The following is a 107,730-nucleotide window of genomic DNA, read 5'->3' on the forward strand; positions in this document are numbered from 1 at the left end:
GGCAGCGTTTTTCACTTTTTTGTCGTCCTCTTTCTCATTCCAAGCCGATAGTTCCGCCGCTGTACTGCAAAGTGGAGAGGGGGATGCACTTTTTAGATGATAATGAAGCGTAAAAATTGCAGCAGAAGCAAGTACTAGGAGTGTTATGAAAAGGTATCTCGGCTCCTTCACCATCGACATTTACGATCTCGGCGGGATTATGGACACGCGTATCAATGACGAGGCCCGGTGGATCGTCGAGCAGTATATCCGCACGATCAACGCTGTCGCCGATGTCGACCGCATGAGTCTCGAGCAAAAGGTGTCCGGTGAGTACATCGACGAAGAGCTGGACCGGTATCGGAACCTGCAGTTTTCGTTTGTCATGTCCTCCGGCGAAGAACGCCATGCGCTGCTGCGGGAGCTGTTCAGGCATTTAAGGGACATCGACACCGGCTGCATGGCCAATGTCGAACTCGAACCCTATTTCGGAGTATAACCGGATGAACCTAGCCTTGCGGAGAATGCCGGCTTACGGCGTACCGAACTCTTTGATGACAAGATGATCCGCACTGCTGTCGGCAGGATTGTACAGCGCATTTGTCGACCCGACAGCCATCCCGGACGACTCGGCTCTGACCCACATACTGACGGTATGGCTGCCGGCCGAGAGGCCGTCGAAGATCCCCGTGATCGTCGCCGGATGCGAAGGAAGACCCCCTCTTCGCCATACTGCAGCATCGTACGCGCAGGTCCCGCCGACGAAGGTGTGTCGTCGACCCGCAGTTCGAAAATGACCTGATCGTCGGCAATGACCCCGACACAGATGCGGCCGCTGTACTGGATCTCGAGCACCGATGCGTCCTGCTGCTTGACATAGCTCCCCATATCGCCTATTTTGACGAACTCCCCGACAAACGTCCCGGTAAGAGGGGATGTCGTCCGGGGGACGGCCAGGGTACTCCATCCCACCAGACCGATCGCGGCGATGGCGGCGGTGTTGGCCGAGATGCGGCTGTTGTTGTCGTTGATCTACGTCGTATGCTCGCCGAAGTTGGCGTTGACCTCATCGGCGAGGGCCGGCGTATTGGCGACAAAGGTGTTCATAGGGCCCACTTCCCCCGCCTCAAGCACGCTTACCAGCAGCAGTACGGCTGCTGTCCCCGTGATGCCTTTCATCGTCACTCCTTTTGGCCAGGTTGAGCGGCGTTATTTGAAGACGCTGCCGAGCATCCCTTTGACCGCCTGCTGAACGTCTGCGGGATAAACGACGAATTTGCCGTTCTGGCTCTCGCTCAGTTTCTCCAGTGCCGCAATGTAGCGATCGCCGAGCAGGAACATGGCGGGCAGCTCCTTCTCCTGGATCGATTCCGAGATACGGGCGATCGCTTCGGCAGAGGCCTGGGCCAGTGCGACCTGGGCCTGCGCTTCGAGCTTGGCGGCCTCGAGCTTCCCTTCGGCTTCCAGGATCATGGCGTTCTTGTTCCCGTCGGCCTTGGTGACGACGGCACGGCGTTCGCGCTCGGCGGCGGCCTGCTGTTCCATCGCTTTTTGCATGGAAGGGCTCGGGCTGATGTCCTGGATCTCGACAGACTTGACGGTGACGCCCCAGTCGGCGACGTCGTCGATGATCTGCTCTTTCAGGCGGGCCTTGATCATATCGCGGTTGGAAAGCGCCTCGTCCAGCTTCATCTCCCCGATAATGGAACGCAGCGTCGTCATAACGAGGTTGACGATGGCCATGCGGAAATCCTCGACGCCGTAGACCGCGTCGGAGGGGCGCGTCACCCGGATGAAGGCGATGGCGTTGGTGAGGATGACGGCGTTATCCATCGTAATGACCTCCTGCTGCGGGACGTCGAGGATGATGTCCCGCGTCGTCATCCGCTCGCGCACGCCGTCGATGTAGGGGATAATGAGATTGAGCCCCGGGGTGAGGGTCCGGTAGAACTTGCCCAGCCGCTCGATGACCCACTCCTCGCCCTGAGGGACGACTTTGATCCCTTTGTAGAGTGTGACGATAATAACCAGGGCGAAGACGCCGATAAGATAGAGTGAAACCATTTAGTTCTCCTTGAGGGGGGTCACTTTGATCAGCTGGCCGCTGACGTCGACAATACGAACTTTGGTGCCTACGGCGAGCGGCTCGTCGGCGAAAGCGGGCCATTCGCGGTTGCCCAGGACAGGGATATCAAAGAGCACTTTTCCCCTTTGGGGCGGTTCGATCCCCTCGGTGACGGTCCCCTTTGTGTCGACCCTGTAATTGGGCTGACCGCTCTCCGACACGGTCCGTTGCCGTATAAAACGCCACCACCCCACGACAAAGAGCGTGGAGAGGATCGACCAGATCAGCAGTTCCGTAGAAAATGAAAGATCAAAGAGATAGGCCAGCGTACCCGTCAGGATCGCGGCGACGCCGATTCCCAGCAGCAGAAAGGTCAGCGCCATCGTCTCCAGGCCTATCAGCACCATCCCCAGGATCACCCAGTGCCACCACTCCACGTTTGCGTTCAACCAATCGAGCATGCTTTACTCCTCCGTGTTCATACAAGTATAGCGAATAAACCTGCATGAGTATGTCCTCAACGCGCTTTCCGCTCCCCACGTTTCAAACGGCCGAGCAACATGGCAATCTTGCTGCTGTCCGGAGCTTCCGCCGCTTCGTAGAGGTACTTCTCTACCGCCTCTGCGCTCTTTTTCGCTTCGGGATCGTCCAGGTGCTTGAACAGTGCCACCAGCGCCGTGCGCAGCGAGTCGACATGGACCCGCTCCTCTTTGCTTCTGCGGCGCACGGCAAGCAGCGTCAGCGCGACGCCGAGGACAAAACCGGCGGCACTCCCCGCCGCCAGACTCCAGATCGTCATCGTCTCCTCCTTTGGAATTTCTCTCTGCTGTGAATGCACCGCGGCACGGACGTGGACCGGTATCGGCAGCGACGACGCCGTGACGACGCGCTGCGTCGCCGGGTCGAAACTGCGAAAACGCACCGAAGGGATCGTAAAGTCCCGCGCGCCGACCAGGGCGAAGGTCCGGTTCACTTCATTGTAATAGCAGCCGTCCTTCCACGCAGCATTCGCGGTATGCCCCTCGTCAAAAACGCTCACACCGGCAACCGCCATCCGCAGCGGTTGTGCCGTTGCCAGGTTGCCGCACCCCGAGAGCGACAAGGTAAGGCGGACGGGTCCGCCGCTCTCGGTCGTGTTGCGGTCGATGACGGCCTTCAACGCGAAATCGCCGACCGCCTGCACCCCGCCCGGGACAGGATTGGCAAAGAGCGTTACGGGTTCGAAAAGATGCTGCTGCCATGTCACCGACGGCATCCACTGCCCCCACGCATCCTGCGTATAGGTGCGTTCGGCGACGTTCATCGCCGCCGTGCCGCTCGAGAGCTCCCCGCCTTGAAGCGGGGCGACGACGTACGTCTTCTCCCAAAGCTCCTTCCCGTTTTCGTTCCGCTCCTCGGCATGGCTCTGCAGCAGCTGGAAATGCGCCAGTTCCGGCGCCGCGAAACGGAAATCGACCCCCTTGTCCGGCGCGGTGTGCGCAAAACGGTAGACAAGCTGCAGCGGTTCACCCTGGTAGACCTGGCGTGAGGAGCTCTCGACCGTCAGCTCGTACCCCGAAAGCGCATTGACAGCCATCAGCAGAGCCAGCGCTTTACCACGGATCGACATGGTCGCCTCCCCCCGCGCGCTTCGGCGAGATCTTGTAGAGGTGCGTCCGGGTCTGCCGCTGCAGCGATTGGCGCCACATCGCCGCCTCGTAATCGCTCATCGCCGCCGTCTTCGCTTCGCCCGAGGCTTCGGAGGGCTTTGCCTCCTGCCCCTCGGATGTTTCCGTCTGCGCGGAAGGGGCCTGTGCGCCGCCTGCCGGAGAGGAAGCGTCGGAGGCACTGTGTTCCCCGCCCGCTTCCGTCATTGCGGCCGCTGCATTGCGGCGTCGCTCCGCCTGCACCAGGCGCATCAGCCGCCCCCGGACGATGGAGAGGTTCTCCCGCGTCTGCGGGTCGTTTTGGAGGTAGAGCGCCTTCTGGTACACCTTGATCGCCGCTTCAAGGTTCTCCCTGCCGCCCTGCATCGCCCGGGCGTTCCCCAGGTTGTGCAGGGTTGCAAACTGCAGCAGCCGCTCCTTGGTGCGAATCCGTCCCCACAATGCCGCGGCCGCGTCGTATCTGCCCGCACGGTAGAGGGCATGGGCGCTGTCGTACATCGCTTGGGGGTCGTTATCCTTACGTACGCCGTAGCGGTAAAAGGCGCGGGCCGCGCGATCGTAATCGCCCTGCTCATAATAGTGCTGCGCCGTCTCCAGCAGTTCGTAGTCAAAGGACTCCGCCCGCAGCGTTGCCGTATGTCCGAACAGCAGAACCCCCAGCAGCAGTGCCGGAGGAACGGCCACGCGCTCGCGGCGGCTCATCGAGGCGTTCGCCACGAGCAGCAAAAAGAGCGCCAGCCCCAGCGGCAAAATGTAGAGCTGACCGTACCGGCGGATCTCCTTGACCCCCGTCTCGCCCCCTTCGGCATGGCGGCGAAGCTCGTAGAGCAGCGCGGCGATGTCGCGGGAGCCCACCGTCGTGTCAACATAAGCGCCGCCCGTGGATTCGGCCAGGGAGCGCAAAGAAGGGTTCAGCGCTGTCCTGACCGGCTTCTCCCCCCGCAGGACAGGGGTACCGTCTTGCTGCAAGACGCCCCCTTCAGCCGTCCCGATCCCAAGGATGTAGAGGTGGAGCTTCTGCGCATTCGCGTAAACGATCGCTTCGGAGAAGTCGCGACCGTCGCCTCCGTCGGTGAGCAAAAGAAGATTTTTCCGCCCCGTCTTGCCCATCACGCCGCTCGCCGCGGCCAGCAGCGCCATGATATCGGTCCCTTTCTCAGCGTAGGTGTCGGACGCGAAATCTTCCAGCAGCGCCGTCAGCGCACTTTTGTCCGCCGTTGGCGGCACTACGGTATAGACGTCCCGGCCGAAGGCCAATACCCCTATTTGTTCTCTTTTCGCCCGCGCGACCAGCGCAAGCATCTTCGTTTTCGCAACGGCAGCGCGGGAGGGGTAGACGTCCTCCGTCTGCATCGATGCCGAAATGTCGACGGCGACCGTCAACGCCTCGTCCGGCGCCTTCACGACGGCCGTCGCCTCGGTAAGAACCGGCTGGGACATTGCTGCAATCAGCAGGACGAATATGGCCAGATAGATCAGGTTGCGCTGACGGAGGGAGAGGCGTTTTTCGTTCACCCGGAGCCGTTCGAAAACAGGGCCGGCAAAGAGCTCCGCCGCCGGCTCCTTCTGGGTCAGCATGAAGTAGAATAGGACCAGAACCGGCGGCAGCATCAGGTAGAAGAACTCGGGGTGGAGAAAGGTCATGCCACCCTCCGGTTGCGCAGATAGATATAGAGCAGCAGCGTCAAAAAGCCGGCAAAGAGCGGGTAGATGTAGTAATACTCATTGACGATCAGCACCGGCGGACGCTGGGGCGACTTCTCCAAGGTATCGATCTGCGCGTAGACATCGGCAAGGGATGCACTATCGCTTGCCGTGAAATACGCGCCGCCGCTCTGCGCCGTGAGCGTCTCAAGAATCGACTCCTGCGGGGCGGGGTCTTCCCCGATAACGACGGCATAGAGGCGCACCCCCTCTTTGGCCGCCAGCCCAAGGGCAACGTCGCTGCCCACCGGAGCGCCGGGCGTGTTCCGGCCGTCGGTCAGAACCACGACGATCTTTTCGGCGCTCTTCGCACCGTGCAGCGAGACGATCCCCCGGGCCATCGCCTCGTAGAGCGCCGTGTATTTGCCGGCAATGCCGACGTAGAGCTGCCCGATGATCTGCGAAAGCATCCCCATGTCGGTCGTGGGCGGCGCGGCCGTAAAGGTATGGGTGCCGAAGACGACGAGGCCGACGCTGTCGCTGCTGCGCTGCGCCGCAAAGGCCTGCAGGATCTCCTGGACCGCCTCGAACCGGCTGCGGGTGCGGTCATCCGGGTCAAAGTCACCGTTGCGCATGGAGGCGCTGGCATCCACCACCAGGCTGATCGCGTACCCCGGGGTACTGACGGGTTGGTAGACCCGCTCTTTCACCGGCGACATCAATGCGACAAGCAGCAGGATCACTGAAGCCCATTTGAGCAGCCAGAGCCAGAAAGAGGGTTTGAGTGTGACCGCGGCGAAGGCGGCGAGATGCGGAAAGTAGAAGCCCTGATGGCGTAGTCGGCATAGCGCCTCGCAGGCCAGAAAAATGAAGAGGAAGGAGATGACTTTCGGGAATTCGAAAAAGACCCCTTCAAACATCGATCATCCCGAGATAGATCCTGAAATACGCACGGGTCTCCTCGTCGATGGGCGGCACGCGCTTGCGGAACTTGTAGGGTTCTAGGCGCTGCTCCAGGTTCATAAAAGCTTCTTGAAGCTGTGGGGAGTCCTCCGCGAAACGGCGGCCGAGGCGGGTGATGGCGTAGGCGGCCTGCTTCGCATCGTCAAGGTTGACCGCTTCCAATGCTTTCAGAGACGTCCGACGGCCGTTCTCCCTTCTCTCCTCGCGATAACGGCGAATCAGCAAATAGAGAACGAGCAGCAGGAAAAAAAGTACTACGGCCGCCGCAGCCGCCAGGTAGTAAGGCGTGTAGTCATGGATCTCGACCAGGGGCTTGATGTCATGCAGCGGGATATCGTCTGAACGCATCATCACCCCTCGAACAGACGCCGGAGTTTGACGCCGATATGATCATCCGTGTAGACCTTCGTAAACCGGATGCCGTCTTTGCGAAGCTGCTCGTAGAGGGCATGATCATGCTCGCGGACCTTCGCTTCATAATTGCGGACGGTCCGGGCGTTGAAATCGCCTTCGAGCAGCATCCCGCTCTCGGGGTCGCGTAGCGACGCGAAACCGAACGGCGGCGGATGCTCTTCGAGACGGTCGCGGACGATGATACAGACGACCTCGTGCTTCTTTGCCAGCAGCCGCAGCTGGGGAAGTTCGAAGAAATCCCCGACGACGAGGAGCAGCGAACGGCGGCGGATGCGCTGGTAGAGCGTCTTGGCCATCGCGTCGTAATCGCTCTTCTTCCCGACCGCCTCGAAAGCATCAACCTTCTGCGTCAGCTCGGAGACGGCGTAGCGGTTCTTCGTCGGGCGCCCTTCCTCGTAAAGACGGTCCGCAAAGAGCATATAGCCCAGCGCGTCGCTGTTGTACTGCACGGCGTAACCCACCGTCGCGGCGATCTCGGCCATCACCTCCTGCTTGAAACGGTGCTGACCGAAATGGACGCTGCCGCCGAGCATCATCGCGACAACGACGCTGAGCTCCCGCTCTTCGCGAAAGATCTTGATATAGGGGGTGCGCATCTTCGCCGTGATATTCCAGTCGATATGGCGGATATCGTCGCCGGGCATGTACTCGCGCAGCTCAATAAAGTCGTACCCCTCCCCATGGAAGATGGAAGGGTTGTTGCCGATGAGTTCGCTGAAGACCTGGCGCCGGGCCTTGACGAGGATGCGCTGAACCGTTCCCATAAGGCTCCTACGGCAGCGGGACCGCTTCAATCACACGGTCGATGATTTCGTCCGCCGTGACGCCGTCCGCTTCGGCCTCGTAACTGAGCACGATACGGTGGCGCATCAGCTCTTTGATAATGAAAGCAACGTCAACAGGGCTGGCGTAATCCTTGCCGCGTAGGTAGGCCATGGCCTTGACGGCCTTGAACATGTCGATGCTCACCCGGGGGCTCGCACCGAACTGCAACTGATCTTCCAGGTCATCGAGCCCGTACGCCTTGGGCTCGCGGGTCGCAGTGACCAGCTCGATCATGTAGCGTTCCACCTCTTCATCAATGTGGACCTGTTTGACCTCCGCTTTGAGAGCCTCCAGGTCTTCATGGGAGATGACGGCGTTAATCGTCTCGGAAACGCCCGCAGCAATGCGGCGGGCGATCTCGAGCTCCTCCTCTTTCGTGTTGTAGCCGACTTTGAGCTTGAGCATGAAACGGTCGAGCTGCGCCTCGGGAAGCTGGTAGACCCCCTCCTGCTCCACGGGGTTCTGCGTCGCCATAACAAAGAAGGGGGGTGCGAGCTTGAAGCTCTCCTCGCCTATTGTCACCTGACGCTCCTGCATCACTTCCAGCAGGGCCGACTGCACCTTCGCCGGGGCGCGGTTGATCTCGTCGGCCAGCAGCAGGTTTGTGAACACAGGCCCGTGCTTGATCTTGAACGCGTTATGCTGCGGGTCGTAGATCTCGGCGCCGAGAATGTCCGAGGGGAGGAGGTCCGGGGTGAACTGGACCCGCTTGAACTGCAGCCCCAGACTCTGCGACAGCGCCTTCACCGTCGTCGTCTTCGCCAGCCCGGGGATCCCCTCGATAAGAATGTGGCCTTCGCAAAGCAGGCCGATAAGCAGCCCGTCGATCATCTTTTCCTGACCGACGACGACTTTGGCCACCTCGGACTTGATCGCTTCGATTTTGGAGTACATTAAAAACCTTCATAAGGACAATGGGGCCATTATAGCGTTTTGAAGGTATAGATTGCCCTGCCCCGATGCCGTTGGATGCGTGCAGGGAAGGTGAAAAAAAATCCCGTTTCGGCGCCGAAAAAGTGCCGGTGCACATTTTTTTGATTTTTTTGGCATATCTGCCGAAAAACTATTGACTTTGAAGTGCGTTTTTCGTATAATTCCCGTCCACAAACGAAGAGAGCTTATCTTAACGTTTGAATGTCTCGTTAGCTCAGCTGGTAGAGCACGTCACTTTTAATGATGTGGCCGTTGGTTCGAATCCAACACGGGACACCATTGTTACTCCTTAGTGGCCCCATCGTCTAGCGGTTAGGATCCCAGATTTTCATTCTGGTTACCGGAGTTCGAGTCTCCGTGGGGTCACCACTTCCCAACCTTTTTTCTCCAACAAAAAAAACCGATCTAAAAAGTGACTTTTTCTTTCTAACTTTATTGCAGTGCGCCCGATGCCACCAGGCGTTTGACCAGTTTCATATGCTTCATGACCCGTCCGAAATAGGGCCAGTTCACCATGCCGCCGTTGTAACCGCTGACACTTTTCATATAGTCGTGGCGGCGGTTTTTGAGGATGACGAGGTAGTGCGCGGCGATGCCGGCGGAGAGTTTGAGGTCGGTGAGTAGTAGGTTGGCGATCTGCACATCGCTGCGCGCCTTCAGCCATGCCAATGTCTTGACGCGCGCGGCCACATAACGGGCTGTGGCCACCTGCACCTGCATCGGCCCCAGCGATGCCTTGGTGATGTCGACCCCTTTATGAAAATCCCCGATGATATTCCGACCGGCACTGCTCTCCGTCAGACAGATGGCGCTGAGCGTGTTCTCGTACGTCTCGCCGCTGCGGTCGGGAATGCTGCGCGCGACATCCCGCACGGTCTGCAGTGTCGAGAGCTGTTCCGGCGTGAGCGCGGCGCGCAGGAATTCGGTCGTGGCATAGAAAAGTATCACTAGACGTTTCAATAAAGCTTCCTCGTCAAAAAAATGCGTGGAATTTTACAGGAAATGTGCGTTGAAGGTCGATGGATAATCGTTTTAAATAAAATTATTAAGAAGATTTAATACAAAAATGTTGCTACCTTCCGTGACACAGGGAATAGATGGCTTAAGAAAAATGGGTAAAATTGATACTTTTTCGAGAAATATGCGCTCAAAATGGCTTTTTTCTTAAAAGGTATGCACTGAAAAAAAATGCGGAAGAGAGAAGAAGTGCTACTATTATTCCCAATCCCTGAACTTGTCCGAGGTGTGTTTGTCCTTTTTATAGCGGCGGCGGTTCATGGACTTTTCGATCTGGTTGGCCGTGTAGAGGATATCCTCTTTAAGCGTTTCGATCGTCGCATCGCCGTCGCGGAAGGCGAGGATCTTTGTCACGAGGGTTTCGAGGTCGTTATAGTCCCCTTTGTAGAGCGGGACCTTCTCGATGCGGTCGAGGTATTTGCGGTTGTTGTCGACTTTCTTGTCGAACTGCTCCCGCGTCGGCTCTTCGGCCTTGAAGAGATACTTGGTGATACTGCTCGTAAAACGCTCGAGTACCCGGATATAGCGGAGCCTCGCGGCATCTTCCACTTTTTTCGCCGACGCTTTTGCCAATAGTTCACCTTTCGGGGGAGCTCAAACGGTATAATTATACCTATTCTAATAAGGTTGCAACGCTCTATGAAAAAACTGATTCTTTTTTGCCTCATCGTTTCCGGGCTCCTGCATGCCGAGGTCATCAACGCACCGGCAAGCCAGGCCCTTCTCGCCAAGCAGATCCCCATTGTCGATATCCGGACCCCCGGCGAATGGAAAGAGACCGGCCTGGTCAAAGGGAGCATCCCCATCATGTTCTTCGACGAGAAAGGGAGCTATAACGTCGACCGCTTCATGCTTCAGCTCAAAGCCAAGGTCGATACGACAAAACCCTTCGCCCTGATCTGCCGCACCGGTAGCCGCACGTCGATGCTCGCCCCCTTCCTGGCGCAGACCTACGGCTATACCGTCTACAACCTGCAAGGGGGCATCATGACCGCCTACCGCGCGGGGCTTCCCATCGTCCCCTATCAGTGAAACCGCTTAAAATCGCCCTGCTGATTCTCTTGCGGGTCGCCGTTGTTTTCGGCGTCATCGCGCTGATCGTCTTTCTCTTCTGGGGATTTTTATACCTGTTACTGTATTAAGGGCACCTCTAAAAACCCTGTATGGATCTCAGAGAGATTTTGAAGCGTAAGATTTTCTTTGTTTTCAGCGCAGGCCTAGCCGTAGCTAAGTCAAGAAGAAAACGGAGGAAAGATCGTGCTTCAAAAGCCCTCCCGAAGGGCGCTTCAGAGAAAAGCCATACTCGGCGTTGCCGCTTTTCGACTTGGCTAAGGCCAGGCCTTGACCAAAGGGAATGCCCTCGGGTGCAAAGCGTCGCCTTGATTATAACTTTCTCTGCAGCGCTGAGACCGTACAGGGTTTTTAGAGGTGCCCTTTAAAGACTATTTTTTGAAGCGGAAGGCTTCGGCTTCGAGGAGGGTGCGCAGCTTGTCGCTGCATTCGCCCTGGAACTCCATCCACGGCGTCTTGTAGCCGCCGCCGGAGCCCAGCTTTTTCTTCAGCCGCTTCAGCAGTGCCTCCGCATCGCCTTTCTCCAGGGCAAAGGGGCCAACCAGAGTCACGGTTTTTCCCCGCCGCTTTTCGCGCTTGAAGACGAGAAAGTGTTTTTCGGGTGCAAGCAGCTCTTGCGGCGTTTCCGCCTCACGCTCTTGCACTTCCGACCAGCCGCTTCCAAGGTCTCCGCCGATAAAGAGATCGAGCTTCTTACCGCGGCTCATGGGCTTCTCCGATATATTCAAACCGTTTGATGCAGACGCCTTCGTGGGGGATGCATTCGGTAAACATGGAAAGCGGACGGACCCAGAGCCCGTGTTCGCCGTAGAGGGCACGGTAGACAACAAGCTCCTCCTCCGTCTCGGAGTGTTTAGCTACGCCGATCACTTCGTAGTGGTTCCCCTTGTAGTGCTGGTAGCGGCCCGGTTTAAGCACCGACGACCTTCTGGGAGAGGACACGCATCCCGTTCGCCTTGTAAGCGCCCGCGTCGATGCTCTCCATCACGGTGTCGGCGTCGCAGCAGTGCGTATCGTAGAGTACGACGATCACCTCATCGCCCGCCTGCAGGAAAGTCGTCTCACCGTAAGCCGTGTAGCGCGTCGCGCCGATGCTGATGATCATCTTCTCGGGGTACCCCGCCGCTGAAAGATAGGAGAGCACCGGCTCCAGCGGGCCGGTATCCGTTTGTGTATTGAGCTGGTTGACGATCCAATCCGTAAGCTTGTCGTGAAAATAGCTGTAGCCTGTGAGCGCGGCATCTTCGCCGTAGCGGTGCAGCTCGCTGCCGCGGCGCAGGAAGGAGGCGATGTGCCAGCTGTCCATCACGCCGCCTTCGGCAAAGGTGTCAATGGGCGTCATCTCCGCTCCGAGTCCCTTGCTCATCGCACCCCAGTTCTTCTTTTCGGAGATCTTGTTGGCCCCTGGGCGGCGGATAGAGCAGTCGTTGTAGGGGGCGAAGCGCTCCGGTGTGATCGAAGCGACCTTTCCATCTTCATAGCGCAGACGGCACTCCAGTGCCACTTCCGGTTCCGCCTGGACATTCAGCGCGGCGTCTTCGGGCAGTTTGATGGTGCCGGAGGAGAGGGGGTAGACGCCGATCTGCCCGTCGCGGCCCGGCATGTAGAAAGGGAAGATCCCTTTGGGACCGTTTTCATCGGCGACCTCGAGGTTTTTGAAATCCTCTATTTCACCGGCCTGTTCCAGGTGCAGGGCGAAGTTTCCGGCGATGCCGAACCCGGCGTAGGCGTTAAAGTTTTCCATTCTCTTTCGCCTCAACGTACTCTTCGTAGCTGCCTTTGAAGTCGTTGTAGGTGCCGTCAGGGTTGAGCTCGATGATGCGCGACGCGAAGGCATCGAGGAGTTCGCGGTCGTGGGAGACACAGATGACGTTGCCGTCAAACTCGAACAGCGCTTCGCCCAGCGCGACGATCGCCTCGAGGTCGAGGTGGTTGGTCGGTTCGTCCATGACAAGAAAGTTCGGACCTTCAAGCATCAGTTTGCTCAGCATCATCCGGTGCTTCTCACCCCCAGAGATGTTCGTCGCCGCTTTCTCCTGCTGCTCGCCGTTGAAAAGCATGCGCCCCAGACAGTTCCGGATCTCGGAGATGTCCGCCTTCGGGTCGAAAGCGCGCAGCCAGTCATAGAGGGTGTCGTTGCTCTTGATGCGGTCGGTCGTATCCTGCGGGAAGTAGCCCGGCTCGATGGTCGCGCCCCACTTCACCTCCCCCTCTTTGGGCTTGAGCTCTTCCATGATAATCTGGCAGAGCGTCGTTTTACCGACACCGTTGGGGCCGATCAGCGCGATCTTCTCGCCTGGCTCGATATGGAGGCTGATGTTGTTCAGGACCGGGCCCTCGCCGTAGTCGTGGCTTACATTAAGGACGTCCAGGGCTTCGTCGCCCATCTGGCGCTTGGCTTTGAAGACGATGCTCGGATCGCGGCGGGAGGAAGGCTTGATATCCTCGATCTCCAGCTTTTCAAGCTGCTTCTGGCGGGACGTCGCCTGCTTCGCTTTGGAGGCGTTGGCCGAGAAGCGGCGGACAAAGGCTTCGAGCTGCTCTTTTTCCTTGAGCTTCTTATCGCGCTCCATCTCCATCTGCTTCGCCATGACGTTCGCGGCGATGTACCAGTCGTCGTAGGTCCCGGTGAATTCGCGGATCTTCTGGTAGTCGACGTCGAGGATGTTCGTGACGACGGCGTTGAGGAAGTGGCGGTCGTGGGAGATAACGACCATCGTCCCCTCGTGGCGCTGCAGTTCGTTCTCCAGCCAGCTGATCGTTTCGATGTCAAGGTTGTTGGTCGGTTCGTCGAGGAAGAGGACGTCCGGTTTCGGGAAGAGGACCTGGGCCAGCAGGACCTTGAACTTGTCGCCGCTCGGCAGCGAGGACATCAGGTCGTGATGATTTTCTGCCGGGATGCCGACGTTCTCGAGGATCTTCGTGATGTTGACATCATACTCGTACGTTGGGTCTTCCTCGACACTGATCACTTCCAGCTCCGCCAGGCGGTTGTTGACGGCGTCGTCTTCGAAATCGCCGTTGGTGTAGAGCTCCTCTTTCTCTTTGATGGCATCATAGAGACGCTTGTTGCCGTAAAGCACCGCGTCTGCGATGGTGAAATCTTCGAAAGCGAACTGGTTCTGTCCGAGGACACCGACTTTCAGTCCCGATTCGATGGAGATCTCGCCCTCAAACTCTTTGTCCTGGCCGCTGAGGATCTTGAGAAAGGTCGTTTTGCCCGCGCCGTTGGCCCCGATCAGGCCGTAGCGTTTATGCGGGTCGAGTTTGAGGTTGATGCCTTCGAACAGCACGCGGCTGCCGAAGCGTTTTGTCAGGTTTGTTACTTGTACCATTATGTCGTCGCTTCTGTAATTTTTTCGCGATTATACCATACAGCACTTTTTGAATTTTTTTCCGCTGCCGCAGGGGCAGGGATCGTTCCGCCCGACGGAGGCTTCATAGAGGGTGCCTTCGTCATAGTACCAGCGGCCGTCCATGCGGCGGAAGGTGCTCTTTTCGTGGTGGACCCTGATGGGACCGTCACCTTCGCGGTAGTAGGCTTTGAAGCTCACCGTTGCCGCACTGTCGGCTTCTTTTGCATCGAGCACTTCCAGTCCAAGCCACCTCGTCGCCTCCGCATGCTGCCGGATCAGTTCAGCATCCTCGGGAACCTGCTTCTCAGGAACGGTCGTCGCTACAAGGTACTCCCCCGCTCCCACGACGTAGGCACTGTAGCGGGAGCGCATCAGCGCTTCCGCCCCCGGTGCCGTCGCAATGCCGTCTATCAGCGGCGCACAGCACGCTTCAAACGTTTTTCCGCTGCCGCAATAACACTGCATGCGTCCTCCTTCAAATCAAGGCCGCATCATACCATGCAATGCCGTCAAAGAACTAGGCTTGGGAACGGTAGCGGTTCAGCAGCGCGCAGTGGCGGGCGCGCTCGTAGTGGGAAGGGGTCAGAGCAACCCCTTCGAGTCGGTGCAGCATCCCGACGAGCTGATCGTAATCATCAAAGGTCAGGCGTTCGCCGTGCAGGACGCGTCTGGCCATTTCGGAAAGGACGGCGTCACTGGAGTATTCGGGAAAGAGCATCCGGAAATGGGCATAAACGACCGCAAAGCTGCCACTCTCCGGCGCAAAGCGCTCCGCCACGATCTGCTGGGCGCTCTGTGCTTCGAGTCCTTTGGCAACAAGTGCTTCGGCAACGGCCTTTCGCACTTCATGTTCAGACTGCTCCGCGTTACGGACCGTCACCGCATTCGGACGCAGCGGTACGGCAAGCAGTAGGTTACCCGCCAGAATCAAAGAGCCCATAACTGTCATGACCGGTCGCATACATTCTCCCTTGCCGTTAATTTTGTATTGGAACAGTCTACCGTTAAAGGGTAAACGGTTCTCATGCCACCGCGAAAGCCCCGGATTCAGGCTATAATTCCGTATGACTTACAAGATCGAAGACGAGTACATTGAACTCTATAAACTCATTAAACTGCTCGACCTCGTCGACAGCGGCGGGCAGGCCAAACAACTGATTCAAAACGAGCTGGTCTACCGCAACGGCGAGGTCGAAACCCGCAAACGGGCGAAGATCCGCCCCGGCGAAACCATCCATATCGGCGAAGTGACCATTAAGACCGTCTGAGGCGTGTTTATTTTCCGGAGTGTTAATGCGCCTCTAAATGGCCGCTTTGCTATAATCGCGCCATGATTAAAACATTTGCCCAACTCCTCGCAGAGGAAAAGATCGACACGATTGAAAGTGCCCTGAAGGTGGCGCTCAACAACGCGAACGAGACGCCGTTCTGGTCGCAAAAGGTCACCCCGCTGGCCCATGCCGTGCTTTCCGTCCTGGTGCCGCTGCGCGACCAGGGACTGCTCTTCGACCCCGAAGGCAAGCCCCAGGAGCGGCTCACGCCGTCGCTGGTCCTGCGCTGGTGCGACCTGGTCAGCCTCAAGACCCTCGCGTTCACACTGCAAAAAAGCAACGAAGCCGGCCGGCTGCTCCGCACCTCGCTGCCCGAGGAGGCGTGCACCGCTTATACGCCGATCGACCTGACCCTGCTCGGCACCTACCTCAGCGGCTACACGGTCAACCTTGAAAACGAAGCGCTCGACTTCCCGATCGCGCACTACAACCTGCACACGGGCATTGCCGGTGTGCTCGAACCCCTGATGAAATAAAGGCAAAAGATGATGACGCAGGAACACCCGGCCCTCAAAACCGAACAGTACCTCAACCCGACAGAGATCGCTGCGCACCTCGAAGGCGTCGAGTACATCGTCATGGCAGCCCCCGCCGTACGCGACAACGCCAAAGCGCCGATCCACTTCACGCTTTTTCTCAACACCGTCGACATGCTGCCCGCAGACATCCAGCAGGCCGTCCTCGAGAAGTTCGCCGACCAGTACGGTTTCCGCGATATTGCCGACCTCTTCAGCCAGCCCGACCGCGTCGCCTTCGCCGTGACAAATCAGGAAACGCCGATGCCGCTGCACGTCTTCAAACCGGAAGACAAAATGCGCCTCCCCTCGACGGTCATGTTCGTGATGGATTTCGAAGCCGACTCCGACAACTTCCCGGAAGTCAAAGAGAAACAGCTGACGGGCTGGACCTACGCATACGAAACGGCCTAACGCGGCCCCTGCCCTTATCGGGCCCCAACGTGTTATAATTTTGCCACTACCACGACAAAGGAATCCTCTTGTATAAACGCTTCATGATCCTCGCTGCCCTTATCGTTCTCGTCAGCGGCTGCAGCAAAGTCACCAAAGAGAACTACGACAAAATCGAGTCCGGCATGAGCTACGACGAAGTCGTCAAACTGATCGGCAAACCCAAGGGGTGTTCGGAGACCCTCGGCATCAGCAGTTGCCAGTGGAAAAGCGACGGTGCCGTGATCGATATCAAGTTTATCTCCGACCAGGTGACGTTCACCTCGGCCAAAGGGCTGAAGTAACCCTTTCTCCCCTCCTCTGCTTCCGATGGGAGCGGAAGCCCAACACACTTATATCCTTAGCAAGCCCCCTTCTACATCTTTGTTTCCGCGCGAATGCTCCAGACATAACATGCCGGTATAACGGTCATCTTTGATTTGATCATTGAAAAGATAAAAACGGTGAAGTCGAAATAGGGAAGTAGAAGCTATCACTCTTTGACAGCAAGTTGACGTTTTTTGCAATGTTGGGCTATTGATTTCAAGCCGCCAGCGGTGCCTTCGGCACATCGCTTCTGGTTTCGTTCGGATAAACGCCAAGAAGTTGGCGTTTATTGTTCCGAACTCACATCATACCCGGCATACCGCCCATGCCGCCCATGCCGCCCATATCCGGTGCGGCCGGCTTCTCTTCCGGGATCTCGTGGATCGTCGCTTCCGTCGTCAGCAGGAGGCTGGAGACGGAAGTCGCGTTTGTCAGGGCGACGCGCTCGACTTTGAGCGGGTCGATGATGCCCGCTTCGAACATGTCGACATACTCGCCTGTTGCCGCATTAAAGCCGACGTTCTCGCTCGCAGCCGTCTCGATACCGTTGACGACGACGCCCGTGTCAAAGCCCGCATTGGCAGCAATCTGCTTGACCGGTGCTTTAACGGCGCGCAGGATGATCTCGTAGCCGATCTTCTGGTCGCCTTCGAGGTCGAGCTGCACCTTGGACGCGGCACGGATCAGCGCAGCACCGCCCCCGATAACGATCCCCTCTTCCACGGCGGCTTTCGTCGCGGAAAGGGCATCGTCGACGCGGTCTTTCTTCTCTTTCATTTCCGTCTCTGTCGCGGCACCGACTTTGATAACCGCCACACCGCCGGAGAGCTTCGCCAGGCGTTCCTGGAGCTTCTCTTTGTCGTACTCGGAGGTCGTCGCTTCGATCTGCGTCTTGATCTCGTTGATACGCGCCTGGACCGCCGCGCTGTCGCCGATACCGTCGACGATGGTCGTGTTGTCCTTGTCGATGACGACGCGGGACGCCTGGCCGAGGTCGGCAAGGTTCGCGGACTCCAGCGTGCGTCCGATCTCCTCGGAGATCACCTGGCCGCCGGTGAGAATAGCGATATCCTGCAGCATCGCCTTGCGGCGGTCACCGAAGCCCGGTGCTTTAACCGCGGAGATGTTGAGAATGCCGCGCAGTTTGTTGACAACGAGAGTCGCCAGCGCTTCGCCTTCGACGTCTTCCGCGATGATGAGCAGCGGACGGTTCGTTTTCTGAATCTGCTCGAGGACCGGAAGCAGGTCTTTGAGGTTGCTGATCTTCTGGTCGAAGAGCAGGATGAACGGGTTTTCGATCTCCGCGATCATCTTCTCGCTGTTGGTGATGAAGTAGGGACTGAGATAGCCGCGGTCGAACTGCATCCCCTCGACGACGTCGAGTTCATCACTGATACCCTTTGCCTCTTCAACGGTAATAACACCGTCCTGACCGACTTTTTCCATCGCTTCGGCGATCATGTTGCCGATTTCGCTGTCGGAGTTCGCGGAGATCGTCGCCACCTGGGCGATCTCTGTTTTGTCCTTGATGGATTTGGAGATGGCTTTGAGCTCGGCGAGGATCGCTTCGGTCGCCTTGTCCATACCGCGCTTGACCTCTACCGGGTTCGCGCCTGCGGTGATGTTGCGCAGGCCTTCCTGGAAGATGGCGTTGGCAAGGACCGTCGCCGTCGTCGTACCGTCACCCGCCTCGTCGGCCGTGTTGGAGGCGACCTGCTTAACCAGCTGCGCGCCCATGTCTTCGAGCGGATCTTTCAGTTCGATCTCACGGGCGACGGAAACACCGTCTTTGGTGATGTTCGGAGAACCGAAACTTTTCTGGATCAGGACGTTGCGTCCGCGCGGTCCCATGGTGACCTTGACCGCGTCCGTCAGCTTCTGTACGCCTGCGGCGAGAGTATTGCGTGCTTCATCCGAAAAATGAATCTCTTTTGCCATTTTCTGTCTCCTCTAAAATTTATTTGATAATTCCAAAAATGTCGTCTGCATCCATGATGAGATACTCCTGACCGTCAAGCGAGAGCTCGTTACCGGAATACTTGCCAAAGACAACAGTATCGCCGACAGTAATGGTCTCCACGTCGCCGCCTATTGCTACGATCTTGCCCTGGGAAGGTTTCTCTTTTGCGTTGTCCGGGATGATAATCCCCGAAGCGGTGGTCTGAGCGTCTTCCACGCGCTCGACAAGCACACGGTTACCAAGTGGTTGAAAGTTCATGTGTTCTCCTTTGCTTTACAAAGCACTATGTGCTAAAAATTTTACGCGCTAATTTTACTTTATAGCCATTTAATTGTCAAGAACTTTAGTGCATTTGGCTAAAGAACAGTTAGCCGATTAACATATAAACTGTTTAGCTAAACTATCTGCAAAAACAAGTGAAGCAGTTTTAGGAAAATCTAAGGACTCTGAAACTATAATTTCGGTCTTTCAAACGGATGTCAAGGTAGCTCAGCTGGTTAGAGCGCTGGTCTCATAAGCCGGAGGTCGAGAGTTCAAGTCTCTCTCTTGACACCATCCTTCAAACCCCTAACTTACGGACTTCAAAGCAACTCAAATTTTTAACCGTGCCCTGATCGTGCCCTTTTATGCCTCGATCGACACTTCGTTTATCGGTCCCATATCCGCCAGCATTGTGCCGGTGTAATGGTTCGTATTTACCTGTGGACCTGTATGTCCGATCCACTGGAAGATGATGTCGTCGCGGTACCCTTTATTTTTGAGTAACGTATTGTAACTCGCCCGGAATACCTTCAGCGTGACAGGGGGGAGCCCTGCTTCCGCAGATATCTTTTTCAGCTTTGTGCTGATGACGGCATGGTTCGTGTAGGGCTTGCCCATGTAGGTGAGCCAGACGAACTCCTGGTGACCGGTGCGGAGGTACTGGCGCTTGAGGGCGTCGTAAACGTGCTGTGTCATCGGCAGCACCCTCTCCCCTGCTTCCGTCTTCGGTTTTGCTTCTTCACCTTCGCGGATCCGCGTATCGACTTTGATGACTCCTTTGTCGAAGAGGATATCATCCCAGCGCAGCGCAATGAACTCGCCGCCGCGTACCCCGGTGAAGAGCGCCACGGCGTAGCGGTCGCGCTCCTCTTCATTCATTCTGGCAAACAGCTTCGGGAAGTCGTTCTCGTAAAGGAACACTTTCTCCTTCGCCGGCAGGCCCTTGGCCTTTGGCAGCTTGAACAGCGGGTTGCGATCGATCAGCCCGTCGGACACCGCGTAATCGAAAATGACGTTGAGCAGCGAGCGCCACTTTTTATTGATGGTATTGCTAGAGTAGCTCTTGGCCATCTCATTCTGCCACCGCTGGCAGTCGCTTTTCGTTATACTGTCAATGCACTTATCGCCGAACGTCTCGCACAGACGCTCCAGCGCCGATTCGGCTTCCTCCTGCGAAAACCTGTTCCTGTTCTCGCTGGTGATGGAGACGATGTCGGCGCCGTATTCCCGGAACAGCACGCCGGATGTCGGCCTCCCTTCCCCGTACAGTTCAGAGTATTCATCGTCAAAGTTTTTCAGGTACCAGGCGATGAGCCTCTCGGCCTCTTTTTTGCTCCCCGGCTTTCGCCCGGTAGACAACCGCTTGCGTTTACCGAACAGATCGCTGTCAAGCGTGATCACCCCGTTTGGGTTCAGATAGACGCGTCGTCTCATAATAGCTCCTTTCGGCGCTATCGGCACGCCGTTATTTTACCCTATGTTTGATCCGCCATGACGATGACCGATGGAACTCCCACGCTTTTCCGTTCTTCCGGTAAAGGTCCGGCGGGAGGTTCCGGTAGCACCACTCACGGAGGCCGTCGAGCGTCTTGTACCCGTACTGTTCAGCGACGCCCTTCGTCAGCGGGATCCACTCGGGGATTGCCATGAACGCATCGAATGCGTCGGCGAGATGGCGAATATCATCCTGCATTTCCTGTAATGCGCTCATGGCATCTCCTTTCGTTTAATCTATGCTTTGCAGCAGCGGCATCGATGACTTTATAAACGTCGTCGCTACTTCGAGGTTGAGTCCGTCGCCGTAGCCTTTAAGCCCAATGCGGCGCCACCTGGTATACACGCGTCCCAGATCTCCGGAAGGCCCTGAAGCCAGCGGGAATGTGCCGGGCTCAACTGGCCGCTACTTTCCATCGCGGCAGAAGAGCCAGTCAGCAGGTCGCCCGCCGCCGTCAGCCTGGCCGGTCCATGCGTCCATGTCAGCTCGTGAGGCATCTGGGCATCCCGCATGAACTGCTGTGACCTCTTCTTGCTGCTTACCGTAGGTGTTTCCCATCCGGACAAACTGATTGCGGCCGTTTGCAGGTCCTGTCCGCCATCCCCATGGGTTCCGTGACCGTTTGCATTGCTTGCCTTCGGTGTCGGCCATCCGGCCATCTGGCATCGTGCAGATAGCGTCATCGCTGTGCCGATCTTGATGCCCCTTTCTCTCTGGCGTTCGTTCCTGGCCTTGATCTTCTCGGGATCTTCGCTTGGCTCCGTAGCCGTTGGGGTCGGCCATCCCGCAAGAGTCACTTCTGCGCTTACCGGTTTCCACCTGGTGTGTTTCCATCGCCTCTCGTTGAACTCCTCTGTTCCAGATTCGCTCTTCCAGTCCCTCGCCGCCGGTGTCGCCCAGCCGGTACCCTGCAAAATAGATCCGCTGGCGGATGTTGAACGCGCCGATGCCCGCAGAGCACAGATCGGTCCCCCCAACGGCATACCCCATGTTTTCCATGTCAGCGCGTACAGTGGCGAGCCACGTCCGGCCGTCGCCGCTTGCAACCTGCTCTCCAAAGAAAGCTGCAGGACGGTACTCGCGCGCGAGCCTTGAAATTTCAGGGTAAAGGTGCCTGGCGTCGGCGAAGTGACTATGGCCGCAATCGAGGCAGATGAAATATCCGGTTCTTGAAGGATGGCACAGATGAGATCGGCCGCCACATGACGGGCACTCCTGCCCTTTGCCCGCCGTGCTGAAGGGTGGACAGGGGCATGAGAATGTCCAGACGGGGCTGTCGTCTGGCCATCCAGCTTTTCGGAGTGCGGCGCTCCAGACGCCGATACCGGCGAAGAAGTGGTGCTGGGTGTATCCCAGAAGGTCAGCTGGTTGGACATCTTCTATGCTCCTCGTGTCGATGTCGCCCGGGGCGATCTGCCCTGCATCCATCAGGTTCTGCAGCCATTCGGCTTTGTCCTTGTCGAATTCGTTGTAGTAGGCGTAGGGTTTTGGCATGGTGGGTCTTTATGAGATATTGAAGAGGTTCGGCTGTTCAGCCGCCGGCGAGATCCAGACGCACTCTTCGCGGATGACGGTGCCCGCTTTCGATGATGCCCTCGACGGGAACGTAATCATGCGCCAGTCCTTCAGCATGTCGTCGTACATTTCCGACCGGTACCCGGAAAGCAAAACCATGCCTTTCACCTGCAGCAGTTTCTCTAGCAGCTGCTCGTGGTCTTCCGGCGCCATCTCGTGTCGGTAGTATTTCAGCCCCCCTCCATCGAAGAGCGCGTTTCGGGAAGGTATGGGGGGTCTACATAAAAGCAGGTCTGTGTGTGGTCCGTATTTTCTATGAGCCTTTCGGCTTCCATGTTCTCGACTACGACGCCCTGCATACGGTTGACGACGGCTACCAGATGATCAGGCAGCGATGCCCACTGCTTTGCCGGGGCGCTGAATGATGCCTCGCATCTGTCGAGTCCCCGAAATCCGGTCCTTCCCTTTGTCGCACCTGCAGACCCGAACCCCATGTGTGACCGTACGATAGTCCGGCGTGCCTGCTCGACAGGATCGTTCGTCTCTTCCCATCCAAGCTTCATTTCCTCCCTCGAAAACGGCGTCAGCCTTAGCAGCTCGATCAGCTTCTTGGACTGATCCGGATCTCGCAGCACGCGGAACACGTTGACGATGTCGCCGTCGAGGTCGTTGTAGATCTCGTTCTTGCTCCGCGCTTTACGCAGTAGCACCCCGGCCCCTCCGCCGAACGGCTCGATGTAGGTGAGGTGCGGCGGAATGAGTTCGATGATCTTCTTGGCCACGCGAAATTTTCCGCCGTGGTACCTTAGCGGGGGGCGGGTTGGTTTTGCGGTCATGATAGCTCCATTGTCAGTTGATGAGCACGGCGGTACGGCTCTACGTTTTCGTTCCTGGTGATGCACAGTCTCTCGAAGCGCTTGAGCGCACCGGTCATATACTGCTTGTTACCTTGCGCGTCGACGGCGAAAAAGACAGACACGCTGCCGTGGCAACGTTTAAAGGCGAGCAGCATGCCTGTCCTTTTGTGGCGATGGGTAGGGGTCATTGCCAGATTTCCTATGATTGATTTTCAAAACAGCTACACTCGCACGCATGAAACTGGAAGGCGATTACCTGCCGTCGCTTGGCGACGATGTGCTTACTACCAAGCTGCGCCTGCTGCGCGGGGTGTGGAGGTTGGATACCTACGGGGTGCCCATGAGGCACAACCGGATGCGGTACGTTTACTTTGACCCGGACGGGTGCCGGTTCTACATTTCGGAGCATCAGCGGGAGCGGATGCTGGCGGGGGTAAGGTGGGGTGACGCGCCGGACGGCGAGGCGGCGGCGGTGGCCGTGGCGACCAGGTACAGCCTGACGGTGATCATGGCGGGGGCTTTACGCCGGAGGCTCCTGGGGGAGCGGACGTTTTTGCGGTACGTGTACGCTAAACCGGAGTGGTTTTATTGTAAATGAATTTCAAATCCATCAACATTTGCTTCAATCGAGACTGGGTATCCACAGCATGGAAAATAGCCATCTATCATTGATCCAATATTTAAATTATGACTGTTTACATAGGAACTTTCGTTTAATAGTTCCTGATAAAAATCGATACTCATTGCAATGTACTTAGGAATATCACCTTTTCCTCGTATCCTTACTATCTCATCTAAAATAGAGAAATATAATTTATCATCATTAGTCAAAATAAAATCCTTTCTCTGATTTTATCATTTATTTTTTTAATTAAAAGCTACGATCTACAAGTAGACATTGACCCACCATAACCTACTTATACCTTATACTCCTTGAGCGTATCAGGACGAGGCATGTACAGCTTTGGCTTAGCCCGGTCAGTTTTGCCATCCCATACCTCGATGAGATACGCTTCTCCGCTTTTGCTCTCAGGTATCGTGTATCCGTCGAACATACGCTTATGACCCGGGAATTTCTTAATGGCTATCTTTCTTGGGTATATATCTCCTTGTAGTATAAAAACCACTCTCCCAGCTTTCTTTTTTACGAAGCCTCCGGACTGGGATGTCCATACGACTTCATCTCCTATACAGAATTTTTTCATCCTTCATCCTTTTAGCCGGCATATGCCGGCTCTTTCTTCTTAAGCTGGATCCGTGCCGACAGCTCACGCAGCGGCTTTTTCTTTTCGATGCCGAGCAGGCGGCCGAAGATGTCGGTCAGCATGTTGCTGTCGCGTTCGACGTCGTAGGTGTCCTTGCGGGTAGATACGCCTTCCATGGACTGCATCGCCGCGGTGAAAGTGCGCTCGGTAAACCATAGCTGCTGATGCGGAGAGTCGTCCAGCATGCTCCAGAGCGCGCGGCATGTCGCGATAAGGCTGATGGTGTAGTTCAGGTTGTTGAGCTCTTTCTTGGCACCTTCCCAGACGATATCGGCCTCTTTGGCGATGCGGTCATATTCTGCGCCGTCGTACAGATACATCGCGGACAGGCCCTTGCGGATGTCCTTGCGCAGCTTGTCGACCTTTCTGGTCGTCTCGCTGTGCTTCACATAGGCCATCAGCGTACCGATGAGCATGAGGATCATGACGGACTGGTCTTTCGTCGCCATGTCAGTCTCCGAACAGCGACCCGGTCTTCATATCGGGGCGCTCGTGGGTTTTGCACTTGTCATTTTCGCGGACGAACATCCCGCTGCGGCTGCTCTCGAGGCTTACGCATTTGTTGTCTTTGAAGAACCTGCAGCTGGCACAGGTCTGCTCTTCGTGGTTCGGTACTTCTCTATACTGCTGCTGTGACATCGATGCCCTCCATGATATTGAGCGCTTTTACGCGCAGGTCCTCAATGGTGCCGTCGTTGACAATGACGTGGTCATAGGTGAAGCCGTCGAGCTCCGTTTCGCTCTCGTGCATGTCGAGGCTCTCCGCCCCGGGGCGGGTGACGTTGACGGTGGTGACGTTCTCCGGGAGGAAGGCACGTTTCATTGCCAGGTATTCGACCTCGAACCGAAGGTCCGGGATGATGACGATGTCGGTGTCGCAGTCCCATACCTTCTCGGTGGCCAGCCCGGCCCATACATCCTCTTCAAACTGTTTTTTAATCGCCTGGCCGAAGCGCTGGAGCATGTCACGATAGGACTGATCATACCGTGACGGGAATGGATGCGTCACCCACTCTTCATCATTTTTTGCATCCTCCAGTTCAGAGACAGGTACTCCGAAAGTATCCGCGAGGATCTCCTTTATGGGGTCGGCGAAGCGTACGATCTTCCCGCCGGTGATCTCGGCGAGGATCTGCGCCAGCGTGTCCTTGCCCTGGCGCTTTTTATGGCCGATGAGGATGACGCGTTTCATGCCGTCGCCCCCAGGACATCGTCAGCACTGATCTCCGGCGCGACGATGACACGGCGGAGGGCCTCTTCTGCGCCACGGTTCATGGCTGCTTTGGCGATGGTGACGATGGCGCGTTTGCTGAGGGTGAAGCGATTCTCCATCCCGGCGTCTGACAGGGGGCTGCTCTGCGGGATGGTGCGCAGCACGTCGTCATCGGTGAACTCGTGCTGGTCGAATCCGCCGAGGTACTCGCCGAGGTCAGGGCCGTCCGGTTTCTCGTCTTCCTCACCCAAAATCTCTTCCGGATCTCCTGGGGCATGGATAGTAAAAGGAGGCATGCCAGGAAGATCTTCTTCTTCCGAAGCCTCTTCCCCCTTGCCAGATACAACACCTTCACCGATGACGGTGCCGTCTCCCACTACCTCGGTGTCGACGATGCCGTTATCTTCCTCTTCCTGCTGCATCGGCGGCAGGGCGTCAAGGTACTTGCGGAGCTGTTCGAGCCTGCTCTCCATGATGGGGCCCTGGCGGCTGATGCCGGCGAGATCCTTGAGAGGGCCCACATGGTCGATGCGGATGCCGAGGGCTTCGGCGATCTCGAGGTTGCCGAGTCTCTTTTGCTTTGCCATATTCTCTTTCCTTTTCTGTGCGCTCGCCGCGGCGATGCCGTCGCGGCGCTTCTTTTTTGGTTCGTCCTCGTTCTCGAGGAGGTTGCGGTAGGGGCCCGGTTTTATGCCTGCCTTTTTACAGGACTCAACGTAGGAGTCCCAGGCTTCTTTCGGTGTCATGGAAGCTCCTTGATCTCCGGTTCGCCGTAAAGCTTGACGATGCGCGCTCGTTTTCTGTCGCGGCGCCACCTGTCGGCCTTTACGGCAAGGTAGATGATGGCCACGGTGGCCAGTGCAACGGCGATGTCGATCATGCCGCACCGTCCTCGAACATCCAGCCGCCGTACATCTGAAGCAGCTCTGCATAGCATCTCTGCTCATCAACTTCACCGACGAGACGGATATGCTTGCCAATCCGTACCGAGTGCGGTGCTATGCCGGATGTGACGTACCCTTCGATCAGCGCTCTCACGGCTTTATTCATGACATTACCTTCCCAAGCATAATCAGAACTTCAAGCTCTGTTTTGATAGCCAAAATCTCTTTGAGCGCAGCCTTTGACCGGTCATCTTTAGTAGCTGACACGATGGCCGTAATCCCCTCCGTTGAAATTTCGGAAAGACTGGCGGCCTTCTCTTCAAGACGCTCCAACAGAAGCTCAGTGCGCTTCTGTATGATGCTAGCAACGATGTTCATGACTTCGCCTTGACGGCCTGTGTGAACTGGGCGGCAGTGTATGTCGACGGCGTCGACACGATGCGGCGCAGCTCCTTGTTTACGATGGCTGCTTTCATTGGGCGATCTCTTTCTCGCAAATGAAGCGATCGGCGAGCAGCTGGTGGAGTTGCATCGTAGCGGTGATGTCGCTGAGCGCATTATGCGCATCGATTGGGATGCTGAACGCCTCGCATACAACTGCGAGCTTATCGCTTTTGGTATTGATGTGGCCGTGGTAGCGCAGGACCCCTACGAGTGCAAAGATATCAAGGGGCTTGTAGTTGAAGAAGTCGTCATAGTTGAGCTCGCAATCTTTGAACCACTCTTTCAGGAAGCCAATGTCGAACCCGACGTTATATCCTGCGATCTGGAGCCTTCCATCTTCGGGCTTATGCCTGGAGAGGAAGCCCCGGAATGCTTCCATGGCTTCATCGCTCGACGGGTAGAGTTTCAGCTCCTCTCTGTCTTTCCCGCTGATGTCGAGTGCCTGCTGGTCGATTTCGACCTCTCTGCGGTATGTGCCGGGGTTCACCATGGTTTTGAATATGTCCACAACCTCCCCGTCCTCGACGAGAATGCAGGCAATTTCGCGTAGGCCATGGCGCTGCGGGTCGAGCCCCGTCGTTTCTGTGTCGATGTAGAGTAACTTCTTTTTCATCCGATCTCCTTTTTGATCTGTTCATATTTGGCCCGGGCCTGCCGGGCGGTCCCGAACTGCTGCACGCTGCAGCGGCCGGCGTCGTTGAGCCAGACCTTGCAGTTCACGGCTTCGAGTTTGACGGCGGCGGTGTTGGTGGTGTGCTCTTCGCTGCATGGCGCCGCGGCGAACTGGTCGGGCGGGCATGTGAGGTAGAGGGGTGTCATGGCAGGGCTACGCATGCTCTTCCGATGCATCGCCGCAGTCGTTATACCTTGGCACGATGTTCTCACCGCATGCAGGACAGTATGTAATGATTGCCATGTCAGTGCGTTTCCTGCCCCACTTTAGAATGAGGCCACTGTTGTATTCAAGCTCGTGTTCAAAATTATAAACGGCCCTAATTGTAAGGCCAATCGAGTCGCCGTTTACACCCCTTATCGCCTCGCCGATGTTATCGCACGGATAGTAGTGTAATCCATCGTAGGAGCACTTTTTAGCCATTACTTATTCCTTATCAAAGCCACCAGACTTCCGGCAGCGTCAGTTCCGGCCCAGCGGGTGCGGGCAGACTCTTCCCGGCTTTTCTCAGCCCCGGGCGCCGGTCGGTCCGGTACAGCTGATGCCGCATGCCTTTAGCATGGCGGTAGTCTCCGCCAGCGTCCTGCGCATCGCGGCTTCCTCCCCTGCGGCCATGCTGCGGTGCAGCGCCCTTCTTGCCCTGATGTCGTTGTTGATGATGTTGAATGCCTGACATGTCATGCTTTCCTCTTTTTTGATTGTGCGGCGAAGCGGATGGGGAGCCGTTTCGCGTTCGGTTTTTCCGGCACCCCACCCGGCCCCAGCAGGGTGACGAGGCGGGGCTTCATGCCGCCAGCTCGCGCTTGATCTGTTTGAGCGACTTGACCAGCCAGAAACATGCACTGCGACTTGACAGATACTCGCCAAAATCGACCGTATCTCCATGCTTATATTTCACATATCTGCGATAGGCAGATCTGCGATCTCTTACAGTTTGTTCATATGCGAAAAGCACCGACTCATAGATGCGTTGGAGGCTTTCTCTATGCTCTTTTTTCGTCATGACTTTTTCCTTGTGATGGCGAAACCGCAAAAGGAGACCACGGGGAGAGTGTGTTACGGTATGCTCTGGTGTAACGGTTTTGGGTCAGCTTTGAGTGTGTGTTAAGGAGGAGAAACGAAGCGGGTTTCCCATGGTCTCTTTTTGCGGTTCGTGGTTGGCCGCCGCTGGGGGCGGATATGCTATAGGTTTACTTTGACGGCAGACCGATGGCGGTATTGAGCTCATCTGTTTTAATTGCCGGGACGTTTTTCTTTACCATTGCATCGAATGGAATCAGTTCTTCTGCTTCGGGCCATGCTTTGAGAAGTTGTCCTGTCGTGTTGACAGAGATCAGTAGACTAAAAACGCTTTCTTGGAGATTGAGGATCGCATTGCGATTGGCTTCCACATCGTACAGATAGTTCTCAATAATCGTTGACCATTTTCCAGTAGGGTCAAAACGCTGATTGACAGTTATGTTTGACTTTGCGCCAAGGATGTAGTGTGAATTCCCGTTATAGTAGACACGGATTGAATTCGACTTGTGAAACGGGCTCTGAATAGAGGATCGTGGAAGATCTTTCGTCTGTTCCATAAATTCAGACTCAATTTTTTCCGCCAGTGCTGCCTTCTCTTTACCCCCAAGCTGGTGGACTCTGATCTTTTCATAAAGCTCATACTGACGTTTTTTAAGTGCTTCTTTCTCTTTGAAGATCGGTGACATCTCGACTGCTTTTTTGACGATGACTTCTTTGATTTCCTTGGTGAGTCTTGGCATAGTATTCCTTTGCTTGATGATGGTAGGTACTTAGTAAATAAGCTCTCCGAGAAGCCGGCGGCCTCGGCAGGCGGCCCGTCCGCGCGCCGTGTAAAATTTAAAGCACGATATTGGTGGGTTGGCCGGTTTCTCGGAAAGCTCTTTGTGGTTGGCAGAGCGGGGATCGAACCCGCGACGATCCGGTTATGAGCCGGGGACTCTACCGCTGAGTTATCTGCCAGTGTTGGTGTGACCGGCAGGATTCGAACCGGCGGCCTCCAGATTAGGAATCCGGTGCTCTATCCTGCTGAGCTACGGTCACATGAGCTCTCAACGCTTCCGACGAACTCATATTTACCGAAGGATATTCCTTTGTGATGGTTTCGTTTTCTTTTACGTCGGAAGTGGTGAAAGCTCTGCAAGATGGTATACGGTTGAAGCCTCCGGCTTCTCAGCCGTCGCCGTAGCCGTAGCCGTCGCCGTAGCCGTAGCCGTAGCCGTCGCCGGAGCCGTCGCCGGAGCCGTAGCCGTAGCCGGAGCCGTAGCCGTAGCCGTCGCCGGAGCCGTCGCCGGAGCCGTCGCCGGAGCCGTCGCCGTAGCCGTCGCCGGAGCCGTCGCCGTAGCCGTCGCCGTAGCCGTCGCCGTCGCCGTAGCCGGAGCCGTAGCCGTCGATCTCTGGTTTATTCAGCTTCGACATCGGGACATCCTTGGATAGACTCGATTGCGTCTGCGCTACAGGGGATGATCTCGATTGCTTCAAGCCAGACGGACGGTAGTGCCGGTGCGATCTTGGATTTCTCCTGCTGAACGCCGTAAAGAGCAACGGCGCTGAGGCTGATAGACTTTTTAGCACACCAGCGCCACATGCGTCGTGCGTCTTTGATGATCACCTCGTTGCCAGCTTTCTGTGTGAGGGTGCCGAACCATACGCCTGCGGAGTATGTACGAATGATTACCTTCTCTCCAATCATGCCTTTGAGCCCGCCACTGCTCTTCTGGCTGCCGAACATGGCCGCCAACTGTTTTGCTTCTCCGATCGTCAGATCATCGATGTTTTTCATGGGGTTCCTTGAGTATTTGGTGTGGGCGTTTGCCCCGCCCACAGGTAGATACTCAGTTGTTAACCATTATTGAATAACTTGGGCTGCTTCATTTCACGCTGCGGCTGCAAGCCAGGGCCGCACTGGTGCCGGTCGGCATCTTCCCGCGGTCAAAGCTGGTGGGCTATCGCGGTGGATGTGGTGGCGTCTCGCGACGCGGGCGGACGTGGATAACGCATCCTTGTCCTGGGTGACGAAGCGGCGCGCAACCGCGCCGGATCATCGGGCGAGCCATAGGCTCAACGGAACCGGCCTAGACCGGATCGATTGAAGCTACGGTGATGTCGTTCTCTTCGGCGTACTCTCTGAAGCCGATGCAGTGCTCTTCCAGGTAGTCGAAGACGCTCTTGTGCAGCGGCGGGGTCTTGCCCTTGCGCTTGAACCGGTTTCCGATGGCTGTCTTGATGCTGCCCTGCGTCGTCCCAAGCTCGTTGGCCATCTGTTCGGGCGTACGCCCCGAAGCCCAGAGTCCTGACTTGATGTTTTCCCAAAGGCTGAGCGTGGTGTTAAACGTCATTTCCTGCAAACCTTTCATTGTCTTCGCTATAATTGTTATCGTTATGAAAACGTAAACGAATAGAGCCATTATAGACAATTGTCAAGTTAATTGTCAAGGCTATAGAGGAAAAGTATGAACAATCCTGAAAAATGGGGCGAGAGACTCCGCGAACTGCGTGAAGAAAAAGAGATCACACAGCAGACAATTGCCCAGACTGTTGATAAGGATGTAACACAGATCAGTCGCTATGAACGTGGGGGTGGAGCTCAGAAGATGCCGAAGTCCTTCAGAAGGGAATTGCAGGGTCTGTTCACACCGAAGGAAATTATTTACATTGAGACGGGCGAGCGCGTGAGTAACGGTGCCGTATTTACAATGAACGATACCAAGAATAATGGTGCCAATTACGCCAATCAGATAAATGGTGATGCTCATATCGGCGGCGGTACAATGATGGCCGAAGAAGATGCTACCGGCATGCTTAAAACACTGAAGAAAAGCGGCACTGGGATGGTTGCCATGGACTACTTCGGCGATGTGTATGCCAGCGCAGGCGGTGGGGCCTACAATGAAGAGGCGGCTATTTCGACCCCCATAGCATTTGAACGGTCGTTTCTGCGAAGTCATTTTGGGTTGGAGCAGTTTGCCGGCATGCACATCATCAACGCCACCGGCGACAGCATGTCCCCGACGATCATGAGCGGTGAGCTGCTGTTCGTGAACCCGTTTGAGAACGAGGGTTCCCGGATACACGACGGCGCCATCTACGTCATCATGTGCAGCGATGTTCTCCTGGTGAAGCGCGTCAGACGCAACCCCATCACAAAAGTAATGCGCCTAATCAGCGATAACGTCGATGTCGATGATATCGAGCTCGGGGAGGATGACATGGACAGTTGCAAAGTCATCGGCCGCGTCATCGGCCATTTTGAGAAGCTGTGATGCCTGCGTTCAACCAGAACGGGACAACGAACAACGGACCGACGGTGAACCAGCTGCATGGGAATGCCTATTTCTTCTCCTATTTTGAGGAGGCCCACCTCGACACAAAGGGGATGAAGGACTTCAAGGCCATCACAAACTACAGGCTCTATGAGATCTTGTACTACGTGCTTGCATTTTCATTTGTACTCCCGTCAGTGTACGCGGCCGAGGGCGTATCGAAGGCTATAGAGAACGACCTGTCATTTATGCTGTTCTTTCCACTGTTCCTGTCGTTGGGTGTCGTGTCTTCTATATTCGCAATCGACAAGCTGGCCGGTCATTATTCCATGACGAAGGTTTCACTGGAGAAGAACATTATGACCATGAAGGGGGTAGAGACCGACCTTGTAGATAGCGTTTATGAGGTGAAGCTTGGTGGGGTATTGAAAAAAAAGGTGCTGCTTTACCAGATCAGAAATGACAACGGCGATGTCAGAACATGGGAGCAGTCGATCACCTTTCGTTTCCGGGCGCAGGCGAATTTCTTTTACCGGTATGTGCAGTATGTGCAGCGGAAGAAGATGGAACAGATGATGAAGAAGGAGGTAGAGTAGCATAATGGGAATAGGGATCGATAATATAGAGCATCATTTACACCTCTTCCAGGGGCAAAATACGAGCTTCCCCTTTCAGGGATGGTGCGAACCAATTTATGCGGCGATGATTCGGGCATACCAGAACGATAACGGGCTGACTGTCACAATCGGAAACGACTATATTAAGAATATGATAACAGGCGAGTATCGTACCAATGCTACCTATAGCCCGATAGAAACAATCATCGGAAGAGCAGGAATTGAGAAAATATCATTGCACACCACTGATATCATGCTTAAAAATTTTCCGTCGCTCAAGCCCGAGGACAAAAAGGACCTGAAGGATTATTTGCAGTACCTTTTTATAGAGCTGATGAATAATGTTGCTGACCATGCCCACTCTGCTGTCGGCGGGTACACAATGGCGCAATACTTTCCGAGCGGAAGGCATATCCAGTTCGTGGTTGCCGACAGGGGTGTTGGCTTCCTTGAAAATATGAGACTAAATTACGATGATGTCAGCAGCGAGCTTGATGCGATAGTCAGAGCGTTCAACAAAGGCGTCACTTCCACCAGGCAGACAATGTATGGAGCTGCTAAAAATGCAGGATTTGGTCTCTATGCAATGCTCCAGATCATGCTGGAAACCGGCGGGAAGTTTGTCGTCATTTCGAATGGGGCTATGATGCGCTATAACGGGGAATTTGACATGATTGATCTTGATGTTCCGTGGAAGGGCGTCATTGTCGCTTTCGAGTTTGACGAAGCGAAAATCAACCATGATATGGATTACTTCAGGAACACATATTTATGGGGGGAAGACCTCGGGGAAGACGAGGACTTCTATAGTTAGGCGCTACGCTCTTTTGAGTATTTAATTACAAAGTTGATGGTATTTTTAATCCCATCCTTTGCATTGACCAGTTTCACTTTTCCACGGATATACTCGATGCCGAACGCACGGATAAAAATCCCGAAAAATTCATCAATGAAGGATTGTGTCACCTGGTCGACGCCTACGAAGTCAAGTGTAACTTCTTCACCGGCATCGAGCACAGGTTTCATTTTCTCCCTGATGATTTCACCGGCACCGCGAGAACCAATAAAGTCAAAACCACCGGTTTCCACTTTTACGTTGATTACGATGCTCATCGGATCACTCCTTTTTGGTGGCGTGATTATACCAAAGTGTAGAATAGATACACAAACAGTATAGTCATCATTTACCATCATTAATGCTTAAACGCTGTCACTAGCTGCGCAATGCAACAATAATTCTACTTCTCCTCTACAAGCCTACGTTCTGAAATGATACTCTTCACGGCATGCGTCGGCGAGGGGGATCCGTACCATGGTTCAGCTGTCATTTTTGAGCTTCACCATTGTCCCGGTAGCAAAAACTGACAAGATGCTTCCTGCGTTGCTGTTGTTGTAGGTATGCTCAATTTTAACCGCTATGACGGCATCGGCCCCGGCGAGATAAGCCTTTTCTCTCAGTTCTTTATGAATATCTCTGTTGGCGTCGGAGAGCGCACGCTCCAGCGAGTTGATTCTCCCGCCTACGATGTCGCGTACAAAGCTAAAGAGATCCTTGATGATGTTGATACCGTAGATGCGCTGCGCCGTCACCATGCCGAGTCTTGTCTCAACCTGGTCGGCGATAGCCATTTCGGTTGTGAGCATGATCGAGTTTACGGCGTTTGCATTTGCGGCAAGCTCTGCCTCGCGCTCTTTTTTCAGCGCTATTTCGTTGAAGACATCCGGCGACTGACACTCTTTGCAAAGCCCATCCACCATATCAAGAACACTTACTACTTTGCCGCAGCTTTTGCATGTTGCCATACAATTTTCCTCCAAAAAATGAAATATACTTGACAATAGACTAAACAATTGTCTATTATTATGTATTCCAACACCCTTATCTGAGCAGCAGTTGGAAACCCTTTGAGGTGCTGCTCTTCAGATATCGGGACTCAAAGGAGCCAAAAATGGCACTTCCGAAACACCCATTCATCTACAAATCCGTGATCGCAGCGATGCAGCTTTTCGGCAAGAGGCATTCTGTTTCTGAGCGGCAGCACTTTGCCCCGCTGCTCGGATACAACGGGCCGAACGACCACATCCAGCTCTCTTCTGCACTTAATTATACGACATACAACCCATATAAACCTAAACCGTTATCAATCGACCAGCTTGTCGTCCTTATCGAGGAGCTGGGGCCTGATGCCAGGCCGATCATGGACGCGCTCGCCAAAAAGGCCGGCGGCGTGTTCGTGACAGAGGCCCAGGCGGCCGCATCGCACGACGACGTCCGCGACGAGCTGCTGCAGATCGCGGCACTGGCAGGCGACCTGTCACAGCAGTTCCTGACCTCGCTGCACAACGACGGGGTCATCGACGACCTCGAAGCCGAAGAGCTCGCGAGGATTGCCTACGAAGCCAGGCGGCAGATCAAGGCATTCGAAAATATGATCGAACAGGCGAAACAACCCCACGAAGAGGAGTAGAGCATGCCGACGTTAAGATTCAAAAAGAACTCCACACCGTATACCCTTCACATAATCTTTATGAAGGGTGGGTCTCTTACCGACGACGAGGCGAGGGAGCTGAAGCCGATCAAGATAAGGAACATCGCCCAGCGGATTGCCGACCTGCATAACAAGCTGGAAGAGGCCGGTGTCGAAAGCCCATTGATGGTCTACGACGAGCCAAACGAGCGCCGCACCGGTACTCACGCCCGCTACTTCTACAAGGGGACCGGCTGCCCGTTCGAGCAGAAGCCCGGGGCGAGGATGTACTGATGAGTATCGATCGCATCAATCATATCCGGGCACGCGTCAAGTCGATAAGCAAGTACCCGTATACGCGCAAGGCACGCTTCTATGCCGTTGCCAGGCATCACCTGAAGCGCAAGGGTTATACGGGGGATGAACCATGCAGGTAGAGCTCTTCAACCCCGTATTCGAGCGGGCTATCCTCTCTTCCATCCTGTTCGACGCAGACCTTTTCATGGAGTACCGCCACCTTCTTTCTCAGCACATGTTCTACATGCCGTTCCATCGCAGTGCATACGCGGCCATGGAGGCGGTTGCCGACAACGGGAACCCGGTGTGCGAGGAGTTCGTCGCGGCCGAGCTGGAGAAGATGGGGCAGATGAACGAGCAGATGATGCTCGAGATGATGTCTGCCACGCCGATATCGAACCTGGCGGCGTACATCGAGGCCGTTGCCGACTTCGCCATGCGCCGTGACGTCATCGCCGCGGCCGACGAGTCGAAGCGGAAGATCGTCGAGGAGCACGAGAGCGGACAGGCATCTATCCTGGCGCTGCAGTCTACGCTGGCGAAGATAGCGGAAACGGACGTGGCGAGCGACGGAATCGTCATTCGGCCGCTGTACAAGGTCGCACACGGTGAGACGGAGTTCATCCTGAAAGACTGGCTGCCGATGCCGCGGGGGACCTTGTCGATCATCTCGGCGCCCGGGGGCACCGGGAAGACGTGGCTGGCGATCCAGGCCGGGATCCGGCATGCGATGGCGGATCCCGGTAAGCGTGTCGTGCTCTGGCTGAGCGAGGACCCTGACTTCGAGTCGAGATCCCGCGCGGAAGAGATAGCACGCATCATGTTCGGCAAAGCACTCGACGAGTTCCCTAACCTGGACATCATCGACGTTCCTCCGGTGCATATGATGAAGAACGGCGATCTGAATGAAGCGGCATTCTACCGCATGAAGCGGAAGCTGATGGTATACGATCTGATCGTTCTTGACCCGCTGCTGGGTTTCTACGGTGCGAAAGAGAACGATAACTCCGAAGCACGGATATTCATGCAGCCGTTCATGAACTGGGCCAAGGAGCGGAACATCGTCATCTGCTTCCTGCACCACAGCCGGAAAGGCGCGGACGACGGCTCGGCGAGTACCAGGGGCGCCGGGGCGATCGTGGATGCCTGCAGAGCCGTCTATGAAGCGGACCGCGTCTACGCCGACCAGCGCACAAAGGACCTCGACGAGAGCAACCTTCATATGAGGGAGATCACACTTCGCAAGGACAACTACGGGGCTATCAAGCTGCTGGGGCACCGGAAGGTACTGAGGCACACGACCCCGAGGCAGGCAGCCGTCGAAGTCGAGTATACGGGTCATATGAATGTAACCGATCCTGAACTTGGGAATATCAATATGGTGGTGATCAACTGATGCGATTCAATTACAGAAGCTACCCGATCGACTATATCAACGAGCTCAACAGCAAGCGCGGACTGCGCGGGCGTAAGAAGTCAAGGGCATTCATGGAGTACTGGAATGACAAGGAGAACGGGGAGCATAACTCCGAATCGTTCTATGCGAACTCGTGGGACGTTTCGCGGAGCACCGCGCATGACTGGGTCGTCGAATTCCACCATGAGTGCGAGCGGTATGTCGCCGGGATGCAGTTGAAAAATCAGCAACACTATAGCTATGCCGTAAAACAAACCGAGCAAACCGAGCAGAAGCAACCGAGCAAACCGAGCAGCGATAAAGCCCATGATTTAGGTGTGTTTGAAGAAGTAGCCGAGCAAACCGAGCAGAAGCAACCGAGGGAAGATTTTAATAAAGACAATAACAATAAAAGCGACGGCGAGTTTCATTACCTGTTTTTTACGTGTCAGGCTGCCGCGCCGAAGAATGTCGGAAACAGACCTGCAGCCAAAGAGGCGTGGGAGGGTTTTTCCGACAGCAACCCGCTTGGGTGGAAGGATATCGCGGCGATGTACCTGATGTATGTTCTGGATAAGCAGTCGCACGAGGGATTCATCCTCGGGCTCGCCCGTTTCCTGACCGAGTCGAAGTTCCTGGCGTACATGAACCCGAAGGTGAAGATCACCGACTCGAACGGAGGGGAGCACGTCGGCTATTACGACATGGCAAAGAACGAGCTCGTCGGCGACGACAACGTCGTGAAGCGCATCGCGATGGCTGTCTTCATGGGGCGGCTGCAGGCCGGGGCAGTCGAGTACCTCGGAGAGTATGCGGCGAAGGGGGCGTGATGGCAAAGGCTGACTTCAGCGGGGCATACCGCGGGCTTGACAAACTGATAAAGGCGCTGACAACGGTTGAACGGAAGGACGTGCCGTACATCACGATGACGGCGACGAATAACCTTGCCTTCGATGCGATGGGATCGATTCGTGATGAGATCAAAGGAAACCTCAACGTCAAAAAGAAGCAGATACCTAATGCACTCCGCGTGAAGAAAGCAACGAAGTCAAAGCCGTATGCTCTGCTCTATGCAGATGAGTGGAGCTGGCAGTATCGTGTGCTGGTCCATCACTTCGTCGGCGGGGACCGTGAGCGCAAGGGGATGGAGAAGGCGATGATCTACCTCGGTCTCATGCATCGGAACGAGATCCTCACCCCGTCGCCAGGCGTGACGATCAGGCCGAGCGCGTACGTTCAGATGATGAGTCAGATCAAGCTGTTCTACAAGGCAGGGTTCAACGCTAACGAGACGCAGGCGAGCCGGGCGAAAGGCGGCAGGAAGACAAGAGCGAGATACTTCGTCATCACCGGGCGTTCTAAGTCGCCGCTGGCCCCAGGGGTCTACGCAAGGATGCCAGGACATGATAAACCTATCTGCATGCTGCGCATTTCGGAGAAGCCGACCTATCGAAAGCGGTTGGATATGGAGGTCACCGTGCGGAAGGTCTATGCAAGAATGGGTAGAAAGCACCTATCCGATGCTGTCGCTCGAGCTGCGGCGATCAGAAATGCGAAGGGGTGGTGATGGCGCGGGTCCTTCTGGAAAGTGTATCTCCTGCGGGTAGTGTGAACCCCGGAAAGTCCCTATTTACCGAGGTTCAAACTTGCTTAACAATTCCAGAGTGGAACGTTCACTGAACAAATAACGAGGTGGTGAAGTGATTGATTTGATAACTGCAACTCAGTGTCTCAAACGTTTGAAGAATGACGGCATCCAGTACAGCAAATCGTATTTTTCGCAGATGGTTGCCGACGGGAAGATCCGGTACCACCACAAGCCTCCCAGCCCGAAAAAATTTTTCAAGTATGAAGAGGTCAAGCAGGACATCAACGACTCGAAAGACCCGACACGCGATGCCCAGAGAGAGGCGAACGCAAAGGCTCGGGTGGACGATAACGACCTGTTCAACCAGGAGATAAAGTACAAGACGCTTGGAACCATGAGTAGTGATGAGCTCGAAGAGTACCGCAGGACGCTGCAGGAGGCGGAGGATGCAAAGCAGGCCGCGCTCGCCGCAGGCGTCCCTGACGAAAACGAGCAGGATAATGAACATCCAGGGAGCAGTATCGCCGCGAATAAGGCCGACAAGGAGTACTGGCTTGGGCAGAAGGCGAAACTCGAGGTAGAGAAAATGCGCCGAGAGCTGATACCGATATCGGATGCGAAGGCGGCCGTTGAATTCATCTTCGCTCCTGTCAATACCAGGCTAGACGAGATCCCACATAAAATGCGTGCGTACTTCAACGACATGACGGAAGAGCAGTACTCCTGGCTGATCGATCACATCAATGGGATCAAAAAAGACATTGACTTCAGCGCTATGGGGGAAATATGAAGCTTTCATCGCAGATGCTCGAGGTCATAGAGTTCGGGTTTTCGCTCTTCAAGGAGAAGCCGAAGCTAACCGGAAGCCAGTGGGCTGACAGGTACTTCTGGCTCTCTCCTGAATCAAGTTCCCGCCCTGGGAAGTGGCACACGGACCCGTGGCAGGTTGAAATACTTGACGAGATGACAAACCTAACGACACCGTTCGTCGACGTCGAGAAGTCTGCCCGTGTCGGATACACGAAGATGCTGAACATCACCCAGGGCTACTTTATCCACCAGGACCCGTGTTCCATCCTCCATGCTCAGCCGACGGATGACGAGATCCGCGGGTATGCCGAGGACGAGTTTGAACCGATGACCAGGGATAACGAAGTCATCAGGCATCTCATAAATACTGACAGCCTGCGTGGGAGAAACAAAAAAGAGAAGACCGTCAAGAAGATGTACCCCGGCGGGATATGGGAGGGCATCGGGGCCCACTCTCCAAGGAACTTCAGACGCCGTACCACGAGAGTCACCATCGGGGACGAGATAGACGGCTGGCAGCTTGCCGCCGGTGAAGAGGGCGACCAGGTCCTCCTCCTCCATAAGCGGTCCAGCGGGTTCTGGAATAGGAAGAACATCACGGGCGGGACGCCGACGGTATTGAAGGCATCGAGAGTCCACAAGCGCTTCGAGGCCGGAGATCAGCGCCAGCGGTTTCTCCCCTGCCCGTATTGCGGCCACATGCAGACGCTTGAATTCGAAAACTTCCGCTGGGAAGTCGGAGACGACAGCGTTCTTATCAGAGAGTCCGTGGCCGTTGAATGCATAGAATGCCATAAGCTGATCAGAGAGTCGCAGAAGTACGGCATGGACCTGGAAGGAGAATGGATCGCCTCTAAACCTTTTAAAGGTCGCGCTTCCTTCAGGATCTGGTCAGCCTATGCTCACGACCCGCACTTCACATGGGCCGACATCGTCCAGGAGTGGCTCGACGCCATGGGTGATGACGAGGCAGAGAAGGTATTTACGAACACCGTGCTCGGGTTGCCGTGGGAAGAGAAACGAGACATCGCGCCGCCAGACGACCTACTCCTGCTCCGTAACGACACACCGAAGGGGGTAGTACCAAACGACACCTACACCATTGCCATGGGCGTCGACGTGCAGCTGGACCACTTCTGGGTGCAGGTTGCAGCGCTCAAATACGGCGCAGGAAAGCACTTCTTTTTCAATGGAAGGGTTGAGACATGGGCCGATGTCGAACGTGTGCTCTACACACAATGGAGCGGCGAGAACGGCGGATACGGCATGGTCAACATCTGTGCCGTCGACTCTGGCTTCAAACGTGACGAGGTTTATGAGTTCTGTGCCATGCATTCCGAAATCTGCATCCCGGTCAAGGGTGCGTCTGGCAAGCCGAAGAGCCCGTGGATCGTCAGCAACGTCGAGCGCGATATCGACGGCAGGACCATTGCGACCGGCCTTAAACTCTATATCATAGACACGGAGTACTTCAAGGACATGCTGCACTCCCAGATCCAGCGCTCCATCGAAATGGCGAAGCGCGGGGAAACGGCCCACGACAACCTGCTCAGCGTCCACGCCGAAGCGGACCAGGACTGGGCGAAGCAGATGACGAGCGAGTACAAGCACTGCGAGGTCAACAAAAAAACGGGCGTCGAGAAGTGGGACTGGCGCAAGATCTCACCGAAAGCAGATAACCACCAGTGGGATGACGCCGTTTACATCACATTCCTAGGGGAGCTGCTCGGGATACGTTTCATGCAGCGCGAATCCATAGCGCCGAAACGCGAAGAGCGCAGAAGGCCTCCAGCGAGCACCGGCGGAGACTACACGGACAATTTTTAAAAGGGGGAAATGATGAGCAACTTCTGGGACGGCAGGGAAAATATCAAAAATAGGCCATCGGTAGAGCGACGCACCGAGCGCGTCATCTACTACTGCATGGAAAAGTACTCCATCGGCATCGGGCTGGCGATAGAAAAGATCATGAAAGAGAAGATTTACGACGAACTCCTGGAGGAACTCAGCGTAATTTACCCCGATATCGCCCCTGCTTCCTAGCGAAATTTGTACAAATTCATGCGAATTTTTTTAAATTTTGCGAATTTTTTCGGGCATTTTTCAAGATGCATTTTTTAAAAAAATTAAATCAACGAACTTTAAACCCCTGTTTTACGAACTTTTGCACATCTAGCGAATTTTTAAAAAAAATGCTAGGTCTAAGTTTTTTGGCCTAGAGTAAATTTTGACATCCTGCGAAACTGCTGGCATCACTTCAAAAAAAGGATGCGACAGTGGCAAAGACACTCGGCCAGCGCCTCGACGCCGTTCAGACCGCAATGGACCTCGCTCTCTCCGGCCAAAGCTACAAAATCGCCGACCGAGAACTGCAACGCATCCCCTACAGTCTGCTCCAGAAACAGGAAGCAGACCTCCTCAAAAAGATCGAAGTCCACGGCCGTGATTATATACCCGGCCAAAATTCCGAACCGGTGATTATGAATGTCCCTGTCCGCTTTTCGTAAACTCGTCGGCCGCATCTATGCTGTAGAGATCATGACGATCGCGCTCTTGCTCTACGTACTGGGGGCCTTCATCCATCTTTCCGCCAACCCGGAACAATGGGCCATTGTCACGCGCATTATCCTCGGCGCTATTCTGGCGGGGTTCGTTCTGTTCTCCATGGTCGTCGGATCGCTTAAAGGCGGTGGAAAATGAGCCTGTTTCGTGATGCATTCGCTATTCAGCGCGGCTTCTACGAAGGCGGGAAGCTCCGCGGAGCGAACAACGACTTTTCAAACGCCGGCGGATCCTTCGAGGATACGGCGTCTCCGGACCGTGCCGTCATGACACAGCGAGCGCGATGGCTGCATGAGAACAACGGTATCATCTCCGGCATCGACCACAGTATCAAGGTCAACACGCTCGGGGCGCACGGCCTGCGTTTTCAGTCAAAAACCGGCATCGATTACATTGACAAGGCAATTGAAGTCCACTACCAGGAATGGTGTGAGCCTAAAAACTGCGACATCACACGCCGTCAGCACAACGGCGACCAGCAAAAACTCATCCTCGGCCAGCGGATGTGCGACGGTGAGATCTTGATCCAAAAGAAACTGACGAACGACAAACGCCACCCGCTGAAACTGCAGATGTTCGAAACGGACCGTTTCGACACGATGCCGTTCAACTCCGCTGCGGAAGTTGTCGACGGTATCGAGGTAGATGCATACGGTGCCCCGCAGAAGTACCGCCTGCGCGACGGACTGTTCAGCACAAAAAAGGTCGATGCGTCCGATGTCATTCACTACTACAAGATGGCGAACAGGTACACCCAGTACCGTGGCATCAGCGAGTACAAGCAGGTCATCATCGACCTGCGGAACCTCGCCGGGTTCAACTCTTCGTTTATCCAGGCCATTCGATCGAGATCCGGCGTTGCGATGGTTATCGAGACGGACAACGTCTCAGGCCGTGTCGGTGCCCTGTCAAAGAGCGAAACGACATACGACCCAATCTATGACATCAACGGCGTCATGGTCCACTACCTAAACAAGGGCGAAAAACTATCATCGCTAGATCAAAGCATCAACGGCACCGAATACGGAGAGTTCATGCGCACCGCCATCCGAATGATCGCCGTCGGCAGAAAAGTCAGTTATGAGCTGGCGTTCCGCGATTATTCCCAGGTGAACTTCTCATCAGGGAGACTCGGCCGGATGGAGGACCACAGGCTCTTTTCAGAAGAGCAGTGGCACATGGCGACCTATGTGCTCAACCCGCTGTATGAGGCGTGGCTCGATGCCAACGTGATGGCGGGAAATATCAAGGGCCTCTCCCCGGATGCCTACTTCGCCGACAAAAAGAAATTCGTGCAGCCCCGCTGGATCGCCCCGGCGCGGGAGTGGATCGATCCGCTCAAGGACATCAAGGCCTTCATCGAGGAGTACAACCTCGGCGGCGCCAACCTTGGTGATTACGTAGCGAGCAAGGGGAAAGACCTTGAAGAAGTACTGGAACAACGCAAAAAGGAGAATGAAATGCTCAAAGCGGCAGGAATCTTGACAGAGGAGGAAGCCAATGCCTAAAGGCAAGATACTGGAAAAGAAGAAGCTGCTCGAGAGCAGCGAGTTCGCGCGTGCCGTCATCGACCCCGGTTCGGTCAACGAGGAGCAGCGCAGCGTCGAGATCCTGATCTCGACGGAGACGCCGATCCGCCGCACCGATTACTGGAGCGGGCAGCAGTACGACGAAGTATTGCTCCATGGAGAGGAAAATGTCGACCTGACCCGGGCCGCCACCGCGAAACTGCGCTGGATGCACGGGTCGGGCAAATACGGGGAACTCCCGCTCGGGCCCCTTGAGAACGTTCGTCTCGAAAGCAAACAGCTTAGAGCGGTAGCTCGTTTTTCCGAAGCCAACCCTGATGCTGAAATGTTCTGGCGGATGGTGCTGGAGGGGACACTGACGGAGATCTCCGTCGGCGGGAGGAAACGCGACGTGCGCATCACCGAGCGCGACGGCGACGTGCCGCTCGTCGAGGTGATCCGCTGGGAGTTCAAGGAGGCGTCCCTCGTGGACATTGGTGCCGACCCGTCTGCCGGGATCGGTCGTAGCGAAAACTCAAATGAAGGAGACATCATGAATAAACTCGATGAACTGCGCCGCCAGCTCGATGAGCTGAAGGCTAAAAATGCCGACCAGGCAGACATCAACCGCAAAGAGAAGGAGCTCGACGACGAGATCAAACGCGTCAACGAGGAGAACATCGACCTGCAGCGCCGCGCCGGCATACAGGCTGTCATCGATGAGAACGAAGGCATCTTCGACAAAGAAGATGTGAAGCGCTTCCTCGGTGATAAAAAAGAAACGGCGGAAACGGTCGCTCGCGCTATGCTCGCCATAAAGCGTGAGCATCAGGAAGACGTAGGCTTCCAGCGCGGCCAGCAGGCGGGGGAGGATGACATCAAGCGTGCCGTCGCCGACAGCCTTCTGGTTCGCTTCGGCGTCGCCGTCGTTGATCCGCACCCCGATGCCGGAAACTATGCCGGTGCATCGCTGCTGGAGATCGCCCGCGCCATCACCGGTTATACAGGCTTCAACCGCGAAGAACTGATCGAGCGTGCGATGAGCACGTCCGACTTCCCGGTCCTGCTCGGAAACGTTGCGAACAAAATGCTCGCGACGGCGTTCGAAGAGGAGATGGGGACGTTTGACGCCTGGACGACCTCCATCGATGTCAAGGACTTCAAACAGGGGACAGCCGTCGCGATGAAGGCGGGCGGACGCCTGCAAAAAGTTGCAGAGAACGGTGAGCTGAAAAACATCGAGTTCTCCGAAGAGGGCGAAGTGTTCAAGCTGGAGACGTTCGGAAACGAATTCCGCGTCACACGCCAGATGCTCATTAACGATGACCTTGGAGCGTTCACGAATATCATCGATGAGTTCGGACGTATGGCCCGCCGTACAGCGAACGGGCTTGCCTATGACCTGCTGCAGGGCAAGGGTGACTTTGCATCCTACACCATGAGTGACGGTGTCGCTATCTTTGACGCATCTACACACAAAAACTACGATGCGTCCGGCGCTGCGGTTTCCTCTTCCACCCTGACGGCGGGCCGCACGAAAATGCGCCGCCAGACGGACAAAAAGGGGAACAAGCTCAATATCGCTCCGAAGTTCCTCCTCGTGCCGCCGGAGCAGGAGACGGCCGGTCGCCAGCTTCTCACCAGCGAAGCAGATCCGGCATCTACCAACAGCGGCGTCGCGAACCCGCATCGCAACTCGATGACGCTGATCGTCGATTCTGAGCTCGATGCGGCTCCGTGGTACCTTGCAGCCGACCGCCGTACCATCAAGGTGCTCTATCTCCAGGGGACAAACCGCCGCCCGGTCGTCCGGGAAAAGCAGCGTGACCTCACCGGGGTGACATATGAGTGTGTCTTTGACTTCGGTCTCTACGCGGAAGACTACCGCGGACTTTACAAAAATGCCGGCGCCTAAGCCGGTAAGCCACTAAAGGAGTAAGAAATGGCAAAAGAAGCAACCCTCTACCAACCAGGCGATCGCATCGACTATACCTGTACAGCTGCAGTCGATGTGGGTGAAGTCGTCCCTCTCGGGACATCTATGATCGGCATCGCGAGTACGGCCGGGCTGACGGGCGAGGTTATCGCACTCGAAGTCGAAAAGGTCTGGGAGATCCCCGCAGCGGATGCAGATGCAGTTGCGATCGGAGACCTTCTCTATTTCGACCCGACGAACCGCGTACTTACCACCGTTTCTGCGGCTATGGTCCGCGCCGGACGTGCCCTGAGTGCAAAAGCGGCCCTGGCCGCCGGGAGCATCTACATCAAGATCAACGCGGCGTAAGGCGGTGACCTATGTATGTTGAACTTACTTCCAAGGAGAAGCTGCGCGGGAAGGTTCGCGATGCCGGCGATATCGTCGACGTCGGAGGAGCACTTGGCGAACGCCTTGTCCTCAACGGACATAAGCCTTCAACGGCGGCGGCATACGCCGCGGCGGCCGAAGGAGCCCCCATCATCTCCGATGAGGAAATCAATGGTCTCGACTACAAAGAGCTGCAGCAGCTCATGAAAGAGCATGACGTTAATGCAGATGGAAAAAGCGCAGACGACTACCGGTCTGCGCTCAAGGCGTTCTTCGCATCGAAGCGTGGCGGCTGATCATGAAAGTCGTTATGAAGGTGACGAAAAAGTACCCAGGCATCACGTATGAAGCCGGCAGTACCTATGACGTCGCCGACCCGATCGCCAAAGAGTTCATCGCGCAGGGCATCGCTGCCAAGGCGCCTTCACGCAGCAGCAAGAAGGAAGAGCAGTGAGCTTCATGGATATGGCCGCCGGAGATCTCGATGCGTTCTACGAAACGCTCGGTGATGATGCGTCGGTCTCGATCGGGGGCGGGGAACCGTTCGCGGTCAAGGTCATCCCGGACGACGACATGCTCGTCGAGTACGCTGAGTTCGATATCTACCGCGTGATCGCGTCAAAGGTCCCCGGGATCGATACGGGCGACACGCTGACGATCGGAACGGTCGACAAGACGATCCGGAGCGCGAAGCCTTCGCGTGACGGGAGCGAGATCTACGTAGGGGTGGACAAATGACGGAAGCGCAGGCAATCGTCCGTATCAAGGCTGTCCTTGAACAGCATATCCCTGTGTACAAGGTGGTGCGGCTAGATGCCGATCCGCTGAACCCGACGCAGTACGTCGCCAGGTTCGCCGCGATATTCAAGGAGGGCGAGATCACCCAGGCGATGATCTCCGATATGCTCAAAGAGTATACAGACAACGGCGGGGACCTCGAGTTCGACGGCACACGCAAAGAGCTCGACAACCTTGATTTCGACGTGATGTTCGTCAAGGCGACCATCAACGCACATGAACAATAGAAAGGAGCCTAGATGATTCTTGCCGACGCAACCGTTGAGTGTACGCACGACGGGTCAGCCGTTGTTGGTAACGGCGCCATCTACAAGAAAGAGCGCAACGTGGATCTGCAGTTCGAGCTGGAAAGCAATGACGTCGATTCCATGAGCAACACCTTCGCCCAGAAGGATACGATTTTCTCGACGACAAATAAGACCGTCGCATTTTCGTTTACGACCGTCCTTGGGAAACTGGGCACAACCGGCCTGACGGTCACCGACACGATCGCAGATGGTGTCGCCGATATGATGAAGATATCCAATCTCACCATGGCCGACGGCACGCCGGTCGGCGGGCTCAAGGTCTTCGACTTTACCCCGAACAGCACACGCCAGGGCGCAGGAGAGGTGACCGTCAAGACACCCGACCGCACGGTGGTAATCGAAAAGGCCAATGCTGTAGTCTCCATCAGCGTCAGCAAGGGGGGAGAGACGGAGCTGAAGTTCGACGTCACAGGCGTCGTCAAGAGCGACACAACCGGGCAGACGAATACGCTTTCCGACCCGGTCAAGCCGAAGGCGTCTGTCCTGACCACGACCGACGGCATCAACACCGGCGTGACGGTCAACAGCCAGATCGTCGACCCGCTTTCGGTGAGCTTCGGCATGAACATCGACCGCAACTACGCCCGGGGACTCACGGAGATCCTGAACATTATCAACAACGCTGACCACCAGCTCTCCATCAGCGCTTACCTGTCGTCCGGGAAATTTGAAGAGGGATATGACGCCATCGTCTCCGGTACGGAGATCGCGGTGCAGGTCGACTTCGAAGACACTTCCGACACAGTGCTCTGGGGGCTCAGCATCCCGAAAGCCAAGGTGATGAATACGCCGAACCGTAACAACACGGACGGCGTCTATGCCATCGAGAAACAGTACCGCTGCCGGCCGACCGCCGGAAACGACAACTTCACGCTGAAGTACTACAGCGACATCGCGGCCGCATAACGGCCGGCGGCTTTTCGGTTTGAGCCGCTACAAATCAACCCGAAAAATCAAACCGGAGAAGACCATGCTTAAACTGAAGCTTGACCGTAAAAAGATCGATTTTGAATACGAGTTTGCCGACGGCACAAAAGAGACGTTTTCATATCTTGACCCGACGACAGCACAGCTGGAGTGTATCGTTGGTGCTGAAGGTGTAAAACAGGGAATGCAGGCCATCAAAACCGTCATGCATGGTTGCCTCAAATCAGGCGGTGAAGGTGCCGTGGACAAGCTCGTTGAGGAGCAGACATCCAGCGGAAATATCTATGACTTCAAATCCATGCTCGACGTAGAGCTGGGAAAGCTGAAGAAGAGCGCGAAAAAAGGCTAAAAAAGTATGTCAAGCAGCTCCGAGACAGTAATGGAATGCACCCGAACTATGATAAGAGTGAGCGGGAATTTTTTGTTGCGCGCGGCACGGTCTTTCTTCAAGATGAATGGGACTGGGCCTATCTTGACTGCTACATGCTGTCAGCCGAATCAAACGGCTTCGGCGGGCTCAATGTCAATGCGATGGTCGTTGACAGGTTTTGTGAAAAGTACGGGCTCGACTTCATCGAGACACTAAAAGTATGCAAGAGGATGCAGGAGTAGAAAATGAGTAACCAAATCGCGCTCAAGATCAAAATCGACTCTGATACGAAAGAGCTGCTCCTGACGCGTACGGAGGTCAACAAGCTCGGGCAGGAGTTCAACCGTACGGAAGACTATGCCACCAGGTTTATGAAGAGCATCACATTAGGTGCAGGTGTTGTCGCCGGGTATTACGCACTCAAGGAGACCGTCGCACAGGCCATTGACAACGGCGTCAGATTCAATGCGCAGCTGGAAACGATGCAGATCGGGATCGCCTCCCTCATTTCCGTCAATTCCGATAATGAAACCCAGATGGGGCGTACGCTTTCACAGCAGGAAAAATTCCGTATGGCAATGGCATCGAGCAGCGATGTCATTACCATGCTGAAGCAGGCCAATCTTGAGACGTCAGCGACACTTGAACAGCTAACCCAGGGGTTCCAATCTGCGGTAGGGCCATCGCTTAAGGCCGGCATGAGTCTGAAGCAGACCGTGGAATACACCAAGCTCATGACGCAGGCCGCTGGGGCGATGGGGCTCCCGATGGATCAGCTTGCGCAGGAGATGCGGTCAGTCGTATCAGGGACCATCGATGCCAACTCCGTTGTCGCAAAAAACATCGGCATTACAAATGAGCAGGTTAAAGCTGCAAGAGAGTCAGGAAAGCTATACGAGCTGCTGACAGAGAAGCTATCAGGGTTTGCCGCGGCCGGCCGCCAGGTATCAGATAGCTTTGAAGGCTCTGTGTCAAATATGAGCGACGCCTGGGACGGTCTGACAGGAGAGCTTACAAAGCCAATTTTCGACAGCGCCAAAAACGGGGCTAATATCCTTGCAAACGTTTTCAACGATCTTACCAAGAGCATCCATAACAGCAGGCTCGAGGTACAGCGGCTCCAGGACGTCGCAAAATCTAAAAGCATCGAAGACATCAAGGCACAGATAGCAGGTATCAAGGCTCAGCTCAAAAACGATCATGCAAATGCGATCACAGCGGGAATATCAAGCTTTTGGGAAGCAGCATTTGGAACAAGCGGCGGTGCAGAAGCAAAGCAGAAGCAGCTGCAGGCAGCACTGGCGGAGGCAGAGCGGAAACTGAAGCGCCTACAGGAGGCCGGGAAAGATGCACTGAAGCCTCTTGGGGACAGTGCCGGCGATGCCGCGCAAAGCGTCAACAACTTGAATGGCTCTGTCAAATCGCTTGGAGATACCATAGAAGAGGAGCTTGACTACATTGTAGCTGAGGCAGACCGGGCATATGAAGCGCTCCAAAAACTTCAGCAAGACCCAGAGCTCGACCAGTGGGGTAGCCAGCTATCCTCCGCGATGAACGTCATCACGTCGGGCGTCGACAAGATCAATGACAAATACATGGCCATGCACGACGTAGTCAAGGATCTCTTCGACGAGAACGAAATGCAGAGGTTCTATGCCGCGTGGCAGAAAGAGGCCGAAGGCTCCATGGAGGACGTCGCCCAGAGCGGCGGCTGGCAGGATGTCTGGACCGAGAATGCCGCGCAGACATTCACCAACGCCATGCAGCTCGCGCTCAACGGCGAGTTCGATGTCAGCAACTTCACCAACAACATCGCAAATTCCATCGCGCAGAGCCTTTCAAAGCTCGGGCCGGAAGGCGCCGTAGCCGGGGCGCTTGTACAGCTCTACGAACCCATCCTCAAAGCCGTCAGTAACCAGATTGGAGGTAAAAGCTACGAGGGCGGCATGATCGGCACGGCGCTCGCAGGGCTGACCGGCGGGCTGACAGGGCTCGGCATCGGGGCGCTCTTCGGCGGCAGCGGCGGCAGCGGTGTCGGGCTCATCGGTACGAATGCAGGGAAGATGACCGTCAAGTCCAGCGGAGGGGCATCCGGCGACTGGGGCGACATCATCACGGCCGATACGCTTCTGCGCGTCATGACGGCAGCATACAGTGAGTCTTCAGTTGCTGGGTATACCACCGGCGGAAAAGTATCGGCAGACTGGAACAACGAAAAGGCGCTTCAGCAGGTCCGCGGCTTCTTCATCGCGTTTGACTCCATGGGCGCGGAGCTGGCCGGCATCGACCCGCTCGAGATGGCGTCAGGGTTTTATAAGTCCGTCAAGAAGTTCAATGATGCACTCGGAAAGGGGATGCTCGAGTCCATCACAGGCGCCAACGCTGATGCACTCTACAAAGAGTGGCAATCCTATGCGAAGGAACAGGGTGTCGAGACCATCGACGCCATCCTTGGGTCGCTTCAGACAGCGTTGACCGCTCAGCGCTACGTAGACGTCTACAACGCCGGAAGCACGACGACCGAAGCTCTCGGCCTGTTGTCGGAGTACGCACAGGCTGACCTTGAGCGCTACGCGAAGAGCATCGGTGCCGAGGGGGTAACACTGCAGACCTACAATGACCTCTATGACCAGATGATCACCACCAGCCCGACGCCGGAGATGATCGACGCCTGGGCACAGCTGGCAGAGATGCTCATCGCCGCCGACACCGCGGCGCAGAACTATCAGCAGTCGCTCATGGCAACGACGACGGCAGTTGAAGAGGTAGTTGCCGCAGATACAAGTGTGCAGGATAGCCTGGTGCAATTCTCAGACAACATGCTCAGCATGGTCCACGACCTTACCGTACCGACGGTTCCGCTGAATAATTACACCTATACACCGACCGTATCATACCAGCCAGCCATCAGTGTCAATGCCACGATCGACAGCGAGACGAGGACTATGATGTTCAATATGTCAAGGGACATGAACGCATTGCGTAACCAGTTCCGGGCCGTCTTCGACGGTACATCACAGGACGGCGTCGCACTCCGCACAAAGGCTGTCGTATGACACTTCTTGTGCCGAAAGACTTCAACCTCCTAGCCAGCAGTGCAATCGACGATAAGTACCCTGCATGGGATTCGCTGCAGACGTATGCGCTCAATAACATGGTGATGTATAACCGCTACTACTACAAGTGCGTCGAAGCAACACCGTCGTCTTCAACATGGGCCAATAACATTCAATACGCCAAAGGCGACCGCGTTGACTACTCTTCGGTGACCTATGTCATGATCAGCGACTATATCAAGCTCCCGCGCCCTGATGTAGATGCGCGATATACGCAACAGACATATACCATATGGAATGACACTACGGCGTACAGCGTTGGGGACATCGTCCTGAAGGATTCGTGGTATCCATCTTTCAGACAGCTATATCGCTGTGTCCAGTCCAATACCGGACAGCCGCTGACAGATACGAATTACTGGGAGCCCGCCACACTTTGGGTTGACTCCGTCTTCTACCCACTCAATGCATTTGTTACCCTTGGGACAGGACCAGGTGTACCGTATGTTGTCAACACGGCAATTACGGCGGATGCCCCGAACACTGATGCAACAAACTGGGCCGTACCGACACCGGAGTACGACACGGTATCGTGGCTCAAGACAGGCCCTGCGAACAGCCTCATGATGTTCGACAGCCAGAACACGACAAAAACCTATGGTTCAGGGGATCTGTCAGTTGGCATCGGGGGCTATGAGATAGATGGACTTTTCTTTTCAAACCTGGAAGCAGACAGTATCACCATTGAAGTATATGACAGTGTCACGGAAGAGCTCATCGAAAGCCATACGGAGGATCTCACCTTCGAGCCTGAGAACTGGTTGGATTATTTCATGGGGACATGGATGGCTAAAAGCATGGTGTCCTATACCTACTGGCGCACTTCAATCGTCAGAGACGTTGTCATCGCCGTCACTATCGAAAATGGCGGGGATGATGCTGCATGCGGAGTCATGATCATCGGGGAAGCCAAGCCCATCGCCGTCTCTATCTGGGATGTGCGCCGCGGAGGTGTCGACTACACCGTCGTCACGCAGAATACCGATGGTAGTTCAACGGCGACGGAAACGGCCGTCTACCTCCCGCTGATCGATATTGACTCCATCGTCGATACGGATGCCACCGCCAGGGTGATCGCTGACCTGGAGGCAGTAAGAAATACCCCCATCGCCATCATCGGCGACGAGAGCGATACCTACGAGGCCGTCAATATTTTCGGTGTCATTTCATCCTTCGGCGTGACCCTGCAAGGGCCATCAAAATCAACAGTGTCACTCGAAGTGACTGGACTTTACTAAAGGAGAAAACATGCCAACACCTTCCTTGACTACGACGATAACGGCACTACCTACACCGCCGTCGAGTACGGACAAGACGAACTTTAAATCGAGGGCTGATGCTTTCCTCGGCGCGCTGCCGACGATGGGTACGGAGTACAACGCAGGTATTACGGAGCTCAACCAGGCATTCACATGGATGGCAGAGCAGGTGACGCAGACTGGGAATAATGTGACAGCGTCCCAGCTCAGAGCATGGGAGGCCATGGCGGAGCGCCTGACGGCCGTGAGCTATGCCATGGAGCCGGAGGACGTACCTGTCAAGATCTACACCTCGGTCGGCGACGGAACGTTCACGGCGACCGACACCAGCCCGGCGGAGTACTCCGCGCTGCATTATGAAGCGAAGGCCGCAGCCGACAGCAGCAGCAGCTCATCAAGCGCAACTTCCTCCCAGCTCAAAGCATGGGAGTCGGAAGCACAGCGTCTCACTGCAGAGAGCTACGCGACAGAGCCGGAAGACACCCCGGTCAAGATCTACACGTCGAACGGCGATGGTACATTCACGGCGACACCGACAAACCCGGCGGAGTACTCCGCGCTGCATTATGAAGCGAAGGCCGCAGCCGACAGCAGCAGCAGCTCATCAAGCGCAACTTCGTCCCAGCTCAAAGCATGGGAGTCGGAAGCACAGCGTCTCACAGCAGAGAGCTACGCGACAGAGCCGGAAGACGCCCCGGTCAAGATATACACCTCGAACGGCGACGGGACGTTCACCGCGACCGATACAAGCCCGGCGGAGTATTCGGCGCTGCATCACGACTTGAAAGCAGCAGCAAGCGCCCAGTCCGCCTCGGATGACCGCGCTATCGTCGAGGACGTCGCAAGCGGGATCGGCCTCGCTGAAATCTACGACATCAATCTTATAGGAGTTCAAAATGTCAACAACCCTTGATGCAAGACTCGCGGCGATTGCCGCCATCACTGCAAATGCACCCTCTGCAACGGTGCAGAGCATCGCCTATATGGCCGACGCAGTCGATGCGGTCGCGGAGGACCTTTGGCAGACGCAGGAGTGGATCGCCGCGAAGCAGGCGGTCATTGATCGTGTCGCAGCACTGTGTGCCACGGAGACGGACGGCCGTAACCTCGACTATCTCGCCAACGCGGCGCAGAAGCTCGACCGGACGTTCGACCCTGACGACTACAGCGATATCTACACAATCGGCGACGCAGGGACAATCGGGTACGGCGTCGCAGCGCTGCGCGACAGCGAAGTGCCAGCGGGATGGTTCAAGCTCTACGGGCATGACGACAAGACGAGCCCGAATTACGGCAACCTTATTGATTGGTCGACGAGCATTGGGGTTCACATTGGGAAGTTCTACATAAACTACAATGTCGATAACATATTCGAAACCGCCATCTATGCGAAAACCGGCTTCGTCGTTCATCCCGCCTTTTTGAATGCAGGCACAGAGATGAACGGGATGATCATCGACAAATACACCTGCGGAAATGTCAACGGTATCTTCTGCTCCATCCCCGGGATCGACCCGTGCAGCACAAGTACATCACATAACCCGATCAGTAACCTGAACGGAGCACCGCCGAATCGCCACGGGGGCATCTACGCCGCGGTAGCGACACGCGGTGCGGGATACAACGTGCCTAGCATTATGCAGTACCGCGCGCTGGCTGACTTGGCGAAGGCCCATGCCGATGCAGTACCGTCGACCGCAGAAGCGGCGTGGATGGACGTGCTCCCGTACGCGCCGAAGGGATGCAATAACAACGCCTTGGCCGATACGAATGACAGCGGCGTGACGTTCACTGCATCCGGCTACAGCAACTGTGCGCTGACCGGGTCCGGCATACCGTTCGCAAAAACAACGCACAATGGGCAGGCTTGCGGCGTCGCGGACCTGAACGGAAACATGTGGGAGGTCGCATCAGGCTTCACGCTGCTCGAAGCCGTCGTCGGTGTGCCGGCGGCAACGGACTTCAAGATCATCAAGCGCAGCGTCGATCTCCGCGACATCATCAACGACGATACGACCCAGGGGCTCGGAGGGGCATACGACCCCGACCTGTACGACGCGCTTGACCTGACCGGGTACGTTGCGGCCGACCTTGCAAGTCGGTACGGAAACGGAACGGAGACAGTTTTCGAAATGAATACCGATACTGCCAGTGATGCGTACAAGCGCACTTCGGTCGGCATCCCCACCGCCCTCGGCAGGAGCTCTGTGGGGTCTACCGCTTTCGGGAACGACTATTTCAGAGAATACTGGAGTAATCAAATGGCCCCGCTTGTCGGCGGGAATTGGGCCTACGATACGAGTACCGGCGTGTTCGCGCTCGATCTGTCCTACTACCGGACGACCCAGGGCGCCGCTGTGGGTGGTCGCGCCTCGTATTTCTTGTAGGGCTGGCACTTCAGATCCGGCAGACGCCTACCGCGTCTTTGACCTGATCACGGAGTGCCGGAAACGGATATATCAATTCAATACCAACTAGGAGCAGACAATGTTTAAATATGTAGCGTACACCACCGCCGAAGATGAGTTTACGCGGTACGAGTTTATCGAGCTTGATGACCGTACGAACGTTCACAGGTTCAGCGTGCCGGTCGTGTCGGTCGAATATGCCGATGAGCAGGCGTTCGCCGACCTCATAGCGCATCAGCCTGTGCAGATCGGAGTTGTGGAGATTACGGCAGAGGAATTTGCGGCGCAGGTTGAGGTGAGCGCGCAGGTCAAACGTATCCGAAACATGGGAGCCGACCTCATGGCACGCGAGCTGGAACCGCTGTCAGTCAGATACCCGCAGGAAGAGCGAGACACATGGCCGTCACAGCTCGAAGAGGCAAGGGCATACCAGGCCAGTGGGCTCGACGCCGATGCGCCGAACCTCAAGAAGCTCGCCGATGCAGAGGGCGATACGGTGGAATCGTTCGCCCTGGCAGTGTTGGCAAAAAAAGCCGCGTTTGATGATATGTGGAGCACGGCGCTGTCGCACAAGCGTATCTTTGTGCGTGACGCGCTGGCAGCAGTCGGAGTAGGAGTTTGACATGATGCTCCTTGAAGAAATGAGCCAGCCGGATAAGAAGAAGCACTTCATCTATGAGGCAGTGGTGGCAATCATCGCCGTCGTTGCTTTCATTGTGCGGAGTCTCTACCGTACCGGAACGGTAGACCTGATCGATGCCGGCCTCGTTGGTCTTGCTGCAGCTGCAGCGGCCGGGTTGCTCAAAGGAGTGCTCGACTGGCTCACAAGGTTCTCCTGGTGGCGCGAGCACATTTCGAGTAAACCGTGGTGGCCGCTCACGGAAGAGGGCCATGTCGATATCTATGACTTCATCGCAGGGATGGCCGGCGGCGCTGCCGTCTCTATCCCGGTGATCATTGCAGGGGCGATCTGGAAGCTGATTGCCATGTTCATATAGGAGCCATCACCTAATGTCAACAGTCGCCACATCAAAATCGGAGGTCAACACCAATGCCAAATAGAATAAAGGAGATTGGCACCGGGATCATCATGAACTGGCTCCTTGGCGGACTTGGCCTCATCATTGTTGCGACGATGTCATACGCTGGGACACAGGCGACAAAGGTTCCGGCACTTGAACAGAGGATCGAGGACTGCAAAGAGAGCCACAGGGCGCAATCTGAAATAAACAAAGAACTGATTGCCCTCGTCAGGGATACCAGGGAAGAACTCGCCGGGGTAAAGGCCCAGCTATCTCAGCTCAACAAATCACTTGACCGGATTGACAGGAGAAGATGATGGCAACCGCAGCAGAAAAGACCGAACGCCGCTATCGGATCATCAAATGGCTTCTAGCATACGGGGCTGTGTTCGGGATGGCCGTTCTCTATCTTCTTTACAAGGGAATTGATGTGTCAAAGGTCGAATGGCTTGGAACAGCTGTGTTAGCGACAACGGTGGCGCCCGCAGTGCTCAACTGGTTCTCAAAGCCGCCAGCTGACGACAGCGCTTTGCAATAAAGTAATACAGAAGGAGAGAGGCCATGTGGAAAGAAAACCTTATCGAACAACTGAAAGAGCATGAGGGGTTCCGCGGGGATCCGTATGACGATCACCTCGGGTTCCCCACCATCGGGTACGGATGCAAGCTCCCGCTGAGCAAAGAGGAGGCGACCGTGGTACTGAAGATGCGCCTCGAAACGAAGATATCCCAACTCGAATCGGCCGGTGATGTCTTTGAAACGCTCCCGGACGCCGCGAAAGAGATCATCGCCAACATGGCGTACCAGATGGGCGTCGGCGGCGTCATGAAGTTCAAAGACATGTGGGCCGCACTCAGCCGTGGAGACTTCCCAGCAGCCGCGGCCGCCGGAAGAGACTCCAGGTGGTACCGCCAGACTCCATCCAGGGCCGAAGAGCTGATGTCAAGACTGGAGGTGCTGTGATGGTACCGCTTAATCTTGTGCTTATCGCCGGCGGCGTAATCCTGTCGGCTGTTCTCACCGGAGCGTTCTTCCTGCGCATCTATATCGCTTCTCTCAATGGCGATATCGACGCCAGGGACCAAACGATCATCCAGATGAATGAAGCGTACATCGCGGAGCATACGGCAAAAGCCAACTGCGATGCGAACGTAGTGACACTCCACGCTGCTATTGACGAGAGTAACGCAGAGGTCGAGCGCTGGCGAAAGAAGCCGCCGGACGTGAAGGTCGTGACCGTGACGCAGGTGGTAGAGAAACTGAAGATCGTCCGCAGCGACGACAACGTATCAGAGGAGGAATGCTATGAGACACACTCTGTACTCGAGGCCGTGAGGGGGGCAGGACTATGAAAGCAGTACCGATGAAGCTGATTCCAAACGATGAGGGAATGCATACCTTCGTGAAGTGTCCAGTCGAGGAAGCTACGCACGTAAAGTTGATGCTACCGTGCCACCCGGCAGGATATCCAACACATCTCCCAGTGCAGTTGAGAGGGTCTAGAGCGGATACCGGAAATTGGTCATGGAACGGCGACACTGAAAAACCAACCCTAAAGCCTAGTGTTTTACTTGGACCTGTTCCTTGGGGCCCTGAAATGAAAATCTACCGAAGCCACTCATTTATCAATGATGGAATGGTGAAGTACCTTGACGACTGCTCGCATGATCTCAAAGGTCAGACGGTAGAACTGTTGGAGGTGGACGATGAGTAGAGTTGCCGCATTACTGCTGCCAGCCACGCTGATCTTTAGCGGCTGCACCTGCAAGCAGGAGATCCGCACCGAGTTCGTCGACCGGCCGGTCAAAGTGAAGGTCCCGGTCCCGTGCCGCGTCCAGGAGACGAAGTGCTATGACATGGCCGACATGAACGACAGCGAGGTCGTCATCGAGCTGGTACGCTGCATCGAGGCGCACCGGGAAGCAGAGAGGGTATGCCAGTGAACGAAGGCCCGAAATTCATCTTCTGCAAGTGCGGAGCGCACTACATCGACAGCTATCCGAAGTGCCCGGAATGCGGAAAGGAAAACGAGGAATATAAAGGGGAGGAAAAGAAGAAATGAGGCGGGGCACGCCGTGCCCAATGTATATGCCAAATGTGTGCCGATAGCATATAGTAGAAGATAAAAAAGTTTATGAAGTCCCTATTTTAGGCACTTGTAAAAATGGTGCTGGTATCAAGTCTCTCTCTTGACACCATCCTAATCAATTTTCCTTTTTTCAGACTTTCAAACCTATGCATTTTAAACGCATCCGATTCGTGCTCTTTTGACGCACCAGCGGCATACTACCGGCATCTACTCCGAGTGTTTTCCTGATATAAGAAGCCTTCTCGTTCTTCGGCATCAATGAGCTACAAGCCTTCAAGCAGTTCTTTCGGTATATTTGTGAGGGGTACAATATTACCCAGTATCTATTCATAGAAAGCATCATTCTAGACTGATTTTGCAGCCTATACCCGACACCGTTTCAATGCATGAGCAATTAAGTTTTGTACGCAGCCGGTATATAAGTGTCCGGACAGTCGATGTGCTTATTGGATTGTCTTGATAAATGAGATTTTCGATCATTTCGAAGGTCACTGTCCCCCCGTTGGCATCAATGAGAAGCAAAAGCAGTTGCAATTCATTCTTCCCCAGGGGAACAGTTACGTTGCAGTGGTAGAGCTTTTCACTTGCCCTGTCAAAAGAGTATCCTTCTCCTAGATGAAACAAGTTGGAAACGGGTTGATACTTTTTTTGTCTATTAAGTTTGTATTGCGCCAATTGCAAATTCGTTCTGATATCATTCTCACAGAACGGTTTGAGAATATATCCTAACGGTTGTGTCTTCGCTGCACGCTCGACGGTACATTCATCACTATTGGCAGTAATATAAAGAACAGGGATATTGTACTTTTCAAGTAAAAATTCGGCCATATCTATACCGTCATACGACGCATTAAGATTGATATCCATCAAAACAAGGTCCGGTAGCTCTTTTTGGATTTGCCGAACAACTTCATCGAATTCTGACAGGTAACCGGTGACCTTGTATCCCAATTTTTCTAAAATCCCTGCGAGGTCAAACGCAACAATAGCTTCATCTTCTACGATTAGGATCGAGCACTCATTCATTGCTTTTCCAGATAATAGTATGGGTCACACCCTTTCGGCTTTGGGTATCGATACTTCCTTTAAGTTGCAGCGTCACCAAAATATCAACAATCTTTAGCCCCAGCGACGTACTGGAACTTCTGGCTGTATTCCCTTTTCCATTGTCTTTAACGATCAGCGTATACAAGTCACCTTCGCGTTTTAGACTGATATCTATTTTGCCTTTATTTCCATCAAATGCATGTTTCATACTGTTGGAAACCAGCTCATTGAGAATAAGACCGCAATAGATTGCCTGCTGCAATGGAATAGTGGTCTCGATGCTGTAGGTAACGGTAATATCTTTTCCTGAAGCCTGTAGCACGTTTTTCAGGTCTGCGATGATCCGTTCGAAATAAGTTTGTGCATCGATATGCGTCATATTTTCCTGCATATAAAGCAGCTCATGCAGATGGCTCATCGCTTTTATACGGCTCTGAGAGACCTGCAAAAGATCGCGTACTCTCTTTTCTTGCGTCATATTCCCCTGTAGGTTTAAGAAAGAGAGTATCAGCTGCATATTGTTTTTAACACGGTGATGGATCTCCTTGTAAAGCAACGCCTTTTCTTCTAAAGCCTTCTTCAGTTCGCTCGTACGTTGTTCAATCAGGTATTTAAGTCGTATCTCTTCGCTACGTTGCTGGTTGATCAGTCGGGCATTGAGTCTGTTTTTCTGCTTCTGCAGCTGTCTCAAACGGTCGGCAAGGGCAATAGAAAAAATCAGGGCTTCCAAGAGCAGACCTGTTTCAGCCGGGTACTTGAATACTTTGGCAATAGAATAGATCCCTGTAGAATCCAGTACGACAAGAATATACACAACAGCAATACAAGCCTGTCCTGCCAAGATAAAGTAAGCCTGCCGGTTGCGCCTAATTGCCGCATAGAGAGTGATGAACGCCGTATAAAGCTGCACGATCAGGAAATAGAACAAGTCGAGCTGTGCCAATTTGCCCGTAAAGAACAACAGCGCAACGAACGGCACCGGGTACAGCAATACTTTATAGATCTGATGCGGCAAGGGATACTGCCTGGTATTGATAAAAGTCTGTACAAAAAGCGCGCTGGTCAAAACCAGCAGGGCTATGATAAACGGTATGCCGTAAATGCCTATAACGGTAATAATAGTTTGCGGGAAAAGAAGATAGAAGTAACCGGTAACATGGGCCTGGTTGAGTACTGCGCCGAGTAAAAAGCCAATATAGTATAAATAGCTTACGTCCCGGGTAAAGAAGAAAATAAACAGGTTATACAAAAATAGTACGGCCATCCCCCCGAAAAAGAGGGCGATGTTGCGCTGATGCCGCATCTCTTCTTTGTAATAGTATTGCGGATCGTCAAGTGCCATTCCCAGGGTCAACGGTAAGATGAGAGAGTAGGCTTTCAGGTAGTATGTACGCTGCGTGTGAGCGGGCAAAACAATCTGAAAGACAGGGGTAGTCGTCATCCGATCATCCGCGACATGAAAGAGCCCTTCATGCCGTGCCTCGTTCTCGCTAAAAAGAGTGAGATTAGTCGTGACCGGATTGGCGTATTTCAACAACTTTTTGACAGGAACATCTGAGTTATTGGAGAGTTCGAATTTTACCCATACCGTGAACCCAGGAGCTAAGCCGTATTGGAGGATGTTAGATTCATTCCTAGTGAATTCATCTTCATAGCGATCAATGCTATCTATAGCCACCTTATTGGAATGATCGATAAAAACCTGACTCTGAGAGAGTACGTCAATCGTTCCTACATCTTCTGTGACATCGATCGCAAAAGCTTGGCTTGACAACAATATACCAAGTACAAGGAGAAATATTTTCATAATGGATCTTCATATTTTTACACTGAAACAATATACCTGATCATAATATAACAATTATTTAAAACTATCCACCCTGCTCTCATGTGACACCATATGTGACGTGCAGTGCATACAATTGGGAAAAGAGAATATAAAGGAGCGCACATGAAAATGATGCAAGGTCTTATCGTTCTAGTACCGATAGTAATGCTATTGACAGCCTGTGTTGGCGGAGGTTCAGGTGGTGATGGAGATTCTGAAGATGGAGCAACCATCTTCATAGGAAAATTTTTAGGTCCTGCGGTTGCTGGGTTATCCTACTCCTGTTTTGATCCACAGTCTCAAACCAGTTTGGATGATCCATTGCCATTTACCGATCCAGTTGGTTCGTACACATGCCAAGAAGACAATCAAACAATCGAATTCAGCATTAATGGCTACAGCATCGGCTCCACTGCTTTTTCCAATTTGCTAACGCCCTATGATCTGAGTACCGATCCTGTCGTCGTCACCAATATCGCCCAGCTGTTGCAGACCCTTGATTCGGACGGTGATGTATCCAATGGAATAACAATCGAACAGAGCGGTGCCATGTTTGACGCAATGGGGACGTTGAGTGTCGCACTGGATGATCCCGACTTCGACGCTATCGTCTCAACTGCACTGGGAAAAAACATTGTAGACGAAACGACGGCAATGAGTGCACTGGATGCCGCTATTCCCAACGATGAGTTTAGTGCCGATGACATCAAAGCTGCTCTGGCGGGTAAAACTGTTTACCCCTCACTGTATGCACAATTGATCCAGGATGGAGAGCTGTACTTTAGTTCAGATGAAACAAGTTCAAAACAGGAGTGGATCTTCGCTGCGGACGGGTTAAGTGCAAAAATGTCCGGTGTTGATTATTGGGGGTCGTGGTCCGGCAAGATGAAGATCGGCTATAGTGACGGGTACTTTACCGTTACAGGGGAAGAAACAAAAACCTTTGTGGTACTGGCCATCACCGACACCTATATGGATACAACCCAGGGGAAACTCTACTTCACGAATCAGGAGGACGCTTACTCCGATGTTATTTCTGCATCACTAGCAGGAAAAGAATTCGAATTGATGGGCGTCTCTTATACTGGTGAACCAATAGAAGGAGGCATTCAATTTCACCTTAGCGTTGACGGGGAAAATGCAGATGTATTGATAATGAATGGTTCTTCTAACGAGACGGTTCACCTCTACATTACCTATAGCGGAAATACGATTACTTTCACCAATCAAGATACTCCCGAAACATCGTACACCTGGACTATCTCGATGCTTGCAACTTGGGGGATGCGTCTGGAAGATGCCAATCATAACGAATATCAAACAGGTTGGCAGTCATTCTAATTGTTTGATGAGATCTTTCCTGTCGCCACATGTCAACGACATGCGGTGTGGGAAGTAATGCTGCTTCCTCTCGCCGTTTGTCTTTGTCAACGAATGTCTTGTGCTTCGGGGTCATTCTCATCCCCTTGCAATTACATGTGACATAGGACATAACGTCATTAGTGTTTTTTACAAAATCGTATATACCTATTTTCTCTCATTTTTCAAGTTTCATTACAGCGTCATTCAGATAATTGCGTATCTCCTTTAACGACTCACGCACCTGGACATATTTTTCTCTTATTTCCGGTTCATCAAAATAGAAATCGTCGCGATCGTACGTGCCGATTTTGTTCAGGTTTTCAAACGCCATGTCGATATGCTGAAGACGCTGTTCAATACTTCTTATGAGTATTTTCTGATGATGACTTGACATTTAGTTTCCTTTGATTTGAATATGCGAATTACTAGACTGCAGATTATGTTCGAAGCGTGCCCTTTTACATCATTGGCATGCTGCCATCACCTATTTAGCATGTTTTCCTGATATAGAAAGCTGCGTAGTTTTGTGCCGTATTCTTCGGCGTCGTATGGACAAAATCCTCGGCCTCGATAAGCTGCAGACCTACAGGGAGTTCCGCCGCCATCCTTTCCCGATCATAGCGTATCGTACTCAAACCGGCACATTCGGTTTCCCCGTCAGCGGCAAAGGTGTTGATAACGGCGGTGCCGCCGGGCAGCAGGGAGGCATGCATTATTTCAAAATATTGACGGCGCTCTGTCGCATCCTGCAGGAAGTGGAACATCGCCCTGTCATGCCAAACCCGGAACTGCTTCTGAGGGTTAAGATTGACGATATCCGAACAGACATAGACGGGGATGTCCGCATCCGACGCCAGCCGATCCCGCACGATCTGCAGCGACGCTTCGGAGGCATCCAACAGACAGAGGTCGCGATACCCTTTCGCGATAAGATTGTCGACCAGCAAGGAGGCTCCGCAGCCCACATCGATGATTGCGTCATCCGGTTGTGCAAATCGCTCTATCTGCGCTAGGGATTTGGCAGGCGTGGTTTGATGCCATAAGACATCGGTATAGGTTTTTGACCTGAAAAGGTTCTCCCAGTGTTCCTTGCGAAACGCGTCTGCCGCACTTTTTTCTACGCCTTCTGCCGTCTTCGCCATATGGTTCCTTTCGCGTTCACTGGTGATACCGGTGATACGAGCGTACCCTCGGCAACAGAATCAGCTCCGGAGCTTTAGGAGAGCCCCAGCTCTTTGTCGATGTTCTTCTGGTCGAAGCCGCAGATCCAGCGGTTGCCGATGAGCACGACCGGGACGCCGCGGCAGCCGTGGCGCATGCAGTCCTTGGCCGCCTTGGCGTCTTTGGAGATGTCGATGGTGCGGAACCTGATGCCTTTGTTCTTGAGGTACTTCTTGGCCTTATCGCACCAGGAGCAGCCCGGCGCCGTAAAGAGGGCTACGGGCTTCTGGCTTGTGGGCTTCGGCTTGCCGCCGGCTTTTGAAGCGGCAGGCCTGGCACCTCCCGGCTTTTTCCCCTGCGGTCTGCTTTTGGGTTTCTCCGCCATTGCTCTGTCGCCCTACTCTTTCGTCACGATATAGAGCTGCTCGTGGTTGTACTTCTTGAGCAGGTCCATGACCGTCACGAAGTTCTGAAAGGTCGCGTCCTTGTCACTGCGCAGCACCACCGTCTGGTCCTTGGGGATCTCCGCAATGCGCTTTTCCAGCTCCGCGACGCTGATCGGCGTCTTATCGAGGTGGTACTTCCCGTCCTTGGTGACGTAGACGTCGATCTCTTTGTGGTCCTCTTTCTTGTCCGCGGACTTGGCATCGGGGAGTTCCACGGGCAGAATCCCCTGCTTGATGAATGTCGCCGTCGTCACGACCATGACCAGCAGCACGAGGAGGATGTCGATCAGCGGGATGACGTTGATCTGATCAAAGCGTTTACGCTGCATCCCGCTGATTCCCTTTTTGCGTGTTGACGTCCCAGTAGGTGAGCAGCCGTTCCATCTTGCGCAGCAGCGCCGTATAGAAGACGATGGAAGGGATCGCGACAAGGATACCGAAACCGGTCGCCTTCAGCGCCAGCGCCAGCCCCGTCATGACTTTTTTCGTATCGACCGCGCCGATCTCGCCGAGACCGTAGAAGGTGATCATGATCCCCAGGATCGTTCCCAGCAGCCCGACATAGGGCGCATTGGCACCGATCGCCGAAATCGTCGAGAGATTGTCGCTCAGATCAAGCTCCAGCAGCTCTTTGCTCTCATAGGAGTTGACGTCGACGCCTCTGTAATACATCAGCCGCTCAATAAAAAGCCACAGAGCGATCACACTCATCACCAGCAATGTCCCCATGACTCCATAGTCCAACAACTGTTCTGCCAACTCCAACCAATTACCCTGCATCTTCTGCTACCTCCGCTAAATTAAGTGTTACCGTCGTCCCCTGCCCCGGCGACGAATCGATACTGAGCCCGATCTTGTGCCGGTCGCAGTAGCGTTTGACGAGATCGAGCCCGATCCCGTAGCCCGGGAGAGAGTCGTCACTCTGATAGTAACGGTCGAACACCTTGAAGAGCTCGACCTCATCCATGCCCCGCCCCTCGTCCCGGATCTCAAGGCGCTTGGCTTTCAGATTCAGGCTTATGGTCGTCCCGCCGGGGGAGTTCTTGACCGCATTGTCGATCAGGTTGTCCACGACTTTGATGAAGCCCATTCTATCGAGTTTCAGACTAACGGGCTCTAAATCACACGCCAGCGTGACCCCCGGGTAGATCTCCTGCAGCGCCTCGCAGCGCTCCTGCAGCAGCGGGGCGATCGCAACGGTGTCGATCCGCTCACGCTGCATCTGACTTTTGATCAGGTAGTCCAGTTCATCGTAACGGGCTTCCAGAAGTTCGCAGGCCGAGGCGATCCGGCCGATCCGTTTGCGCGACTTTTCATCCGTGCACCCCTTCTCGAGCATCTGGGCGTTCGTCTTGATCGTACTGACAGGGATGTTCAACTCGTGCAGCGTCTCCTTGGAAAAGCGTTCCAGGGTTTCAAAGTGGCTGATAAGAGGCTCGATCGCGATCTTGGAGAACATCCACCCCAGCAGCAGGGCAAAGGGCAAGGCGATGAAGAGCAGCGAGACAATGGAAAAGATCCCGAACTGCAGTTGGAGAACAAAGACCCCGGCGACTATTGTCAGCACCGAGACGACATAGAAGAAGGCGATCGCCAGGAAAAAGTTACGAAACAAGGCGATACCCCACCCCGCGAATATTTTCGATCATCTCCGCGCCGATCAGCTGTTTGATCCGGTTGATGTAGACGCGTACTGCCCCTTCACTCCCCGCTTCGCCGGCGCTCCAAAGCACCTCCTCGATCATCCCCTTCGTGACGGTCTTGTTGCAATGACGCATCAGAAGGGTCAGCAGGTCGTACTCTTTGCGCGTCAACTCCAGAGGATCGCCGTCAAAGAGGACGGTATGATGTTCCGCATCATGACAGAGACGCCCGTTGCAAAGCCCCTCGAGGCGGCCGCTTCGGCGCAGCAGCGCCGTGATCCGCCACAGCAGCTCATCGTTGTCAAAGGGTTTTGTGATGTAGTCGTCCGCCCCGGCTGTAAAACCGTCTTTGCGTTTCTCTTTTTCTTTGTGGGATGTCAGGAAGATTGTTGGCGTCGTATCGGACGCGGAACGCAGTTCGGAGAGCAGCGTCAGCCCGTCAACCTGCGGGACATTGATATCAAGGAGGTAGAGGTCGAAACTCTCCCCGAACGTCACATCGAGTGCTTCCTGGCCGTTGCGGCACCAGCGTACACGGTACCCCTCATCCTCCAGCAGATCACCGAGCGTTTCGCCCAGCAGCAGATCGTCTTCAAGCAGGAGGATGCTGGCCGTCGTCATAGCACGTCTTCGATACTCCAGCCAAGCGTTTCGCCGGCGAACATCGGAACGACGTCGCCGTATTTGGCCGGTACGGTGAAGGGGGTGTCGGAGAGGGTCACCTCTTTGAACTCGGGGCAGATGCCGTAGACGCTCTGGGCATTGTCGCTGATAAAGGCCTGCAGGTTCTCCAGTTTCCCGTATTGGTCGAAGAGCTCGCACAGCGCCTGCAGCGCGATGGGAGCCGTAAAGACGCCGGCGGCACAGCCGCAGGCCTCCTTTTTATGCTGGGGGTGCGGTGCGGAGTCGGAGCCAAACATCACCTTCGGATGCGCCTCAAGCGCCACTTCAAGCAACGCCTCGCGGTCTTCGGGGCGCTTGGCAATCGGTTTGCAAAAGAGGTGTGGCCGCATCAGGCCGCCGGCCACGTCATCGAGGGTGATGAGGAGGTGATGCAGGGTGATCGTCGCGTAGAGGTTGGGATATTTGTCCAGCATATCGACTGCCGCCTTGGTCGTAATGTGTTCCATCACGATTTTGAGGTCGGGGAAGTTGGAGGCGAGCATCTCGTAAATACTCATAAACTCCGCTTCGCGGTCCATGACAAAACCGTCGGTCTCGCCGTGGATCAGCAACGGGATCTCCAGGGCTGCCATCGCCTCGAGGGTCGGACGCATGGCGTCAAGGTCGAAACTGCTGACCCCACCTTCGGAGTTCGTCGTGATCCCGGCAGGATAGAGCTTGATGGCGAAGATGTCGTCGCGCACCTCCTCGAGGAAATCGCGCTCATAATGCTGGTAGAAAAGGGTCATCATCGGCTCGAAATAGTCCGCATTTGTCGTTTCAAACAGATCGTCCTCGTCGCTCAGCGGCGTTCCGAGGGCTGTGAAAATACGCTCTTTGTAGGCATGAACATCCTCTTTTGTCGTGACCGGCGGGACGAGGTTCGGCATAACGACCGCCCCGCTGAAGCTGTAGGCGCTGAGCGGGGCGACCGTCTCAAGCATTACCCCGTCACGGAGGTGGAGGTGCATGTCCAGTGGCATTAAAAGCGTATGTGTTTTCATCAAAATCCTTGAAGTCTTAATCAATACTTTATTCTAACATTTCGCGGATTTATTTGAGCACAAAGCGGATCGGGACTTGCAGTGACAGCGCGTGCTTCGGGTGCGGCAAACGGCCCGAAAGCGACGTAATCGTACGGATGGCGGCCCGGTCCAGAATGGCGCGGGCATGCCGCGTGACCGAGACATCATGGACCGTGCCGTCCGTTTCAACCCTGAAGCTGGCGATGACCTCCCCTTCGATATGGCGTTTGCGCGCCATCCGCGGGTAATAGAGGTGGCGCTGCAGCAGCTGCGCAATGATCGCCAGGTGTTCATTCATGTAACTCTCGCTGCTCTGCTGCGCAGCACTATCCGCTGCTCCGGTCTGCGCTGCAGCGGGCGCTTCGGCCGTGCTTTCTCCTTCGGCCGCCGCGACAGGCTCGGCTTCCTCCATCACTTCCGCCGGGGTATCGGGCACTGTCTCTGCAATGACCGGTGCCGGTTCCACCTCCGGCTCTGCTTCGACGACCGGTACCGGTTTGACCGCGGGGGCTTTCATGACGACTGCAGGCTTGACGACCTCCCTGCGCTTTACAACCTTCTCCGGCTCTCTCTTCCGAACTGGGGCAGACTTTGCAGCAGCTGGCGCCGGCGACACTGCCTGCTCACTCTTCTTCGGTGGCAGTGTCGGCGCCACCCGTGAGAGCGAAAGACAGTAGTGCGGGGCCTCCGCCGAAACCGACAGCGGAATTTTCGGCAGTACGACGATCAGCAACAGAATACCGATCATCAGGTGCAGCGACAGTGAAACCAGAAATGCCTGCGGGGAACGTGCCATGCCGTATCCTAACCGAAAAGTATTACAGAAGTATTAATCTGCTTCTGCTATGATTGCGCGATGTACGAGAGACTGAAACGCCTGATACGGCCCGAACAAAAGAACTCAGAACCGCTGACGACCGACCTGCATTCCCACCTTGTTCCCGGCATCGACGACGGGGCCAAAGACCTTGAAACATCGCTGAGCCTCGTGCGTTCCCTCTACGACCTGGGGTATCGCCGCCTGATCACGACCCCGCATATCATGATGCACCGCTTTCCCAACTCCCGCGACACGATCCTGCGAGGGCTGGACACGCTCCGCACTGCAGTCGATGCCGAAGGTATCCCCGTGAGCATCGACGCGGCCTCCGAGTACTATGTCGATGAACACTTCCGTGAACTGATCGACAAAGAGGAGCTGCTCACCTTCGGCGAGAATGAAGTGCTTTTCGAGCTCTCCTATGTGATCCCCCCCATCGACCTGGAGACCATCGTTTTCGAGCTCCAGAGCCACGGTTACCAGCCCGTGCTCGCCCACCCCGAGCGCTATCTCTATATGCACAAAGATGAAGAGGCCTACGCCCGCCTCAAGGAGAAGGGCGTCCGCTTCCAGGTCAATATCAACTCCCTGGGAGGATACTACTCCAAACCGGTACAGAAAGCCGCCCGCCGTCTGATGGACAACGGGTGGATCAGCTACCTGGGATCCGACACGCACCACCGGCGCCATATCGACGCCCTGACCAAAACACTGCATGCCGACGTTGTCGCCAAGGTGCAGCGCAACAATACCCTCCGCAACAACACCCTCTAGAGGGCGCGTTTACGTATAGTACTTGTCGCCGCCGTACTTGTAGCCGTAGCCGTAGCCGTAACCGTAGTTTTTCTCAATATCTACGCCGTTGAAGATGATACCGACATGATCAATCTTGTGCTCCTGCACCAGACGGTCCAGCCCCCGGACAAACTCTTTTTTCGAATAGCCGAAGCGTGTCACCAGCAAAGACACATCCGCCTGGTGCATCAGGATCGCCGCATCCGTCACGAGGCCGACCGGTGGGGTATCCAAGATGATGTAATCGTAGCGTTCGCGCAGCGTCTCCATCATCTCTTTGGCATAGTCGGACATAATCAGCTCCGACGGGTTGGGCGGGACCGGACCGGCGGCAATCACGTCCACACCATCCTGCTCGGAGTGCTGAATAATTTCATCCAGGTTATGACGGTGACTCAGCAGGGTGCTTAGCCCTTTGTCGTTCCTTAGATCGAAATATTCGCTCAGTTTCGCCCGGCGCATATCGAGATCGAGCACGACGACTTTTTTCCCGCTCTTTGCATAGATCGCCGCCAGGTTCGCGGAGACCGTCGTCTTCCCCTCCCCCGAAACGGTCGAGGTAACGACGACCGTTTTGTGTGCACTGTCACTGCGCATAAACTCCAAATTGGTACGCAGGGCCCGGAACGCTTCGTAAAAGATCGAATTGAACTTCTTCCCCTTGACCGTCGGGATCATTCCGTATACAGGGATACTCGTCAGACGTTGAATGTCCTCCTGGCTTTTGACCGTGTTGTCAAGGAATTCACGCACGAAGGCGTAGAAAATTCCGAGGATAAAGCCGAGAATCAGCCCGACCATTGCAATAAGCGCGCGCTTCGGTTTGACCTGTTCATCCGATTTCGGCAGCAGGGCCGAATCGATGATCCGTGTTTTGGAGACCGTCGAAGAGCGCAGGATCGCCGTTTCGGCCCGTTTTTCCAGCAAGAAGCTGTAGATCTTCTCATTGACCATCGTTGTCCGGGTCAGGTTGACGAGTTTCTGCTCCTGTCCGGGCAGCGCTTCGAGCGACCGCTTGTAATCATTAACAATCTTGGTCAAGGCATCTTTTTGCTGCTGGATCACCTTCAAAGAGCTGTCGATGGTGAAGAGGATCGATTTGCGCATTGAACTGATGGACTCGGAGAGCTTAATGACATCGGGGTGCAGCTCCGTATATTCGACCAAGAGGGTTTTGCGCTGTACCATTTTCTCTTTGAGGTCCGAGATCATCGCCACAAGGTCCTGATTGGCAAAGCCAGCCGATCCCAGTGCAATTCCTGAGATATCCGCATTGTTCAGCATATACTGCTGCAAGTTGGAGAGAACGCTCTCCTGAATATCGAGTTCCTGGAGTTTGCTTTCGTATTCGCTCAATTTATCCGTCGTGATCGATGCTTTTTGCGAAATATCGACAACGATGTTACTCTGCTTGAAACGCTCCAGATTCTTTTGCGATGATTGCAGCGCTTTGTTGATGGCATTGAGCTGGTCGTCGATGAAAGCGAGGGTATGGTCCGCCTCGGCCGTTTTGCTTTCAATCTCCTGATCGAGGTAAGCCCGCGTCACCGCATTGGCGATCTCCTGGGCACGCAGCGGGACGTTATCCTCATACGAAATGATCATGATCGAGCCCATTTTGGATGCCAGGGATGTCGTCAGGTTCTCCTGGAGCATTTCCCACATCTCTTGGTTCGGCGTGACACTGAAGCTGTATTCATCTTCTGTCAGCTCCGTAATACGGTTCACCTTGAGTTTAAACCACGGCGACGTGATCATCTCGCCGTATCGATGCGTCCCCTCATAAACGACAGGCGCATGCTCCGGTGGCGGCAAGAGACCGATTTCACGCAGAATCACCCGAGGGTTGAGCATCGATGGTGGATCGATTTTCAGTTCGAAACGATCCTGATCTATCGGAATCAGCTTGATTCGGACCCCGTAGGCGTCCTCATCGATAAAGGTTGTCGTGACGATAAAAGGCGCATTTTTGTAAAGCTCAGATTCACGGAAATGCTTGACCGTAAAGTACCGGGTGCCGATATCAAGGTAACCCAGCGCTTTTTGCAGCAAAAAACGCGATTTGATCACTAGCTGTTCATTATCGAGGTTAACGCCGCTTATCCCAAAGGCCTGCGACATAATATCCATATTGCCCAACCCATTGCCGAACTTGTTGCTCTCTTCCTGGACCTCGATCATCGTGTTGACCCGGTAGACATTTGGCGTAATATAGGCGAAAACGGCCGCCACAAATGCGATAACGACCGTAAACGTCATAACCGCAATTTTGCGGCGCCAGATTGTTGCGAAAAGCGCTTTCAGATCGATTTCATCTTCTTCAATAGTTGTCATGTTGTCCTGTGCCATATTACTTCCCAAGATTCTTATCAAGATAGACGATGTTGACGAACGGCTGCAGCATGGCCGCAAGGAGCTGGAACGGCGGTGCAATCTCTTTAAAGGCCATGTTGTAGCCTTTCATCGCTCTTGGCTGTACATAAACGATATCGTTGGGTTTGAGGAAAAGGCTTGTCAGACGGATCGCCGACATCTCCGTAAGGTTAACAACACGCACGTCCGGTGAACGCAGATCCCCGCGAATGATCTTAATATTGGTCCTATCGGCATAATCAGTCAGGTCATGGGAGCGGGCCAGGGCCTCGACAAGGTTCATCATCCCGTTCGTCACTGACACGACACCCGGATCTTTGACCTCACCCAGCACGAAGATACGCTGGTTCATGATCTCGACAGTCACATAGGGGTTGCGCAGGTACTTCTGATACTGCGTAATCAGGAAACTGGCCGCCTGATCCTCCGTCATCCCCGTGATCTTCTGCCGGCCGATCAGGGGAAGACGGATCGTCCCCTCCTGGGTTACCAGGAGCCCCAAAGTTTCATCCCTGCCAGCATACATAGCGGAGCTGGCTCCCCCCCGGCTACTGACCATCGAGGTCATCTGCCGCGAATCTGCCGAAGACTGGTTGTAGACCATCACCGACACCCGGTCATTGGGCGCAATAATGTTCTCGTACACCATTTCGTCGTGGTACTCCTTCGCTGAAATCGCCGTCGTTTCATCGGAAATATTTTCGTCCTGAAAAAGGCGGTACTCCTTCATCGAACAGCCGCTGAACACAAACAGCGAAAAAAGTGTCAAAATCGTAAACAGTCGCAGGGACATGGGAACTCCAGATCGTTCTTAGAATGCGAGGGGATTATAGTCTATAGATGGTAACAACAAGCTAAACAGAGGAAAACTATGGTTAACAATTGATGAAGAAAACGCCGCAGGGGCGTCTATTTTAGTGGCAGCCGCAGCCTGTGCCGCAGCTTTCGCCGCTGCTCTGCTCACTCTGCTGCGGGGCCGCAGCCGTCGAGCAGGCGGAGACACCCGGAGGAGTGTTCGGCTGGATAGCGTTATTGTCGACACCGCCCTCTTCGTTGATCTTTTCGATCTGCGCCCAGATATCCTCGGCCGCTTTCATATAACGTTTCGCCGTTTCGGATTCCGGCTTGGCGTAGGTGACCGGTTTGCCTTCGTCACCGCCGATGCGGACCGCCGGCTCGATCGGGATCTCGGCGAGGATATGCGTACCGAACTCCTTCGCGAGAGGTGCTGTGGTACCTTTGCCGAAGATGTCGTATTCGACACCCGTATCCGGCGCAATGAAACCGCTCATGTTCTCGACGATACCGCCGATGGGGATATGCAGTTTCTTGAACATGTCGAGTGAACGGCGTGAATCGTCCAGGGAGACCGTCTGCGGTGTCGTGACCGTCACACCGAGGGTGACGGGAACGCTCTGCGCCAGGGTGAGCTGCGCGTCACCCGTTCCCGGAGGCATGTCGATGACGAGACAGTCCAGTTCGGACCAGAGGATGTCGCGCAGGAACTGCTCGATCGCCTTCATGATCATCGCACCGCGCCAGATCAGTGACTGCCCCTCTTCCATCAAAGAGCCCATGGACATCATTTCGATCCCGTACGCTTTGATCGGCAGGACCTTGTTGCCTTCGATCTCCGGTTTCATATCCTCGACGCCGAGCATACGCGGGACGTTCGGGCCGTAGATGTCCGCATCGAGCAGACCGACCTTCTTGCCCTGCATCGCCAGCGCGATCGCCAGGTTGACGGAGCTGGTCGATTTACCGACGCCGCCCTTACCGGAGCTGACCATAATGAAGTTCTTCACCTGCGGCGCGATATTTTTGCCCTTTGAGGAGCTTTCGCGCGGCATCTTCGGTGCAGCGATGTTAACGGTGACATTGGCCGCGCCGGCACGTTTAAGCTCCGCCGTTGCCTCGTCAGTGATCTGCTGTGCGACTTCCGGCGCGCTGGAGGTGATGTCGACCGTGACGGCAACGTCGCTGCCGCTGACACTGATCTCTTTGACGAATCCGAAGGTCACGATATCTTTCGTAAAGCCCGGGTACGTCACGTTAGACAATGCCGATTTTACAATTTCTTCTGTCATAACTGTTTCCTTTTAAAGTTTAATGCTGTGCCGCCGCCGCTTCTCTGGCGATGGCTTCGATAGCTTCTGGGTTATCCATAATGTTCTGTGTAATCTTGTATGAACAGAACTTCGGCCCGCACATGGAGCAGAACTCCGCCTCTTTGAAGACGTCCTGCGGCAGGGTCTCGTCGTGGTACTCACGGGCCCGTTCGGAGTCGAGTGCCAGTTCGAACTGCTTTTCCCAGTCGAAGGTGTAGCGTGCATCGCTCATCTCGTCGTCGATATCGCGCGCCCCTTTGCGGCCGCGGGCGATGTCCGCCGCATGCGCCGCGATCTTGTAGGCGATGATCCCTTCGCGGACATCTTCCGCGTTCGGAAGCCCCAGGTGCTCCTTCGGTGTAACGTAACAGAGCATGGACGCTCCGTGCCAGCCGCCGACGGCCGCACCGATCGCGGAGGAGATATGGTCGTATCCCGCCGCAATGTCGGTCACAAGCGGCCCGAGAATATAGAATGGCGCCTCGTGGCAGAGCTCACGCTGCAGCTTCATGTTACGCTCGATCTGGTTGAGCGGCACATGCCCCGGTCCCTCGATCATCACCTGGACGTTTTTCTCCCAGGCACGCAGTGTCAGTTCGCCCAGGACTTTCAGTTCGCCCAGCTGGGCATCGTCGCTGGCATCCGCAAGACAGCCCGGACGCAGCGAGTCGCCCAGGGAGAGGGAGACGTCGTGGCGTGCACAGATGTCAAGGATCTCGTCGAACGCCGTGTAAAACGGGTTCTCGCGGTGGTAGTGCATCATCCATGCCGCCATCAGTGAACCGCCGCGGCTGACGATCCCCATTTTGCGCTTGGCAACCTTCGGCATCGTCTCGAGCAGGAAGCCAGCATGGATCGTGAAGTAGCTCACTCCCTGCTGCGCCTGGCGTTCGAGCACCTCGAGCATCTTCTCGATGGTAAGGTCCTCGATCTTGTTGTTGACGTCGTGCAGGATCTGGTAGATCGGCACGGTCCCGATCGGGATCTTGGAGTTCTCGATAACCGCTTTGCGGATCTCGTCGAGGTCCCCGCCGGTGGAGAGGTCCATCGCCGTATCCGCTTTATAATGTTGGGAAACCTGAACCTTCTCGATCTCGCCCTGGACATCCGAGGCGATCGCCGAAGAGCCAATATTCGCATTGATCTTGCAGGTCGCAGCGATCCCAATGGCCATCGGCTCAAGGTTCGTGTGGTTGACGTTGGCCGGGATGATCAGGCGGCCGCGGGCGACCTCGGAACGTACCAGCTCCGGCGACAGATCCTCGATTTTGGCGACGTACTCCATCTCTTCGGTGATAATGCCCTGCTTGGCATAATACATCTGCGTACGGACTTGATCGTTTTTACGTTTCTCTACCCATGAGGTTCTCATAGCGAACTCCTGTAGCAATTCTTTGGCGTAATATAGTCACCGCCGATAAAAAGGCCTACGGCATATCGAACGAGCGACAATCTTTCAAAATAAATTAAGAGAAATTTACTCCGAATTGCAGCAATCTTATTTGTGGAATCATACATTATCCGGTGCGATTTTCCGCTTGCATCGCTAGGCTGAAAAGAAAAAGTATTACGATTCTACACAAGGCGCACAAAAGCTTTGGACCTGTATAATTTCGTAACATTTTTCCGTAAAGAGGATAATTTTTGTCTGATTTAACGCTTATCCTGCTTGCTGCCGGAGATTCGCGCCGTTTCCAATGCGGCGTGAAAAAACAGTGGCTCCGTATCGGCGATGAACCATTGTGGCAATTTGTTACCAATCGTTTCATCCGCAGCAAACAATTTGCAGAAGTGATCATCACCGCGCACCCCGAAGAAGCCGCCTATATGCGCCTGCACGGAAACTACCATGTGGTCAGCGGCGGCAGCGACCGGCAGAGCTCCCTCGGCAATGCATTGGCCGCAGTCAAGACGCCCTACGTCATGGTGACGGACGTCGCCCGCGGCTGCATCGATGCGGCGCTCATTGCCCGGCTGATCGCGGAGCGTGACAAAGCAGATTGCATCGTGCCGGCCCTTGGCGTACATGATACCGTCACCTTCCACGGCGAGACGATCGACCGCGGCGCACTGCTGCGTATCCAGACGCCCCAACTCTCCAAGACGGACGTGCTCAAAGCCGCCCTGGCTACCAATGAAACCTACACGGACGAAAGCAGCGCTATCGTTGCCGCCGGCGGCAGCCGCCACTTCGTTGAGGGGGACGAGGCCGCCAGAAAGCTGACGACGCTGGCCGACCTGCGGGCAATGGCGTGCTTCGAAGGACCGGCGGCGACCGTGCTCACCGGCAACGGCCTGGATGTCCACGCCTTCGATACCGAAGGGAGCATGGTCCTCGGCGGCGTCGCCATCGACCATCCCGTCGGCTTCAAGGCCCACAGCGACGGCGACGTCGCCATCCATGCCCTGATCGACGCCCTGCTCGGCGCCGCGGGTATGGGGGACATCGGGATGCTTTTCCCCGATACTGACGACACCTACAAAGGAATCGATTCCGCCGAGCTGCTCGAGACGGTCGTCATGCGCTTAAAGCGCTACGGCTTCGGCATCGTCAATGCCGACATCACAATAGCGGCACAGACACCGCGTCTCTCACCTTATAAAGAGGCCATGCGGCAGCGGCTCGGCACCCTGCTCGGTCTGCCGCCCGTACGGGTCGGCGTCAAGGCGACGACGACGGAAAAACTCGGCTTCGTCGGCCGGAAAGAGGGGGTCGCCGTGATCGCCACCGCAACGATAAACTATATGGATTGGACACAGTTATGAGAGTATTGATTATTGAGAATGAGATCTATTTGGCACAGAGTATCGCCAGCAAACTGGGAGAACTGGGCTATCAATGCGATATCAGCAGTTCCATACAGGACGCTTTCAAAGGGGTCGCCTACGACGTCGTGCTGCTCTCGACCAATATCAGCGGCCAGGACATCTACCCCGTCATCGAGGCGTTCCGCGACGCCGTCGTCATTCTGATGGTATCATATATCAGCAACGACACCGTCACCAAGCCTCTGGCCGCCGGGGCGAAAGACTATATCCTCAAGCCCTTCATGATCGAGGAGCTGATCCGCAAAATCGAGCATTTCCAGGAGTTCAACCGCCTCAAACTGGCTAACGAGACCTATAAGCGCTACCTCGACCAGCACTTCAAAGGCGTCAAGATCACCCAGGACCTCGACAACGTCACTCCGCCGGTCTTCATCGCCTCGAACTTCCAGAAATACGCCGACCGTTTCGCCTTCGATTACGCAAAAACCAACGGCCGGGAGCTGGTCTACATCAGTCTGGAGAACGGCAACGCCTTTAACGACATCTCCAAAGCCCCCGCCGCAGCACTGCTCTATATCACCGACTTCCAGTCGCTGAAAAAAGCCGACCGCAAACCCTTCCTCGAACTTATCAACACGCGCAACGTCATCGTCTCCAGCACCGACTCCGTCGATCTCGAAGGCGTACAGGTGATTGAGATAAAAAGTGACAGCACCGTCTTCGAACAGGGCGATATCCTCCCGATCGAGGACTATGTTAAATATATCGTGTTAAATTATCAGCATAAATTCCCTGATACGGAACTCTCCAAAAAACTGGGAATCTCGCGTAAAAGCCTCTGGGAGAAGCGTAAAAAGTATGGCATCATCAAGAAAAAATAACGCCCTCTTTCTCGACCAGGAAGCCCTGTCCGCCCTCAGCATCCTGAAAGCGGGCATGCTTTCGCCGGTCACGGAACTGATGAACGAAGCGCAGATGAAAGAGGTCCTCTCAACGGGCCGTTTCAATGACACGACCTTCCCCTTCCCTTTCATTCTCGCCCCCGCCGGCAGTACGAACGAAAAAATCCTTGCAAGCGCCAAGCCCGATGAGACACTGGACCTGATCGTCGACGGTGAACGCTCCGGGACGCTGGTGGTTGGGGATGTCTTCGAAATCGACCCCAATGAGCGCGTCCGCCATATCTACGGGACGGACAATCCCTCGCATCCGGGCGTCAGTTCTACCCTGAAGCGGCTGGGCAGACTGGCCGTCAGCGGAGCGCTGTCTCTGGAAAACGACCCGGTCGCGCCGATCCTGCAGAACATCGAAGAGGCCAAACAACGTATCGGCGCCAAGCATACAACGGCCATCATGATGGCGGCCAATCCCCTGCACCGTGCCCATGAGCGTCTTATCCGGCAGACACTGGACAGTACCGACCTCGTCGTCATCTTCCTACTCAAACCCTACAACCAGGCTGACCTCAGTTATGAGATCCGGGAGCAGGCGCTCACCTACTTCGTCGAGAACTATCTCCCCCGGAACCGCGTCGTCATCATCCCGCTGGAGTACAGCTACATCTTCGCCGGCTATAACGAGGTGATCATCGACGCCATCGTCGCCAAGAATTTCGGCTGCGACCGCCTGATGATCGGCCAGAACCACGCCGGGGTCGGCATGTACTACGACCACAACAGCAACCAGTCCGTCAAAGACCGCATGCACGGTATCGACATCGAGGTCGCCATCGCCCGCGAATACGTCTACTGCAACGAGTGCAAGACGCTGGTCAGTACCCAGACCTGCCCGCACGGCAACCACCACCACATCTCCTATCACGCCGACTCCATTCTGGAGCTCGTCAAGACGGGCCTCATGCCGCCGGCGGTGCTGATGCGCAAGGAGATCTCCGCGATCCTGCTCTGCCGCCTCTTCCCGGGCCGCATCAAGAATATCGAGAAGCTCTACTACGACATCATGCCGGTCAACGGTCTGCTCGAAGAGCACACCGACCGCGACTTCTACATCAAACTGATGGAACTCTACCAGACGACGTCGCTGACCTAAGACGGTATTGAAAGGACACTATTTGAAACTCAACTGGATGTTTCTGACCGTCGGCTACAGCGGTCTCTCCCCCAAAGCCCCCGGCACAGTAGGCACCCTGGTCTCTTTGCCTGTAGGCATGGCTATTCTGCTCTTCCTAGGCCCGCAGACCCTCTTCCTGGCGACGATCCTCATCACGTTGATCGCCGTCAAAACCATCGATGCCCATGAACGTGCAGGCAACCCCCATGACGACCAGCGCATCGTCATCGACGAACTGGCGGGAATGTGGCTGGCCCTCGCTATTGCGCCGGGGATGATGATCGCCCCCGAAGCCCTCGGTACATGGGAGAACGGCTTTGTCATCCAGAGCCTGCTCGGCTTCGCATTTTTCCGACTGTATGATATCAAGAAACCGTCGATGATCGGCCGTATCGACCGTGAGGCAAAAGGGGGAATCGGGGTCATGGGCGACGACCTGCTCGCCGGCGTGCTCGCGGGGATCTCCACGGCGCTCGTCTGGCAGCTCGTCCTCAAAGCGGTAGCGGCGTTCGCCGCCTAGAAGAACTCCATCAGCAGGTGGGGTGACCACTCCGGGATATAGATCCCCGCATCTTCATAATATGCCATGTGGTGCGCAAAGGCGCTTGAGGCCAGTGCACCGGCAATTCCGAACGCAATCATCAGCTTTTTCATACTGTTTCCTTTGAATAAAATCAGCGAAATGATAGGGAAACTGTGTGAGCAGAGTGCGAGCGGCCGGGGCCGTTCAGGAAGGGTTCGGCGCCAGGGCTTCCGCAATGAGTTCGATGGGGTTTTTAAAGACCGTTTCCGCCTCGGCCTGGTGCAGGGAGTTGTTGATCTGCATCCGGCAGGCCGAGCACTCCGCGGAGACGACCTGGGCGCCGCTGGCTTTGATCATCGCCGCTTTTGGCTTGCCCGCCGCTTCGGCGAAGTGGTACTTCTCCGTCTGCATCGTCACCCCGCCGAAACCGCAGCAGGCGTTCGGGTCGCTCATCTCTTTGATGGCGTAGCTCTGGCCGATCAGTTTGCGCGGCTCCTGGTAAACCCCCTGCATTTTGCGGGCATGGCAGGGGTCGTGGTAGGTGACGGTGAGATCGCGCCGTCCCCTGGAAGCGAGCAGTTCGGAGAGGTGCGTCTTCTGCTCCAGCCACTCCGTCGCCATAAAGACCTTGTGTTTGAGCTTCTGTGCCCTCGCTTTCCACTCAGGCTGGTCGTGGAAGAAGTGCTCGTAGTCGATCTTGATCATCGCCGAACAGGTCGCTTCGGGGATGATGATCGCCTCGACCTCGTCGATGAAGCTCTCGAAGTACTCGATGTTCTTCTTCGCATTGTGGTCGACGGTCGCGAAATCCCCCGTGAAATAGGCGGGCGCCCCACAACAGAGCTGTTTTTTGGGGATGAACGCGTCGATCTCCAGCACTTCGAGGATCTCCATCAGCGATTTGCCGATGCCGGTGTAGTTGTAGTTGGCCAGACAGCCGATGAAGATGGCGACTTTGCGCTTGCCGCCATTGTCCGTCATCTCAGGGTAGGAGTTCAGGAAAGACTTTTTGCCCATGGAGGGCAGCAGGCGTTCTTTCTTGATGAGAGGCAGGGAGAAGCGCGGCTGCATGGAGGAGGTCTGTTCTTTGATCTTGAACCCGCAGGTCTGGAAAGCGTACCCGGACTTCATGAAGAAATCCATCAGGCGGCGGTGGCGCAACAGGAAGAAGAAGGCCTTCTTGAACCAGGCGATGCCGAACTTGTCGGCGATGTCGGCGCGCACCTGCTCGATGACCATATCGGTGGGCAGGGATTTGGGACAGACGTCGGTACAGTTGGTACAGAGGAAGCAACTCTCGAAGATATCCTTGGCCGTCTTGTCCAGCTCCAGCTGGCCGCGCTCGTAGGCGCCGAGCAGGTCGATGAAACCGCGGGGGCTCGTGACCTCGTCCGCGTTGACGTTGTGGATCGTACAGACGGGGATACACTTCCCGCACTTGATGCACGCATCAGAGGTGGCCGTAAAATTGAAAATCTCTTCCGTATACCGTTTAGTCATGGCGCAATTTTAGCGAATGTTTTTCAATTCGTTTATATTTTTGATCATTAATACGAATCAGACAGTTTTCGAAAAAGTCTTCTTGCTGCCGGCATGTTTTTTCATGTAGGCATCGAAGGCCATCGCGATGTTGCGGATGAGCAGCGTGCCCGTCGGGGAGCACTCGATCTTCTCCGGCGCGATCTCGAGCAGCTCTTCGTGGACCATCGGCTGCAGCTCATCAAGGGCATCGGCGAAGTACTCGTCGAACTTCACGCCGAACTTCGTCTCGAAGCGGTTGATGTCGAGCTTGAAGTTGCTCATCAGCTCCATGATGACGTGCTGGCGGATCAGGTCATCGGCGCTGTGGGTGACACCGCGCTCGAAGGGCAGCTGCCCCGCGTCGATCGCCGCTTCGTAAGAGGGCATATCTTTGAAGTTCTGTGCGTAGTAGTCCACGCCCTCGCCGATGGAGGTGAGACCGACGCCGACGAGGTCCGCCCCGCCTTTGGTCGTATAGCCCTGGAAGTTGCGGTGCAGCTCCCCCTTCTCTATCGCCTTGAAGAGCTCGTCCTCGGGCTTGGCAAAGTGGTCCATCCCGATCATCCGGTAGCCGTTGTTCTCCATAAAATCAATCGTCTGCTGCATGATGGAGAGCTTTTCGTCCGGCCGGGGCAGGGTCGTCTCGTCGATCTTGCGCATCGTCTTTTTCAGCCACGGCACGTGAGCGTAGTTGAAGACGGCGAAACGGTCGGGGTTCAGCGTCACGGCGAGCTTCAGCGTCTCCATGAAGGTCGCCAGCGTCTGGTGCGGCAGACCGTAAATAAGGTCGACGTTGACGCTGACCATATTGTATTTACGCGCCAGGTCCATCGCCTTTTTCGTGATGTCGTAGGGCTGGACCCGGTGTACCGCTTCTTGCACTTTCTCGTTGAAGTCCTGGATACCGAAGCTTACCCGGTTGAACCCGGCATCGCTCATCACCTTCATCTGCGCCTCGTCGATGTGGCGCGGGTCGATCTCGCAGCTCACCTCCGCGTCGGCGGCGAAATTGGGGAAGTGGCTCTTGATGGCGGAGATGATCTCATCGAGCTGTTCGGCGCTGAAGAAGGTCGGCGTCCCTCCGCCGAAGTGCAGCTGGATCACCTCCCGTGATGTATCGAGGTGCTGGGAGAGAATATCCATCTCGCGCTTCAGGTAGTCGATGTAACGGATCTTTTTATCCTCCTTGGAGGTAAAGACGACGTTGCAGCCGCAGAAGTAGCAGGCGTTACGGCAGAACGGGAGATGGAAATAGAGCGAAAGGGGGCGGTTCTTATCCTGCCCCTTCAGCTTTTCGAGGTAGGTCTCGTATGCGAAATCGGTACTGAACTCCAGGGCCGTCGGGTAACTCGTATAACGCGGTCCCGGCCTGGAATATTTGGTAAATTTTGCAAAATCTAGCATGCGCTGTCCCATCAAGGAAAATTAAGATGCTATTATGCCCGCAAGGGGCTTGCGGGGGGATAAAACAGGCCTTAGTAGGCGATCTTGAACTGGAGGCTGAACTCCTGCCCCGGCGTCGTAGAGGCGGTCTTAAGATTCCCCTGCTTGTACTCCAGCTTACTGTCGAGCAGGTTTTTGGCCTTGAACTTGACCGAATAGATCAAGTCGCTGTCTTTGAAGAAGTAGTTGTTCAGTTTCCACTGGGTGACGAAATCGAGCTTCGCAAAAGGCTGCTCGTAGACGTCTTTGTTCTTTTCCGTCCCCAGCGAGACGATGCGCTCACCGATCTGGTTGAACAGGAAAAGCGCACTGTCGCCGGTATCCGCGTTATCGTAACCGAATGTCAGGTTCACGACATAGGGCGACTGCCCCTGCATCGCACGCTTCTTGGAGGTCAGCGTATTGATGTAACTGTAAAACGGATCGGTCGCATCGGTTTTGGGGAGCTTGATCTCTGATTGGATCAGCGCCACGTTCGTCGCGAAAAGCAGGTTGCTCAGCGAATCGCTGACGAAACCGAACCGTTTGCGCAGGTCGACCTCGACGCCGTAACTCGTCGCCGAGTCGGCGTTGATGTACGTCTCCAGGAAGGTATTGTCCTGGGAGTCATCGCGCTTGATGACCTTTTCGATCGGGTTGTCGAACATCTTCGCAAAGAGCGCCATCGAGAACATCTCGTCCGCTTCCATATACCACTCGTACTTGAGGTCGTAGTGGTCGATATAGGTCGCGTTCAGGCCCGGGTTACCGAAGACGATGTTCTCCGTCACCGGGTCCTTGTAACGGCTGTTACTGAACTCCCGGAAGTCCGGACGGCTGATGCTCTTGGCGTAGGCAAAGCGCAGCTGCATCGCGTCGTTGTCGAAACGGTAGGTTGCCCCCAGGCTCGGGAAAAGGTCCGAGGTCTCCAGCGGCGCGTAGCTTGCCGCCGCGTCAAAGAGCTGCTGCGACGAATCCTCCTGGCGGACCGAGGCGACGATGTCGAAGTCGTGCGTGACAGAGAGCAGCTGCTTCAGGTAGAAGGCCGTCACGTCCTGGGTCGCCCGGTAGGAGTCCGTCAGGCGGTAGGAGGCGGAGAAATCCAGGTCGTTGGCGTACTTCTGGTAGATCGTGTCCATATCTTCGGGCATATCGCTGAAGTTGGAGCTGAGCATCTTGAAGCGGCGGCTGTCGAAGTCGCGCTCTTTCGAATAGACGAACACCCCCGCCTTCGTATAGTTCTCGTTCCCGTTAAACTCGAACGGCAGCGTGAAGTCGCCGCGGACATTGTCGACCGTATCGTTGAGGATAAAGTAGTAGTACCAGTTTTTGCGGTCCCAGTTGAGCCCGGAGGTCTGGTGCAGATAGTTGTACTCCACCGTCCCCGGCTCGTCGCGGTACGCTTCCGCCGTCTCGTAGGCCCAGTCGATTTTGAGGTTGTCAAAATAGCCGTCCGTGCCGCTGCCGAACCGCAGTTCGTTGCTGCCGCTGATCTGGTGCATCGTCAGGCCCGTCTCGACATACTCGTAGTAGGTCTTTTCGCGGTCCTCGCTGCTTCCGGTGTAATCGACGGAGGAGAGCGTCGTTTTGTCGCTGGTCTGCATCGTCGCAAAAAAGGTGTACTTGAACTTCTGGTTCTCCAGGTAGTTCACGCCGAGATTGACCATCCCTGAGAGCTCTTCTTTGAAGGTCGTCACATCCGCCGTCGTATGGTTGTCGTGGTAGATCGAACCCGTATTGATATCGTAGAAGAACTTGTTGTACTCGGTCTTGTCGTTATCGGACGTATTCTTGTAATAGACCGTCCCGGAGGCACCGACGGAGAGGTCGTCGTTGAAGGCATAGCTCTTCCCGGCCGCGACTTCAAGCTTGCCGCCCGGCGGCAGTGTCGTCGATTCACGGTTCAGCGAACGGCTGTGCAGCACATCCTGCGTCACGGCCCAGCCACCGACGTTGTTTCCGCCGCTCAGCGCGCTGGAGGGGAGCGGAACGCTGTTGTCGCCGTTGGTCGTCGCCTTGTTGCCCGTATTGCTGTTCATGATCGCTTCGACGGCGATAGAGGCGTACCCTTCGTCGCCCGCCGGGATATCCTTGCTCTTGATCAGGACCGTACCGCCGCCGAAAGAGGCCGGCAGATCCCCGGTATAGGACTTCTGGATCGTGATGCTCTCGACGACGGAGGTCGGGAAGATATCAAGCGGGACGACCCGCTTCGTCGGTTCCGGCGACGGCACGTGCAGATCATTGAGCATGACCGTCGAGTAGCGGTCCCCGAGTCCGCGGACATAGACATATTTCCCGCCGACGATCGTGATACCGCTGACACGTTTCAGGGCTGCGGCGACACTGCTGTCACCGCTTTTGGAAAACTGTTCGGAGCCCAGGACGTTCCCGACCGCGTCGCTGTTGCGCTCTTCGGTGATCGCGGCGGCGACCGAACCTTCGATATGCGGCGCCAGGACGATGAACTCTTCCAGCTCCATCGCCGCGGGGCTCAGCTCGACCGTGCGGCTGACCATCTCTTTGGGCAGTACCGTCACCTTGACGTTCTGGGAGGAGAAGCTCGTGTGGATGATGGAGAGTGTCCGGTTCCCCTCCGGCAGGTCGATGACGACATGGCCCTGTGCATCGGAGACGGCATTGATTTTGATCCCCGGTACGAAGACGCGGGCGCCTACGACCGGTTTCTCATCTTCGGATGAGAGCAGCGTCAGTGCCACGGTCCCGTTGACCTTGACCACGTCCTGCTTCGCATCGCTCTGCGTCACATTCCCTTCCGGCGCTTCGACATCCGCAAACTGCAGCGTTTTGTCCGATTTCAGCGACAGAATGATCTGGGTCTGTTTGTCGGAGGCGATGACAAAATTCTTCTTGACGAAGGCCTGCGGCGCGCCGTTCTCCGTTGCCAGAAGCTGCAGCTGGTAGTTCCCCTCCGGGAGGGTCGTTCCCAGATACCCCTGGGCATCCGTCGTAAACGTCATCGTTTCAGGCTTGGCCGCTGCCGCTTCTGCCGCGGAAAGGTTCATGATCAAGACCTCCTGCGTCGGCAGCGGTTTGCCGTCTTTCAGCACGTAAAGCGCCAGTTCGCCGCCTGCGGCGAAGAGGCTCATTGTCAGCAGTGAAACCAGAAAAAGTATACGCGTCATTGCTGGCACTCCCATATATTATTTTTGCATTTTTCCATCTTCTTGCGCAGTTCGACGGCCTTGGCGAAGAGCTCAGGCTGAGAGAGCGTCTCGAGCAGCGCTTCCGTCTGCTCGAACTCCCCCTCCATGTAGTAGGCGTACGCCAATGCGTAACGCATGCCCTCCTCTTCCATCAGGCCGCTGCGCGCCATCGCCTTGCGGGTGACGATGATACGTTCATAGTCCCCGTACTCCAGGAAGATCGCGATGCGCTGCTTGTACTTCTCTTTCGTGTCGAGCATCTGCGTGTTCTTGAGCAGCGCCATCACGTAGTCGCGGGCGCGGCGGTACATCTCCGCCGACTCGTTGGTGTACTTCCCGTCCTCGATGGAGGCCTCGTTAAAGAGCTCCGCCGCGGCACCGATCATCTCTTTGTCGATGTAAAGGTGCGCCAGCATCACCGTCACTTTGGCGCTGCTCGGGTAGCGCAGGTTCGCCTCCTCGCCCAGTTCGATCGCCTTCTCCGTCTGGCCGCTCTGGCGCAGGGCGTTGATGAAGTTGATCAGGATCGTCTCGTTCGCCTTCGCGTTTTTCAAGTAGACCTGCGCATCATCAAGCGCCGCCTGGAAAAGCCCCAGGGAGACGAGGTAGTAGAAGCGCTGTTTGTAGGCGTCCCAATACGCCGGGAAACGACTGTTCACATCCCGCAGGACCGCCAGCGCCGCGTCCTTGTCGCCTTCGCGCCAGAAACACTCCGCCTTGAGGCCGAAGAGTTTCGGGTTCTGCGCCATAAGGTCGGGGACCTTGTCCAGCGCCGCGATACACCCTTTGTACTCTTTCAGCTTGAAGCTGTTCTGGGCGATGTAGAGGTAGAGCGGTTTGGACGCGTTCGTATCCTCGTTCAGTTCGATAGACTTGTAAAAGTGGACGTTGGCCTCTTTGTAAAAGCTCTTTTTCGTCTCTACCAGCCCCTTGAGCATGTAATAGCGCGGCAGGTCGAGCTCTGTGTCGTTGAGATCGACCATGTTCAGCGCATCGTTGGCACGCTCGACGTGACCGTCGCGCAGCATCATCGCGCCCAGTTCGACATAGTCGACATCATCGGTTTTTGCCGCCAGCTGGACGGAGAGAGCCCCGACCAATGCCGCTATAATCCAAAAACGTTTCATCGGTTCTCCTCCTTAATTGAGGTCGAAGCGGATCTTCTGCTTCGCCCATACTTTGACCGGCTGACCCTGGTACTGCGCCGGCTTGAATTCCCAGGTTTTGACGGCCGCAACGGCGACATCGTCAAAGGTGTCGGCCGGATCGCTCTCAAGCACTTTGACCTTTTCGACACGCCCCTGCTTGTCGATAAGCAGGTTCATCAGGACATACCCCGTGACGCCCATTTTGCGCGCCTTCTTCGGATACTCGATCGGCGTGCGGCGGGAGGGCTGCGGCGCCTGGTCGACCGTATCGTCGGTCATGACCATATCGTTGCCGACGTCGCCCAGCAGCGCATCGTCGCTGAGCAGATCATCGGCCTGGAAAGCTTCCAGGCCCGTGTCGAGGCCCGAGAGCTGCGAACTGAGATTCGGCGTCGGCGCGCTGCGCTTCGGCTTCACCTTTTTCGGCTTCGGCTTCGGTTTAGGCTTGGGCTTCGGTTTGGGCTTGGCAACCTGCTGCATATCGAACTGCGCCGAAGCCATCTTCTTCTTCGGCGGCTCCGTCCACCCCTCGTTGTTCATCTCGATCACGACGATAAAGACGAAAAAGAGGCCGAAGACACTCCACAGGAGGGCCAGCGCATGTTTTTTCAGCGGGGAAGCGTTGCGCACCTTATCCGACCTCTTTGTTCGTGGCGACCGCAACATCCTTCGCGCCGGAGAGGCGGCACTGGTCGACGACTTCGATCAGTTTCTCCACCGCGATCGTGTCATCGGTCACGACCAGGACGGACTTCTCCGTCGAGGTGCGCAGCATGTCGCGCAGTTTGCTCTGCAACGCCCAGACCTTGATGGGCTGGTTGTCGATGTAGGCCTGCGCCTGGTTGTCGAGGTAGACCTTGATCACCTTGCTCGATGCCCGCGTCGCCGAAGAGGCTCCCGGACGTTCAAGGTCGAGCTTCATGTCTTTGACAAAGGTCGTACTGACCATGAAAAAGATCAGCAGAATAAATACCATGTCGATCAGCGGCGAAATATCGACGGCCTGATCCAGCTCTTTTTTCTGTCTAAAACGCATTTACTTTCCTTCTTCTTCCGAACAGACGATATCTTTGATCTGTTCCAGTTCGAGTTCCATGATCTTCGAATGGCGGTCGATCAGACGGCCGACGACCAGGCCCGGTACGGCGACGACGAGCCCCAGCTGCGTCGTAAAGAGTGCCTGGGAGATCCCCCCGGCGATACCGCCGCCCTGGCTATAGAGCGTCATGCTCCCGAGCGAATCGAAGGTCTCGATCATCCCGGCTACCGTTCCCAGCAGACCGATCAGCGGCGAGACCATGACAATGGTATTGACGGTTTTGCGGTATTTCTTGAGTTCCTGACGGTATTCAAAAAACGCATCCTCGATCAGTTCGCGCCCGACCGTGCCGCGGTACCCCGCGTTGACGATTTTGAGGGCATCAACGATCGCGCCGTCGATAAGCCCCCGGGGCACTTCACGCTTCCCGGAGTCGAACTTGCGGATCAAAACCCGCACGCTCTTTTGCGACCCGCGCTTGATGGCGTGAAAGCGGTAGCCCAGTGCGTACCACAAAACAATGACCAGCACGAACAGCGGCCACATGACAAAGCCGCCGCTTTGCATGTAGACCAGGAACTGATCGAAAAGGTTTTGGAGTGCCGGTTGCATTATTTCTGCTTGTTATACTCGTTGATCAGGTGCAGCGCGGACTGCTCCATACCGTCTTTGATGCGCTCCGCCCAGCCGTTGAGCATGTTGCCCAGCAGCAGCAGCGGGATCGCCACGATCAGACCCAGTTCCGTTGTGACCAGTGCGATCGAGATCCCGCCGGAGAGCAGTTTCGGATCGCCCGTACCGAACTCGGTGATGATGTCAAAGGTCGCGATCATACCGGTCACGGTACCCAGCAGACCCAGCAGCGGCGCGACGGCGGCGACGACCATGATGGCCGAGCCGTAACGGTCGAGACGTTCGCTCTCGTGCATGATCGCCTCGGCAACGATATCTTCGACGTGTTCGCGGTCGCGGTCGAGGTTACGCACCGTCGCCTTCATAACGCGGGCCGCCGCCCCTTTGCGGGTTTTGAGGAAGTTCAGGGTCGCTTCAACGCCCTTGGACTGCAGCTCGACCAGCGTCTCTTTCGCTACCGGCAGCGTCTTGGACGCGGCACCGCTGAGGAAGAAACCGCGCAGGACGACAAGCAGGAGTGCGAACAGGCCCATCACGACGATGACCCAGCCGATGATACCGCCGGACTCAATGACGTCCATAACGCCCTTGTCCGCCTTGTCCTCAACCTCTTTGGAGACGTTCTCATAGACAAAGATCTCCAGGGATGCCGGCATCTGACCTGCAGCCAGCGCCGTTGCCGTCGCCGCGGACGCCGGTGCGTCCCACAGTTTCAGCTTATCGCCGCCGGCCGGGACCAGGACACCTGAAACGCCTTCGGCAACGCCGTAGGTCGCGATGTTACCGACCTTGACGAGCTTGCCTTTCTGCTCCGTACCGTCTTTGAGGTAGAAGCTCCCCTCGGTGACGTTGACAGAAGAGAGATCACGGCTGAGCTTCAGCGTCTCTGCGAAGAGCTGGTTCAGTGTCGCCGGGTAATCGTTCTTGTCGATGGCAAGCTTGATGCCGTACGGTGCGAGGGAAGATTGTCCCTGCAGGGCGACGGATTCAAGCAGCGCCGTATCGTCGCTAATGTTCTCCGCGTTCTGCTGTGAGCGGAAAAGCTGTTCGCCGAGGCGGTCGGATGTCTGGGTCTTGACCAGAACATCATTCTGCAGAGATGCGATCTCTTTTTTCGCAGAAGAGATACGTGCCGCATCCTCTTTTTTCACCTGGGAAAGGCGCTGCTGCAGCATCTCTTTCTGGGCTTTCAGGAACGCAAACTCTTTGGCATAGGCGCGCTGCAGTTCTGTCTCTGTCGCGGCGGAGAGGGAAAGTACCGCCATCATCAGGATAAGGACAATACGTTTCATTATTTCACCTCCGTCGTCGCAATGGCATTCGGCAGGGTAAAGTAGCCGGTGCGGATCTGTTTGTGCATCGCGTCAAAGAGCGCGATAATCTGCTCTTGCTCCGCCTTGTTCACGGACTCTTTGTAGTACCAGCCGCTGGCGTCCTTCGCCACATAGCCGACACGATCGTCTGGCGTCATGAAGTACATCATGACGGTGCCCAGGCGCGCGATCTCGGCAAGACGGTCTTCGCCGTCAAGCTTGATCGTCTGTTTGAAAAGGCCGTTCTCCTTGGTCATGCGCACTTCGTCCGCGTAACTGTTCCAGACCTGCGCCAGCGCTTTCTGCGGCGTGATAAGCCCCTCGTTCATCTGCGACTCGATACGTGCCACATCGTCAAGGCGCTCCGCTGTTTTAAAAGGAAGTTCGGAAGCGATCTGCGTTTTGAGCTCGGCGATGGCGGCAACAACGACGGGCTTGATCCCCTCGCTGTTTTTGCTCGCCGCGGCGATCTGCTGACGGACCTTGGCGATCTCCTGCTCGATCTGCTTGATCTTCAGGTTCTCGCGTCCGATCGTCGCATCAAGTTCGTTCTTTTCGATGACGAGCGAACGCATTGTCGCTTTCGTGTCATCTTTTTCTTCCTGAATCTGCGTGTTCAGTTGTTCGACTTCGGCGCGCAGCTTCATCAGCGATGACGCCATGTTTTCTTCGGTACTTGCTGCGAGTGTTGTCGCTGCAATGAGCGAACCGGCCAGCCAGAGTTTTATCGTATTCGGTACCATACATACCCCACATAAAAAAGATAGGCGAAGGGTACAGTTTTTGTGTTACGCTACCGTCACCGAAAGATTACATAACGGAAACATTTTTGGGTGTCAAAGGGGAGGAAGACCGGGGAAACCCCGGTCGGGGGGAGAGAGAAGGTTACTGTTCCAGCGGATCGTTGGTGCCGGCTTTACCTTTCCAGACGTCAGCTTCGGTCACACCGAGGCATGATGTGTTGTCATCGACGTTGAGGTAGGCTGCGTCAACCGCTGCAAGACCTGTCGTACCGACGTTTGTTACAAAGTAGGCGTATGCCGTGTTGGCCGTTGCGTCCTTTGAGTTCGTGTCAGAGTACGTCGTTGCGTCTGTCAGTGCCACGTTCGTGTCTTTGAAACAGACGTTGCTCGTGATATGCTTCGCACCTGTCAGATAAGCATCCTCGCCGCGGAAGAAGATCAGCTCAGTGTCAACCGTTTTGTCGCTGACGAACTTGACGTTGTCCCAAATGAAGCCGGCATCGTACTTGTTGTAGAAACCGCCGCCTTTGATGTACGCTGTATAGTTGATGATAGTCGGCTGTGTCGCGTTCGTGTCATCCGTTGTGATCGTGTTGTTATCGTTACCGAACTCCATACCTGAAGAGTCGTGGTTGTTCGTGCTGTCGACAAAGACCTGCTTGACCAGGACGTTCTGGATCGTACCGCGGTAACCGAGGTCCGTGTCGACAGAGTCGTCCTGGGCGTTGTAGACATAGAGACCGTTGATATCGACTGTACCACCCCAGATCTCCAGACCGTCATCCAGACCGCCGATGATCGCAATATGATTGAGGATCGTACCCGAACCGACACCGGCCAGGGAGAGACCGTTGAGCTCTTTGTCTTTCTCGACTTCGTAACCGCTGTGCTTGACAGCAACATACTCCAGGTGACCGGAAGACTGTGTGTTGTCACAAGCGACCGTTACACCGCCGTCACAACCGAAGGCGACCGTTTCGTCCGCTTCGTAGTGTGCGACACCGTAGTGTGTGTAAGCGTTACCGGCAAGGATAAGACCACCCCATTCGCCCGCAGCGTTGTCATGGGAGTTGCCGTCGACATCCTTCTTGGAGGTGAAGACGATCGGCTCAGCCTGCGTACCGATGGCGATCATCTGCGCGCCCGGCTCGACGACCATGAAAGAGTTCGGCGTAACACCGGCCAATGTCGTACCCGCAGGGATCGTCAGCACCGCCGGTGCTTTGACGTTAACCTTGCCGTCGATTGCATATTTGACTGTTTTGTCAAGCGTCATGTCGCTTGTGATCTCGCTCGGAAGCGCCGTATAGATAACCGGCGGAGTCTCCAGCGGATCCAGAGAGCCTTCAGAACCTTTCCAGATTGTCGCTTCATCGGCACCCGTACAGACCGTATCCATTGTCGTCGTGTTCGCGTCAACATAGATCGTGCCGGCACCCGCATAGAGCTTGTTCGTTACAAAGTATGCATAGGCAGTATCTGCCGTCGCATCTTTGGAGTTGAGGTTTGTATACGTGCTGTTGTCATCCAGTGTGAGCGCCGTATCTTTGAAACAGACCGGACCGTCGATGTGTTTTGCACCCGTCGTATAAGCATCCTGGCCACGGAAGTGAACCTGCGCTTCGTCCGCCGTCTTGTCGCTGATGAACTTGACGTTGTTCCATTTGAAACCGGCGTCATACTTGTTGTAGAAACCGCCGCCTTTGACGTAAGCCGTATAGTTGATGATGTTCGGCTGTGTCGCATTTGAATCGTCTGTCACGATCGTGTTGTTATCGTTACCGAACTCCATACCTGCAGAGTCGTGGTCGTTCGTGCTGTCGACGTTGACCTGCTGAACGAGGACGTTCTGGATCGTACCGCGGTAGCCGAGGTCCGTGTCAACGGAGTCGTCGTTGGCGTTGTAGACATAGAGACCGTCGATATTGACCGTACCGCCCCAGATCTCCAGACCGTCATCCAGACCGCCGATGATCGCGATGTTTTTCAGGATTGTTCCCGAACCGACACCCGCGAGGGAGAGACCGTTAAGCTCTTTGTCTTTCTCGACTTCGTAACCCGTGTGGACGACACGGACATACTCGAGGTGACCGGAAGACTGCGTATTGTTACAAGGAACCGTTACGTCGTCACAACCGAAAGCAACCGTTTCGTCCGCTTCGTAGTGTGCGACACCGTAGTGTGTATAAGCGTTACCCGCAAGGATAAGACCGCCCCATTCGCCCGCAGCGTTCTGGCTGGAGAGTCCCTGAACAAATTTCTGGGAAGTAAACGTAATCGGTGCCGCTTCCGTACCGACAGCTTCAAGCTGGGAACCCGGCTCGACAACCATAAAGGATGCCGGAGCACAACCCGCTACCGTTGTACCGGCAGGGATCGTCAGAACAGCGTTGTTCGTAACGTTAACCTTGCCTTCCAGACCGTAGGTCAGTGCGCTGTCCAGGGTCATGTCTGCGTCGATGACGGCCGGCAGGACCACATCGATGACAGAAGCGTCACAGACGGCAGTCGTACCGCCGCCACCGCCACCGCCGCCACCGCAGCCTGTAAAGGAGAGTACTGCAGCAGCTGCTGCGCTCAGGGCAATTGTCGAAGTTTTATAAAAATTCGCCATACATTTACTCCAAAGTTGAAAAGTTGCCGGAAGTGTAGGATGCTTGTGTTACGGACGCCATACAGCAGTGAAACAGGATGATTACAACGGATTGATCTCTCCGTAATATATATGTAACCCAAGCGTAATATCCTTTCTATACTGTTCTGACTTCAAATACTATCTATAAGGTATGCTGGTATGAAAGCAACTATCGCCGTCGTCGAGGATGATACGGATCTTCTTGAACTCCTGGAGTACAGGCTGGGGAAAGAGGGCTTCGACGTTGTCGGTTTCACCAATACGAAAAACGTGAAGCAGGTCCTGACCGAGGAACCGGTCGACCTGATCATCATGGACCGTAACCTTCCCGATGTCGAGGGGAGCGAATATATCGCGATGCTGCGCTACCAGGGTCTGAAAACCCCGGTCATCTTTCTCTCGGCCAAAGACAGCAGTGCCCAGGTCCAGGAAGGATTCCTGCGGGGCGGTGACGACTATATCACCAAACCGTTTGAAATCGATGAGCTGATCCTGCGGATCAAAGCCGTGCTGCGGCGTACCCGCGGCGAAGAGGAGGAGCAGGTCGTCACCTACCGCGACATCGAACTGCACCTGCATTCGCGCGAAGCCTTCATCAGCGGGATGCCCGTTGAACTGACCAAGCTGGAGTTCAACCTGCTGCGTACCTTCATCGAGAACCGCACCACCGTGCTGCGGCGCGACTACCTGCTCAAAAGCGTCTGGGGGAAAAGCGACAGCTACCAGGGGCGTACGGTCAACGTCGCCATCAACCGCCTCAAAGAGAAGATCGACCCGGACAAGAGCAAAGACTACATCAAAACCGTCCGCGGCATCGGCTACATGATCCGCTAATCGGTGCGCCCGCACCGCAAACAACGACAAAAAAATCAAAAAATATTTTTAGACAAGAAGTGAAACGAAAGGTAGCGCGGTTCAACTGCGCGCGCCCTGGAAGCAGTACCCTCCGGGTATGAGCTCTCTGCTGAAGATGCAGCGCAGCGGAATTTCGCAACGCCGTGAGGACAAACACAGCGTTAGCGTAGGTAATTCGGGCTTAGCCCGTATACCGTCAAGAAAAAGGTGATCAACCGAACTTGCCGCTGATGTACTCCTGGGTCAGTTTTTCCGCCGGGGTGACGAACATCTCGTCGGTCTTGTTCAGCTCGATCAGTTCGCCCAGGTACATAAAGCCCGTATAGTCGCTGACGCGGGCGGCCTGCTGCATGTTGTGGGTAACGATGATGATCGTCACGCGGTCGCGCAGCTCCATCACCAGCTTTTCGATCCCCTGGGTGGAGATGGGGTCGAGGGCCGAGGTCGGTTCGTCAAAGAGCAGGACATCCGGCTCGACGGCGATGGCGCGGGCGATGCAGAGGCGCTGCTGCTGGCCGCCGGAGAGGCCGTTCGCGTCATGCTTGAGACGGTCTTTTACCTCGTCCCAGATCGCGGCGTCGCGCAGCGCCTTCTCGACACGGTCGGCAAGTTCCGTTTTGTTTTTCAGTCCCTGCAGGCGCATGCCGTAGGCGATATTGTCGAAGATGCTCATCGGGAAAGCCGTCGGCTTCTGGAAGATCATCCCGATCTTGATACGAAGGTTGATCAGATCCTCCTTGCTCTCGACGATATTGCGCCCTTCGAACATGATCTTGCCGTCATACGCGTTCCCCGGGTAGAGGTCGTGCATCCGGTTAAAGGAGCGCAGCAGCGTCGTCTTCCCGCATCCGGAAGGTCCGATCAGGGCCGTGACTGAGTTTTTCGCGATCGGCATAGAGATGTTTTTGAGGTTCGGTGACGTGGCACCGGCATAGGTGAAACTGAAATTGTTGACTTCGATCGCCTTCTCGGACGGAATGTCGATAACGGTCGCCATAGGCTATCTCCCTTTTTTCTTGAGTAGGATCAGACGGCCCAGAATGTTGAGGCCGAGAATAAACATCGAGAGGATGAACGCCGCAGCCCATCCCATCTTCTGCCAGTCCTCGTAGGGGCTGGTAGCATAGTTGAACATCGTCACGGTCAGCGACGCCATCGGTTCACTGAGATCGTAGTTGAGGAAGTTGTCATTGAACGAGGTGAAGAGCAGCGGCGCCGTCTCTCCCCCCACACGGGCGATCCCCAACAGGACGCCGGTCAGCACCCCCGCCTTCGCGCCGCGGTAGACGACCTGCATGATCACCTTGTATTTGGGAGCCCCCAGTGCAAAGGCCGCTTCGCGCAGGGTCGAGGGAACAAGCTGGAGCATATCATCGGTGGTGCGCAGGATGATCGGGATCATGATGATCGCCAGCGCGATGACGCCGGCCCAGCCGCTGAAGTGCCCCATCGGCAACACGACAATCGCGTAGACAAAGGAGCCGATAACGATACTCGGCGCACTCATCATAATGTCGGAGATATCGCGGATGACCTCGGCAAGCTTCGACTTCTGGCCGTACTCACTGAGGTAGGTCCCTGCCAGGATCCCCAGGGGCACCCCGACGACGGTCGCAACGCCGACCAGGATGAGCTGACCGATCAGCGCCTGCCGCAGCCCGCTCTCCTCATAGCCCGGAGGGGCCCCTTCGAAGACGAAGATGTTCCAGTTGATCGCATCGATGCCGTTGGCGACGAGGACGTAGAGTATCCAGAAGAGAAACCCTATGCCCACGAGGGCCGAAAGGCTGGAGAGCCCCAGCACGATTTTATTGATAAGCAGCCGTTTTTGAATCGCGGTCATTTTACCTTCCTTGTACGGCGCAAAAAGTAGAACTTGGCCATCGCAATGATGACGAAGCTCATCACCATCAGGATCAGCGCCAATCCGAAGAGGCTTGAGAAGTAGAGGTCCGTATCCGCCTCGGTGAATTCGTTGGCCAGGGTGACGGGAATCGACGTCGCCGGCGCGGTGATGTCGAGGGAGATCTTGTGCACGTTCCCCATGACGAAGGTGACGGCCATCGTCTCGCCGACAGCGCGCCCGAGGGCCAGGATCAGCGAGCCGATGATCCCCGCTTTCGCATAGGGGATGACGACATCCTTGATGACGTCCCACTTCGTCGCGCCGAGGGCGTAAGCCGACTCTTTGAGGATGTCGGGCGTGGTATTCATCGCGTCGCGGGTCACCGCCGCCATGAACGGCAGGATCATGATCGCGAGAATGATCCCCGCGGTGAGCATCCCAATGCCCAGACCTCCGAAAATATCACGGATAATCGGCACGAAATAGAAAAGCCCCCACATCCCGTAGATGACCGAGGGGATCGCCGCCAGCAGCTCGATGGAGACGCCGACGGGGGATTTCAGTTTGGCCGGAGCAATCTCGCTCAGGAAGATCGCCACCCCGATGGCGACCGGCACGGCAAAAAGCATCGCCAGGAAGGTCGAGATCACCGAACCGGCGATCGCGGCGAACCCGCCGAATTTCTCCAGGTTCGGTGCCCACTTGTCCCCCAGGACGAAATCGAAGCCAAAAGCAGCGAACGCTTCGGTGGAGTGCTGGAAAAGCACGGTAAAGATCCAGGCGACGAGCAGCAGTATGGCCACGGCAATAATGCGGGTCGCGTTTGCAAACAGTTTGTCAATCAGAAGTGTCAAACTTTCTTCTCTCTTCATAGGGTTTGTAGGCCCTTAATATAGTGGGCGCAATGGTAAGTCACAAATGTTACAGAATAATTACGACGGGGGTAAAAAGACCGGGGAAAAGGCCGTCACTCCTCCAGGGGTCCCCCCGCCGGAAGTGCGCTGTCCGTCGGCTTCTGCAGCAGGGGAGTGATGCCGAAACCAAACGAGGAGCCCTCTCCCTCCACGCTGCTGATCTGAAGTTTCGTGCCGTGCAGTGCCAGGATATAGCTGACGATGGAGAGCCCCAACCCCATCGAATTGTCCCAGGTATTCTTTTCGACGCGGTAGAACTTGCTGCTGATGCGCTCGATCTCCTTGGCGGCGATCCCGATCCCGCGGTCGTGTACCCAGAGTGTCCCCTCATTGATCTCAAGGAGCACGGCCGATTCGGAGTACTTCATGGCATTGTCAAGCAGATTGGTGACGACCAGGTCGATCATCGTGCGGTCCGCTTCGACGAAGATGGATTCACAGGAAACCTCCAGCGTACGGTCCGTGTACTTTTTCGTAATGTTGTTCGCACACTCCGTTGCCAGATCACAGAGGTCAAACCGGCTGTATGAAGGGGCCAGGTCGTTGTTCTCGAGTTTGACGGAGAGCGACAGGCGGTCAAGCATCGTCGAGATCTTCTGGGCGTTTGCCGTGATCTTCTGCAAGAAGCGCTGGCGGATCCGGCCGTCGATCTCCGGATCGTCGTAGAGGGTCTCCGCATAGCCGACGATCGAGGCGATCGGGTTTTTGAATTCGTGGCTGATCGCGGAGAGAATATCGTTGCGCTGCTTGTTGATCAGGCGCAGACGCGCCGTGTACTTGCGCTTCTGACGCTCGCGCTTGGCCAGTTTTTTGACGAGGTTTTTGAGCAGCAGCGAGATCTGCAGGAACTCGGTGAAGTAGCGGGGTTTCACCACCGCCTTGTAGTTCTTGTCGCTGATCTCTTCGAGATAGGCCGAGAGCTGGGCGATGTCGTAACGGATCTTGCGGCTCATCCGTATGGCGAGGTAGACCACGACGAGCAGCAGCAGCCCCAGCACGGTTGCGAGCCGGAAGAGCAGCGTGTAGAAGTCGTCGAGTACCTTCTGAAGGCTGACCGCAAGACGGAGCGTATAGGTGCTGCCCTGCCAGACGATACGCTTTGCCACATAGAGAAAATCGATGCCGATCGTATGGGAGAAACGGACGGCCTGGCCGTACTCGCCCTTGGCCGCCGCCATCACCTCTTCGCGGTTGGCGTGGTTTTCCATCTCTTCACGGTTCGCATCGCTCTCCGCCGCCACGGTGCCGTCGACGGCAATGACGGTGATACGCTTCCCGATCTGCGGCGCCGTCTCCGCAATATAGCGGTCCATGTTCGTGACATACTGCAGGGTCGACTCTATCAGTCCGATCTCCTGCTTGAGACGTACCTCGTAGTCGCTGATAACGGACTCTTTGAGGGTAAAGTAGCCCACAAAGGAGGCGATAAGCCCCATCAGCGTGAAGATGCCGAGAAATTGGAGGATAAAGGAGTGGTGGATCTTCAGCAAAGTGTGTACCCTACTCCGCGTACCGTTTTGATGTACTCTTTGCTTTTGTCAGGGTCGATCTTCTCTTTGAGGCGGTTGATGGCGACATTGACGGTGCGGTCCTGGTACACCTCATCGCCCCCCCAGACGTGCTCCAGCAGGTAATCCCGGTCGAGCACGACGTTCTGGTTTGAGATAAGCGTATGCAGCAGATCGAATTCGAGCTTGGTCAGCGCGATGGGCGTCCCCTCTATGGTCACCTCACGCGAAGCGAGGTTGAGCAGGATGTCCCGATAGGCGACGACACCTTCGGAAGGGCTGCCCTTGGTCCGGCGGAGTATCGCGTTGATGCGCAGCAGAAGCTCTTTCATATTAAAAGGCTTCGTCATATAGTCATCCCCGCCGCGCAGGAATCCCTCTTCGATCTCGCTCTCTTTGTTCTTGGCGCTGAGATAGATGACGGGGGTCTGGACCCCCTCCTTGCGCAGTGAAGCGATAAACTCGCTCCCCTCCGCCCCGGGAAGGTTCCGGTCCATGATCATCAGATCGACGGACTCCTCGTCGAGCACGCGGCGGACGTTCTTCGTGTTCAAGAAACCGATCGTCTCGAAGCCCTCTTTTTCCAGGTTGTACTCGATGAGTTCGAGCAGATCCTCTTCATCTTCAACGATGACTATCGTCGTATGCATTGCGTTTCCCACTCCCTTGTCAATAGCTCTGAAGTTTTCCGCCTTTTTGTTCGAACATCAGCAGGTTGGCGACGTTCACGGCACGATCACATACCCGTTCCAACTTGCGCAGTGTTCCGAGCATACGCACATATTCGGCGGAAAGCTCGTGTTCGGAAATAATCATTGACATGATATCTTTTTCCAGGATCGCAAAGAGATCATCGTTCTTGCTCTCTTCGACCATGACCTTGCGGTACGTCTCTTCGACATCGCAGTTCGCGATATCGGAAACACAGGTGTGAATGCAGGCCAGGGCGTTGACGACGCTCTTGTGCAGCTGCACGATGGCGTTGTCAAACGGTTCGAGATCGCAGTCGCTCTGCAGAAGCTCACGGATGCGGCGGGCATACTTTTTTGTCCCTTCGGCGATGCGTACCAGTTCGTTCGTCATCTTGAGGTAGGCGACCAGCCCCCGCAGTTCCTGGGCCTCCGGACCGAACAGTGCGAAGGTCTTGACGATCTCGTTGTCGACGGTGTTGCCGTCGTTTTCGATCATCTTCAATGTGTCTGTTGCCGCTTCGAAGCCTTCTGCACTCTTGGCGCTGTACGCCTCAAGGGCCATACGGTTCGCCGTGACCTCTTTTTGAATGATCTCGGCAATCATCCCCTGAATCTCGCGCAACTTCGTTTCGTAGCGTGGAAGCATGCTTATCCTTACTTTCTTTCAGATAGTTTATCACAATTCAGGCCTGCGGCGGTATCACCGTTTCGGGCCGTGCTATGCGATATATTTATAAATGTCGGGCGCGATTATACGGAGGCTTGGTAACATAAAGGTTACAAAAAATCCGCCCTCTCCGCCGCAAAGCGTAATCATTCTGTAACCATACGATTTTACAATGCCGCCATCACAACACGAAGGATCGTTTATGCTCAAACGCATTGCAACTGCCCTCACGCTTGCATCGCTTGCACTGACCTCTGCCGCTGCCGCCGACAAGATCAGCGGTGCCGGTGCCTCATTCCCTGCCCCCCTCTATTATGACTGGGCTTTCAACTATGGCAAAGAGACTCACAGCCGCGTCAACTACCAGTCCATCGGTTCCGGCGGCGGGATCAAGCAGATCACGAACCGTATCGTCGACTTCGGTGCTTCCGACAAACCCCTCAAGACCAAGGAGCTGAACAAAGCGAAACTGCTTCAGTTCCCGGCCGTCATCGGCGCCATCGTCGTTGCCTACAACCTTCCGGGGATCGCCGACGAACAGCTCAAGCTCTCCAACGGCATCGTCGCCGACATTTTCGCCGGCAAGATCACAATGTGGAACGATCCTGCCATCGCGGCAGAGAACAAAGGGCTGGAACTCCCGAACCAGAAGATCATCGTCGTCCACCGTTCCGACGGTTCCGGCACAACGTACAACTTCACCTACTACCTGACAAAGAGCTCTGAAAACTGGGCGAACAACTACGGTGCCGGCAAGGCGATTGACTGGGCTGTCGGTATGGGCGGCAAAGGAAACGAAGGTGTCTCCAACCTCCTCAAACAGACCCCGTACACGATCGGCTACATCGAAAGCGCCTACAAAGAGAAGAACCATCTCGCCGCGGCAACGCTGCAGACGGCAAACGGCAAATGGGTCGCGGCGCGTGAAGAGAATTTCAAAGCCGCTGCCAAGTACGCCAGCTGGACGAAAGAGGACAACTTCTACGCGCTGCTCGCCCTGCAGCCCGGCGACACTTCCTATCCGATCGTCGCGGCGACTTTCATTCTCCTGCCGAAAGAGAAACCGGCTATGGACAAGAAGGTAACCGCTTTCTTCGACTACGCCTTCAAAAAGGGTGACGACAGTGCGAAAAAGCTCGGATACATCCCGCTGCCCGAAAGCACAAAGCAGATGATCCGCGAGTACTGGACGACCAACATCAAATAACCCGGGGGTTCCCCTTCTTTTTTGCGGCGGCTTCGTGCCGCCGATTCTCCTTCAAAGCGCTCCCTGCGAGCCGCTTCACTCCTCTAAAAACACTATTTCAACCGTTTCTGCCTGAAAGCACCCTGTGCTATACTGAACCCGATACGGTTCATCTCAGCACAACCGCATCCGGTTACATGACAGTCGCACTTTGGTTACATAAAGACACAGCTTTGTAATCTTTATGTAATCTACCTGCTTTACAATTCCCGCAACTTATTATGAGGAACCGAAAAATGAAACAGATCGTTTTCACGACGATTACCGCACTCCTGCTGGGCGCCACGGCTGCGAACGCAACCCAATTCTATGTCGACGGCAAGGGCCAGGTCTTTACCGAACCGGCCGAGGACAGAACGGCACTGGAATCGGAAACACCGGTTTTTGCCAAATCATCCAAGCTCGAGTTCAGCGGCCTGCACTATCTCGGCTACACCTATGAAGACAAAAAAGCCCTTCCCGAGGACAACCTCGAAGAGCTGCAAACGGGGAACTTCGAATTCAGACGGAACTACATACAGGTCAAAGCCTTCTTCTTCGACGATCCGAAAAGCTACCTCCGCGTCACCCTTGACACGACCTATGACGCGACCAACAGCTCGACCGGCGGTTATGCGAACATGTACGTCAAGTACGCCTACATCTACCTCAACAACATCCTGCCTTATACGGGTGTCGAATTCGGTATGGCGCACCGCCCCTGGATCGACTACGAAGAGCACAACGGCTGGTGGTACCGTTCAATCTCCAAAACGATGGTGGAATCGGCGCAGGCTGCCGACCTGACCAACTCTGCGGATGCCGGGATCAACTTCAAGACCAAACTCCCCTATTTCACCTCCGAGATCGGTCTGTTCAACGGTGAAGGCTACCACGGGACGCAGGGCAACAACGACAAGATCGGTACGGGGAACTCCATCGAATGGCGCCTCACGGCTGCCGCGCTCGGAGACGGCGATGTGAAACGCAAGGCGACCAAGAACACCTACCTGGATCTCTCTTTCTTCGGCCAGTACAATATGCTCAACGACGGCAACGAAATGAACGGAACGGCGCAGACCTATACATTCTACGGCTTCCACACCGTCTACAATATGCCTTCGTTCCTGCTCTCTGCACAATATGTTATCGCGGAGAACAACAATGACACGACCTATAAGAAGAGCGGTTCGGGCTTCTCTGTGAACGGAACATACCGCTTCGGCGACGCCTACGAGTTCGAAGTGCTGGCCCGTTACGACAACTGGACGGCAAAGATGGACAACAATCCGGATCTGAACACCGAGAACTACATCTACGGTGCGGCATGGAGACAGAACAAGAACCTCAAATGGCTCCTGACCGGCGAGACCTATGTCGCCAACGACAAGAAGAACTATGCCGGCAGCTATACCCAGGACTTCACCGCGGTTATGCTGACCGCAGAAGTCAGCTGGTAAATCCCGCCAGACAACACTACCCCAGGAGGCAGAACAGTTCCCGGAGCTCTTTTGGGCTCTGCGGACGGTTAACGCTCCAGCTATCTCCCCCATTTTTCTGCAGCTCGATCTCCGCGTTTCATTGCATGAAGCAGATGACGCAGTATTGAGAACATTTTCATTACAGTAATGTAACCCTTTTGTAATCTTTAGCCTCTACAATGCCGCCACCTATTTTGAGGAGTAACCCAATCATGAAAAGCACATTGATTTCATCCTTGGCTGTTGTCGCTTTGAGCACAGCTGCCCATGCGACAAGCACGACACTCTACACCGACCCGACCACCGGTCAGGTCTTTACCCAAGAGGGCGAAAACCGCGTCAAAATGGGAGAGTTCATCCCTGCCGAAAGCGCGAAAGCCAACGAAAAAACGGCAACGCTGCAGGGCCCGACCGTTGAAAACGGCGATTCGCCGGAGTTCCTGCTGGGCAAAGAGACGGCGCCGAACATGAAGTTCACGGCGTCGGACAATCCGGACATGTGGCTCAAACTCGGGGTTCGCATCCAGGGGACGTTTGAAAACTACCAGCGCGATTACGAAGACGCGGCGAAGAGCGACACCGACAACTGGGACGCCTACCTCCGCCGTACGCGTTTCGAAGCCGCCGCGGGCTTCGGCAAGCACGTCTCGTTCACGATGGATATCCGCAACGACAAGGCCAACTATCAAGATGACGGCGAGCAGAAGTTCAACGTCGGTGATGCCTACCTCAAGATCAGCAAACCCTTCAATACATCCCTCGTGAACTTCCGCCTCTACCGCGGAAAGATCGACGTGTCGCGTACCGAAACCGTCAAATCCGCCTACGTGCTGCACTACGACCGCCCGCACGTCGCCGACGAAGCGGCCCAGTACATCACCCACAACCGCCGGGGAACCAATGCGAAGATGTACGGGGACTGGAAGAAGAAAATCTATTACGAAGTCGCTTTCGGTGACGGCGTCTACTCCGGCAAGTTCAAAGACGCGGGCGGTAGCAGCTTCGACGGGGACGCTTTCAACCAGAAGAGCTTCTTCTACGGCGGGAAAGTCGTCCTCTCACCGTTTGACGGCTGGGAAGAGACCAAGCGGACCGAAACCTACTTCGGTAAAGGCAAGCACTTCGAGATCGGTGCCGCCTACTGGAACAGCCCCGGCATCGAATATGCCGACAGCAACGTGTCACAGACCATCGACCACGAGCTGATCAACCTCGAGATGTCGGCACACTACAAAGGCGCCTTTGTGCAGGCGGAGTGGTTCCAGTTCGACGGTGTCGTCAAGAACTGGGGCGAAGCCGAGACCGGCAAATCCAGCGGCTGGTACGTGACCGGGGAGTACGTCATCGAAGCGCTGAATTACCTCGCACCTTTTGTCCGTTACGAAAACTGGGACAAATACGACGGGAAAGGGGACTGGAAACTCGAATCGAAAATGGCAGGGGTGAACTGGTACCTCAGAGGCAACTCGACCAAAGTCGGTCTCGTGTTCCAGGAGGATACCTACGGAAAAGATCTCGGCGACTATACCGATACGCGCTTCAAGCTGACGACGCAGTGGTTCTTCTAAGAACCGCCGCCCCCTCCTTTACACCTCAATCCTCGATGTAGTACCCGATACCCGAAGCGTTCTGGATAATATCCGTGGGCAGCTTGTTGCGCAGACGCCAGACCAGGGTACGCACACTGTTCTCCGTCGCTCCCTTCTCCTCCCAGACGTAATTGATCGCCTGGTCGAAACTGACCACCAAGCCCAACTGGGCCACCAGCAGCCGCATGAAGGCGTTCTCTTTCTTGGTCAGCTTGATCTTCTTACCCTGATAAAAGGTCTCGCAGACGCTGATGTCGAGGTAGTAGTCCTCTCCGAAGGGGACAATAGGCTTGTCGGAGAGCTTCTTGTTGTAAAGCAGTTTCTCGAGGTTGAGTTTGTCGTTCTTCAACCCCTCGAAGTTCTCTTCGCGCTCCTTTTCGACATGAAACTTGTACATCGCCATCTGGATCGTCGCATGCAGCGACTCCGGGTCGAAAGGTTTGACGATATAGCCGTACGGTTCGGTCTGTTTCGCCTCGTCGATGATGTCGGCATCGGAGTGGGCGGTAAGGTAGATGAAAGGGAGGCAATGCCTCTCGCGGATATACTTCGCCAGTTCGATACCGTCGGCATCTTCCTGCAGGCTGATATCGACCAGGACGATATCGGGCTCATACACCTTGATCTTATTGGGTGCCTGGATCGAAGAATCTACCGTGGCAGCGACTTCATATCCCTGGTTTTCCAAAGCGATCTGCAGGTTCATCGCTGTAACGGGATCGTCCTCGACGATCATGACTTTGTAACTTTCCATCCCAACCCTTAAACAATCTCGATAATGCCCCTCAAAAAGTGCATTAAAAATAATTATAGTGAAAAAGGACTTTATTACAAAGTTATCATAGAAGTGTCACATAAAACAGAATTCACCAAATAATGAAAATGTTTCGAAACGAATCAGCTTCCCTCCCCGATGAAGGCATTGAAGCAGCCGCGCATCGAACCGAGCATCCCCGTATAATCCAATGCCGCGTTGCCCGCGCGCGCCTCCCATTCCATTTTTTCGGCCAGCTTGGTCATGCTGTCGAAACGGAAATTGCTGCTGGAACCCTTGATCGAATGGGCAAGCAGCGTCACCTGTTTGAGATCTTCCGCGTCAATGGCCGCCTCGAGCTCCTCAAAACTGCTCTGCATCTTTTCGCGGTAGACGCCGAGCAGCATCTGCAGCTGCGCTTCGGTGACCTGCAGGATCTCGCGCAGCTCCTTGTGCTCTGGGAGCACCGTCTCCGGGGCCGTCTCCTCGGCGGCGGCATCTTCCGCGCGGGGGATGAAACGTTCGAGCGAACTGATCAGCGTTGCCATCCGGATCGGCTTGCCGAGGAAGTCGTCGTAGATGCGCCGCTGTTCGATCCCCCCGAGCACGTTTGCCGTCAGGGCGATGATAGGCAAGTGCTGCCGCCCCTCGCGGTTTTCGATGTGCCGCATCGCCTGGACGGCATCCCGTCCGTTCATGACCGGCATCTGTTCATCCATCAGTACAAGGTCGTAATGTTCCGTCCGCATCCGTTTGAGCGCTTCCGCACCGTTGCCGACGATCTCGTAGCTGACACCGAGGTTGCCCAGCAGCGTGCCGATCAGCTCCTGGTTCGCTTCGTTGTCCTCCGCGACGAGCAGGTGGGCATTAAAACGCACCCCGGCAGTGTCCGCCCTCGGCTCCGGCTCCGCATCCCCCATCAGCGCCGTCTCGATCACCTCCTGGAGTTTGGAGCAGTACAGGGGCATCACAAGCGGCGTCACGCCGGAAACGTTCTCATAGGTGTCGTAGGGCGCATCCATCAGCGCCACCTTTGGCGACCCCTCCGCCAGAAGCTCCTTACGTTGCGCCTCTCCGACACAGTGCTCCGAGAAAAAGAGCAGATCGTAACTGCCGTCCAGCGCTTCGACCGATTTGATTTTCACGCCGAAGCTCTGCAGATAGCGCATCAGGGAGGCCGCCATCGTATCAAACTTCTGTTCGGGGCAGTAGAGAGCGAGCCGGTGCTTGCGGATACACTCAAGGTCCGTCAGAAGCGGCCGGGTCTCATCCCCCACGATGACGGGGAGGGTAAAGGTGAACGTGCTCCCGATCCCGGGGTGCGAATGCAGCGTGATCTCCCCGCCCATATGCCGCACAAGCTGGGCGCTGATGGAGAGGCCAAGACCCGTGCCTCCCACCCCGGGAAGATCCTCGTTCCTGGCCTGGGAAAAGGGGTCGAAAATGTAGTGCTGGTCTTTGGCCGCGATGCCAATGCCCGTGTCAATGACGCTGATGCTGATGCGCCCCTCGGTGTAGAAAGCCTCCACGGTGATTTCTCCCCCCGGCGGGGTGAACTTGATGGCGTTGCTGAGCAGGTTCGAGATCACCTGCTGGATCCGCAGCGGGTCGGCGATCAGCTCGTAAGGAATGCGCGGATCGATGAAGCTTGTCAGCGTCAGATGCTGCTGGTTGACGCTGGGCACGAAGAGCTCCAGGGTGTGGCTGATGGTGCTGTGCAGGTTGAAAGGGGCCGGCTCGACGGTGAATTCGCCGCTGCGTAGTTTGGAGAAGTCGAGGATGTCGTTGATGATGCTCAGCAGGTTCTCGCCGCTGCTGTAGATGATGTCGAGGTAGCGGCGGTCCTTGACCGTCTGCGCCTCGTCCTTGAGCAGGGCGACAAAGCCCAGGATGGCGTTGAGCGGCGTGCGGATCTCGTGGGACATGTTGGAGAGGAAGTACTCCTTCGCCTCCCCCGCCGCGATCGCCTCCTCTTTGGCCACGACGAGATCGGTCACCTCGTAGCTGATCGCCATATACTCGGTAACGGCGCTGTGGGTATCGGTGATGGGGACGACGGTCGTGTCGATATAGAAGGTACGCCCCTCCTTCGCCTGCCCCTTGATCGTCCCCTTGAACACCCCCTCGTCGCTGATGGCCGCCGAGAGGTGGTCGAAAAAGTTCCCCGGCATATCGGGGTGGTAGAGCAGCGTATGGGGGCTGCCGACCAGCTCCTCCTGGCTGTAGCCGCAGATACGGGTCAGTTTCGCATTGGCATAGGTGATCGTCCCCTGCGCATCGGTCTTGGCGACGATGGCGCTCTCATCGATGGCGCGCCGGTACTCTTCGAGCAGTTTGACGTTGCGCTCGATCTCCCGCTCTTTCTGGTAGATCGTCTCGGTATAGCGCTTGAGCACCCCGGAGAAGTTGAGGTCGAAAACATAGCTGATCTCGTCGTAGACCTCCTGGGAGTTCACTCCGAGCTCGTAGGAGATGTCCACCATCGCGCGGCGGAAATGGCTGCAGAGCATAAAGAGTTCGTCAGAGGTCACCTCGTTGTCTTTGAGGTATTCGAGCAGTTCCGCCATGACCGGGCAGTCGCCGATCTGCATCTCGCCCCGGATGACCATTTCGAAATAGTCGTAGACCCCCGAGGCGTACTGGCGGATAAAAAAATCGGTTTCGATCCCGTGGCGCTTCAGCACCGATTCGGCCGTCTCATAGGAGACCCAGCGCTGCAGAATCGTCGCCTTGGCCTCCTTGAAACGGTCAATGACCCGTCGAAGCTGCGGAACGGACGGCATGCGCTCCTCCTGCGATGTTTAAATGAAAAAAATTGATTTTAGCATATTGAGGGAAACGGTCAAGCCTAAGGGAGCACCCAGGCGAAAACGCCGACGGCGAGCAGGGCGAGCTGCCCCAACGCGATCCCCGCGGTACCGATGATATTTCCGGTCTGGCAGCTGGTGCACTGCTTGTACTTTTTCGCCTCGTACTCGGCGTAGAAAAAGTAGGCAATGATCAATACGAAGATCAGCCCGAGGGCGGCCATGTCCGCCACGGCAATGGTCTGCACCGTCGCCGCTTCGACGGTAAACGGCGCAATGAAGCTGAGCAGGACGCCGAGCATCACGAGCCGGTAGGCTTTCTTGATGTAGTCGCGCACAAAGACCGTCGGGCAGCTGCCGCTCTTTTCCCCTGGCATCCGGCTCTCTTTGACAAGTCCCTGATCCAGATAGGCGTCAATCTGCTGCCGGACCGCCTTGGGGACGCGGTCGACGAAGGTGCTGCCGAAGGCGTAATCGAGCTGGTGCTGGAAGGTCCGTGCCAGTTCCCCCTCCACGTCGCGCGAATGCATCGCTCCCGTCTCATCCTCGTAGATGACTGTGAGGGAGGTGTAGCGCTCCACTTCCGCCGTAAAGTCGTAATAGGTCGAACGCTCCACCGCGGCCGCTTTCCCCTTCTCTTTGAGAAAGCGGGCGTTGATGTAGGGGGTGTATGCGTCCTCCTCTTTGAGGACAATGACGTTGTACTGGATGCCGATCTGGATGGCGGAGAGGGCATCGAGGCCGTTGGCCTCCATCGTGTCGGTCATATCTGCGATAATGTCTTTGAGGGTCTCGTTGAAAAAACGGACATTACCGGAAATAAGACGTATGCGCGGGTCAGGGTATTTGAGCAGAGGTTGGATCATTGATGGATTCTTTAAAGTGGTTGAGTTACTGACGTGACGGCCCGAGGGCCGCAGGTGTTATCCGTGGCTTTTACGGACGACGATGATCATCTTGATGTTGATGATCACAAAGCGGATGAACTGCCAGATTTTGCACGTACGCATCATCCGGGCGAAACGGCCCGGGATCATTGAGGTGTTAAACTTGTCGTTCAGCGCGAAATTCACTTCTTCTTGTCTCATATCTATGTTCCTCCTTTCTTATTCCGGAATCAGCGTCCAGCCCGGCTTGAGCTTCGCTTTGTAGATAAAGAGGTAGTGCAGGATATGCTTGATCCAGTGTCCTGCCAGACCGATCTCACCGAAGGTGTAGTCCGTATCGCGGCCCGTACCCGGGTACTTGTCGAAGTCCGGTACGACCGGGTAAACGGTCATTGCCGCCGCCTGGCCGTTGAGCCACCCTTTACCGGCGGAGGCGACACAGGCTGCGCCCATCTCAGCCATGGAGGCTTCGTGCAGGTGCGCGTTCTCACCCCGCGTCATCAGGTCGACGACGGAGTGCGCAACGGCCTTGCCCATAATACCCGAAGGCATACCCGTCCGCGGCGGTGTCGGGTTGATCACCGTGCCGTTGGGCGATTTCATCGGTTTGGAGATGATATGCGGCGGTGCGAACGCGATACCGGCGGCGAACATGTTCTTGTACGTCGGGTTCTGGTAGGTACGCGGCCAGTCGCTCGCTTTCCACTCTTCATACGGTTTCGGCGTGTAATCCGCGTCAACCTTCATGAAGCCGTTCGGCGCGAAGACCGTATCGGTGATCTCTTCGCCCGCTTTGTTATAGGCTTTGAGACCGACACCCGCAAACGGCGGGATCAGCATCGCGAAGTCAAAATTCTCTTCGCCGGTGGAACCGTCAAGCAGTTCGTAACCAACTTTGCCTTTTTCAACGTTGTTGACGTGCGCACCGATCACATAATCGACGCCGCGTTCGGCAAAGAGGGATTCGGTAAAGATACGGGAGCTGACGACGTAACCGCCGACTTTCATATGCAGACCACCCATACCGAAGTCACCGAG

At 55.4% G+C, this 107,730-nt stretch carries 136 protein-coding genes and 5 tRNA genes (2 of these 141 only partly in view); 56 read left to right on the forward strand and 85 right to left on the reverse strand.

Going from position 1 to position 107,730, the window contains the following annotated elements; translation table 11 throughout:
- Together trhA and ACM66T_RS09840 are read left to right on the forward strand one after the other, a co-directional pair.
- Positions 1-51: the final stretch of a PAQR family membrane homeostasis protein TrhA gene (trhA, locus tag ACM66T_RS09835; protein ID WP_231018865.1), read on the forward strand. 624 nt of this gene lie to the left of the window's left edge; the window shows 51 of its 675 coding nt (coding positions 625-675); its start codon lies off the left edge, out of view; it ends in the stop codon at positions 49-51.
- A gap of 94 nt (positions 52-145) precedes the next feature.
- Positions 146-478, forward strand: a complete 333-nt coding sequence (locus tag ACM66T_RS09840; protein WP_231018867.1) for a hypothetical protein — start codon at positions 146-148, stop codon at positions 476-478.
- On the opposite strand, the gene ACM66T_RS09845 is transcribed toward ACM66T_RS09840, so the two are convergent.
- From ACM66T_RS09845 to ACM66T_RS09890, 10 genes are read right to left on the reverse strand one after another with little or no spacing between them, the layout of a single operon-like run.
- Complete coding sequence (locus tag ACM66T_RS09845; protein WP_416768479.1) at positions 463-951, reverse strand: hypothetical protein; 489 nt, start codon at positions 949-951, stop codon at positions 463-465. The genes ACM66T_RS09840 and ACM66T_RS09845 overlap by 16 nt on opposite strands.
- 60 nt (positions 952-1,011) lie before the next feature.
- Positions 1,012-1,158 carry a hypothetical protein gene (locus ACM66T_RS09850; RefSeq protein WP_231018870.1) on the reverse strand — a complete coding sequence of 49 codons (147 nt, stop codon included), beginning with the start codon at positions 1,156-1,158 and terminating at the stop codon, positions 1,012-1,014.
- 30 nt (positions 1,159-1,188) lie between these two features.
- Positions 1,189-2,043, reverse strand: a complete 855-nt coding sequence (locus tag ACM66T_RS09855) for an SPFH domain-containing protein (RefSeq protein ID WP_231018871.1) — start codon at positions 2,041-2,043, stop codon at positions 1,189-1,191.
- Positions 2,044-2,505 carry an NfeD family protein gene (locus tag ACM66T_RS09860; protein WP_231018872.1) on the reverse strand — a complete coding sequence of 154 codons (462 nt, stop codon included), beginning with the start codon at positions 2,503-2,505 and terminating at the stop codon, positions 2,044-2,046.
- A 56-nt stretch (positions 2,506-2,561) separates the two neighbouring features.
- Positions 2,562-3,653, reverse strand: a complete 1,092-nt coding sequence (locus tag ACM66T_RS09865) for a BatD family protein (protein WP_231018873.1) — start codon at positions 3,651-3,653, stop codon at positions 2,562-2,564.
- Positions 3,637-5,334: a VWA domain-containing protein gene (locus ACM66T_RS09870; RefSeq protein WP_231018874.1), complete on the reverse strand. Its 1,698-nt coding sequence runs from the start codon at positions 5,332-5,334 to the stop codon at positions 3,637-3,639. The genes ACM66T_RS09865 and ACM66T_RS09870 overlap by 17 nt, the downstream gene beginning before the upstream one ends.
- Entirely contained in the window at positions 5,331-6,254 is a 924-nt protein-coding gene (locus tag ACM66T_RS09875) for a vWA domain-containing protein (RefSeq protein ID WP_231018875.1), read from the reverse strand. Before ACM66T_RS09875 ends, ACM66T_RS09870 begins: the two co-directional genes overlap by 4 nt.
- Entirely contained in the window at positions 6,247-6,645 is a 399-nt protein-coding gene (locus ACM66T_RS09880) for a hypothetical protein (protein WP_231018876.1), read from the reverse strand. The genes ACM66T_RS09875 and ACM66T_RS09880 overlap by 8 nt, the downstream gene beginning before the upstream one ends.
- 2 nt (positions 6,646-6,647) lie before the next feature.
- The gene (locus ACM66T_RS09885) at positions 6,648-7,475 is read right to left on the reverse strand and encodes a DUF58 domain-containing protein (RefSeq protein ID WP_231018877.1); all 828 of its coding nucleotides are present in this window, start codon (positions 7,473-7,475) and stop codon (positions 6,648-6,650) included.
- 7 nt (positions 7,476-7,482) lie between these two features.
- A complete protein-coding gene (locus ACM66T_RS09890; protein ID WP_231018878.1) occupies positions 7,483-8,430 on the reverse strand; it encodes an AAA family ATPase in 948 nt (315 codons plus the stop codon).
- A gap of 242 nt (positions 8,431-8,672) precedes the next feature.
- On the opposite strand from ACM66T_RS09890, the gene ACM66T_RS09895 reads away from it, so the two are divergent.
- Positions 8,673-8,748 (forward strand) — tRNA-Lys (locus tag ACM66T_RS09895).
- Between the two features lie 15 nt (positions 8,749-8,763).
- Positions 8,764-8,838 (forward strand) — tRNA-Glu (locus tag ACM66T_RS09900).
- A 63-nt stretch (positions 8,839-8,901) separates the two neighbouring features.
- Here the strand turns inward: ACM66T_RS09900 and ACM66T_RS09905 are convergent.
- Both ACM66T_RS09905 and ACM66T_RS09910 read right to left on the reverse strand, forming a co-directional pair.
- The gene (locus ACM66T_RS09905; protein ID WP_231018879.1) at positions 8,902-9,429 is read right to left on the reverse strand and encodes a hypothetical protein; all 528 of its coding nucleotides are present in this window, start codon (positions 9,427-9,429) and stop codon (positions 8,902-8,904) included.
- Between the two features lie 255 nt (positions 9,430-9,684).
- On the reverse strand, positions 9,685-10,059 hold the full coding sequence (locus ACM66T_RS09910; protein WP_231018880.1) for a hypothetical protein: 375 nt from the start codon (positions 10,057-10,059) through the stop codon (positions 9,685-9,687).
- 66 nt (positions 10,060-10,125) lie between these two features.
- Here ACM66T_RS09910 and ACM66T_RS09915 point away from each other — a divergent pair, with 66 nt between their 5' ends.
- Positions 10,126-10,518 carry a rhodanese-like domain-containing protein gene (locus ACM66T_RS09915; protein ID WP_231018881.1) on the forward strand — a complete coding sequence of 131 codons (393 nt, stop codon included), beginning with the start codon at positions 10,126-10,128 and terminating at the stop codon, positions 10,516-10,518.
- A gap of 410 nt (positions 10,519-10,928) precedes the next feature.
- Here the strand turns inward: ACM66T_RS09915 and ACM66T_RS09920 are convergent, their stop codons facing one another.
- The 6 genes from ACM66T_RS09920 to ACM66T_RS09945 are packed head-to-tail and all read right to left on the reverse strand — an operon-like array spanning position 10,929 to position 14,874.
- Positions 10,929-11,264, reverse strand: a complete 336-nt coding sequence (locus tag ACM66T_RS09920; RefSeq protein WP_231018882.1) for a translation initiation factor — start codon at positions 11,262-11,264, stop codon at positions 10,929-10,931.
- The gene (locus ACM66T_RS09925; RefSeq protein ID WP_231018883.1) at positions 11,251-11,475 is read right to left on the reverse strand and encodes a DUF1653 domain-containing protein; all 225 of its coding nucleotides are present in this window, start codon (positions 11,473-11,475) and stop codon (positions 11,251-11,253) included. The genes ACM66T_RS09920 and ACM66T_RS09925 overlap by 14 nt, the downstream gene beginning before the upstream one ends.
- The gene (locus ACM66T_RS09930; RefSeq protein ID WP_231018884.1) at positions 11,468-12,301 is read right to left on the reverse strand and encodes a DUF5718 family protein; all 834 of its coding nucleotides are present in this window, start codon (positions 12,299-12,301) and stop codon (positions 11,468-11,470) included. Before ACM66T_RS09930 ends, ACM66T_RS09925 begins: the two co-directional genes overlap by 8 nt.
- Complete coding sequence (locus ACM66T_RS09935) at positions 12,288-13,892, reverse strand: ABC-F family ATP-binding cassette domain-containing protein (protein ID WP_416768480.1); 1,605 nt, start codon at positions 13,890-13,892, stop codon at positions 12,288-12,290. The genes ACM66T_RS09930 and ACM66T_RS09935 overlap by 14 nt, the downstream gene beginning before the upstream one ends.
- A 30-nt stretch (positions 13,893-13,922) precedes the next feature.
- Complete coding sequence (locus ACM66T_RS09940) at positions 13,923-14,378, reverse strand: YchJ family protein (protein ID WP_231018887.1); 456 nt, start codon at positions 14,376-14,378, stop codon at positions 13,923-13,925.
- 52 nt (positions 14,379-14,430) lie between these two features.
- Positions 14,431-14,874: a hypothetical protein gene (locus tag ACM66T_RS09945; protein ID WP_231018888.1), complete on the reverse strand. Its 444-nt coding sequence runs from the start codon at positions 14,872-14,874 to the stop codon at positions 14,431-14,433.
- A gap of 103 nt (positions 14,875-14,977) precedes the next feature.
- Between ACM66T_RS09945 and ACM66T_RS09950 the strand changes: the two genes are divergently transcribed.
- The 4 genes from ACM66T_RS09950 (at position 14,978) to ACM66T_RS09965 (ending at position 16,496) form a co-directional block, all read left to right on the forward strand.
- On the forward strand, positions 14,978-15,181 hold the full coding sequence (locus tag ACM66T_RS09950; protein WP_231018889.1) for an RNA-binding S4 domain-containing protein: 204 nt from the start codon (positions 14,978-14,980) through the stop codon (positions 15,179-15,181).
- Positions 15,182-15,243: 62 nt separating this feature from the next.
- Positions 15,244-15,720 (forward strand): hypothetical protein, encoded by a 477-nt coding sequence (locus ACM66T_RS09955; RefSeq protein WP_416768481.1) that lies wholly within the window; start codon positions 15,244-15,246, stop codon positions 15,718-15,720.
- 12 nt (positions 15,721-15,732) lie between these two features.
- The gene (locus ACM66T_RS09960) at positions 15,733-16,173 is read left to right on the forward strand and encodes a hypothetical protein (protein WP_231018891.1); all 441 of its coding nucleotides are present in this window, start codon (positions 15,733-15,735) and stop codon (positions 16,171-16,173) included.
- A gap of 83 nt (positions 16,174-16,256) precedes the next feature.
- Positions 16,257-16,496, forward strand: a complete 240-nt coding sequence (locus ACM66T_RS09965; RefSeq protein ID WP_231018892.1) for a DUF3862 domain-containing protein — start codon at positions 16,257-16,259, stop codon at positions 16,494-16,496.
- Between the two features lie 322 nt (positions 16,497-16,818).
- Here ACM66T_RS09965 and groL read toward each other — a convergent pair whose 3' ends face one another.
- Positions 16,819-18,456: a chaperonin GroEL gene (groL, locus tag ACM66T_RS09970; RefSeq protein WP_231018894.1), complete on the reverse strand. Its 1,638-nt coding sequence runs from the start codon at positions 18,454-18,456 to the stop codon at positions 16,819-16,821.
- 19 nt (positions 18,457-18,475) lie between these two features.
- Positions 18,476-18,736 carry a co-chaperone GroES gene (gene groES, locus ACM66T_RS09975; protein ID WP_231018895.1) on the reverse strand — a complete coding sequence of 87 codons (261 nt, stop codon included), beginning with the start codon at positions 18,734-18,736 and terminating at the stop codon, positions 18,476-18,478.
- A gap of 220 nt (positions 18,737-18,956) precedes the next feature.
- Between groES and ACM66T_RS09980 the strand changes: the two genes are divergently transcribed.
- A tRNA-Met gene (locus ACM66T_RS09980) sits at positions 18,957-19,033 on the forward strand.
- Between the two features lie 69 nt (positions 19,034-19,102).
- Here ACM66T_RS09980 and ACM66T_RS09985 read toward each other — a convergent pair.
- From ACM66T_RS09985 to ACM66T_RS10010, 6 genes are all read right to left on the reverse strand, one after another.
- Positions 19,103-20,173 carry a tyrosine-type recombinase/integrase gene (locus ACM66T_RS09985; protein WP_416768482.1) on the reverse strand — a complete coding sequence of 357 codons (1,071 nt, stop codon included), beginning with the start codon at positions 20,171-20,173 and terminating at the stop codon, positions 19,103-19,105.
- Positions 20,174-20,204: 31 nt separating this feature from the next.
- Positions 20,205-20,450: a hypothetical protein gene (locus ACM66T_RS09990; RefSeq protein ID WP_416768483.1), complete on the reverse strand. Its 246-nt coding sequence runs from the start codon at positions 20,448-20,450 to the stop codon at positions 20,205-20,207.
- 189 nt (positions 20,451-20,639) lie between these two features.
- Positions 20,640-21,728, reverse strand: a complete 1,089-nt coding sequence (locus tag ACM66T_RS09995; RefSeq protein ID WP_416768484.1) for a DNA cytosine methyltransferase — start codon at positions 21,726-21,728, stop codon at positions 20,640-20,642.
- Between the two features lie 9 nt (positions 21,729-21,737).
- A complete protein-coding gene (locus ACM66T_RS10000; protein WP_416768485.1) occupies positions 21,738-21,962 on the reverse strand; it encodes a hypothetical protein in 225 nt (74 codons plus the stop codon).
- Positions 21,963-21,979: 17 nt separating this feature from the next.
- Complete coding sequence (locus ACM66T_RS10005; protein ID WP_416768486.1) at positions 21,980-22,585, reverse strand: DNA adenine methylase; 606 nt, start codon at positions 22,583-22,585, stop codon at positions 21,980-21,982.
- Complete coding sequence (locus tag ACM66T_RS10010; protein ID WP_416768487.1) at positions 22,582-22,761, reverse strand: hypothetical protein; 180 nt, start codon at positions 22,759-22,761, stop codon at positions 22,582-22,584. The genes ACM66T_RS10005 and ACM66T_RS10010 overlap by 4 nt, the downstream gene beginning before the upstream one ends.
- An 80-nt stretch (positions 22,762-22,841) precedes the next feature.
- Between ACM66T_RS10010 and ACM66T_RS10015 the strand changes: the two genes are divergently transcribed.
- Positions 22,842-23,204 (forward strand): hypothetical protein, encoded by a 363-nt coding sequence (locus tag ACM66T_RS10015; RefSeq protein WP_416768488.1) that lies wholly within the window; start codon positions 22,842-22,844, stop codon positions 23,202-23,204.
- Here the strand turns inward: ACM66T_RS10015 and ACM66T_RS10020 are convergent.
- From ACM66T_RS10020 to ACM66T_RS10115, 20 genes are all read right to left on the reverse strand, one after another.
- Entirely contained in the window at positions 23,192-23,437 is a 246-nt protein-coding gene (locus ACM66T_RS10020; protein ID WP_416768489.1) for a hypothetical protein, read from the reverse strand. The two genes, ACM66T_RS10015 and ACM66T_RS10020, sit on opposite strands and share 13 nt — an antisense overlap.
- An 86-nt stretch (positions 23,438-23,523) precedes the next feature.
- Complete coding sequence (locus ACM66T_RS10025; protein ID WP_416768490.1) at positions 23,524-23,811, reverse strand: hypothetical protein; 288 nt, start codon at positions 23,809-23,811, stop codon at positions 23,524-23,526.
- An 11-nt stretch (positions 23,812-23,822) separates the two neighbouring features.
- Positions 23,823-24,320, reverse strand: coding sequence for a hypothetical protein (locus tag ACM66T_RS10030; protein ID WP_416768491.1), 498 nt, complete (start codon positions 24,318-24,320; stop codon positions 23,823-23,825).
- A gap of 1 nt (position 24,321) precedes the next feature.
- A complete protein-coding gene (locus ACM66T_RS10035; protein WP_416768492.1) occupies positions 24,322-24,510 on the reverse strand; it encodes a hypothetical protein in 189 nt (62 codons plus the stop codon).
- Complete coding sequence (locus tag ACM66T_RS10040) at positions 24,491-25,063, reverse strand: hypothetical protein (RefSeq protein ID WP_416768493.1); 573 nt, start codon at positions 25,061-25,063, stop codon at positions 24,491-24,493. The genes ACM66T_RS10035 and ACM66T_RS10040 overlap by 20 nt, the downstream gene beginning before the upstream one ends.
- Positions 25,060-25,830 carry a hypothetical protein gene (locus ACM66T_RS10045; RefSeq protein WP_416768494.1) on the reverse strand — a complete coding sequence of 257 codons (771 nt, stop codon included), beginning with the start codon at positions 25,828-25,830 and terminating at the stop codon, positions 25,060-25,062. Before ACM66T_RS10045 ends, ACM66T_RS10040 begins: the two co-directional genes overlap by 4 nt.
- Positions 25,827-25,964: a hypothetical protein gene (locus ACM66T_RS10050; protein ID WP_416768495.1), complete on the reverse strand. Its 138-nt coding sequence runs from the start codon at positions 25,962-25,964 to the stop codon at positions 25,827-25,829. Before ACM66T_RS10050 ends, ACM66T_RS10045 begins: the two co-directional genes overlap by 4 nt.
- Positions 25,961-26,134, reverse strand: coding sequence for a hypothetical protein (locus ACM66T_RS10055; RefSeq protein ID WP_416768496.1), 174 nt, complete (start codon positions 26,132-26,134; stop codon positions 25,961-25,963). Before ACM66T_RS10055 ends, ACM66T_RS10050 begins: the two co-directional genes overlap by 4 nt.
- Positions 26,131-26,346, reverse strand: coding sequence for a hypothetical protein (locus tag ACM66T_RS10060; protein ID WP_416768497.1), 216 nt, complete (start codon positions 26,344-26,346; stop codon positions 26,131-26,133). The genes ACM66T_RS10055 and ACM66T_RS10060 overlap by 4 nt, the downstream gene beginning before the upstream one ends.
- Positions 26,347-26,440: 94 nt before the next feature.
- On the reverse strand, positions 26,441-27,025 hold the full coding sequence (locus tag ACM66T_RS10065) for an exonuclease domain-containing protein (protein WP_416768498.1): 585 nt from the start codon (positions 27,023-27,025) through the stop codon (positions 26,441-26,443).
- On the reverse strand, positions 27,022-27,246 hold the full coding sequence (locus ACM66T_RS10070; RefSeq protein ID WP_416768499.1) for a hypothetical protein: 225 nt from the start codon (positions 27,244-27,246) through the stop codon (positions 27,022-27,024). Before ACM66T_RS10070 ends, ACM66T_RS10065 begins: the two co-directional genes overlap by 4 nt.
- Positions 27,239-27,508 carry a hypothetical protein gene (locus tag ACM66T_RS10075; RefSeq protein WP_416768500.1) on the reverse strand — a complete coding sequence of 90 codons (270 nt, stop codon included), beginning with the start codon at positions 27,506-27,508 and terminating at the stop codon, positions 27,239-27,241. The genes ACM66T_RS10070 and ACM66T_RS10075 overlap by 8 nt, the downstream gene beginning before the upstream one ends.
- A gap of 84 nt (positions 27,509-27,592) precedes the next feature.
- Positions 27,593-27,766 carry a hypothetical protein gene (locus tag ACM66T_RS10080; protein ID WP_345969615.1) on the reverse strand — a complete coding sequence of 58 codons (174 nt, stop codon included), beginning with the start codon at positions 27,764-27,766 and terminating at the stop codon, positions 27,593-27,595.
- 103 nt (positions 27,767-27,869) lie between these two features.
- Positions 27,870-28,088, reverse strand: coding sequence for a hypothetical protein (locus ACM66T_RS10085; RefSeq protein ID WP_416768501.1), 219 nt, complete (start codon positions 28,086-28,088; stop codon positions 27,870-27,872).
- A gap of 187 nt (positions 28,089-28,275) precedes the next feature.
- Positions 28,276-28,845 (reverse strand): Nmad5 family putative nucleotide modification protein, encoded by a 570-nt coding sequence (locus ACM66T_RS10090; RefSeq protein WP_416768502.1) that lies wholly within the window; start codon positions 28,843-28,845, stop codon positions 28,276-28,278.
- A 145-nt stretch (positions 28,846-28,990) separates the two neighbouring features.
- A tRNA-Ile gene (locus tag ACM66T_RS10095) sits at positions 28,991-29,065 on the reverse strand.
- 4 nt (positions 29,066-29,069) lie between these two features.
- Positions 29,070-29,146, reverse strand: a tRNA-Arg gene (locus ACM66T_RS10100).
- 129 nt (positions 29,147-29,275) lie between these two features.
- On the reverse strand, positions 29,276-29,521 hold the full coding sequence (locus tag ACM66T_RS10105; RefSeq protein WP_416768503.1) for a hypothetical protein: 246 nt from the start codon (positions 29,519-29,521) through the stop codon (positions 29,276-29,278).
- Entirely contained in the window at positions 29,505-29,885 is a 381-nt protein-coding gene (locus tag ACM66T_RS10110) for a DUF6948 domain-containing protein (RefSeq protein WP_416768504.1), read from the reverse strand. Before ACM66T_RS10110 ends, ACM66T_RS10105 begins: the two co-directional genes overlap by 17 nt.
- 292 nt (positions 29,886-30,177) lie before the next feature.
- Complete coding sequence (locus tag ACM66T_RS10115) at positions 30,178-30,441, reverse strand: hypothetical protein (protein ID WP_345969618.1); 264 nt, start codon at positions 30,439-30,441, stop codon at positions 30,178-30,180.
- 114 nt (positions 30,442-30,555) lie between these two features.
- Between ACM66T_RS10115 and ACM66T_RS10120 the strand changes: the two genes are divergently transcribed.
- From ACM66T_RS10120 to ACM66T_RS10130, 3 genes are read left to right on the forward strand one after another with little or no spacing between them, the layout of a single operon-like run.
- A complete protein-coding gene (locus ACM66T_RS10120) occupies positions 30,556-31,365 on the forward strand; it encodes an XRE family transcriptional regulator (RefSeq protein WP_416768505.1) in 810 nt (269 codons plus the stop codon).
- Positions 31,365-31,961: a hypothetical protein gene (locus tag ACM66T_RS10125; protein WP_345969620.1), complete on the forward strand. Its 597-nt coding sequence runs from the start codon at positions 31,365-31,367 to the stop codon at positions 31,959-31,961. Before ACM66T_RS10120 ends, ACM66T_RS10125 begins: the two co-directional genes overlap by 1 nt.
- 4 nt (positions 31,962-31,965) lie before the next feature.
- The gene (locus ACM66T_RS10130) at positions 31,966-32,796 is read left to right on the forward strand and encodes an ATP-binding protein (protein ID WP_345969621.1); all 831 of its coding nucleotides are present in this window, start codon (positions 31,966-31,968) and stop codon (positions 32,794-32,796) included.
- Here ACM66T_RS10130 and ACM66T_RS10135 read toward each other — a convergent pair.
- Together ACM66T_RS10135 and ACM66T_RS10140 are read right to left on the reverse strand one after the other, a co-directional pair.
- The gene (locus ACM66T_RS10135) at positions 32,793-33,095 is read right to left on the reverse strand and encodes an STAS-like domain-containing protein (RefSeq protein ID WP_345969622.1); all 303 of its coding nucleotides are present in this window, start codon (positions 33,093-33,095) and stop codon (positions 32,793-32,795) included. The two genes, ACM66T_RS10130 and ACM66T_RS10135, sit on opposite strands and share 4 nt — an antisense overlap.
- A gap of 204 nt (positions 33,096-33,299) precedes the next feature.
- A complete protein-coding gene (locus tag ACM66T_RS10140; RefSeq protein WP_416768506.1) occupies positions 33,300-33,785 on the reverse strand; it encodes a YbjQ family protein in 486 nt (161 codons plus the stop codon).
- A 146-nt stretch (positions 33,786-33,931) separates the two neighbouring features.
- On the opposite strand from ACM66T_RS10140, the gene ACM66T_RS10145 reads away from it, so the two are divergent.
- The 32 genes from ACM66T_RS10145 (at position 33,932) to ACM66T_RS10300 (ending at position 57,067) form a co-directional block, all read left to right on the forward strand.
- On the forward strand, positions 33,932-34,450 hold the full coding sequence (locus ACM66T_RS10145) for a phage regulatory CII family protein (RefSeq protein WP_345969624.1): 519 nt from the start codon (positions 33,932-33,934) through the stop codon (positions 34,448-34,450).
- Between the two features lie 3 nt (positions 34,451-34,453).
- Positions 34,454-34,744, forward strand: coding sequence for a hypothetical protein (locus ACM66T_RS10150; protein ID WP_416768507.1), 291 nt, complete (start codon positions 34,454-34,456; stop codon positions 34,742-34,744).
- A gap of 133 nt (positions 34,745-34,877) precedes the next feature.
- On the forward strand, positions 34,878-36,143 hold the full coding sequence (locus ACM66T_RS10155) for an AAA family ATPase (RefSeq protein WP_416768508.1): 1,266 nt from the start codon (positions 34,878-34,880) through the stop codon (positions 36,141-36,143).
- The gene (locus tag ACM66T_RS10160) at positions 36,143-36,973 is read left to right on the forward strand and encodes a hypothetical protein (protein WP_416768509.1); all 831 of its coding nucleotides are present in this window, start codon (positions 36,143-36,145) and stop codon (positions 36,971-36,973) included. Before ACM66T_RS10155 ends, ACM66T_RS10160 begins: the two co-directional genes overlap by 1 nt.
- A complete protein-coding gene (locus ACM66T_RS10165; protein WP_416768510.1) occupies positions 36,973-37,710 on the forward strand; it encodes a phage tail protein in 738 nt (245 codons plus the stop codon). The genes ACM66T_RS10160 and ACM66T_RS10165 overlap by 1 nt, the downstream gene beginning before the upstream one ends.
- 133 nt (positions 37,711-37,843) lie before the next feature.
- Positions 37,844-38,521 (forward strand): hypothetical protein, encoded by a 678-nt coding sequence (locus ACM66T_RS10170; RefSeq protein ID WP_416768511.1) that lies wholly within the window; start codon positions 37,844-37,846, stop codon positions 38,519-38,521.
- Positions 38,518-40,368 carry a terminase gpA endonuclease subunit gene (locus ACM66T_RS10175; protein ID WP_416768512.1) on the forward strand — a complete coding sequence of 617 codons (1,851 nt, stop codon included), beginning with the start codon at positions 38,518-38,520 and terminating at the stop codon, positions 40,366-40,368. The genes ACM66T_RS10170 and ACM66T_RS10175 overlap by 4 nt, the downstream gene beginning before the upstream one ends.
- A gap of 12 nt (positions 40,369-40,380) precedes the next feature.
- Positions 40,381-40,584, forward strand: a complete 204-nt coding sequence (locus tag ACM66T_RS10180; RefSeq protein ID WP_416768513.1) for a hypothetical protein — start codon at positions 40,381-40,383, stop codon at positions 40,582-40,584.
- Positions 40,585-40,817: 233 nt separating this feature from the next.
- Positions 40,818-41,048 carry a hypothetical protein gene (locus ACM66T_RS10185; RefSeq protein WP_416768514.1) on the forward strand — a complete coding sequence of 77 codons (231 nt, stop codon included), beginning with the start codon at positions 40,818-40,820 and terminating at the stop codon, positions 41,046-41,048.
- Entirely contained in the window at positions 41,026-41,241 is a 216-nt protein-coding gene (locus tag ACM66T_RS10190; RefSeq protein WP_416768515.1) for a hypothetical protein, read from the forward strand. The genes ACM66T_RS10185 and ACM66T_RS10190 overlap by 23 nt, the downstream gene beginning before the upstream one ends.
- The gene (locus ACM66T_RS10195) at positions 41,238-42,611 is read left to right on the forward strand and encodes a phage portal protein (RefSeq protein WP_416768516.1); all 1,374 of its coding nucleotides are present in this window, start codon (positions 41,238-41,240) and stop codon (positions 42,609-42,611) included. Before ACM66T_RS10190 ends, ACM66T_RS10195 begins: the two co-directional genes overlap by 4 nt.
- On the forward strand, positions 42,604-44,526 hold the full coding sequence (locus tag ACM66T_RS10200) for a Mu-like prophage major head subunit gpT family protein (protein WP_416768517.1): 1,923 nt from the start codon (positions 42,604-42,606) through the stop codon (positions 44,524-44,526). Before ACM66T_RS10195 ends, ACM66T_RS10200 begins: the two co-directional genes overlap by 8 nt.
- A gap of 27 nt (positions 44,527-44,553) precedes the next feature.
- Positions 44,554-44,895 (forward strand): capsid cement protein, encoded by a 342-nt coding sequence (locus ACM66T_RS10205; protein ID WP_416768518.1) that lies wholly within the window; start codon positions 44,554-44,556, stop codon positions 44,893-44,895.
- An 11-nt stretch (positions 44,896-44,906) separates the two neighbouring features.
- Positions 44,907-45,212, forward strand: coding sequence for a hypothetical protein (locus ACM66T_RS10210; protein WP_416768519.1), 306 nt, complete (start codon positions 44,907-44,909; stop codon positions 45,210-45,212).
- Between the two features lie 2 nt (positions 45,213-45,214).
- Positions 45,215-45,370 carry a hypothetical protein gene (locus tag ACM66T_RS10215; RefSeq protein ID WP_416768520.1) on the forward strand — a complete coding sequence of 52 codons (156 nt, stop codon included), beginning with the start codon at positions 45,215-45,217 and terminating at the stop codon, positions 45,368-45,370.
- Positions 45,367-45,654 (forward strand): hypothetical protein, encoded by a 288-nt coding sequence (locus ACM66T_RS10220; protein ID WP_416768521.1) that lies wholly within the window; start codon positions 45,367-45,369, stop codon positions 45,652-45,654. The genes ACM66T_RS10215 and ACM66T_RS10220 overlap by 4 nt, the downstream gene beginning before the upstream one ends.
- The gene (locus ACM66T_RS10225; protein ID WP_416768522.1) at positions 45,651-45,941 is read left to right on the forward strand and encodes a hypothetical protein; all 291 of its coding nucleotides are present in this window, start codon (positions 45,651-45,653) and stop codon (positions 45,939-45,941) included. The genes ACM66T_RS10220 and ACM66T_RS10225 overlap by 4 nt, the downstream gene beginning before the upstream one ends.
- 12 nt (positions 45,942-45,953) lie before the next feature.
- Positions 45,954-46,928, forward strand: coding sequence for a hypothetical protein (locus ACM66T_RS10230; RefSeq protein WP_416768523.1), 975 nt, complete (start codon positions 45,954-45,956; stop codon positions 46,926-46,928).
- Positions 46,929-46,992: 64 nt separating this feature from the next.
- The gene (locus ACM66T_RS10235) at positions 46,993-47,298 is read left to right on the forward strand and encodes a hypothetical protein (protein WP_416768524.1); all 306 of its coding nucleotides are present in this window, start codon (positions 46,993-46,995) and stop codon (positions 47,296-47,298) included.
- Between the two features lie 35 nt (positions 47,299-47,333).
- The gene (locus tag ACM66T_RS10240) at positions 47,334-47,561 is read left to right on the forward strand and encodes a hypothetical protein (protein ID WP_416768525.1); all 228 of its coding nucleotides are present in this window, start codon (positions 47,334-47,336) and stop codon (positions 47,559-47,561) included.
- Positions 47,562-47,564: 3 nt separating this feature from the next.
- Positions 47,565-50,375: a hypothetical protein gene (locus tag ACM66T_RS10245; protein WP_416768526.1), complete on the forward strand. Its 2,811-nt coding sequence runs from the start codon at positions 47,565-47,567 to the stop codon at positions 50,373-50,375.
- Positions 50,372-51,673, forward strand: a complete 1,302-nt coding sequence (locus ACM66T_RS10250) for a hypothetical protein (protein ID WP_416768527.1) — start codon at positions 50,372-50,374, stop codon at positions 51,671-51,673. Before ACM66T_RS10245 ends, ACM66T_RS10250 begins: the two co-directional genes overlap by 4 nt.
- 10 nt (positions 51,674-51,683) lie before the next feature.
- The gene (locus ACM66T_RS10255) at positions 51,684-52,607 is read left to right on the forward strand and encodes a hypothetical protein (protein ID WP_416768528.1); all 924 of its coding nucleotides are present in this window, start codon (positions 51,684-51,686) and stop codon (positions 52,605-52,607) included.
- Entirely contained in the window at positions 52,591-54,081 is a 1,491-nt protein-coding gene (locus ACM66T_RS10260) for a hypothetical protein (protein WP_416768529.1), read from the forward strand. The genes ACM66T_RS10255 and ACM66T_RS10260 overlap by 17 nt, the downstream gene beginning before the upstream one ends.
- Positions 54,082-54,181: 100 nt before the next feature.
- Positions 54,182-54,724 (forward strand): hypothetical protein, encoded by a 543-nt coding sequence (locus ACM66T_RS10265; RefSeq protein WP_416768530.1) that lies wholly within the window; start codon positions 54,182-54,184, stop codon positions 54,722-54,724.
- A gap of 1 nt (position 54,725) precedes the next feature.
- Positions 54,726-55,100 (forward strand): hypothetical protein, encoded by a 375-nt coding sequence (locus ACM66T_RS10270; protein WP_416768531.1) that lies wholly within the window; start codon positions 54,726-54,728, stop codon positions 55,098-55,100.
- Between the two features lie 53 nt (positions 55,101-55,153).
- Positions 55,154-55,441, forward strand: coding sequence for a hypothetical protein (locus ACM66T_RS10275; RefSeq protein ID WP_416768532.1), 288 nt, complete (start codon positions 55,154-55,156; stop codon positions 55,439-55,441).
- Complete coding sequence (locus ACM66T_RS10280; protein ID WP_416768533.1) at positions 55,441-55,662, forward strand: hypothetical protein; 222 nt, start codon at positions 55,441-55,443, stop codon at positions 55,660-55,662. The genes ACM66T_RS10275 and ACM66T_RS10280 overlap by 1 nt, the downstream gene beginning before the upstream one ends.
- Before the next feature lie 23 nt (positions 55,663-55,685).
- The gene (locus tag ACM66T_RS10285; protein WP_416768534.1) at positions 55,686-56,087 is read left to right on the forward strand and encodes a glycoside hydrolase family protein; all 402 of its coding nucleotides are present in this window, start codon (positions 55,686-55,688) and stop codon (positions 56,085-56,087) included.
- Positions 56,087-56,476, forward strand: coding sequence for a hypothetical protein (locus tag ACM66T_RS10290; protein ID WP_416768535.1), 390 nt, complete (start codon positions 56,087-56,089; stop codon positions 56,474-56,476). The genes ACM66T_RS10285 and ACM66T_RS10290 overlap by 1 nt, the downstream gene beginning before the upstream one ends.
- 89 nt (positions 56,477-56,565) lie before the next feature.
- Positions 56,566-56,838, forward strand: a complete 273-nt coding sequence (locus tag ACM66T_RS10295) for a DUF6527 family protein (protein WP_416768930.1) — start codon at positions 56,566-56,568, stop codon at positions 56,836-56,838.
- On the forward strand, positions 56,831-57,067 hold the full coding sequence (locus tag ACM66T_RS10300) for a hypothetical protein (protein WP_416768536.1): 237 nt from the start codon (positions 56,831-56,833) through the stop codon (positions 57,065-57,067). The genes ACM66T_RS10295 and ACM66T_RS10300 overlap by 8 nt, the downstream gene beginning before the upstream one ends.
- A gap of 485 nt (positions 57,068-57,552) precedes the next feature.
- On the opposite strand, the gene ACM66T_RS10305 is transcribed toward ACM66T_RS10300, so the two are convergent.
- Both ACM66T_RS10305 and ACM66T_RS10310 read right to left on the reverse strand, forming a co-directional pair.
- Complete coding sequence (locus tag ACM66T_RS10305; protein ID WP_231018896.1) at positions 57,553-58,239, reverse strand: response regulator; 687 nt, start codon at positions 58,237-58,239, stop codon at positions 57,553-57,555.
- Positions 58,232-60,067, reverse strand: a complete 1,836-nt coding sequence (locus tag ACM66T_RS10310) for a 7TM diverse intracellular signaling domain-containing protein (RefSeq protein WP_231018897.1) — start codon at positions 60,065-60,067, stop codon at positions 58,232-58,234. The genes ACM66T_RS10305 and ACM66T_RS10310 overlap by 8 nt, the downstream gene beginning before the upstream one ends.
- A 144-nt stretch (positions 60,068-60,211) precedes the next feature.
- Between ACM66T_RS10310 and ACM66T_RS10315 the strand changes: the two genes are divergently transcribed.
- Positions 60,212-61,429 carry a hypothetical protein gene (locus ACM66T_RS10315; RefSeq protein ID WP_231018898.1) on the forward strand — a complete coding sequence of 406 codons (1,218 nt, stop codon included), beginning with the start codon at positions 60,212-60,214 and terminating at the stop codon, positions 61,427-61,429.
- 196 nt (positions 61,430-61,625) lie between these two features.
- Here the strand turns inward: ACM66T_RS10315 and ACM66T_RS10320 are convergent, their stop codons facing one another.
- The 9 genes from ACM66T_RS10320 to ACM66T_RS10360 form a co-directional block, all read right to left on the reverse strand.
- Positions 61,626-61,844, reverse strand: coding sequence for a hypothetical protein (locus ACM66T_RS10320; RefSeq protein WP_231018899.1), 219 nt, complete (start codon positions 61,842-61,844; stop codon positions 61,626-61,628).
- Between the two features lie 94 nt (positions 61,845-61,938).
- On the reverse strand, positions 61,939-62,592 hold the full coding sequence (locus tag ACM66T_RS10325) for a class I SAM-dependent methyltransferase (RefSeq protein ID WP_231018901.1): 654 nt from the start codon (positions 62,590-62,592) through the stop codon (positions 61,939-61,941).
- A 74-nt stretch (positions 62,593-62,666) separates the two neighbouring features.
- Positions 62,667-62,996 carry a glutaredoxin family protein gene (locus ACM66T_RS10330; protein WP_231018903.1) on the reverse strand — a complete coding sequence of 110 codons (330 nt, stop codon included), beginning with the start codon at positions 62,994-62,996 and terminating at the stop codon, positions 62,667-62,669.
- Positions 62,997-63,008: 12 nt separating this feature from the next.
- On the reverse strand, positions 63,009-63,386 hold the full coding sequence (locus ACM66T_RS10335) for a biopolymer transporter ExbD (RefSeq protein WP_231018905.1): 378 nt from the start codon (positions 63,384-63,386) through the stop codon (positions 63,009-63,011).
- On the reverse strand, positions 63,376-63,837 hold the full coding sequence (exbB, locus tag ACM66T_RS10340; RefSeq protein ID WP_231018906.1) for a TonB-system energizer ExbB: 462 nt from the start codon (positions 63,835-63,837) through the stop codon (positions 63,376-63,378). The genes ACM66T_RS10335 and exbB overlap by 11 nt, the downstream gene beginning before the upstream one ends.
- On the reverse strand, positions 63,827-64,672 hold the full coding sequence (locus tag ACM66T_RS10345; RefSeq protein ID WP_416768537.1) for a sensor histidine kinase: 846 nt from the start codon (positions 64,670-64,672) through the stop codon (positions 63,827-63,829). Before ACM66T_RS10345 ends, exbB begins: the two co-directional genes overlap by 11 nt.
- Positions 64,662-65,321 carry a response regulator transcription factor gene (locus ACM66T_RS10350; RefSeq protein ID WP_231018908.1) on the reverse strand — a complete coding sequence of 220 codons (660 nt, stop codon included), beginning with the start codon at positions 65,319-65,321 and terminating at the stop codon, positions 64,662-64,664. Before ACM66T_RS10350 ends, ACM66T_RS10345 begins: the two co-directional genes overlap by 11 nt.
- Complete coding sequence (gene pyrC, locus ACM66T_RS10355) at positions 65,318-66,367, reverse strand: dihydroorotase (RefSeq protein WP_231018909.1); 1,050 nt, start codon at positions 66,365-66,367, stop codon at positions 65,318-65,320. Before pyrC ends, ACM66T_RS10350 begins: the two co-directional genes overlap by 4 nt.
- Before the next feature lie 49 nt (positions 66,368-66,416).
- The gene (locus ACM66T_RS10360) at positions 66,417-67,184 is read right to left on the reverse strand and encodes an energy transducer TonB (protein WP_231018910.1); all 768 of its coding nucleotides are present in this window, start codon (positions 67,182-67,184) and stop codon (positions 66,417-66,419) included.
- Between the two features lie 60 nt (positions 67,185-67,244).
- On the opposite strand from ACM66T_RS10360, the gene ACM66T_RS10365 reads away from it, so the two are divergent.
- Complete coding sequence (locus ACM66T_RS10365) at positions 67,245-67,982, forward strand: tyrosine-protein phosphatase (protein WP_231018911.1); 738 nt, start codon at positions 67,245-67,247, stop codon at positions 67,980-67,982.
- Positions 67,983-67,991: 9 nt separating this feature from the next.
- Here the strand turns inward: ACM66T_RS10365 and ACM66T_RS10370 are convergent, their stop codons facing one another.
- The 4 genes from ACM66T_RS10370 to thiC form a co-directional block, all read right to left on the reverse strand.
- Positions 67,992-70,337, reverse strand: coding sequence for a GumC family protein (locus tag ACM66T_RS10370; protein WP_231018912.1), 2,346 nt, complete (start codon positions 70,335-70,337; stop codon positions 67,992-67,994).
- Positions 70,338-70,353: 16 nt separating this feature from the next.
- Complete coding sequence (locus tag ACM66T_RS10375) at positions 70,354-71,169, reverse strand: polysaccharide biosynthesis/export family protein (RefSeq protein WP_231018913.1); 816 nt, start codon at positions 71,167-71,169, stop codon at positions 70,354-70,356.
- A 121-nt stretch (positions 71,170-71,290) separates the two neighbouring features.
- On the reverse strand, positions 71,291-72,463 hold the full coding sequence (locus tag ACM66T_RS10380; RefSeq protein ID WP_231018914.1) for an Mrp/NBP35 family ATP-binding protein: 1,173 nt from the start codon (positions 72,461-72,463) through the stop codon (positions 71,291-71,293).
- 19 nt (positions 72,464-72,482) lie between these two features.
- A complete protein-coding gene (gene thiC / locus ACM66T_RS10385) occupies positions 72,483-73,856 on the reverse strand; it encodes a phosphomethylpyrimidine synthase ThiC (protein ID WP_416768538.1) in 1,374 nt (457 codons plus the stop codon).
- Between the two features lie 272 nt (positions 73,857-74,128).
- Here thiC and ACM66T_RS10390 point away from each other — a divergent pair, with 272 nt between their 5' ends.
- Genes ACM66T_RS10390 through ACM66T_RS10405 form a run of 4 tightly spaced genes read left to right on the forward strand, consistent with a single transcriptional unit; the run spans position 74,129 to position 77,843 of the window.
- Positions 74,129-75,250: a bifunctional 2-C-methyl-D-erythritol 4-phosphate cytidylyltransferase/2-C-methyl-D-erythritol 2,4-cyclodiphosphate synthase gene (locus ACM66T_RS10390; RefSeq protein ID WP_231018916.1), complete on the forward strand. Its 1,122-nt coding sequence runs from the start codon at positions 74,129-74,131 to the stop codon at positions 75,248-75,250.
- Positions 75,247-76,134: a response regulator gene (locus ACM66T_RS10395; protein ID WP_231018917.1), complete on the forward strand. Its 888-nt coding sequence runs from the start codon at positions 75,247-75,249 to the stop codon at positions 76,132-76,134. The genes ACM66T_RS10390 and ACM66T_RS10395 overlap by 4 nt, the downstream gene beginning before the upstream one ends.
- Entirely contained in the window at positions 76,112-77,302 is a 1,191-nt protein-coding gene (locus tag ACM66T_RS10400; protein ID WP_231018919.1) for a sulfate adenylyltransferase, read from the forward strand. Before ACM66T_RS10395 ends, ACM66T_RS10400 begins: the two co-directional genes overlap by 23 nt.
- Positions 77,303-77,324: 22 nt before the next feature.
- Positions 77,325-77,843, forward strand: a complete 519-nt coding sequence (locus tag ACM66T_RS10405; protein ID WP_416768539.1) for a phosphatidylglycerophosphatase A — start codon at positions 77,325-77,327, stop codon at positions 77,841-77,843.
- Here the strand turns inward: ACM66T_RS10405 and ACM66T_RS10410 are convergent.
- The 11 genes from ACM66T_RS10410 to ACM66T_RS10460 form a co-directional block, all read right to left on the reverse strand.
- Complete coding sequence (locus tag ACM66T_RS10410; RefSeq protein WP_231018920.1) at positions 77,840-77,977, reverse strand: hypothetical protein; 138 nt, start codon at positions 77,975-77,977, stop codon at positions 77,840-77,842. The two genes, ACM66T_RS10405 and ACM66T_RS10410, sit on opposite strands and share 4 nt — an antisense overlap.
- A 73-nt stretch (positions 77,978-78,050) precedes the next feature.
- The gene (locus tag ACM66T_RS10415) at positions 78,051-79,346 is read right to left on the reverse strand and encodes a (Fe-S)-binding protein (protein ID WP_231018921.1); all 1,296 of its coding nucleotides are present in this window, start codon (positions 79,344-79,346) and stop codon (positions 78,051-78,053) included.
- 57 nt (positions 79,347-79,403) lie between these two features.
- Positions 79,404-80,771, reverse strand: a complete 1,368-nt coding sequence (hemN, locus tag ACM66T_RS10420; RefSeq protein WP_231018922.1) for an oxygen-independent coproporphyrinogen III oxidase — start codon at positions 80,769-80,771, stop codon at positions 79,404-79,406.
- Between the two features lie 71 nt (positions 80,772-80,842).
- The gene (locus ACM66T_RS10425; RefSeq protein ID WP_231018923.1) at positions 80,843-83,935 is read right to left on the reverse strand and encodes a carboxypeptidase-like regulatory domain-containing protein; all 3,093 of its coding nucleotides are present in this window, start codon (positions 83,933-83,935) and stop codon (positions 80,843-80,845) included.
- Entirely contained in the window at positions 83,932-85,083 is a 1,152-nt protein-coding gene (locus tag ACM66T_RS10430) for a tetratricopeptide repeat protein (protein ID WP_231018924.1), read from the reverse strand. The genes ACM66T_RS10425 and ACM66T_RS10430 overlap by 4 nt, the downstream gene beginning before the upstream one ends.
- 12 nt (positions 85,084-85,095) lie before the next feature.
- A complete protein-coding gene (locus tag ACM66T_RS10435; protein WP_231018925.1) occupies positions 85,096-85,734 on the reverse strand; it encodes an energy transducer TonB in 639 nt (212 codons plus the stop codon).
- A gap of 1 nt (position 85,735) precedes the next feature.
- Positions 85,736-86,140 (reverse strand): ExbD/TolR family protein, encoded by a 405-nt coding sequence (locus ACM66T_RS10440; protein ID WP_231018928.1) that lies wholly within the window; start codon positions 86,138-86,140, stop codon positions 85,736-85,738.
- On the reverse strand, positions 86,141-86,755 hold the full coding sequence (locus ACM66T_RS10445; protein ID WP_416768540.1) for a MotA/TolQ/ExbB proton channel family protein: 615 nt from the start codon (positions 86,753-86,755) through the stop codon (positions 86,141-86,143).
- Complete coding sequence (locus ACM66T_RS10450; protein WP_231018930.1) at positions 86,755-88,068, reverse strand: MotA/TolQ/ExbB proton channel family protein; 1,314 nt, start codon at positions 88,066-88,068, stop codon at positions 86,755-86,757. Before ACM66T_RS10450 ends, ACM66T_RS10445 begins: the two co-directional genes overlap by 1 nt.
- Positions 88,068-88,832, reverse strand: coding sequence for a DUF3450 family protein (locus ACM66T_RS10455; protein WP_231018931.1), 765 nt, complete (start codon positions 88,830-88,832; stop codon positions 88,068-88,070). Before ACM66T_RS10455 ends, ACM66T_RS10450 begins: the two co-directional genes overlap by 1 nt.
- Before the next feature lie 142 nt (positions 88,833-88,974).
- A complete protein-coding gene (locus tag ACM66T_RS10460; protein ID WP_231018932.1) occupies positions 88,975-91,446 on the reverse strand; it encodes a hypothetical protein in 2,472 nt (823 codons plus the stop codon).
- A 180-nt stretch (positions 91,447-91,626) separates the two neighbouring features.
- Here ACM66T_RS10460 and ACM66T_RS10465 point away from each other — a divergent pair, with 180 nt between their 5' ends.
- Positions 91,627-92,301 (forward strand): response regulator transcription factor, encoded by a 675-nt coding sequence (locus ACM66T_RS10465; RefSeq protein WP_231018933.1) that lies wholly within the window; start codon positions 91,627-91,629, stop codon positions 92,299-92,301.
- A gap of 232 nt (positions 92,302-92,533) precedes the next feature.
- Here ACM66T_RS10465 and pstB read toward each other — a convergent pair whose 3' ends face one another.
- The 6 genes from pstB to ACM66T_RS10495 all read right to left on the reverse strand — a co-directional run bounded on the left by pstB (position 92,534) and on the right by ACM66T_RS10495 (position 97,928).
- On the reverse strand, positions 92,534-93,319 hold the full coding sequence (gene pstB, locus ACM66T_RS10470) for a phosphate ABC transporter ATP-binding protein PstB (RefSeq protein WP_231018934.1): 786 nt from the start codon (positions 93,317-93,319) through the stop codon (positions 92,534-92,536).
- A 3-nt stretch (positions 93,320-93,322) separates the two neighbouring features.
- The gene (gene pstA / locus ACM66T_RS10475) at positions 93,323-94,165 is read right to left on the reverse strand and encodes a phosphate ABC transporter permease PstA (RefSeq protein ID WP_231018936.1); all 843 of its coding nucleotides are present in this window, start codon (positions 94,163-94,165) and stop codon (positions 93,323-93,325) included.
- Entirely contained in the window at positions 94,162-95,022 is an 861-nt protein-coding gene (gene pstC, locus ACM66T_RS10480) for a phosphate ABC transporter permease subunit PstC (RefSeq protein WP_345969682.1), read from the reverse strand. The genes pstA and pstC overlap by 4 nt, the downstream gene beginning before the upstream one ends.
- A 113-nt stretch (positions 95,023-95,135) precedes the next feature.
- Entirely contained in the window at positions 95,136-96,572 is a 1,437-nt protein-coding gene (locus ACM66T_RS10485; RefSeq protein WP_231018938.1) for a sensor histidine kinase, read from the reverse strand.
- Positions 96,566-97,240: a response regulator transcription factor gene (locus tag ACM66T_RS10490; RefSeq protein ID WP_231018939.1), complete on the reverse strand. Its 675-nt coding sequence runs from the start codon at positions 97,238-97,240 to the stop codon at positions 96,566-96,568. The genes ACM66T_RS10485 and ACM66T_RS10490 overlap by 7 nt, the downstream gene beginning before the upstream one ends.
- Before the next feature lie 19 nt (positions 97,241-97,259).
- On the reverse strand, positions 97,260-97,928 hold the full coding sequence (locus ACM66T_RS10495; protein ID WP_231018940.1) for a phosphate signaling complex PhoU family protein: 669 nt from the start codon (positions 97,926-97,928) through the stop codon (positions 97,260-97,262).
- Between the two features lie 223 nt (positions 97,929-98,151).
- On the opposite strand from ACM66T_RS10495, the gene pstS reads away from it, so the two are divergent.
- The 3 genes from pstS to ACM66T_RS10510 all read left to right on the forward strand — a co-directional run bounded on the left by pstS (position 98,152) and on the right by ACM66T_RS10510 (position 102,223).
- On the forward strand, positions 98,152-99,156 hold the full coding sequence (gene pstS, locus ACM66T_RS10500; RefSeq protein WP_231018941.1) for a phosphate ABC transporter substrate-binding protein PstS: 1,005 nt from the start codon (positions 98,152-98,154) through the stop codon (positions 99,154-99,156).
- A 275-nt stretch (positions 99,157-99,431) separates the two neighbouring features.
- Complete coding sequence (locus ACM66T_RS10505) at positions 99,432-100,634, forward strand: hypothetical protein (protein ID WP_231018942.1); 1,203 nt, start codon at positions 99,432-99,434, stop codon at positions 100,632-100,634.
- A 233-nt stretch (positions 100,635-100,867) separates the two neighbouring features.
- On the forward strand, positions 100,868-102,223 hold the full coding sequence (locus ACM66T_RS10510) for an OprO/OprP family phosphate-selective porin (RefSeq protein ID WP_231018944.1): 1,356 nt from the start codon (positions 100,868-100,870) through the stop codon (positions 102,221-102,223).
- A gap of 25 nt (positions 102,224-102,248) precedes the next feature.
- On the opposite strand, the gene ACM66T_RS10515 is transcribed toward ACM66T_RS10510, so the two are convergent.
- From ACM66T_RS10515 to ACM66T_RS10535, 5 genes are all read right to left on the reverse strand, one after another.
- Positions 102,249-102,998 carry a response regulator gene (locus ACM66T_RS10515; protein ID WP_231018945.1) on the reverse strand — a complete coding sequence of 250 codons (750 nt, stop codon included), beginning with the start codon at positions 102,996-102,998 and terminating at the stop codon, positions 102,249-102,251.
- A 143-nt stretch (positions 102,999-103,141) separates the two neighbouring features.
- Positions 103,142-105,781, reverse strand: coding sequence for an ATP-binding protein (locus ACM66T_RS10520; RefSeq protein ID WP_416768541.1), 2,640 nt, complete (start codon positions 105,779-105,781; stop codon positions 103,142-103,144).
- A 65-nt stretch (positions 105,782-105,846) separates the two neighbouring features.
- Positions 105,847-106,671 (reverse strand): peptide deformylase, encoded by an 825-nt coding sequence (locus tag ACM66T_RS10525; protein ID WP_231018947.1) that lies wholly within the window; start codon positions 106,669-106,671, stop codon positions 105,847-105,849.
- A 57-nt stretch (positions 106,672-106,728) separates the two neighbouring features.
- Positions 106,729-106,893, reverse strand: a complete 165-nt coding sequence (locus tag ACM66T_RS10530; protein WP_231018948.1) for a hypothetical protein — start codon at positions 106,891-106,893, stop codon at positions 106,729-106,731.
- Between the two features lie 18 nt (positions 106,894-106,911).
- Positions 106,912-107,730, reverse strand: partial view of an NAD(P)/FAD-dependent oxidoreductase gene (locus ACM66T_RS10535; RefSeq protein WP_231018949.1) — the 3' portion only. 651 nt of this gene lie beyond the right edge of the window; 819 of the gene's 1,470 nt are visible here — the last part of the coding sequence; its start codon lies beyond the right edge, outside the window — the gene reads right to left on this strand; its stop codon occupies positions 106,912-106,914.

It is taken from the genome of Sulfurimonas sp. ST-25 (assembly GCF_048079205.1).
Lineage (GTDB): Bacteria > Campylobacterota > Campylobacteria > Campylobacterales > Sulfurimonadaceae > Thiomicrolovo > Thiomicrolovo sulfuroxydans.

Excerpts from the sequence above, each read along its gene's own strand:
- ACM66T_RS09840 (WP_231018867.1), top strand. The coding sequence starts at position 146 with ATGAAAAGGTATCTCGGCTCCTTCACCATCGACATTTACGATCTCGGC.
- ACM66T_RS09850 (WP_231018870.1), bottom strand. The coding sequence starts at position 1,158 with ATGAAAGGCATCACGGGGACAGCAGCCGTACTGCTGCTGGTAAGCGTG.
- ACM66T_RS09855 (WP_231018871.1), bottom strand. The coding sequence starts at position 2,043 with ATGGTTTCACTCTATCTTATCGGCGTCTTCGCCCTGGTTATTATCGTC.
- ACM66T_RS09860 (WP_231018872.1), bottom strand. The coding sequence starts at position 2,505 with ATGCTCGATTGGTTGAACGCAAACGTGGAGTGGTGGCACTGGGTGATC.
- ACM66T_RS09865 (WP_231018873.1), bottom strand. The coding sequence starts at position 3,653 with ATGTCGATCCGTGGTAAAGCGCTGGCTCTGCTGATGGCTGTCAATGCG.
- ACM66T_RS09870 (WP_231018874.1), bottom strand. The coding sequence starts at position 5,334 with ATGACCTTTCTCCACCCCGAGTTCTTCTACCTGATGCTGCCGCCGGTT.
- ACM66T_RS09875 (WP_231018875.1), bottom strand. The coding sequence starts at position 6,254 with ATGTTTGAAGGGGTCTTTTTCGAATTCCCGAAAGTCATCTCCTTCCTC.
- ACM66T_RS09880 (WP_231018876.1), bottom strand. The coding sequence starts at position 6,645 with ATGCGTTCAGACGATATCCCGCTGCATGACATCAAGCCCCTGGTCGAG.
- ACM66T_RS09885 (WP_231018877.1), bottom strand. The coding sequence starts at position 7,475 with ATGGGAACGGTTCAGCGCATCCTCGTCAAGGCCCGGCGCCAGGTCTTC.
- ACM66T_RS09890 (WP_231018878.1), bottom strand. The coding sequence starts at position 8,430 with ATGTACTCCAAAATCGAAGCGATCAAGTCCGAGGTGGCCAAAGTCGTC.
- ACM66T_RS09915 (WP_231018881.1), top strand. The coding sequence starts at position 10,126 with ATGAAAAAACTGATTCTTTTTTGCCTCATCGTTTCCGGGCTCCTGCAT.
- ACM66T_RS09920 (WP_231018882.1), bottom strand. The coding sequence starts at position 11,264 with ATGAGCCGCGGTAAGAAGCTCGATCTCTTTATCGGCGGAGACCTTGGA.
- ACM66T_RS09930 (WP_231018884.1), bottom strand. The coding sequence starts at position 12,301 with ATGGAAAACTTTAACGCCTACGCCGGGTTCGGCATCGCCGGAAACTTC.
- ACM66T_RS09935 (WP_416768480.1), bottom strand. The coding sequence starts at position 13,892 with ATGGTACAAGTAACAAACCTGACAAAACGCTTCGGCAGCCGCGTGCTG.
- ACM66T_RS09940 (WP_231018887.1), bottom strand. The coding sequence starts at position 14,378 with ATGCAGTGTTATTGCGGCAGCGGAAAAACGTTTGAAGCGTGCTGTGCG.
- ACM66T_RS09945 (WP_231018888.1), bottom strand. The coding sequence starts at position 14,874 with ATGCGACCGGTCATGACAGTTATGGGCTCTTTGATTCTGGCGGGTAAC.
- ACM66T_RS09950 (WP_231018889.1), top strand. The coding sequence starts at position 14,978 with ATGACTTACAAGATCGAAGACGAGTACATTGAACTCTATAAACTCATT.
- ACM66T_RS09955 (WP_416768481.1), top strand. The coding sequence starts at position 15,244 with ATGATTAAAACATTTGCCCAACTCCTCGCAGAGGAAAAGATCGACACG.
- ACM66T_RS09960 (WP_231018891.1), top strand. The coding sequence starts at position 15,733 with ATGACGCAGGAACACCCGGCCCTCAAAACCGAACAGTACCTCAACCCG.
- ACM66T_RS09965 (WP_231018892.1), top strand. The coding sequence starts at position 16,257 with ATGATCCTCGCTGCCCTTATCGTTCTCGTCAGCGGCTGCAGCAAAGTC.
- groL (WP_231018894.1), bottom strand. The coding sequence starts at position 18,456 with ATGGCAAAAGAGATTCATTTTTCGGATGAAGCACGCAATACTCTCGCC.
- groES (WP_231018895.1), bottom strand. The coding sequence starts at position 18,736 with ATGAACTTTCAACCACTTGGTAACCGTGTGCTTGTCGAGCGCGTGGAA.
- ACM66T_RS09985 (WP_416768482.1), bottom strand. The coding sequence starts at position 20,173 with ATGAGACGACGCGTCTATCTGAACCCAAACGGGGTGATCACGCTTGAC.
- ACM66T_RS09990 (WP_416768483.1), bottom strand. The coding sequence starts at position 20,450 with ATGAGCGCATTACAGGAAATGCAGGATGATATTCGCCATCTCGCCGAC.
- ACM66T_RS09995 (WP_416768484.1), bottom strand. The coding sequence starts at position 21,728 with ATGCCAAAACCCTACGCCTACTACAACGAATTCGACAAGGACAAAGCC.
- ACM66T_RS10000 (WP_416768485.1), bottom strand. The coding sequence starts at position 21,962 with ATGGCGCCGGAAGACCACGAGCAGCTGCTAGAGAAACTGCTGCAGGTG.
- ACM66T_RS10005 (WP_416768486.1), bottom strand. The coding sequence starts at position 22,585 with ATGACCGCAAAACCAACCCGCCCCCCGCTAAGGTACCACGGCGGAAAA.
- ACM66T_RS10010 (WP_416768487.1), bottom strand. The coding sequence starts at position 22,761 with ATGCTGCTCGCCTTTAAACGTTGCCACGGCAGCGTGTCTGTCTTTTTC.
- ACM66T_RS10015 (WP_416768488.1), top strand. The coding sequence starts at position 22,842 with ATGAAACTGGAAGGCGATTACCTGCCGTCGCTTGGCGACGATGTGCTT.
- ACM66T_RS10025 (WP_416768490.1), bottom strand. The coding sequence starts at position 23,811 with ATGAAAAAATTCTGTATAGGAGATGAAGTCGTATGGACATCCCAGTCC.
- ACM66T_RS10030 (WP_416768491.1), bottom strand. The coding sequence starts at position 24,320 with ATGGCGACGAAAGACCAGTCCGTCATGATCCTCATGCTCATCGGTACG.
- ACM66T_RS10035 (WP_416768492.1), bottom strand. The coding sequence starts at position 24,510 with ATGTCACAGCAGCAGTATAGAGAAGTACCGAACCACGAAGAGCAGACC.
- ACM66T_RS10040 (WP_416768493.1), bottom strand. The coding sequence starts at position 25,063 with ATGAAACGCGTCATCCTCATCGGCCATAAAAAGCGCCAGGGCAAGGAC.
- ACM66T_RS10045 (WP_416768494.1), bottom strand. The coding sequence starts at position 25,830 with ATGACACCGAAAGAAGCCTGGGACTCCTACGTTGAGTCCTGTAAAAAG.
- ACM66T_RS10050 (WP_416768495.1), bottom strand. The coding sequence starts at position 25,964 with ATGATCGACATCGCCGTTGCACTGGCCACCGTGGCCATCATCTACCTT.
- ACM66T_RS10055 (WP_416768496.1), bottom strand. The coding sequence starts at position 26,134 with ATGAATAAAGCCGTGAGAGCGCTGATCGAAGGGTACGTCACATCCGGC.
- ACM66T_RS10060 (WP_416768497.1), bottom strand. The coding sequence starts at position 26,346 with ATGAACATCGTTGCTAGCATCATACAGAAGCGCACTGAGCTTCTGTTG.
- ACM66T_RS10065 (WP_416768498.1), bottom strand. The coding sequence starts at position 27,025 with ATGAAAAAGAAGTTACTCTACATCGACACAGAAACGACGGGGCTCGAC.
- ACM66T_RS10070 (WP_416768499.1), bottom strand. The coding sequence starts at position 27,246 with ATGCGTAGCCCTGCCATGACACCCCTCTACCTCACATGCCCGCCCGAC.
- ACM66T_RS10075 (WP_416768500.1), bottom strand. The coding sequence starts at position 27,508 with ATGGCTAAAAAGTGCTCCTACGATGGATTACACTACTATCCGTGCGAT.
- ACM66T_RS10080 (WP_345969615.1), bottom strand. The coding sequence starts at position 27,766 with ATGACATGTCAGGCATTCAACATCATCAACAACGACATCAGGGCAAGA.
- ACM66T_RS10085 (WP_416768501.1), bottom strand. The coding sequence starts at position 28,088 with ATGACGAAAAAAGAGCATAGAGAAAGCCTCCAACGCATCTATGAGTCG.
- ACM66T_RS10090 (WP_416768502.1), bottom strand. The coding sequence starts at position 28,845 with ATGCCAAGACTCACCAAGGAAATCAAAGAAGTCATCGTCAAAAAAGCA.
- ACM66T_RS10105 (WP_416768503.1), bottom strand. The coding sequence starts at position 29,521 with ATGTCGAAGCTGAATAAACCAGAGATCGACGGCTACGGCTCCGGCTAC.
- ACM66T_RS10110 (WP_416768504.1), bottom strand. The coding sequence starts at position 29,885 with ATGAAAAACATCGATGATCTGACGATCGGAGAAGCAAAACAGTTGGCG.
- ACM66T_RS10115 (WP_345969618.1), bottom strand. The coding sequence starts at position 30,441 with ATGACGTTTAACACCACGCTCAGCCTTTGGGAAAACATCAAGTCAGGA.
- ACM66T_RS10120 (WP_416768505.1), top strand. The coding sequence starts at position 30,556 with ATGAACAATCCTGAAAAATGGGGCGAGAGACTCCGCGAACTGCGTGAA.
- ACM66T_RS10125 (WP_345969620.1), top strand. The coding sequence starts at position 31,365 with ATGCCTGCGTTCAACCAGAACGGGACAACGAACAACGGACCGACGGTG.
- ACM66T_RS10130 (WP_345969621.1), top strand. The coding sequence starts at position 31,966 with ATGGGAATAGGGATCGATAATATAGAGCATCATTTACACCTCTTCCAG.
- ACM66T_RS10135 (WP_345969622.1), bottom strand. The coding sequence starts at position 33,095 with ATGAGCATCGTAATCAACGTAAAAGTGGAAACCGGTGGTTTTGACTTT.
- ACM66T_RS10140 (WP_416768506.1), bottom strand. The coding sequence starts at position 33,785 with ATGGCAACATGCAAAAGCTGCGGCAAAGTAGTAAGTGTTCTTGATATG.
- ACM66T_RS10145 (WP_345969624.1), top strand. The coding sequence starts at position 33,932 with ATGGCACTTCCGAAACACCCATTCATCTACAAATCCGTGATCGCAGCG.
- ACM66T_RS10150 (WP_416768507.1), top strand. The coding sequence starts at position 34,454 with ATGCCGACGTTAAGATTCAAAAAGAACTCCACACCGTATACCCTTCAC.
- ACM66T_RS10155 (WP_416768508.1), top strand. The coding sequence starts at position 34,878 with ATGCAGGTAGAGCTCTTCAACCCCGTATTCGAGCGGGCTATCCTCTCT.
- ACM66T_RS10160 (WP_416768509.1), top strand. The coding sequence starts at position 36,143 with ATGCGATTCAATTACAGAAGCTACCCGATCGACTATATCAACGAGCTC.
- ACM66T_RS10165 (WP_416768510.1), top strand. The coding sequence starts at position 36,973 with ATGGCAAAGGCTGACTTCAGCGGGGCATACCGCGGGCTTGACAAACTG.
- ACM66T_RS10175 (WP_416768512.1), top strand. The coding sequence starts at position 38,518 with ATGAAGCTTTCATCGCAGATGCTCGAGGTCATAGAGTTCGGGTTTTCG.
- ACM66T_RS10180 (WP_416768513.1), top strand. The coding sequence starts at position 40,381 with ATGAGCAACTTCTGGGACGGCAGGGAAAATATCAAAAATAGGCCATCG.
- ACM66T_RS10190 (WP_416768515.1), top strand. The coding sequence starts at position 41,026 with ATGTCCCTGTCCGCTTTTCGTAAACTCGTCGGCCGCATCTATGCTGTA.
- ACM66T_RS10195 (WP_416768516.1), top strand. The coding sequence starts at position 41,238 with ATGAGCCTGTTTCGTGATGCATTCGCTATTCAGCGCGGCTTCTACGAA.
- ACM66T_RS10200 (WP_416768517.1), top strand. The coding sequence starts at position 42,604 with ATGCCTAAAGGCAAGATACTGGAAAAGAAGAAGCTGCTCGAGAGCAGC.
- ACM66T_RS10205 (WP_416768518.1), top strand. The coding sequence starts at position 44,554 with ATGGCAAAAGAAGCAACCCTCTACCAACCAGGCGATCGCATCGACTAT.
- ACM66T_RS10210 (WP_416768519.1), top strand. The coding sequence starts at position 44,907 with ATGTATGTTGAACTTACTTCCAAGGAGAAGCTGCGCGGGAAGGTTCGC.
- ACM66T_RS10215 (WP_416768520.1), top strand. The coding sequence starts at position 45,215 with ATGAAAGTCGTTATGAAGGTGACGAAAAAGTACCCAGGCATCACGTAT.
- ACM66T_RS10225 (WP_416768522.1), top strand. The coding sequence starts at position 45,651 with ATGACGGAAGCGCAGGCAATCGTCCGTATCAAGGCTGTCCTTGAACAG.
- ACM66T_RS10230 (WP_416768523.1), top strand. The coding sequence starts at position 45,954 with ATGATTCTTGCCGACGCAACCGTTGAGTGTACGCACGACGGGTCAGCC.
- ACM66T_RS10235 (WP_416768524.1), top strand. The coding sequence starts at position 46,993 with ATGCTTAAACTGAAGCTTGACCGTAAAAAGATCGATTTTGAATACGAG.
- ACM66T_RS10240 (WP_416768525.1), top strand. The coding sequence starts at position 47,334 with ATGCACCCGAACTATGATAAGAGTGAGCGGGAATTTTTTGTTGCGCGC.
- ACM66T_RS10245 (WP_416768526.1), top strand. The coding sequence starts at position 47,565 with ATGAGTAACCAAATCGCGCTCAAGATCAAAATCGACTCTGATACGAAA.
- ACM66T_RS10250 (WP_416768527.1), top strand. The coding sequence starts at position 50,372 with ATGACACTTCTTGTGCCGAAAGACTTCAACCTCCTAGCCAGCAGTGCA.
- ACM66T_RS10255 (WP_416768528.1), top strand. The coding sequence starts at position 51,684 with ATGCCAACACCTTCCTTGACTACGACGATAACGGCACTACCTACACCG.
- ACM66T_RS10260 (WP_416768529.1), top strand. The coding sequence starts at position 52,591 with ATGTCAACAACCCTTGATGCAAGACTCGCGGCGATTGCCGCCATCACT.
- ACM66T_RS10265 (WP_416768530.1), top strand. The coding sequence starts at position 54,182 with ATGTTTAAATATGTAGCGTACACCACCGCCGAAGATGAGTTTACGCGG.
- ACM66T_RS10270 (WP_416768531.1), top strand. The coding sequence starts at position 54,726 with ATGATGCTCCTTGAAGAAATGAGCCAGCCGGATAAGAAGAAGCACTTC.
- ACM66T_RS10275 (WP_416768532.1), top strand. The coding sequence starts at position 55,154 with ATGCCAAATAGAATAAAGGAGATTGGCACCGGGATCATCATGAACTGG.
- ACM66T_RS10280 (WP_416768533.1), top strand. The coding sequence starts at position 55,441 with ATGGCAACCGCAGCAGAAAAGACCGAACGCCGCTATCGGATCATCAAA.
- ACM66T_RS10285 (WP_416768534.1), top strand. The coding sequence starts at position 55,686 with ATGTGGAAAGAAAACCTTATCGAACAACTGAAAGAGCATGAGGGGTTC.
- ACM66T_RS10290 (WP_416768535.1), top strand. The coding sequence starts at position 56,087 with ATGGTACCGCTTAATCTTGTGCTTATCGCCGGCGGCGTAATCCTGTCG.
- ACM66T_RS10295 (WP_416768930.1), top strand. The coding sequence starts at position 56,566 with ATGCTACCGTGCCACCCGGCAGGATATCCAACACATCTCCCAGTGCAG.
- ACM66T_RS10300 (WP_416768536.1), top strand. The coding sequence starts at position 56,831 with ATGAGTAGAGTTGCCGCATTACTGCTGCCAGCCACGCTGATCTTTAGC.
- ACM66T_RS10305 (WP_231018896.1), bottom strand. The coding sequence starts at position 58,239 with ATGAATGAGTGCTCGATCCTAATCGTAGAAGATGAAGCTATTGTTGCG.
- ACM66T_RS10310 (WP_231018897.1), bottom strand. The coding sequence starts at position 60,067 with ATGAAAATATTTCTCCTTGTACTTGGTATATTGTTGTCAAGCCAAGCT.
- ACM66T_RS10315 (WP_231018898.1), top strand. The coding sequence starts at position 60,212 with ATGAAAATGATGCAAGGTCTTATCGTTCTAGTACCGATAGTAATGCTA.
- ACM66T_RS10320 (WP_231018899.1), bottom strand. The coding sequence starts at position 61,844 with ATGTCAAGTCATCATCAGAAAATACTCATAAGAAGTATTGAACAGCGT.
- ACM66T_RS10325 (WP_231018901.1), bottom strand. The coding sequence starts at position 62,592 with ATGGCGAAGACGGCAGAAGGCGTAGAAAAAAGTGCGGCAGACGCGTTT.
- ACM66T_RS10330 (WP_231018903.1), bottom strand. The coding sequence starts at position 62,996 with ATGGCGGAGAAACCCAAAAGCAGACCGCAGGGGAAAAAGCCGGGAGGT.
- ACM66T_RS10335 (WP_231018905.1), bottom strand. The coding sequence starts at position 63,386 with ATGCAGCGTAAACGCTTTGATCAGATCAACGTCATCCCGCTGATCGAC.
- exbB (WP_231018906.1), bottom strand. The coding sequence starts at position 63,837 with ATGCAGGGTAATTGGTTGGAGTTGGCAGAACAGTTGTTGGACTATGGA.
- ACM66T_RS10350 (WP_231018908.1), bottom strand. The coding sequence starts at position 65,321 with ATGACGACGGCCAGCATCCTCCTGCTTGAAGACGATCTGCTGCTGGGC.
- pyrC (WP_231018909.1), bottom strand. The coding sequence starts at position 66,367 with ATGAAAACACATACGCTTTTAATGCCACTGGACATGCACCTCCACCTC.
- ACM66T_RS10360 (WP_231018910.1), bottom strand. The coding sequence starts at position 67,184 with ATGGCACGTTCCCCGCAGGCATTTCTGGTTTCACTGTCGCTGCACCTG.
- ACM66T_RS10365 (WP_231018911.1), top strand. The coding sequence starts at position 67,245 with ATGTACGAGAGACTGAAACGCCTGATACGGCCCGAACAAAAGAACTCA.
- ACM66T_RS10370 (WP_231018912.1), bottom strand. The coding sequence starts at position 70,337 with ATGACAACTATTGAAGAAGATGAAATCGATCTGAAAGCGCTTTTCGCA.
- ACM66T_RS10375 (WP_231018913.1), bottom strand. The coding sequence starts at position 71,169 with ATGTCCCTGCGACTGTTTACGATTTTGACACTTTTTTCGCTGTTTGTG.
- ACM66T_RS10380 (WP_231018914.1), bottom strand. The coding sequence starts at position 72,463 with ATGACAGAAGAAATTGTAAAATCGGCATTGTCTAACGTGACGTACCCG.
- thiC (WP_416768538.1), bottom strand. The coding sequence starts at position 73,856 with ATGAGAACCTCATGGGTAGAGAAACGTAAAAACGATCAAGTCCGTACG.
- ACM66T_RS10395 (WP_231018917.1), top strand. The coding sequence starts at position 75,247 with ATGAGAGTATTGATTATTGAGAATGAGATCTATTTGGCACAGAGTATC.
- ACM66T_RS10400 (WP_231018919.1), top strand. The coding sequence starts at position 76,112 with ATGGCATCATCAAGAAAAAATAACGCCCTCTTTCTCGACCAGGAAGCC.
- ACM66T_RS10410 (WP_231018920.1), bottom strand. The coding sequence starts at position 77,977 with ATGAAAAAGCTGATGATTGCGTTCGGAATTGCCGGTGCACTGGCCTCA.
- ACM66T_RS10415 (WP_231018921.1), bottom strand. The coding sequence starts at position 79,346 with ATGACTAAACGGTATACGGAAGAGATTTTCAATTTTACGGCCACCTCT.
- hemN (WP_231018922.1), bottom strand. The coding sequence starts at position 80,771 with ATGCTAGATTTTGCAAAATTTACCAAATATTCCAGGCCGGGACCGCGT.
- ACM66T_RS10425 (WP_231018923.1), bottom strand. The coding sequence starts at position 83,935 with ATGACGCGTATACTTTTTCTGGTTTCACTGCTGACAATGAGCCTCTTC.
- ACM66T_RS10430 (WP_231018924.1), bottom strand. The coding sequence starts at position 85,083 with ATGAAACGTTTTTGGATTATAGCGGCATTGGTCGGGGCTCTCTCCGTC.
- ACM66T_RS10440 (WP_231018928.1), bottom strand. The coding sequence starts at position 86,140 with ATGCGTTTTAGACAGAAAAAAGAGCTGGATCAGGCCGTCGATATTTCG.
- ACM66T_RS10445 (WP_416768540.1), bottom strand. The coding sequence starts at position 86,755 with ATGCAACCGGCACTCCAAAACCTTTTCGATCAGTTCCTGGTCTACATG.
- ACM66T_RS10450 (WP_231018930.1), bottom strand. The coding sequence starts at position 88,068 with ATGAAACGTATTGTCCTTATCCTGATGATGGCGGTACTTTCCCTCTCC.
- ACM66T_RS10455 (WP_231018931.1), bottom strand. The coding sequence starts at position 88,832 with ATGGTACCGAATACGATAAAACTCTGGCTGGCCGGTTCGCTCATTGCA.
- ACM66T_RS10460 (WP_231018932.1), bottom strand. The coding sequence starts at position 91,446 with ATGGCGAATTTTTATAAAACTTCGACAATTGCCCTGAGCGCAGCAGCT.
- ACM66T_RS10465 (WP_231018933.1), top strand. The coding sequence starts at position 91,627 with ATGAAAGCAACTATCGCCGTCGTCGAGGATGATACGGATCTTCTTGAA.
- pstB (WP_231018934.1), bottom strand. The coding sequence starts at position 93,319 with ATGGCGACCGTTATCGACATTCCGTCCGAGAAGGCGATCGAAGTCAAC.
- pstA (WP_231018936.1), bottom strand. The coding sequence starts at position 94,165 with ATGACCGCGATTCAAAAACGGCTGCTTATCAATAAAATCGTGCTGGGG.
- ACM66T_RS10490 (WP_231018939.1), bottom strand. The coding sequence starts at position 97,240 with ATGCATACGACGATAGTCATCGTTGAAGATGAAGAGGATCTGCTCGAA.
- ACM66T_RS10495 (WP_231018940.1), bottom strand. The coding sequence starts at position 97,928 with ATGCTTCCACGCTACGAAACGAAGTTGCGCGAGATTCAGGGGATGATT.
- pstS (WP_231018941.1), top strand. The coding sequence starts at position 98,152 with ATGCTCAAACGCATTGCAACTGCCCTCACGCTTGCATCGCTTGCACTG.
- ACM66T_RS10505 (WP_231018942.1), top strand. The coding sequence starts at position 99,432 with ATGAAACAGATCGTTTTCACGACGATTACCGCACTCCTGCTGGGCGCC.
- ACM66T_RS10510 (WP_231018944.1), top strand. The coding sequence starts at position 100,868 with ATGAAAAGCACATTGATTTCATCCTTGGCTGTTGTCGCTTTGAGCACA.
- ACM66T_RS10515 (WP_231018945.1), bottom strand. The coding sequence starts at position 102,998 with ATGGAAAGTTACAAAGTCATGATCGTCGAGGACGATCCCGTTACAGCG.
- ACM66T_RS10520 (WP_416768541.1), bottom strand. The coding sequence starts at position 105,781 with ATGCCGTCCGTTCCGCAGCTTCGACGGGTCATTGACCGTTTCAAGGAG.
- ACM66T_RS10525 (WP_231018947.1), bottom strand. The coding sequence starts at position 106,671 with ATGATCCAACCTCTGCTCAAATACCCTGACCCGCGCATACGTCTTATT.
- ACM66T_RS10530 (WP_231018948.1), bottom strand. The coding sequence starts at position 106,893 with ATGAGACAAGAAGAAGTGAATTTCGCGCTGAACGACAAGTTTAACACC.